The organism is Bacillus sp. FSL K6-1366 (genome assembly GCF_037976695.1).
GTDB classification, from domain to species: Bacteria; Bacillota; Bacilli; order Bacillales; family Bacillaceae; genus Bacillus; species Bacillus subtilis.
In genome coordinates this window covers 917945-1033287 of sequence record NZ_CP150268.1, presented here as the reverse complement: position 1 = coordinate 1033287, position 115343 = coordinate 917945, and the positions used below count along the sequence as shown (strand labels likewise).

The window sequence follows — 115343 nt, the reverse complement described above, 5'->3', positions numbered from 1 at the left end:
AGCCGGGGGAAGTGAAACGGGTCTACTTGAACTTTTCTGATCCTTGGCCGAAGAAACGGCATGAAAAACGCCGCCTGACATATTCCCACTTCCTCAAAAAATATGAAGAAGTAATGGGCAAAGGCGGATCGATTCATTTTAAAACGGACAACCGAGGTTTATTTGAGTACTCTTTGAAGAGCTTCTCTGAGTACGGCCTCCTGCTGACATACGTCAGTCTCGATTTGCATAACAGCAATCTGGAAGGCAATATTATGACAGAATATGAAGAAAAATTCTCTGCACTCGGCCAGCCGATCTATCGGGCTGAGGTTGAATGGAGAACGTAAAGACAGACTCTGACAGGAGTCTGTTTTTTTTATGGGCCGTTTGCTACCATGATGACAGGGGGGATGAAAATGGAAACAATGAAAATTGGAAACATCACGTTGACCTGGCTTGACGGAGGCGTGACGCATATGGACGGAGGCGCCATGTTCGGCGTTGTGCCAAAGCCGCTTTGGTCTAAAAAATATCCAGTCAATGAAAAAAACCAGATTGAACTAAGGACAGACCCTATTTTGATTCAAAAGGATGGGCTCAATATCATCGTTGACGCCGGAATTGGGTCCGGCAAGCTGACTGATAAACAAAAACGAAACTATGGCGTGACACAAGAGTCGAATGTGAAGCCATCATTAGCTGCACTCGGATTAACGGTTGCCGATATAGATGTGATCGCAATGACACACCTTCATTTTGATCATGCATGCGGTTTAACGGAATATGAAGGTGAACGGCTCGTCTCTGTCTTTCCGAATGCAGTGATTTATACATCAGCTGTTGAATGGGATGAAATGCGCCATCCGAATATCAGGTCGAAAAATACGTATTGGAAAGAAAATTGGGAGGCTGTAGCTGGCCAAGTCAAAACCTTTGAAGACACCTTAACGATCACGGAGGGTATTACAATGCATCACACCGGAGGCCATAGCGACGGACACAGTGTCCTGCTATGCGAGGATGCGGGTGAAACTGCCGTACATATGGCAGATCTGATGCCGACACATGCCCACCGCAATCCGCTATGGGTGCTGGCTTACGATGATTATCCGATGACCTCTATCCCGCAAAAGCAGAAATGGCAGGCGTTCGCAGCAGAAAAAGACGCTTGGTTTATTTTTTACCATGATGCCGAGTATCGCGCTCTTCAATGGGAGGAGGACGGAAGCATCAAAAAGTCAGTTAACCGAATGAAGCGATAGCATATTTTTATGTTTACCCTGCATGTTTTCCGGCTAATAATGCAAACCTAGTACTAATTATGCTCAGAAAGGAAGAGGCAGGGTGAAACAATTCAGAGTAACAAACGAAGGAGACATTCAAACAACATTAAGAGGCCTTGAAGTGCTCTCTGTTCCTTTTTTGAACAAAGGTGTTGCTTTTACTGAGGAAGAAAGAAAAGAACTTGGTTTAAAAGGCTTTCTGCCGCCTAAGGTATTAACAATTGATGATCAGGCGAAAAGAGCGTATGAACAATATTCCGCACAGCCTGACGATTTGAGCAAAAATGTCTATTTAACGGCGCTGCACGATCGGAATGAAACGCTGTTTTACCGCCTGTTAAATGACCATTTAGGGGAAATGCTCCCGATTGTCTACACACCGACAGTCGGAACGGCAATCCAGAGATACAGCCATGAATACAGAAAACCACGAGGGCTCTATCTGTCAATCGATGACCCGGACGGTATGAAAGAAGCTTTTAAACAGTATAAAGATCAAAGCGATACGATCGATTTAATTGTTGCAACTGATGCGGAAGGAATTTTAGGAATCGGTGACTGGGGCGTCGGAGGAATCGCAATTTCTATTGGCAAGCTGGCGGTTTATACAGCGGCTGCGGGCATTGATCCGAGCAGAGTGCTGGCTGTTGTTTTAGATGCGGGGACAAATCAGGAGAGCCTCTTGAACGATCCGCTTTATGTCGGCAACCAGCATTCTAGAGTGCGCGGAGAACGCTATGACCAATTTATTGACGACTACGTTGCGCTTGCGAGAGAAACATTTCCGAATGCATTGCTGCATTGGGAGGATTTCGGGGCGAAAAACGCGCGAAGCATTTTGAAACGCTATAAAGATAAAGTGTGTACCTTCAATGATGATATCCAAGGAACTGGCGCTGTTTCTTTGGCCGCAGTCTTATCCTGTGCAAAAGCGTCTAAAGTTCCGCTGAGAGATCACAGAGTTGTTATATTCGGAGCGGGAACGGCAGGAATCGGAATTGCCGAACAGCTGCGGGAAGCTTTGGTGCGCGAGGGACTGAGTGAAGAAGAATCATACAAGCGCTTCTGGTGCATAGACAGAAACGGGCTGTTAACAGATGATATGGATCAGCTTCTTGATTTCCAAAAGCCGTATACTCGTTCGGCTGATGAAGTGAAGGATTATCAGCGGAACGGAGACGGCGGAGGCATTGATCTTCTTGAAGTGGTCCGGCAGGCGAAACCGACGATCCTGATCGGCACATCTACAGTTTCCGGCGCTTTCACTGAAGAAATTGTAAAAGAAATGGCGTCACATGTGAAACGGCCGGCGATTTTGCCAATGTCAAATCCGACAACTCTTTCTGAAGCAAAGCCGGAGGATTTAATCGAATGGACAGAAGGCCGTGCGCTGATCACGACAGGAAGCCCGTTCCCGCCAGTTGAATATAACGGAGTTACGTATCATATCGGGCAGGCAAACAACGCGCTTGTCTTCCCTGGTCTCGGTCTTGGAACGATTGTTACCAAATCAAAATTAATTACCGACGGCATGTTTGAAGCATGTGCCCGGGCAATCGCAGGTATGGTCAATGTCGGGGTGCCTGGCGCGCCGATGCTTCCAAAAGTTGAAGATTTGCGCACTGTTTCGGCAACCGTTGCTGTTGAAGTTGCAAAAACCGCAATGGAGGAAGGCGTCGCTACGGAAGAGCCTGAAGACATTATACAGGCAGTGCAGGATGCGATGTGGTATCCGGTATACAAACCGATTCGCGCGATATAATAAAAAAGAGCCGCTGCATAGGCAGCGGCTTCTATTTTTTGCTTGTCCGGTGTTAAGAGGCGATTGTATCAATGACATCAACAATTTCTCCTGTTTTCGCATCCACCATGACTTCATACTGTTCTAATTCTCCGAAAGCTGATCGTGTAATGCCGGTTTTGTATACCTGTACCGTTTCTCCGTTAATATTGTAGGGCTCCGGCTGGGTGTAAATCCATGATCCGTCAATCGGGCCCCGCTGCTTAAAAGCAGACTTTACAATTCGAAGCGCTTTTTCTGAAGAAATATAAGGCTTCATCACATATTGTTTCACAACGACAGCCGTACAAATTCCAAGTCCTGCTCCTAAAAGAAGATGACGCAATTTCAAAATAAAGCACCTCCTGGTTGATCGTACTTTTCATTATACAGAAACAGCCAAATCCTGTTAAGCAATACGCGGCTGATCGAGCAGATTCGGTCAGGGTGCTTGGAAAACTTCATTGTTTCTAATAAAATAAAAGGACTACATAGAAATGAGGGGAAAACATGAATCAAGAAACGAAAGCGCTTTTCCAAACACTGACGCAGCTTCCCGGCGCGCCGGGCAATGAGCATCAGGTTCGTGCTTTTATGAAGCAGGAGCTAGCCAAATATGCCGATGACATCGTTCAGGACAGACTGGGAAGTGTTTTCGGAGTCAGACAAGGCGCAGAGGACGCACCGAGAATTATGGTAGCCGGGCACATGGACGAAGTCGGCTTCATGGTGACATCCATTACAGACAACGGGCTGCTCAGATTCCAGACGCTCGGAGGCTGGTGGAGCCAAGTTTTGCTTGCGCAGCGGGTTGAAATTCAAACAGATAACGGGCCGGTTCCGGGTGTGATTTCAAGCATACCGCCGCATTTATTGACAGATGCGCAGCGAAACCGTCCGATGGATATCAAGAACATGATGATCGACATTGGAGCGGATGATAAGGAAGACGCCATCAAAATTGGCATTAAACCGGGACAGCAGATCGTGCCTGTTTGTCCATTTACGACGATGGCGAATGAAAAGAAAATTTTATCAAAAGCATGGGATAACAGATATGGATGCGGCTTAAGCATTGAACTTCTGAAGGAATTACACGGTAAAGAGCTTCCGAATACACTCTATGCGGGTGCAACGGTTCAGGAAGAAGTAGGGCTAAGGGGCGCGCAGACGGCTTCTCATATGATTAAACCGGACTTGTTTTTCGCCCTTGACGCCAGCCCGGCAAACGATATGAGCGGAGACAAAAATGAATTCGGCCAGCTTGGAAAAGGCTTTTTGCTGCGCATTCTTGACAGAACGACAGTCATGCATCGCGGAATGAGGGAATTCGTTCTTGATATGGCTGAAACGCATGATATTCCATATCAATATTTTGTATCCGGCGGGGGAACAGACGCAGGCAAGGTTCATATTTCGAACAGCGGTGTGCCGTCAGCGGTTATCGGAATATGTTCCCGCTATATTCATACAAACGCTTCTATCATTCATATTGATGATTATGCTGCTGCTAAAGAAATGCTCATCAAACTTGTAACAGCCTGCGATAAGCAGACAGTGGATGCGATTAAAGAAAATATGTAGGTTTCATAAAAGCTTGTTGAACGAGCAGTAAGCCCGGATCGACAAGCTTTTTTCTTATTCTGTTTCAAATAGATAGGAAAGGGCCTTAATGGCTTGGTTAACGGTTTCAACCGTAATATTCGCTTTATTGGAAAGCTCTTTTAAAGGATGGTGGAGCGATTCCGGCCGGATGATAATCAGGGGTTTTCCTTTTGCGATCGCATATGATGCATCCATTGCCGTGTTCCACTGTTTGTACTTTTCGCCAAACAGGGCGATCACAAAGTCTGCTTTATTCATCAGGACGGCGGTTCTGAAGTTGTTGATGTCAGAGGCTTTGTCATCCTTTAAAACGGCATTTGGCTGTACGCCCATAATTTCTTCACCAATATTGTCTGAGCGGTCATGATTCTCCATCGGGCCAACAAACGTAATCGGGAGCTTCAGTGATTTTGTTTTTTCTTTAATTTCCTCGCGCCAATTGCTGTGGATTTCTCCTGCTAGATAGACGATAAACTCCATATAAAAATCCCTCCTTATGTATGTCCATCTGTAAATTTTACCCTCATGTACACGATGTTAAACGAAACGAGCTTGATAATGCAAATAAAATATGATAATGATAATGGGAAAGCCAATCTTACATATTCATTCGTTGCATATAAGTGGTTTTGCCTCAAGCAGTTTGGTATGATCCAAATGGACGAGTATCGATAAAAAACATGTAAGAACTTAAACAACTGGAGGGATATGAAATGAAAAAAATTGAATCAACTCAAGAGTTGGAAAAAGCGGTACAGGATGATTGGGCTGTATTTATGTTTTCTGCCGATTGGTGCCCGGATTGCCGTTTTGTAGAGCCTTTCCTGCCTGAACTGGAAGCGAATTTTCCTGAATTCACCTACTACTACGTAGACCGTGACAAATTCATTGATACATGTGCAGAGTGGGAAATTTACGGAATCCCAAGCTTTGTGGTGTTTAATGAAGGAAAAGAAGTAAATCGTTTTGTGAGCAAAGACCGCAAAACAAAAGAAGAAATTGAACAGTTTTTAACAGACTCTCTCGCTAAAGCGTAAAGGAGGACATCGGTTTGAAAATGACCTCAAGGAAGCTGTCAGATATACTGAAGCAGCGCCTTCAGCACGAGAATCGCTCCTTTCTGTTTGACAGAGAAAAAGACACCCTCCGTGTTGAGGATCAAACGACTAAAAAAGGGATTACACTCGATTTGCCGCCGATTATTGCAAAATGGGAACTGAAAAAAGACGAAGCCATTGATGAGATCGTGTACTATGTCTCCGAAGCGATGACGGCAATGGAAGGGAAGGCTCAGGAAATGACCGGGAAAGAAACTCGCATTTATCCGGTCATCCGCTCGACTTCCTTCCCGGACAAGTCCAGCGAAGATATCCCGCTCATTTATGACGATCATACCGCAGAGACAAGAATTTATTACGCGCTAGATCTCGGGAAAACCTACCGTTTAATTGACCAGCGCATGCTTGAGAAAGAAAACTGGACAAAAGAGCGGATCAGAGAGACGGCCGCATTTAATCTCCGTTCCCTGCCGACGGTTGTCAAAGAGGATACGGTTGCCGGCAATTACTTTTATTTCTTCAGGGCAAACGACGGATACGATGCAAGCCGGATTTTGAACGAAGCGATCTTAAATGAGTATAAGCAGCATGCAGAAGGGGAGCTGGCGATCTCTGTTCCTCATCAGGACGTTTTGATTCTTGCTGACATCCGGAATGAATCGGGGTATGATATTCTAGGACAAATGTCGATGAGCTTCTTTGCAGGCGGCACCGTCCCGATTACCGCCCTTTCATTTTTGTACAATGAAGGAAAGCTGGAACCGGTGTTTATCCTGGCGAAAAGCCGTCCGAAAAAGGATTAGAAAGGATTTTTACTTATGAACGCTTTTTATAATAAAGAAGGTGTGGGAGACACGCTCCTGATCTCTCTTCAAGATGTGACACGCGAACAATTAGGCTATGAAAAACACGGCGATGTCGTCAAAATTTTCAATAACGAAACAAAAGAAACAACGGGCTTCAACATTTTCAACGCGTCTTCTTACTTGACCATTGATGAAAACGGCCCTGTTGCGCTCTCAGAAACATTCGTGCAAGATGTGAATGAGATTTTAAACAGAAACGGCGTTGAAGAAACATTAGTCGTTGATTTATCTCCGAAGTTTGTTGTGGGGTATGTAGAATCAAAAGAAAAACATCCGAATGCGGATAAATTAAGCGTATGTAAAGTCAACGTAGGAGAAGAAACGCTTCAGATCGTCTGTGGCGCGCCTAACGTTGACCAAGGCCAAAAAGTTGTCGTTGCCAAAGTCGGTGCTGTGATGCCTAGCGGACTTGTCATTAAGGATGCAGAGCTTCGCGGCGTTCCGTCAAGCGGGATGATCTGCTCAGCGAAAGAGCTTGATTTGCCGGATGCCCCTGCTGAAAAAGGAATCCTTGTGTTAGAAGGAGACTATGAGGCGGGAGACGCATTTCAGTTTTAGACTCCCATAAATCCGCCAAAAAAAACGAATCATGTGAAAAGCCGCTAAGCCCTTGTTTAGCGGCTTTGTTTCTGCTGATAGCTTAATCTTTTCTGGGCCGACCAGCAGTGGTATACTAAAAACCGTCCCAGAAAACTATAAGGGAGTTAGAGATAAATTATGAGTTGGCTTCATAAATTTTTTGATTTGTTTTTAGGCGAAAGCGAAGAGGATGCTGAACGGGAGACAAAACCCGCTCAAATTCCGCAGCAACAAGAGGTACATCATCCTGAAGGACAATTAAAAAGATTGGAAGATCCTAAAATATATTATGAATATCCAAAAGGCAAATTCCGTTTTCCAGTCGTGCCTGACGGATACAAAAATCATGACCTGAGAAGGCGCCGCACACCATCGGACGAACCGAAATCCGCGCCTCGTCCAAGTGCTGCACCTTACAGAGAGCGTCCCAGAAATGAAGAAGAGCAGCATACATATCAAGCAGCAGAGCCGGCGAAGAAACCGTTTAAACCGACAAATATCCCTTCGCCTGTCTATGGATTCAATCAAAAACCATCTGTTAAAAAGGATGTGCCGAAAAAGCCTTCTGAAACATTGAACGAACCGGATAAATCGGTAAAAGAGAAGGTAACACTGCTGTCAGAAGAGATCGAACGTGAACGCGGCTATCCTGCTTCAGACACACAGGCGCATTCCAAAAAAGAAAGTCCTTTCTTCCCGGATACCCAATTTGAAAAACAGCCTTCTGGCGTTTTAAACAGAAAGGATACGGAGCATGATGAGGCGCTGGCGAAACGGCCAGCCGAGCCGTCAGGTAACAAAGTGCCATTTGAGTCAGGCGTTCAACAGCCGGAAAAAGAGGAGCCTTCCTTCCCAGCTGAACATGCCGAAGAGCAAACACCGCCTGAGATGCTCACAGATACGGCGGCTGAAGGGCTTTCAGACAGTGAAGTAGGCCGCGAAGAGCCTGCAACGGCTAAGGAAGAACAAAGGGAGCAGCAGTCAGAGAAATTTGAAGAGCCTGTTTTCTCCGCTGAACTTGATGAAGAGCAAACAGCTCCTGAATCTCAGACAGCGGCAGTATCTGAGGATGAAAAAGCAAAAGAGCCGTCAGACAGCCCAGTATACAATCATCATGAAAACGCGGCAGAAGGTGCTGAGTCCCCGTTCGTTCAAGAAGAACAAATGGAAATTCGTCAGGAAGAGCCTTTATTGACTGATCATGAGTATTCATCAGAGGCTCTGGCTCAAGCAGAAACTGTGGCAAAAGAATCAGAAGAGCCATCAGAAAGCATAATAAATAATCATTATGACACCCTGGGAGAGGCTCAGGAAACGAAGATAGATGTTCAGCCAGACAGCCATACAGAGCTTGAGAAAACTGAACACATGGAGCAGGGTTCCAAATCGTTTTCTGCAACTCTTGAAAATCGGCAGGGAATTCGCGCAGACAAACCTCGCGAAGCTTCAGAAGAGCCGAAAAAAAGGCCTGATGTACAGGAGAAAAGGACTGAACAAAGCGCATCTTCTCAAAAAGGGCCATCCGTTCCTTTTAATGTGATGATGCTGAAAAGAGATACGCATAAACAGCAAAAAGCAGAGGAGCGCCGCGGCAGCTATGTATTTCCGAATGTTGCACTGCTTGATGTCCCGCCAGCGCAGGTTCAAGATGATACTGCGTGGATCGAAGAACAGCGTCAGCTTCTTGATTTGACCTTGAAAAACTTCAATGTCCGCGCCAATGTGGTCCATGTAACCCAGGGTCCGTCTGTCACGAGATTTGAAGTGCATCCTGAACCAGGTGTAAAGGTGAATAAAATCACCAACTTGTCCGATGATATTAAACTCAGTCTCTCAGCGAGAGATATTCGGATTGAAGCGCCGATTCCGGGGAAAAACACGATCGGAATTGAAGTGCCGAACCGCACGAGCAAGGTGGTTGATTTGCGCCAAATGATTCGCAGCTCAGCTTTCAGGACAAGCAAGTCACCGCTCACAGCTGCGCTGGGATTAGATATTTCAGGAAATCCTGTTGTTATCGACTTGAAGAAAATGCCGCATGGCTTGATTGCCGGCGCTACAGGCTCCGGAAAAAGCGTATGCATCAATACAATATTAGTCAGCCTGCTTTATAAAGCTGACCCGAGTGAGGTAAAGGTGCTGCTGATTGATCCGAAAATGGTAGAGCTGGCCCCTTACAATAAAATTCCTCACCTCGTCAGCCCGGTCATTACTGACGCTAAAGCGGCTACAGCTGCTTTGAAATGGGTCGTTGAGGAAATGGAGCGACGCTATGAGCTTTTTGCCCATTCAGGTGTCCGCGATATTGACCGCTTTAATCAATTAACCGCTGAACACCAAATGGGTGAAAAGCTGCCATATTTAGTTGTCATTATTGATGAGCTTGCAGATTTGATGATGGTGGCTCCAAACGATGTGGAAGAAAGCATTGCGCGGATCGCCCAAAAAGCCAGAGCGTGCGGTATCCATCTTCTCGTCGCAACTCAGCGTCCGTCAGTCGATGTCATAACAGGTCTGATTAAGGCGAATATCCCGACGAGAATCGCCTTTTCTGTCTCAAGCCAGGTTGATTCCCGAACAATTATTGACATAGCCGGTGCAGAAAAGCTTCTCGGAAAAGGGGATATGCTCTTTTTGGAAAACGGATCGGGAAAACCGGTACGTCTGCAAGGTAACTTTGTGTCAGACCGGGAAATCGACCGCGTCGTTTCCCACGTCAGAAGCCAAATGCCGCCGACCTATTTATTTGAACAAGAAGAGCTCGTAAGACAAGGATCAGCCCTGAAAGAAGAGGATGAACTGTTTTACGAAGCGTGTGAGTTTGTTGTAGAGCAAAACAGTGCGAGCACTTCAAGCCTGCAAAGAAGATTCAGAATCGGTTACAATCGTGCGGCAAGGCTGATCGACATGATGGAAGCGGAAGGCATGATCTCTGAGGCAAAAGGAAGCAAGCCTCGAGAGGTGCTGATCACAGCAAGTGATTTAATAAACGAATAATATGGGTTCATTTTCACACCAAACATGATATGATAGTGTTTAGAGCATTTAACAGCTATGCCGCTTTACAGCAGCTGTGCATAGACAAATCTTGATATCTGGGTTTAATCGGAAAGAAATAACCTGATACTAAACATAACAAAACATATAAAATACGCCGCTAAGGGAGGCTTTTCAGCCGCCGCGGTCGCAAATTGAAATGAGCGTCATATACTGGGGAACAGATAGACGTTTGTTGGAGGTACAATTATGACTGTTTATCATTTTGTTGGAATAAAAGGGACCGGTATGAGTCCGCTTGCCCAAATACTTCATGATAATGGATATACTGTCCAAGGATCGGATATCGAAAAATTTATTTTTACGCAAACAGCGCTTGAAAAAAGAAATATTACGATTCTTCCTTTTAGCGCGGAAAATATTAAACCCGGCATGACAGTCATCGCCGGAAACGCATTCCCAGACACGCATCCTGAGATAGAAAAAGCGATGTCTGAGGGAATTCCGGTGATACGTTATCATAAGTTTTTAGGCGACTACATGAAAAAATTCACGAGTGTTGCCGTTACGGGCGCACACGGCAAAACGTCGACTACGGGTCTGCTGGCTCACGTGATCCAAAACGCAAAACCGACGTCTTTCTTAATCGGAGACGGAACAGGCCAGGGAAATGAAAACAGCGAATACTTTGTGTTTGAAGCGTGCGAATACCGCCGCCATTTCTTAAGCTATCAGCCAGATTATGCGATTATGACGAATATTGATTTTGATCACCCTGATTACTTTTCAAGCATTGACGATGTATTTGACGCTTTCCAAGAGATGGCTCTTCAAGTCAACAAAGGCATTATTGCCTGCGGAGACGATGAGCATCTGCCGAAAATCCATGCAAACGTCCCGGTTGTGTATTACGGCACGGGGGAAGAAAATGATTTTCAAGCCAGAAACATCGTAAAAAGCACGGAAGGGACAACTTTTGATGTCTTTGTCCGCAATACGTTCTATGATACGTTTTATATTCCTGCGTACGGCCACCACAATGTATTAAACTCATTGGCGGTCATTGCGTTATGCCATTATGAAGAAATTGATTCCAGCATCATTAAGCATGCTCTCAAATCCTTTGGGGGCGTCAAACGCAGATTCAATGAGAAGCAGCTTGGGGATCAAGTGCTGATTGATGACTATGCCCATCATCCGACAGAAATAAAAGTGACAATCGAGGCGGCAAGACAGAAGTATCCAGATCGGGAAATTGTCGCGGTATTTCAGCCTCATACATTTACACGGACGCAACAGTTTCTTGACGAATTTGCAGAAAGCCTGAGCGGCGCTGACTGTGTGTATTTATGCGATATTTTCGGCTCAGCCCGTGAGAATGCCGGAAAGCTGACGATCGGCGATCTCCAGGGAAAAATTCATAATGCCAAGCTGATTGAAGAAGATGACACATCTGTTTTAAAAGCTCATGATAAAGCCGTTCTCATCTTCATGGGAGCAGGAGATATCCAAAAATATATGAGAGCCTACGAAAACGTCATGGCATAATAAAAAGCAGTGATCTCACTGCTTTTTATTTATCTGATGGAAAAGCTTATTAAAGGATTTTCTTACATAACGGAGAATAGTATGTATACAGCCCAGTACACATGTTTATGATTGAAGAAAACGGGTAAACAGCAGTATATCCTGCAGCAAGGAGGTTTGAGATGATTATTATTCTTTATTTGAGCGTTGCACTCATCGCAGTTGCATTTCTCGTATTAGTGATCTACTTGTCTAAAACATTGAAGTCACTGCAGCTGACACTAAAAAACGTCGCATCCACTCTTGAAGGGCTGGAGGGACAAATGAAGGGCATCACAACTGAAACAGCCGAGCTTTTACATAAGACCAACCGCCTGGCTGAAGATATTCAGGAAAAATCAGAAAAGCTGAACACGGTCGTTCATGCTGTTCAAGGAGTGGGAGCTTCTGTACAGCAGTTCAATACATCCATGAAACAAGCGGCAGGGTCTGTATCGGCATCAGTTAGAGAGAATCAAGATAAGATCAATCAAGTTGTCACTTGGAGTCAAGCAGCAATGGAAATTTGGGAGAAATGGAAGCAAAAGAAAAAATCAGCCCTGTAAGAGAAAAAAATACTAAGAGGAGGAATAATGATGAGCAAAGATGGAATTAATAGTAAAGATTTTTTAATCGGAACTTTAATCGGGGGAATCATCGGTGCCACTACAGCTCTTTTTCTAGCGCCTAAATCAGGCAAAGAACTTCGCGACGATCTCGGCAGCCAGGCTGTTGCCTTACGGGACAAAACTGATAAAATGACGGCAGATGCGAAGGAAAAAGGCACGCAATATGTCAGCATCGCAAAAGACAAAACTTCCAACATCACACAGCTTGTAGCGGATCAGTCTGGACAGATCATGAACAAGGTAAAGGATTTGAGAGACCGTTCCAAATCTGACAAAACGGATTCATCGACTGCAATGCAAGATATGAGGGAAGAAGCGATGCAGGCAGCTGATGAAACAAAAGATCAAGTCCTCCAGACGAAAGAAGATGTAAAAGACGAACTGAAAGATGCACAAAAACAGGCTGAGCAGTTGAATCGCTGAGCAGGGAAGGAAGAGCTTGAGTCATGGCTAAACAGCTTATTCAATCTGAGGAAGAATTTAAACGGATTGCAGAACAGGAAGGCGTTTTCGTCTTCTTTAAACACAGCACCACATGCCCGATCAGCCAGGCAGCATTTCATGAGTTTGATGCCTTTGCAAATCAGCATGAGGATGTGCCGGCTTACTATCTTCAAGTACAAGAAGCCCGGCCGCTGTCCAATTTCATTGCAGAAACATATGGGGTCAAGCATGAAAGCCCTCAGATATTCATCATCCAGAACGGTGAAGTGAAATGGCATACCTCACATTCACAAATTACAGAAGCCGCTATTGAGCAGCATTTGTCATAGAAAAAAGCGTCCAGATATCATCTGGCGCTTTTTTTTGTAAAAAACCCTTGAACATTGCCCTCACATCATGTAGGATAGCTTCATAGATTACTTTATCACTTAAAAGCGTTTGGGTAATAAAGTAGAGTTTTTATAAAATTTTTTGTATTTCAGTATTTCCATTTGGAATTACTTATAGTAAGATGCATGATAACTACAAAATAAAAAATGAATGTGCAGGGAAAGGATGAAAAAAATGAGCAACACAGAGTTAGAGCTTTTAAGGCAGAAAGCAGACGAATTAAACCTACAAATTTTAAAATTAATCAACGAACGCGGCAATGTTGTAAAAGAGATCGGTAAAGCGAAGGAAGCACAGGGTGTCAACCGATTTGACCCTGTCAGAGAACGCACAATGTTAAACAATATCATTGAAAACAATGACGGGCCGTTCGAAAATTCAACCATCCAGCACATTTTTAAAGAGATATTCAAAGCCGGTTTAGAGCTTCAGGAAGAAGATCACAGCAAAGCGCTGCTTGTCTCCCGCAAGAAAAAACCTGAAGATACAATTGTTGATATCAAAGGCGAAAAAATCGGAGACGGCCAGCAAAGATTCATTGTCGGCCCATGTGCGGTAGAGAGCTATGAGCAGGTAGCTGAAGTCGCTGCAGCTGCGAAAAAACAAGGGATTAAAATTTTGCGCGGTGGAGCCTTTAAGCCTCGTACGAGCCCATACGATTTCCAAGGGCTTGGTGTTGAAGGCCTTCAAATTTTAAAACGTGTAGCGGATGAATTTGATCTGGCGGTTATCAGTGAAATCGTAACTCCGGCTCATATCGAAGAAGCGCTGGACTACATTGATGTCATTCAAATCGGAGCGCGCAACATGCAAAACTTCGAATTGCTGAAAGCGGCCGGCGCCGTGAAAAAGCCAGTGCTTCTGAAGCGCGGTCTTGCTGCAACGATCTCTGAATTCATCAATGCTGCTGAATACATCATGTCACAAGGAAATGACCAAATTATCCTTTGTGAGCGCGGAATCAGAACATATGAAACAGCAACGAGAAACACGCTGGATATTTCAGCTGTGCCGATTTTGAAACAAGAAACGCATTTGCCAGTCTTTGTTGATGTTACGCATTCAACAGGCCGCCGTGACCTCTTGCTTCCGACAGCTAAAGCCGCTTTAGCGATCGGTGCTGATGGCGTAATGGCTGAGGTTCACCCTGATCCGTCAGTCGCACTTTCTGACTCTGCTCAGCAAATGGCGATTCCTGAATTCGAAAAATGGCTGAATGAACTGAAGCCAATGGTGAAAGTCAACGCTTAATTGAACAATCCAAAAGGCCGCGCCTGCGGCCTTTTTTTATGCTTTCTCGTTTATTTAGTTATAAAAACCAAGTATACGTTTTCATCATCTATAAAAACGTGTATAATTTCATGAGAAGTAATTAAATTTGATGAATAATGAAAAATAATGTACACTACTGACTTACGCTTACAAATCATAAACGACATAAATTCGGACATTATGACATTTCTCTACATAAAGTGTTTATGCTATAGATAAGGATAAGTGTATCCAGTAAAAGGAGTGGTTTTAGGATGAGCAATATTACGATCTACGATGTAGCGAGAGAAGCTAATGTAAGCATGGCAACCGTTTCCCGTGTCGTGAACGGCAACCCGAATGTAAAACCGACAACGAGAAAAAAAGTCTTGGAAGCCATTGAACGTCTCGGTTACCGTCCAAACGCGGTGGCAAGAGGGCTGGCAAGTAAAAAAACAACAACTGTAGGTGTCATCATTCCCGATATCTCAAGCATTTTCTATTCAGAGCTTGCGCGCGGAATTGAAGATATCGCGACAATGTATAAATACAATATTATTTTGAGCAACTCTGACCAAAACATGGAGAAAGAGCTGCACTTGTTAAACACAATGCTCGGCAAACAAGTGGACGGCATCGTGTTTATGGGCGGAAACATTACGGACGAGCATGTGGCGGAATTTAAGCGTTCTCCAGTGCCGATTGTACTTGCCGCTTCTGTAGAAGAGCAGGAGGAAACACCGTCAGTCGCTATCGATTACGAACAGGCGATTTATGATGCCGTGAAGCTTTTGGTTGATAAAGGACATACAGACATCGCGTTCGTTTCCGGACCAATGGCAGAACCGATCAACCGTTCGAAAAAACTCCAAGGCTACAAACGTGCGCTTGAAGAAGCGAACCTTCCGTTTAATGAACAATTTGTAGCTGAAGGGGATTACACATATGATTCCGGACTCGAAGCACTGCAGCATCTGATGAGCCTGGATAAAAAACCGACAGCCATTCTTTCTGCAACTGATGAAATGGCACTCGGCATTATCCATGCCGCTCAGGATCAGGGCTTATCCATTCCGGAGGATCTCGACATTATCGGTTTTGATAATACAAGATTAAGCCTCATGGTTCGTCCTCAGCTTTCAACAGTTGTTCAGCCGACATATGATATCGGCGCCGTTGCGATGAGACTGCTGACGAAGCTCATGAATAAAGAGCCGGTTGAAGAGCATATCGTCGAACTGCCGCACCGTATAGAGCTTAGAAAGTCAACCAAGTCATAAGAAAAACAAAGAGCAAGCTTCACCTTTATGGTGAATTCTTGCTTTTTTCATGGGGAGAAATGATGAAACGTTTTGATTATCTTACACCTGTTGGATTTGTGTTAGGAACGATTATTATTGTTATCGGGATTATTTCAGGATCGGGAGTAAGCGGTTTCCGCTCTTTTCTTGATCTGACCTCTTTCTTCATCGTAACAGGGGGACTTTGCGCCGCTGTTTTTATCAGTTTTCCGCCAAGAGAGCTGAAAAAAGCGCCCTCTGTATTAAAGCAGGCATTCATCCGCCAGGAAGACAATGTGAAAGATCTTGTGAAAACCTTTGTTTCCCTTTCCGATCACGCGCGAAAACACGGGCTTTTATCATTGGATGATCAGGCTCGGGAAATCAAAGATCCATTCTTGAAAAAAGGGCTGCTTTTAGCGATTGACGGCTGGGATGAAGAAACGATTCGGCTCGTCATGGATTCAGAAATCGCAGCAATGGAGGAACGGCACCGCAAAGGGCGGCGAGTTTTTGAAAAAGCGGGAGAATTCGCTCCGGCGTGGGGAATGATCGGAACACTCGTCGGGCTTGTGCTGATGCTTAAAAACTTAAATGACCCGCATATGCTCGGACCAAACATGGCCATTGCGCTTCTGACGACTTTATATGGTTCATTACTGGCAAATATGGTCTTCAACCCGATTGCGGCTAAGCTTGAAGAGAAAACAGAAAGTGAAATTTTTATCAAGCATGTAATGGTGGAAGGGATTATCGGTGTTCAATCCGGAAAAAACCCGCGCAACCTTGAAAGCCAGCTGGTCGTTTTCAGCTCACGGGAAGAATGGCAGAAGCAGCCAAAACAAGTAAAAACAAAAAAGGGATCTGTACATGAAGCTTAGAAGAGAACGTTTTGAAAGAAGGAATGGAAGCGGAAAAAACAGTCAATCTTCATCCAGCTGGATGGTAACCTTTACAGATTTGATCACCTTGATCCTTGTGTTCTTTATTTTACTCTTTTCGATGTCCCAAATTGATCTGCAAAAATTTAAAGCGGCAGTGGACTCGATCCAGAAGGAAGGCAACGGGCTTCAGCCGGACCAAACATCCATAGAAAAAAAGAATACATCCCCATCTGATACGAAGAAGCAAGAGGATCAGCAGGATCAGCTTCTCAAGAAAGTAAATACATATATAAAAGACAATCATTTGAAGGCCCAAATGACAGCCAAACGGGATGAACGCGGTGTCGTGCTCGTTCTTCAGGAGGCTGTGCTGTTTGATACAGGTGAGGCAAAGGTGCTGAAAAATGCCGAAACACTTCTTCACCAAATTGCCGTTCTTCTTCAAACAATTCCAAATGACATTCAGGTGGAGGGGCATACAGACAGCCGAAACATTTCGACATACCGATACCCGTCGAATTGGGAGCTATCAGCAGCACGGGCAAGTGGGGTTATTCAATACTTCACGTCTAAAGAGAAGCTTCCCTCCAAGCGCTTTATTGCTGTCGGTTATGCGGATACAAAGCCAGTAAAGGATAACAAGACAAATGAACACATGAAGGAAAATCGGCGTGTGGAAATAGTGATTAAAAAATAAAAAACGACCTCTTCGTAAAGGTCGTTTTTTACTTTGTTCTTTGCTGTTCAGAACGTATCGCATATAATGCTTTGCTGACAGTTTGGGCATTTTTTTCTGTGATTTCAGGCTTGCGGGGAATCGGAGGATATAAATCAGCCGGATCGCTCCAGCTCGACGGAAGGGCCACGGGGCATTGTTTTTGCCATTTAGCAATCCATTCCGGCGGGATCTCGTGTCCCGGATCAATTCCCTTCATTTCAAGCCATATTCTGGCCCAGGCGCGGGGCACGACACGCCAAATATCATATCCGCCGCCTCCGACTGCAATCCATTTCCCTCCGCAATATTGATGAGCCAAAGTGTGTGCAAGACGGGGGATTTCTTCGTATATATTGATTGTTGCTGATAAATGCGTCAGCGGGTCGTAGTAATGGGCATCGGCGCCGTTTTGGCTGATAATGACATCGGGCTCGAAATACGCGGCGACTTCTGAAGCTGCTGTCCGGTAAGCCTCAAGAAAAGAATCATCCTCTGTAAAAGCGTCAAGCGGAATATTAAAGGAATAGCCATATCCTTTTCCGCTGCCTTTTTCTTGGATCTGACCGGTTCCAGGGAATAAATACCTTCCTGTTTCATGAATGGACAGCGTGCATACGTCAGGATTATCGTAAAATGTAAATTGCACACCGTCCCCGTGGTGGGCGTCCGTATCAATATAAAGCACTCTGGCGCTATATTTTTTCTGGATATATTGAATCGCCACAGCGCTGTCGTTGTATATGCAGAACCCTGATGCTCTCCCGCGAAAGCCATGATGAAGCCCTCCCCCAAGGTTTGCCGCATGCAGGGCTTGTCCTGACATGACCCAGTCTGCGGCCGTTAAAGTGCCGCCGACCAAGAGTGATGCCGCTTCGTGCATGCCGGCAAAGACGGGTGTGTCTTCAGTGCCGAGCCCGTAGCTTTCTCCTTCTTCAGCGGGAAGCTTTCCGGCGCCCGCAAGCTTTACGGCCTGAATGTAATCGTCCGTGTGGACAAGGGAAAGCTCCTCTTCTGAAGCGAGTCTGGGGGTGACAATGTCTCCATCATCAAAGGCATTGATCGTCTTAAGCAAATCATATGTTAACAGAACCCGCTGCTGATTAAAGGGATGCTCCTGATGAAACATATAGGTTTGGTAGGATGGAGAATAGATAAATACACTGTCTCTCATAGCAGATCCCTTTGCTCTGACGGCCATACGACGTGGTGTCCATTTCTTTGTAATGCCTGCAAAAACGGCAGCGGATTCATCGTTTTTACACGGAAGACAAGCACTTTTACACCGGGATCGTCATGCGGATAAACAAGCACGCTTAATATTTTCACTTGAAGGTCTTGGCAAAGACTGCTGATCTCAGCGAGGCTTTTGGTGATGTCGTTTACTTTTATCTCAATTTGCGAGCCCGGCTGGTCAGCGCCTGTCAATTTGACAAACGTCCGCAGCAAATCGGTTTTTGTTAAAATGCCTATTAATTTTTGATGGTGTACCACTGGTAGGCAGCCGATGCCATGCTCGTAGAACACGGCTGATATTTCTTCGACAAAATCTAACGGGTGGGCGCAGACAACATCCTTTTTCATAATTGAATCTACGCTTCGTGTGAGAAATAGGCTTCGTTTGTTTTCTTCAAAAATACTCGGGCTGGCCTGTTTCATGTCTCTGTCTGTAATCATGCCGATCACGTGTCGTTCTTCATCTACAACAGGCAGATGCCTGATATGGAATTCCTTCAGTTTGCATATTGCTGTTTCAAGCGTATCCGTCTTCGTTAATGTAATGACATCTCTTTTCATGATTTGCTCAACAATCATTATTTTTTCCCCTTTGTCAGTGTCAGTTAATACATATAACGATGATAAAAACGGAGCCTGTCAAATTGCTCAATTGATTCTTGGCTGACGTTTTTTCCAATGCGGGCCATCAGACAGTTTGCAGGGTGGGAGCTGATCTCCGGCTCATCCGTTGCAAACCAGACCAATCCGCCTGCATTCATCATCTTTTCCATGATCTTTCTGTATTCCCACACATCTTTTTTCATCCCTTTTAAATCCCAATGCCAGTAATATTCTGTCGTCATCACAATGTAGTTTTCCATTTGTTCATCCATCATGCTGACGGTCAGGAGCGTCTTTCCGACAGCGCATCCCCGATAGTCCGGCGCTACTTCGATGGCTCCGAGCTCAATCAAATCCTCCATATTTCCTTCAGACCATCTTTCGAGCGGGTCAGGATATAAATACGTGACATAGCCGACAATGGTTCGGCCGTCTCTGGCAATAATAATGCGCCCTTCGGGAAGGCCTGCAATGTCGACTAGCGCTTCATGCTGCTCGCGAGGCGGGCGAAATGCGGTTAAATCTTTATGAAACTCATAACCTGCCAAATCCTCTGGAGAGACAGGCCCTTCTATCAGTAAAGAGCCGGTTGCTGTTTTGATGTTTGCTGAATGGTATGTTTTATGATGTTCCACTAATTCACCGTCCCATCAATTCTTATCAAAAATACATGCCTTCTTTAAGAATACCAAATTATAAAGCGTTTTCAACATGGTTTATATTTTAAAAATTGAGAAGAATATGAATATATACTATAATAATTGTGACAACTTCAGCAAAGGGGGATGTTTGGGCATGAATTTGAAAGCGTTACCAGCAATAGAGGGGGATCATAACTTAAAAAACTATGAAGAAACGTACCGGCATTTTGATTGGGCCGAGGCGGAGAAACATTTCTCTTGGCATGAGACAGGGAAACTGAATGCGGCGTATGAAGCGATTGACCGCCATGCCGAATCGTTTCGAAAAAACAAAGTAGCGCTTTATTATAAAGACGCAAAACGGGATGAAAAATACACATTTAAAGAAATGAAGGAAGAATCAAACAGAGCCGGGAATGTGCTGAGACGGTATGGAAATGTGGAAAAAGGGGACCGCGTTTTTATTTTTATGCCGAGATCACCCGAGCTTTATTTTATTATGCTTGGCGCAATCAAAATTGGCGCCATCGCCGGGCCGCTGTTCGAAGCATTTATGGAGGGAGCGGTGAAAGACCGGCTTGAAAACAGTGAGGCAAAGGTTGTTGTCACAACGCCTGAGCTGCTGGAGAGAATACCGGTAGACAAACTGCCTCACTTGCAGCATGTCTTCGTAGTCGGGGGAGAGGCTGAGAGCGGCACGAATATCATCAATTATGATGAAGCAGCGAAACAGGAAAGCACAAGATTGGATATCGAATGGATGGATAAAAAAGACGGCTTTCTGCTTCACTATACATCAGGTTCCACTGGTACGCCAAAGGGCGTGTTGCATGTCCATGAAGCGATGATTCAGCAATATCAAACAGGAAAGTGGGTCCTTGATTTAAAGGAAGAAGACATTTATTGGTGCACGGCTGATCCAGGCTGGGTGACAGGTACGGTATACGGCATTTTTGCACCGTGGCTGAACGGAGCGACAAATGTCATCGTCGGCGGACGTTTCAGCCCGGAAAGCTGGTATGGAACGATTGAACAGCTTGGCGTCAATGTCTGGTACAGCGCGCCGACAGCTTTTCGGATGCTGATGGGAGCGGGAGATGAAATGGCTGCGAAATATGATCTAACTTCACTCCGGCATGTGCTCAGTGTCGGTGAGCCGCTAAATCCGGAAGTCATCAGATGGGGACATAAAGTTTTTAACAAACGAATCCATGATACCTGGTGGATGACCGAAACGGGCAGTCAGCTCATCTGCAACTATCCTTGCATGGATATTAAACCGGGTTCAATGGGTAAGCCGATTCCAGGAGTGGAGGCAGCGATCGTTGACAATCAAGGCAACGAGCTACCGCCGTACCGAATGGGCAATCTCGCCATCAAAAAGGGCTGGCCTTCCATGATGCATACCATTTGGAATAACCCTGAAAAGTATGAATCGTATTTCATGCCGGGCGGCTGGTATGTGTCTGGGGATTCTGCTTACATGGATGAAGAGGGATACTTTTGGTTCCAAGGCAGAGTTGATGACGTCATCATGACCTCCGGTGAGCGCGTCGGCCCATTTGAAGTGGAAAGCAAGCTTGTCGAACATCCGGCTATTGCAGAAGCAGGCGTTATCGGAAAGCCTGACCCGGTGCGTGGAGAAATCATTAAAGCCTTTATTGCACTCAGGGAAGGATTTGAGCCGTCTGATAAACTGAAAGAAGAGATCCGCCTATTTGTAAAGCAGGGTCTTGCAGCCCATGCGGCTCCGCGTGAGATCGAATTTAAAGATAAGCTTCCGAAAACCAGAAGCGGAAAGATCATGAGGCGCGTGCTGAAGGCATGGGAGCTTAATCTGCCGGCTGGAGATCTGTCAACAATGGAGGATTAAAAGGCGGCGTTGACACAGGATTTTATTTATGTTAAAAATGATATAGCTTCATATGAAAAGGTAAAGATTGAGACAAGTAGAATATCCTTACGTTCCAGAGAGCTGATGGCCGGTGAAAATCAGCACAGACGGATATATCGAATACACTCATGAACCGCTTTTGCAAACAAAGCCGGCCAGGCTTTCAGTAGTGAAAGAACGGACCTGATCCGTTATCAGGCAAAGTGATAAGACGAATGTTTGCATTCTCTTATTAGTAGGGTGGTACCGCGATAATCAATCGTCCCTTCGTGTAAACGAAGGGGCGTTTTTTATTTTAATTAAAAAAGGAGCTTTATCTTATGACTAACTTACTTGAAGACTTATCCTTCCGCGGATTGATTCAGCAAATGACAGATGAAGAAGGGTTAAATAAACAGCTGAATGAAGAAAAAATCCGCTTGTACTCAGGCTTTGACCCTACAGCAGACAGCTTGCATATCGGACACCTGCTGCCTATTTTAACACTTCGCCGTTTTCAGCTTGCAGGGCATCATCCGATTGCGCTTGTGGGCGGCGCGACGGGCCTCATCGGTGATCCAAGCGGAAAAAAAGCAGAGCGTACATTAAACACTGCTGACATCGTATCCGAATGGTCCCAAAAAATCAAAAACCAGCTGTCCAGATTTCTAGATTTTGAAGCAGCAGAAAACCCAGCTGTCATCGCGAACAACTTTGACTGGATCGGCAAAATGAATGTGATCGATTTCCTTCGTGACGTTGGTAAAAATTTCGGCATCAATTACATGCTGGCAAAAGATACGGTCAGCTCAAGAATTGAATCCGGCATCTCGTACACGGAATTCAGCTACATGATTCTTCAATCTTATGATTTCTTAAATCTTTACAGAGACAAAAACTGTAAACTGCAAATCGGCGGAAGCGATCAGTGGGGCAACATCACAGCGGGTCTTGAACTGATCAGAAAATCAGAAGAAGAAGGAGCAAAAGCGTTCGGCCTAACGATTCCGCTTGTCACAAAAGCAGACGGCACGAAGTTCGGAAAAACGGAAGGCGGCGCGATCTGGCTTGATAAAGAAAAAACATCGCCATATGAATTCTATCAATTCTGGATCAACACAGACGACCGTGACGTTGTCAAATACTTGAAATACTTCACGTTCCTTTCAAAAGAGGAAATTGAAGCATACGCTGAAAAAACAGAAACGGCGCCAGAAAAACGTGAAGCGCAAAAACGCCTGGCAGAAGAAGTGACATCACTTGTTCACGGACGCGAGGCGCTGGAGCAAGCCATCAACATCTCCCAAGCGCTGTTCAGCGGCAATATTAAAGAGCTTTCTGCTCAAGACGTAAAAGTAGGCTTTAAAGATGTTCCTTCTATGGAAGTTGACAGCACCCAAGAGCTTTCACTTGTAGATGTGTTGGTGCAATCTAAATTATCTCCTTCTAAACGCCAAGCGCGTGAAGACATCCAAAACGGAGCTGTTTACATTAACGGTGAACGCCAGACGGAAATAAATTATACCCTGTCAGCTGAAGACCGTATCGAAAATCAATTTACTGTTCTGCGCCGCGGGAAGAAAAAATACTTCCTTGTGACGTATAAATAAGAAAAAGATCCTTTGCCACTGACGGCAAAGGATCTTTTTGTTTACCGCATAGGAATGAAAGGAAAAGAGTATATTAGATAGGGCAAACACGACCAATCACCACCTTTTAAATGAAAGGAGCGCTAAAGCGTGAATCTCATGTGTACGATTGCAAAAGAACGGCTGCAGCGGGATCATTGGGAGCAGCAGGCGCAAGATAGTGTTGGCCAGCAAGAGGCGAATGACGAAACAGACGATAAAAAAACCCCGACCGCATAGCGGCAGGGGTTTTTAAAACGATTAACGAGAGTAGAACTCAACGATAAGCGCTTCGTTAATTTCCGGAGCAAGTTCAGAACGCTCAGGAAGACGAGTGAAAGTACCTTCAAGCTTTTCAGCGTCGAAAGTAAGGTATTCAGGAACGAAGTTGTTCACTTCAACAGATTCTTTGATGATAGAAAGGTTTCTTGATTTTTCGCGAACACCGATTGTTTGACCAGGTTTCACTAGGTAAGACGGGATGTCAACGCGGCTTCCGTCTACAAGAATGTGACCGTGGTTAACCAATTGGCGAGCTTGACGGCGAGTACGTGCTAAACCTAGCTTGTACACAACGTTATCAAGACGAGAATCTAAAAGAATCATGAAGTTTTCACCGTGTTTACCAGCTAGTTTGCCAGCTTTGTCAAACAAAGTGCGGAATTGACGTTCGTTTACACCGTACATGTGACGAAGCTTTTGCTTTTCTTGCAATTGCAAACCGTATTCTGATAATTTTTTACGTTGTCCTGGGCCGTGTGGACCTGGAGCGTAAGGGCGTTTTTCTAATTCTTTTCCTGTACCGCTAAGAGAGATTCCTAGACGGCGGGACAGTTTCCAAGATGGACCTGTATAGCGAGCCATAATGTGACTCCTCCTTTGGTTTTATTTTTGTGGAAAATAAAAACCGTCTGCTCTATTCGACCATGCACATTTTGTTTTCATGTATCCTCGCTCCAGCAGCAGAGAGTTACACGATACACCTTATTGATAAGGAACAAAATGAAAACATAGAAGCTGAACAAAAAGGCTGCAATATTTCACACAAAGGTCATTATATAATTTATTTGTTTTGAAGTCAACCATTCCTCCATTATTGCTTCACCGTTTATGATATAATAAACAAAAATTAGTGGTAAACTTTTAGGTGATAAAAACATGGTAGAACAAACTAAAGATCAATTATCCGCCTTTCATTATCATATGCTCGATTTTTTATTAACCAAATCTGAAAAAGTCACATTCACCGACTCTTTCATATGGCTGACTTCGGCTATTCAAACCTATTTTTCAACCCTTTGTGTTTCGCTTACACCGTCACCATCAGACTTTGTGACAAAACTGGCAGATGGTGAAGCGCGTTTTTCCGCTTCAAAAATAAACGCTTCATGTTATCTGATTGAGGACGGCTCCGGCAGGCGTTTCCATCTTGCGTGCAGGCAGGATGAAGAGATTCCTGAAGGGCTTCCGGAGGTGGTTGCTTCATTTTTAAACCAGTCGATGAAACAGGAAAGACTCTATAACAAAACGATCTACCAAAAAAAGATATACAAAATGACAGAGCTGTTCCATTCACTGCTTGATCAGACAGATGTGCTGAAGCAGCTTTTAGAAAGCTTGACAAGCACATTTTCTCTTTTTGAGTTTTCTTTATTTATATCGCACGATCAAGACCAATGTTTAGGGATTCCTGCAAAAGAGCTGTATATGGAAGGGGAAAAATCCGATTCCTTTGCGCTCAAAGTGTATTTGTCCGGAGACATTTTGCGGAAAAATGAATCTGTCGCCTATATTCCGATCAAAGGACAGCAGGGCACATACGGGGTGTTGAAGGCTGAAGGAACGGGTGACAGCTTTCTTACTGATGCCTGCCTTGATGAAATGTCGCTGTTAGCAAACGCCGCGGGAAAAGCGTTTGAAAATGCCCAGCTCTACGAACAATCCAAAGCAAGCATCGCAAATTTGGAATTGATTAATGAAACATCACGACGCCTGAATCAGCGGCTGACATTGACTGATACAATGAATGATCTGGCTGTGAGAATGGCAGAATCGTTTCAGGCAGAAGAAGTGGGATTTTTTCATATAGACCATTTTGAAAACCTAACATTGCTCCCAGGCAGCACAGCATTTTTTAAAGAAGCGAAGCCGTCAGATTTTTATAATGAGCTGAAAGAAAAGCTGTATGAAGGTGAAAAAGGGGTTTTCATCGGGAATGGCCAGTCTGTTTTTGGGAAGGCGGGGTACGGCTCGCTGATGGCTGCTCCGATGATTCAAAACGACCGGCTTTTAGGCTTTGCGGTTTTATTGAAACAGGAGCTGTACGCTTTTACATTTGAAATGTACAAGCTGTTTCAGGCGCTGATTCATCACGCGACACTGGCTGTAACCAATTCAATGCTTCGCGACCGCCTTGAGCATCTCGTGAAAACAGATCAGCTGACTGAACTGTATTCACGAGCGTATTTAGATGAAAAAATTCAATACAGCATGAAAATCCATCAAAAGGGTGTTTTTATTCTTGTTGATATTGATAATTTTAAAAATGTAAATGATACGTACGGCCATCAGACTGGGGACGAGATTTTAATTCAAGTCGCTTCAGTGATTAAAAGCAACATCCGAAAGCATGATGTCGGTGCCCGCTGGGGAGGAGAGGAGCTGGCGATTTATTTGCCAAATGTGCCGGTTGCAGTGGGGAAACGGATTACCGAGCGACTGGTTTACGCGGTCAGAAAAAATACGAAACCCGAGGTAACCATTTCCTGCGGTATCTCCTGCTGGACGACAGAAACAAAAAAGTCGCTGAAAGAGCTTGTGCATGAGGCAGACGAAGCGCTCTACAGCGCGAAACGGAGCGGGAAAAACCGCTTGATGATTCATGACTCAATAAAATAAAAAAAGCCCAAAACGATATCAGTTTTGGGCTTTTATATTACTGCGCTAACGCTTTTTCTAGCGTTTCGGCAAATTGAGTTAAGTATTTTTCATCAATTTCGTCGAAACGGTTTTTCACTGGGCTGTCGATGTCCAAGACGCCGACAATTTTTCCGTCTACACGAATCGGAAGCACAATTTCTGATTGAGACGCTGCATCGCAGGCGATATGTCCCGGAAACGCGTTTACATCCTCAACACGTTCCACTTTTCCGTTTGCGTACGCTGTGCCGCAAACCCCTCTGCCGAAAGGAATCCGAACACATGCCGGCAGGCCTTGGAACGGACCTAACACAAGCTGTCCATCCTCTTCTTTGGCAAAATAGAAACCCGCCCAGTTGACTTCAGGCAGCGAATGATACAGCAGTGCTGAGGCATTTGCATAGTTAGCTATTTGGTCTGTTTCGTCTTCGGTCATGGCTTCGAGCTGTTTTAGCAGAAGCTGATAGTCTTTTTCTTTATCTCCAGATTGTTTTTCGACATGGAACATGGAAAACCCTCACTTTTTCTATAATATAAAACAAAGTTCCGGCTTTTCTGCCGGCATTTGTCGATAAGTTCTTACAGGAACAGCGGCTTTCTGCTTGAATAGTATCAAGAGGAAGGAGTGAGCCGTATGAAAGTAAGCACCAAAGACAAAATTATTGAATCTGCTGTCATGCTTTTTAACCAAAAAGGATTTTCTGGCACGTCTGTCCGTGAAATCGCAAAGTCAGCTGATGTAAATGTTGCGCACATCTCCTACTATTTTAAAGGCAAAGGAGGCTTGATGGAACACTTAGTTTCAGAGTTTTACGAGGGCTACAGCAAAACGCTTGAAACAGCGGCAAGCAATATCTCTTCTCAAAGCACTCAGGAACAGCTTCTTCAATTGGTTTTCGATATTTTATCCTATCAGCATAATCATCGTCAATTAACTCGTTTTGTCTACCGGGAAGTCACAATTGACTCCATATTAATCAGGGAAATTATGTCGACATATCTAATGAAGGAAAAGTATATCTTCCAGCTGATCATTGAGGAAGGAGAAAAACAGCGTGAATATTTAACGCTGCCGCTGCCTCATTTTATTCTCCAATTAAAATCTCTCTTGATGATGCCCTATCTCCAGCCTCAATATATTTCAGAAGTACTCTACATGCAGCCGCACGAGCCGTATTTTTATAAAATGTATTTTGAAGAAATCAAGATTTGGATCAGAAGCGTCTTCCGGACAGGAGACGTGGCGCTCACCAACTAGCACCGTTCCAAAAACGCCTCATACGCATATCCGACATCTCCCGCTTGATGGGCATCTGACCCAAACACAAGCGGGATCTTCTTTTGCTTCGCTTCATTCAGCATCCAATCCTCGATATAAATACCGCCAGCGTAAGTTTTTCTTAAGCCGGAAGTATTGAAGTCGAGCTCCATTCCGTTTTCTTCAATGGCATTCAGGCACAGGGAAACGAGGCCGCGAATATGTTCTGACATGCTGTATGGAAACAGCTTGATGAATTTTTGGACGAGTGTGATGTGACCGACTCTTTTTGGCTTATAAACGCCGAGAGATGCTACAATGGAAGAATAGATACTCCGGTAATATTGTTCATATACCGCTTCAATGCTTCCGCAGGCTGAAATCAGCTCTTTGAAGGTATGCTCGTCATAATCAAGGCATAGATAGGAAGAGTCTGTGCGCAAAAAATGAACGGATAAGATGCTGTCATCTAAATATGGCCCGTATGTGTCTAGGAATAATGTAATTTCGTCTTCAAATTCAGCGATATAATCGACTTCAAGTCCTGTCAGTATGCTAAGCTGTCCGCGATATTCTTTTTTTAATCCGGAAATTTCATGAATATAGCGTTCCAAAGAAGCTTGCGCCATCGCGCTGTCTTTCAGCGGCGTGGGATCGGTAAAAGAGGGCGGCAATGGGGCGTGTTCGGTAAAAGTAATCGATTCGAACCCTTTTTTTAAGGCTTCTTCTGCATATTGTCTGAGTGTGTCATTGGAGCCGTGAGGGCAAAATGGTGTGTGAATATGTCCGTCTCGCTTTTGCATTGATGTCACCCCATGAAAAAATAGTCAAATCCTGCCGATTTTGCACAAAAAGTTTTTGATTTCTGGTCAAAAAATGTTTGTTACATGGTATCATAATAACAATGAAAACGACAGTTTTTCTCAATACATATCCTGAAATCTTTCTGAATAAATAAAACACCCTGACAGATTAAGGTAAACAGCAAGGGGGCTCATTATGGAGTTTGTCATTGGATTATTAATTGTACTGCTTGCGCTGTTTGCGGCAGGCTACTTTTTCAGGAAAAAAATCTACGCCGAAATCGACCGGCTGGAATCGTGGAAGATTGAAATTCTGAATCGGTCGATCGTGGAAGAAATGTCTAAAATAAAACATTTAAAAATGACGGGTCAGACAGAAGAGTTCTTTGAGAAGTGGCGTGAAGAATGGGATGAGATTGTCACAGCCCACATGCCGAAAGTTGAAGAGCTCCTTTATGATGCCGAGGAAAATGCAGACAAATACAGGTTTAAAAAGGCCAATCAAGTGCTCGTTCATATCGACGACCTGCTGACAGCGGCTGAATCAAGCATTGAAAAGATTCTTCGGGAAATCAGCGATCTTGTCACAAGTGAGGAAAAGAGCCGTGAAGAGATTGAACAGGTGAGGGAGCGCTATTCGAAATCTCGAAAAAACCTGCTGGCTTACAGCCACCTTTACGGGGAGCTTTATGACAGCCTTGAAAAGGATCTGGACGAAATTTGGAGCGGCATCAAACAATTTGAAGAAGAAACAGAAGGCGGAAACTATATTACTGCACGAAAAGTACTGCTTGAGCAGGACCGCAATCTTGAGCGGCTTCAGTCATACATAGATGACGTGCCGAAGCTGTTAGCTGACTGTAAACAGACGGTGCCCGGACAGATTGCAAAGCTCAAGGATGGCTATGGCGAAATGAAAGAAAAAGGGTACAAGCTTGAGCATATCCAGCTTGATAAGGAATTAGAAAATCTGTCAAACCAGCTGAAACGAGCGGAACATGTCCTGATGACTGAACTGGATATTGATGAAGCGTCCGCAATCCTGCAGCTCATTGACGAAAATATTCAATCTGTTTATCAGCAGCTGGAGGGCGAAGTTGAAGCCGGTCAATCCGTGCTAAGCAAAATGCCTGAATTGATTATTGCTTACGACAAGCTTAAAGAAGAGAAAGAGCATACGAAAGCAGAAACTGAGCTGGTGAAGGAAAGCTACAGGCTGACAGCCGGTGAGCTCGGCAAACAGCAGGCTTTTGAAAAGCGCCTTGATGAAATTGGGAAGCTGCTATCATCCGTTAAAGATAAGCTCGATGCAGAGCATGTCGCTTACTCACTTTTAGTGGAAGAAGTTGCTTCAATAGAGAAGCAAATTGAAGAAGTGAAAAAAGAGCATGACGAGTATCGTGAAAATCTGCAAGCGCTGAGAAAAGAAGAGCTTCAGGCGAGGGAGACGCTCAGCAATTTGAAAAAAACAATTTCTGAGACAGCAAGACTGCTGAAGACTAGCAACATTCCAGGCATTCCGAGCCATATTCAAGAGATGCTGGAGAACGCGCATCATCATATTCAAGAAACAGTCAATCAACTAAACGAACTTCCATTAAATATGGAAGAAGCCGGAGCCCATTTGAAACAAGCAGAAGATATCGTCAACAGGGCAAGCCGGGAATCAGAGGAACTTGTCGAGCAGGTCATCCTCATTGAAAAAATCATTCAGTTCGGAAACCGGTTCAGAAGCCAGAATCATATTTTATCTGAACAGCTGAAAGAAGCGGAAAGACGTTTTTATGCTTTTGATTATGACGACTCTTATGAAATTGCCGCTGCCGCTGTAGAAAAGGCTGCGCCAGGTGCAGTTGAAAAAATCAAAGCTGACATATCCGCTTAGATAATCACGACCATGAAAAAGAGCCCGCAGTGTAATGAGCAGGCTCTTTTTTTCATTACAAAACGCCTGCGCAATAACGCAGGCGTTCTGTGACATTAACTTATTTCATTAAGCTGTTTGGATGGTCCGATGAATAAGGTCAGCACATAGCCGATAACCGCTCCGACGATTCCTGGAAGCACCCAGCCGATGCCGAGGCTATAAAGAGGAAGATTCGCATTTAGAAACACATCTAAAGATCCAAGTGAAAAACCGGCTGCTTTGATACCGTCTAAAATACTGAAAAGTCCTGTACCGATCAAGCATGCGATGTACACTTCGCGTCTTTCTTTAAAGATCTTATCGATGAAGGAAAGAACGATAATGACAATGGCAAGCGGATAGATAGCTGATAAAATAGGAACAGAAAACGCGATAATTTGCGCGAGTCCGAAATTCGCAATGATCAAGCTGAATAACGTGACAATCGTAACGACAATTTTATATGATAATGCCGGAATAAGTTTTGAAAAATATTGGCCGCAAGATGTGACAAGGCCGATGCTTGTTGTTAAACATGCGACTGTAATCGCTGCTCCGAGTACGATGTTGCCTAATGAACCGAATAAATAATGGGAAGACGCAGATAAAATTTTAGCTCCTTCACCAACAGGACCGATTGCATTTGTGCTTGTTGCACCTAAATAAGCAAGGGATACATAAATGAAAGTCAGGCCTAAAGCGGCAATCACACCTGCTTTAATGCAGGCTGCAGCAAGAGCTTTAGACTGTGTAACGCCTTTGCTTTTTACAGCATTTACAACGACAACGCCAAATACAATTGAAGCAAGTGCGTCCATTGTTTTATAGCCTTCTAAAAATCCTTTAAAAACCGGTGTTCCTTTATATGCTTCTGTCACGGCGCCCAATCCGCCCATCGGCGTGAAGATGGCTTTGAGAACAATGATTAAAATAATCGTGAATTTGATGGGAGTCAGAATTTTTCCGACTCGATCGACAACCTTGGATGGGTTTAACGCTAAATAGTACGTAACGCCGAAAAAGATAAGTGTAAATATTAATAAAGAAAGTCTTTCTGGTACGCCAGTCAAAAACGGAACAGCGCCAATTTCATATGAAACAGTTCCTGTTCTCGGGATGGCGAATAATGGTCCGATTGATAAATAAAGCACGACAGTAAAGATTGTACCGAAAACTGGGTGCGCTTTGTCAGCAAGGCCTTTAGCGTCCTTACCGGTTAATGCGATGGCGATAATGCCGAGAAGCGGCAGGCCTACCCCTGTCAGTAAAAATCCGCCGATGGCCTTCCAGACGTTGTGTCCGGCTGCTTGTCCAAGTTCCGGCGGATAAATCATATTTCCTGCTCCAAAGAATAACGCAAATAGCATGAAACCAATAATAATGGTATCTTTGACAGGCAGTGAGTGTTTCATGAAAAAATCCTCCTAATAATTATGTTAAAATATTCTGTCAATTAATTGTCAGATAATATGACGAAACGAACAAATCTTATTATATGGTAAAAAAATTAGAAGTCAATACTAGTTTTTCGTAATTTTCTATTAAATTTTGTTATGGTAACATAAATATCATACCTTGTACCGCTTTCATAAAGGAGTAAAAAAGATGATATATTTAGATAATAGTTCAACGACGAAGCCTTACGATGAAGTCTTGAACGTATATGAACAGACAAGCAGCCGATACTTTGGCAATCCTTCATCTTTGCACCGATATGGAGCCGAAACGGAACAGCTGCTTCAAGCAGCCAAAAATCAAATCAAAAGGTCCTTAGGCCTAAAAAAATATGATATTGTATTTACGTCAGGCGCCACAGAAGCCAATAATGCGGCTTTAAAAGGAGCGGCTTTGTCAAAGATAAAAACAGGCAAACATATCATTGCCACTTCTATTGAACATCCATCCGTTACGGAATCGTTAGAACAGCTGAAAGAGTTGTTCGGGTTTGATATCACTTATCTTTCTGTGAATGAAGACGGATTTGTTTCTATTGAAGATCTAAAAGCAGCCATCCGTCCCGATACCGTGCTTGTCAGCATGATGCATGTGAACAATGAAGTCGGTTCCGTGCAGCCGATTGAAGCGGCAGGGGAAGTGCTGAAGAAGCACCCGAACATTTTGTTCCACGTCGATTATGTGCAGGGCATCTATAAAGTGCCCTTGGCAATTGAAAAGGCCGGCATTGATCTATGTTCAATTTCGGGGCATAAATTTCACGGCCTAAAGGGGACAGGCGCACTTATTGTAAAAGAGGGAACACGCCTTATTCCGCTCATAACGGGAGGCTCTCAGCAAAAAGGCATACGGGCCGGAACAGAACATACTGCTGGAGCGGTTTCGCTTGCCAAGGCCATTAATCTTGCCTCTGCTGATTTTGACACACGGCTTGACACGATGACTGCCGCAAAGGAATTGTTTATGAAAAGGCTGAGTGAAATTGAGGGCGTCGTTATCAACACGCCTCAAATGAATAGCGCGCCGCACATTATTAATTTCTCTGTACCGGGGATTAAAGCGGAAGTGCTTTTACACATGCTTGAGGAACAGGATATTTTCGTCTCCACAACATCGGCTTGCTCGGCAAAAGAACATAAGCCCAGCAAGGTTCTCTTAGAGATGGGCAAAGGAGAGCAGATTGCCGGAAGCAGCATCAGAATCAGTTTAAATTACAGCCAGACAAGCGATGTGGCAGAACCGTTTATGAACGCGCTTCGTCCTGGTATCAAAAAATTAAGGAAAATGATGAGGTAGAACATGAATTACGATCATATATTAATTCGTTTTGGGGAAATTTCGACCAAAGGCAAAAACAGAAAAAGCTTTATTGAGCGCTTAAAACAAAACATCAGACTCGTTTTGAAAGACTATCCGAATTTAAAATACTTTTCCAACAGGGATCGTATGACGATTACATTAAATGGAGAGGATCCTGAGGCTCTTTTTCCTCATTTAAAGCAAGTGTTTGGGATTCAAAGCTTCAGCCTGGCAATTAAATGTGACAGCCGCCTTGATGATATTAAGGCAACCGCACTAAAGGCTATCAAAGATCAGTATAAACCAGGTGATACGTTTAAAGTCGCGACAAAGAGAGCGTATAAGCAATTTGAATTAGATACAAACCAGATGAACGCTGAAATCGGCGGCCATATTTTGCGAAATACAGAAGGATTGACGGTCGATGTTCGCAACCCAGACATCCCGCTCAGAATCGAAATCAGGGAAGAAGCAACATTTTTGACAATTCGTGATGAAAAAGGTGCAGGCGGGCTGCCAGTTGGTTCAGCAGGAAAAGCGATGCTGATGCTTTCTGGCGGTTTTGACAGCCCTGTGGCTGGTTTTTATGCGATGAAACGGGGACTGTCGGTAGAAGCTGTTCATTTCTTCAGCCCGCCATACACGAGTGAGCGCGCAAAGCAAAAGGTAATGGATCTGGCGAAATGTCTGTCCCGTTTTGGGGGAAGCATGACACTTCATATTGTTCCATTTACAAAAACGCAAGAGCTCATCCAAAAACAAATTCCTGAAAATTACACAATGACGGCAACCCGCCGCCTCATGCTTCAGATCGCCGACAGAATCAGAGAAAAGAGAAACGGGCTTGCCATTATTACGGGAGAAAGCCTCGGTCAGGTAGCGAGCCAAACGCTTGAAAGCATGTATGCAATTAATGCGGTGACGTCAACACCGATTTTGCGTCCATTAATCGCCATGGACAAAACAGAAATCATCGAAAAATCACGGGAAATTGGCACATATGAGACAAGCATTCAGCCATTTGAAGACTGCTGCACGATCTTTACACCGCCAAGCCCGAAAACACGCCCTAAAAAAGAGAAAATTGAACACTTTGAAAGCTTTGTTGATTTCGAGCCGTATATTCAAGAAGCGGTAGATAACATTGAGACAATGACCCTGTATAGCGAACAAGAAGCTAACGATAAATTCGCTGAACTCTTTTAAATTAATTTTCAGCTCCTGTATACAATTACCAAAGTTTTTCTGAATGAAGCCATGTGTTTTGACACATTCTATACTCACAAGGAGGTGAGACACATGGCTAACAATAACTCAGGTAACAGCAACAACCTTTTAGTACCAGGAGCTGCTCAAGCGATCGACCAAATGAAATTAGAAATCGCTTCTGAATTCGGTGTAAACCTTGGAGCAGACACAACTTCTCGCGCTAACGGTTCTGTTGGAGGAGAGATCACAAAACGTCTTGTATCTTTTGCTCAACAAAACATGGGCGGAGGACAATTCTAATTTACAATTTCACATAATGGCTTAGGAGTGGGGGTATCCCCACTCTTTTTCATTTTTTACATATAAAAAAGGACCAGCGGCCTATAAAATCTATGTTTACAGAGGTTGCTTTTAGGCATATCCTTACGGAAAGAGCCTGTATTTATGTATAATGGGTGGAGAAAGTGAGGAGTTGTTCGTGTTAAAACGTGAAGATTTAATTGCCCCTGTGCAATATAATTTAGTGAATGAAATGGAAAAGTTCAGTGCTGCTGGACAAAAAACCGCTCTTCTTTGGGAGGACGAGTCGGGCAAGCAAGAATCTTGGTCGTATGAAAAGCTGATGGAAGAAACAAATAAAATCGGAGCGGCCTTAGCTGATCTTGGATTTAAAAAGGGAGACAAGCTGATTGTAATGGTTCCGCGGGTGCTTGAAGCCTATGCTGTTTATTTGGCTATCCTGAAATCAGGAATGGTTGTCATTCCGTGCTCCGAAATGCTTCGCGCGAAAGATCTTGAATACCGGATTGAACATGCAGAGGTAAAAGGCGCTATCGTCTACTCCGAATTTATTGGCGCTTTCCGGGATGTCAGTACGGCTGACAAACTGATTACACTGTCTATTGGTGAAAATGATGCCGGCTGGAAAAACCTCTTATCAATTGAAGCGGACGGAAGCCAATTTAAAACAGCTGACACAACAAGAGATGATATGGCTTTCTTATCTTATACATCCGGGACAACAGGTCAGCCGAAAGGTGTTGTACATACACATGGATGGGCATTTGCTCATTTAAAAACTTCTGCCGGCGCTTGGCTTGACATTTCTGAAAAGGATATCGTCTGGGCAACTGCTGCCCCTGGCTGGCAAAAGTGGGTATGGAGTCCGTTTTTAGCGGTGCTTGGCAGCGGAGCAACCGGTTTTGTGTACCACGGCAGATTCAAAGCAGAAAAATATCTAGAGCTTTTAAATCGCTACAAAATCAATGTTTTCTGCTGCACGCCGACAGAATACCGCTTAATGGCGAAGGTTGAAGGCTTGGACCGTTTTGATCTTTCTGCCCTGCACAGCGCTGTTTCCGCAGGTGAGCCGCTCAACCGTGAAGTCATTGATGTTTTCCAAAAGCACTTTGGCATTAAGGTACGGGACGGATATGGCCAAACAGAAAGCACGCTTTTGGTTGGTGTTTTGAAAGATACGCCTATTAAACCGGGAAGCATGGGAAAACCGACACCGGGAAATCAGGTGGAGATCATAAATGAAGACGGTGAAATCTGCAAACCTGGTGAGGTTGGCGATATCGCTGTTCACCTCAGTACGCCTGCGCTCTTTAAAGAGTATTTTAAAGATCCGGAAAGAATGAAAACACAAATTCGCGGCGATTATTTCCTAACGGGAGACAGAGCAAGAAAAGATGAGGAAGGTTACTTCTGGTTTGAAAGCCGAAATGACGATATTATTATCAGCTCCGGCTATACGATCGGGCCTTTCGAGGTGGAAGACGCGCTTGTTAAGCACCCAGAAGTAAAAGAATGTGCTGTTGTCGCAAGTCCTGATGAAATCAGAGGCTCCATCGTAAAGGCATATGTTGTCCTGCAAAATCATGAAAAACGCAGTGATGAGCTTGTCAAAATGCTGCAAAACCATGTGAAGACGATTACCGCTCCATACAAATATCCTAGAGAAATTGAATTTGTGGAAAACCTGCCGAAAACGGCTTCTGCAAAAATCAGACGAGTGGAATTAAGAAAACGTGAAGAACAGCTCAAAGCTAATAAAAAGGCGTAAAGAAAGAGAGTGAACGTGAATGAAGGCGATATGGCACGGCGGTTTCATTTATACGATGCTCGAAGAAGGCGATCGGACTGAGGCAGTTTATGTTGAGGATGGTGTTATAAAAGGCACCGGCAGCTATGAACGTTTGAAGGAAAAGTACGGGTCGCCGGAAACAGAAGAAATCAGCCTGAACGGAGCAGTGATGTTCCCCGGTTTTGTTGACAGCCATCTACATTTGATCGGCCACGGTGAGAAACAGCTTCAGCTCGATCTGTCCGCACTGACGTCGAAAGATTCAATTTTACAGGCTGCGAAGGAAAGAGAGCGGCAGCTTCCTAAAAACGATTGGCTCATTGGAGAAGGCTGGAATGAAAATCAGTTTGAGACACCTGACTACTTGACTAAGCATGATCTTGATCGCCTGTTTCCTGACAGGCCCGTCTTGCTCAAGCGTATATGCCGGCATGCAATAGCTGTCAATTCTGCGGCTCTTCAAGCAGCGGGAATTTCAAGAAATACTCCTGATCCTGACGGCGGAGTCATCGTAAAAGATGCAAATGGCGAGCCGACCGGACTCCTGTTTGATAAGGCGCAGGATTTGATTCTGAAGGCTGTCCCGCCAGTCTCCCAGCACTATGTTGATGAGGCATTAACGGCTGCAATAAAGGATTGCTGGACAAAAGGCCTGACGGGCGGTCATTCGGAAGACTTGTCCTATTATGGTGATGTTTCGGTGCCGTTGAAAGCTTATGAGAAAGCTGCCGCTGGCGGAAAGTATCCGTTCCGCTGCCATTTGCTCGTTCATCATGAAGCGGTCGATCGATGGGAGCAGCTGGAGAAACCGTCCGGCCCGTATGTGGAGTTCGGTGCGATGAAAATCTTTGCGGACGGGGCGCTTGGCGGGAGAACGGCTTTATTGAAAGAACCATATCAGGATGATCCATCAACAAATGGTGTTCAGGTTCACGATGACGAAACCCTTGGCCGGCTCATTCGCAAAGCGAGAGAAAAAGGGATGGAGGTTGCTGTTCATGCAATCGGCGATCTTGCTTTTGAAAAAGTGCTGAACGCAATAGAAAAGCATCCGCCCAAAAACGGCCGGCATGATCGGCTTATTCATGCTCAAGTGCTTGATAACGAATTAATCGAGAGAGCAGCACGCATGCCGATCGCACTTGATCTTCAGCCGCATTTCGTTGCAAGCGACTTTCCGTGGGTCATTGACCGTCTCGGAAAAGACCGGATGAAGACTGCATTTGCCTGGAAAACCCTCATATCTAAAGGCATTTTATGCGCGGGCGGTTCAGACGCCCCGATTGAGCCTGTTGACCCGCTTCTAGGGATCCAGTCCGCGGTCCTCCGGAAAAGCAGTCATGAGCAAAACGGGCCAAGCTATAATGAAAGTGAATGTTTACCTGTATATGAAGCGATAAAGCTTTATACAGAAGGTAGCGCCGGTATCATTTATAAAGAGAAGTCACGCGGAAAAATTGCGGAAGGCTATGACGCGGATTTTACAGTTCTCAGTGGTGATCCGTTTGCCATTGACCCCGCACAGCTTCATCTTTTAGAGATTAAAAAAACCGTGATTAACGGCCAGATTGTATATGAGAAATCGTAAAAGGACAGGCAGCAGCCTGTCCTTTTATTTTCTATAAAAAAGTACGCTTCACTTTTTCCCAAAATGAATTGTCCTTTAGTTTGACTGTTTTGATTTTCTTATTAGACAGTTTGATTTCGATCGTTTTCACATTTCTCGTGCTGAGTGCTTCATTGTCCAAGCCGATGATTGGGTGTTCGTTGCCGTCCTGCACCACACGAAGGGTCAGCTTTCGGTCAGAGCTGAGGACAAATGGCGAGCCGAGTGTCCGGTAGGTATTATTGTTAAGGGATGCAAGCTCTGATACCTGCATGCATGGAAGCAGCGGATCAACAACCGCTCCTGCAACAGACTTGTTATAGGCGGTGCTCCCTGTAGGCGTTGAGATAATCATTCCGTCACCTCTAAACGTTTCAAAGTGCAGATCGTCAATCAGCACGTCCATCACAAAGGTTTTAATGATGCTTGAGCGGATGGATACCTCGTTTAAGCAGTGAAAAGGACTGGCTTGATCCACTGTCACTTCAATCAGCGGGTATTTTCTCACTTCAATTTGTTCAAACGTCATTGCATCGACCATTTTTTCTCGCTCATCACTATGAAAGTCGCAATATAAATGAGCTTTCCCCTTTTTGGTAATGCCGACGTACAAGCAGTCGTCACGAAAATTCGTCTTTCTGACTGCCTGCAAAAATGTGCCGTCCCCGCCAATGCTGGCGATAATATTAGCGTCTGAGTGCTGGTTCACAACGGTAAATCCATGCTCTTCCGCCAATTGTGTTAACGAGCGGGCTTGTTCGTTCGTTTCCTGATCCTGTTTGTGAAAAAAATAAACATTACGGCGTTGATCGGTCATATCCCATTTCCCCTTTGCTGTCATATTTAAGTTTTTCTGCCATCCAGTATTTGTGATAAAATACCTTTGGCCATAAGTGTACCACGTTTGCCGGCAGCCCGTTAAGCCGGAGCTTTCTCATGAAGTGAAACATTTTTCATATTGAATCGTATAATGAGAGAGTTTAGGAAAAAGGAGGAGAAAAAATGAATGCAAAAAGATGGATTGCATTAGTGATTGCTCTGGGGATTTTCGGCGTGTCTATTATCGTCAGCATCTCTATGAGTTTCTTTGAAAGCGTCAAAGGCGCTCAAACGGATCTCACATCACTGACGGATGAATCGCAGGAAAAGACGCTGGAAAACGGCAGTCTCTCAAGTAAAATTGCCGTATTAGAGGTCAGCGGCACCATTCAGGATAATGGGGACTCAAGCAGTCTGCTTGGTGCAGACGGATATAACCACAGAACGTTCTTAAAAAACCTTGAGCGCGCAAAAGATGACAAGGCGGTCAAAGGTATCGTTCTGAAGGTGAATTCTCCGGGTGGCGGAGTGTATGAAAGTGCTGAAATACATAAGAAACTGGAAGAAATCAAGAAAGAAACGAAAAAACCGATTTACGTGTCAATGGGTTCGATGGCAGCATCAGGAGGCTATTACATCTCAACAGCGGCTGATAAGATTTTTGCGACACCGGAAACCCTGACCGGGTCACTCGGCGTCATTATGGAAAGCGTCAATTATTCAAAGCTTGCCGATAAGCTTGGCATTTCTTTTGAAACGATTAAGAGCGGGGCCCATAAGGACATTATGTCTCCTTCCCGTGAGATGACGAGAGAAGAAAAAAACATCATGCAATCGATGGTTGATAATTCGTATGAAGGCTTTGTTGATGTCATTTCAAAAGGGCGCGGCATGCCGAAAGCAGAGGTAAAGAAAATTGCGGACGGCCGCGTGTATGACGGACGGCAGGCGAAAAAACTGAACCTCGTTGATGAGCTTGGTTTTTATGACGATACCATTACGGCCATGAAAAAGGATCACAAGGATTTGAAAAACGCCTCTGTCATTTCTTATGAGGAAAGCTTCGGATTAGGTTCACTGTTTTCCATGGGCGCGAACAAAATGTTTAAAAGTGAAATTGATTTTTTGAATATGAGAGAAATTCTATCGCAATCCGGTTCGCCGAGAATGATGTATCTCTATGCGAAGTAGGAGGGAACAATAATGGACGCGACATATGAAGAGTTAGAGCGCAATGACATCAAAGGCCCGCAAGAAGCGGAGCAGCTGACACATGCCTATGCTGGCTTTTGGGTTCGTTTCTGGGCTTTCCTGCTTGATTGGCTCGTGATATGGGGATTAAACCATTTGCTCGTTTCTCCCCTCTTTACCGTATTGGATCTGCCGAAAACATCCGGCATGTTTACCTTCTCGGCTTACAGTGTGACAACGCTTATTGTGTATCTTGCCTATTTCGCACTCATGACTAAATACTTCAGGCAGACGCTTGGTAAAATGGTGTTCGGCCTCAAAGTGGTTTCTGTGAAGCAAGATAGCAAGCTGACATGGAGTACAGTGATTTTTCGTGAAGTGGTTGGACGGTATATTGATAAGATTTGGATTTTATATATCGTTGTTGCTTTTTCACCTACAAAACAAGGGATTCATGATTACATCGCGGATACCACCGTGGTGCATGAAAAATTATACCGCAAATAACCGATAACCCGGACCTCCGTCCGGGTTTATTTTTTTAGGAATTGGCGATAATGCTCCTAGAGGAAGTGAAGAATATGGTGTATGTACTGACAGCCATTCTTATTCTCATAGGGATCGTACTGCTTCTCAGAATGAAAATCCATGTCGCGCTGGAGTATCTTCATGCCGCTGATAATGACAAATTGACCTTGAAGATTACGGCGCTGTTTGGCCTTATAAGGATCAAAAAAACAATCCCGGCGATTAAGGTGAACAAAGAAGACGGAACAGTGGATATCAAACAAAAAACTGAATCTAAAATGAAAAAAAGCAGCGGAAAGAAAAAAATTACACAAAACGATGTGCAGCAAAGCATTAATAAAATCGAAATGCTTTTGCATCAGGTCACCAGACTACGGAAAATCAGCGCGTCTTTTCTCGCGCATTTACATATCACAAAACTAGAATGGGTTACAGTAATCGGAATTCAGGACGCGGCAGTGACAGGTGTGTTAACAGGTGCTGTATGGGGCGTGAAGGGCGGTATCGCAGCAATGCTCTACGACCACCTGGACTTTGTGAATAAACCTGTCTATGAGGTGATCCCGTCGTTTCAAGCCCCTGCTTCCAAGACCCATTTTCAGTGTATATTCTTTTTTCGCTTTGGACATGCTATGCTTGCAGCTTTCAAATTCGTCAAATACGGACGGGAGCTATCCGTATTAAAGAAGAATCCGTCGGCTAGAATGACTTCAAAGAATGATTCATCAGTTTAAGGAGGAAGCGTATATGGCAGACCATCCCATCCAAGGATTAATGAAAACCGCAATGGAAAACTTGAAGGAAATGATTGATGTTAACACCATCATCGGAGATCCAGTAGAAACGCCTGATGGAAGTGTGATTTTAACTGTTTCTAAAGTTGGATTTGGATTCGCCGCAGGCGGAAGCGAGTTTGGCGGAAAGCCGGCCGAAAAGAAATCGGAAGACGATGAGACAAGAGAACAGAAACTTCCTTTCGGAGGCGGAAGCGGGGGCGGTGTGTCCATTACGCCGATCGCGTTTTTAATTGTCGGATCGACAGGCATCAGAATGCTTCATTTAGATGAAAATACCCATTTAATAGAGAAAATTTTAGACGCAGCCCCTCAAACACTCGAACGCATCCAGCAAATGTTCAAGAAAAATAACAAGAACCAAAGTCAGGGCCAAAATCAAAACCAAATGAACAATATGAATTATTAAAAAAGGTTAACTGCGCTGGCCGCAGTTAACTTTTTTTTGGCATAAACTTTGCAGTTTGCAGGAAACTTTACTATGATAGAGACATACATACAAAAGGGAGGAATTATAATGGCTGAAATTACATTCAAAGGCGGTCCGGTTACACTTGTCGGACAAGAAGTGAAGGTAGGAGATCAAGCTCCTGATTTCACAGTGCTGACTAACAGCCTTGAAGAAAAATCGTTAGCTGACATGAAAGGAAAGGTAACGATTATTTCTGTTATCCCTTCAATTGATACAGGTGTTTGTGATGCACAAACACGCCGTTTTAACGAAGAAGCTGCAAAGCTTGGAGATGTCAACGTCTACACAATCAGTGCAGACCTTCCATTCGCGCAAGCGCGCTGGTGCGGCGCTAATGGAATTGACAAAGTGGAAACACTGTCTGACCACAGAGATATGTCATTTGGCGAAGCGTTCGGTGTGTATATTAAAGAACTTCGTCTGCTTGCGCGTTCCGTATTTGTCCTTGATGAGAATGGAAAAGTCGTTTACGCTGAATATGTAAGCGAAGCAACAAACCACCCGAACTATGAAAAGCCAATTGAGGCTGCTAAGGCATTAGTGAAGTAAGCAGGGAAAAAAGCTCCAGGCTGCCGCCGGAGCTTTTTTCATGGCAAGGAGGAACACAATATGCAAAAAGACCATGTAGGTGCGGTGTATGAGCTGTTAAACGAAGCCGCGATTATGATAAAGAATGAATTGCAGATTTCATATATAGAGGCGCTGGCCGAAGCAGGAGAAATGTATTTTCTTGAAAAAACGGATCAGCTGAAACTGCCTGCTGATCAGAAAACCAAACAACTTCAGGCTCTGCTTGAAAAAGCGGAATTCGGCACGTATGAGCATGAGTGGGTACGCAAGGCTTTTCAGCTTGCCGTCCTTAAAGGAATGAAAGATATCTCCCATCCAAACAGACAAATGACGCCGGATACGATCGGGCTTTTCATCAGCTATTTGGTGAATAAATTTATGGCGGACAAAAAGGAACTGACCATTCTTGATCCAGCCCTGGGAACCGGGAACCTTCTGTTTACCGTGCTGAACCAGCTGTCTGAAAAAACGGCAAACAGCTTTGGCATTGAAATTGATGATGTGCTCTTGAAGATCGCCTATGCCCAAGCGAACCTTCTGAAAAAAGAGCTTGAGCTTTTCCACCAGGACAGCCTTGAGCCGTTGTTTATCGATCCAGTTGACACGGTCATTTGTGATCTGCCAGTCGGCTATTATCCGAATGACGAAGGAGCAGAAGCGTTTGAGCTCAAAGCTGACGAAGGCCATTCCTTCGCTCATCATCTGTTTATTGAACAGAGCGTCAAGCATACCAAACCGGGCGGCTACTTATTTTTTATGATTCCGAATCATTTGTTTGAGAGCTCCCAAAGCGGCAAGCTGAAACAGTTTTTCAAAGATAAGGTTCATATCAACGCACTGTTGCAGCTGCCAAAATCTATTTTTAAAGACGAAGCTCATGCCAAAAGCATCCTTGTGCTTCAGAAACAAGGAGAGAATACGAAAGCGCCGGGGCAAATTCTGCTTGCGAATCTTCCGTCTTTCTCCAATCAAAAGGCGATGCTTGATATGATGGCTCAATTTGATGAATGGTTTAAAAAAGAAAAGTAAGTGTTTTAAAAGCAGCGTAGACAGCCGTATGAGGTCGATGCCTAAGCTGCTTTTATTTATGCTTTTGAAGACCGGACTTGACGAATTGAATCCAGCTTTGAAACACAAAATACAGAGGGAAAAACCGCAAATTGTAAGCGTTCATCAATACAAAACCTATAGGGAATGTGTCTGAAAATAACGACTTCTTATTGTAAGCGTTATCAATACGCAAGTTGACTTGAAAAGCCGACATGACAATGTTTAAATGGAAAAGTCAGATATTTTTCGGAGAAGATGTTGATATTCACCGGGAAAAAAGTACGAAAAACGAAGTTGTTGATACAGAGTATAAAGGAGCGTCAATCATGTCCAAAATTATTGCAATTAACGCAGGAAGCTCGTCTTTGAAATTTCAGCTTTTCGAAATGCCTTCAGAAACCGTTTTAACGAAGGGTTTAGTTGAACGAATTGGTATCGCCGACAGCGTATTCACAATTTCTGTGAACGGCGAAAAAAATACAGAAGTAACTGATATTCCGGATCATGCGGTAGCTGTTAAAATGCTGCTGAATAAGTTAACGGAATTCGGCATTATTAAAGACTTGAATGAAATTGACGGAATTGGCCATCGTGTCGTTCACGGCGGAGAAAAATTCAGCGATTCTGTTTTATTAACGGATGAAACCATTAAGGAAATCGAAGATATTTCTGAATTGGCACCGCTTCACAATCCGGCAAATATCGTTGGAATTAAAGCGTTCAAAGAAGTGCTTCCAAATGTTCCTGCTGTAGCTGTATTTGATACGGCATTCCACCAAACAATGCCTGAGCAGTCTTACCTGTACAGCTTGCCGTATGAATACTATGAAAAATTCGGCATCCGTAAATACGGCTTCCACGGCACTTCACATAAATATGTAACTGAGCGTGCGGCAGAGCTTCTCGGCCGTCCGTTAAAAGACTTGCGCCTGATTTCCTGCCACCTTGGAAACGGAGCAAGTATTGCGGCTGTTGAAGGCGGAAAATCAATTGACACATCCATGGGCTTTACGCCGCTTGCCGGTGTAGCAATGGGTACACGCTCTGGAAACATCGACCCTGCCCTGATTCCATACATCATGGAGAAAACAGGCCAAACGGCTGACGAAGTATTGAATACATTAAACAAAAAAAGCGGACTGCTCGGCATTTCCGGTTTCTCAAGCGATCTTCGTGACATCGTCGAAGCAACGAAAGAAGGAAATGAGCGCGCGGAAACGGCTCTTGAAGTATTCGCAAGCAGAATCCACAAATACATCGGTTCTTACGCTGCAAGAATGAGCGGTGTAGATGCGATCATCTTTACTGCCGGTATCGGTGAAAACAGTGTGGAAGTCAGAGAACGCGTTCTTCGCGGTTTAGAATTCATGGGCGTATACTGGGATCCTGCGCTTAATAACGTGCGCGGCGAGGAAGCTTTCATCAGCTATCCGCATTCTCCAGTAAAAGTCATGATCATTCCGACTGATGAAGAAGTCATGATTGCGCGCGACGTTGTTCGTTTAGCAAAATAAATCGCATGAAAGCACATTCTCTTGAATGTGCTTTTTTGTTGATGCATGATAGTGACAGACAGAAAACATAAAAGAGGTGGGCCAATGAGCGTTCAAGAGCATAAACAAGAAGCTCCCGATATCGTTCGGTGCAAAGTGATTACTGTCAGTGACACGAGGACAGAGGAAACCGATAAAAGCGGCAAGCTGATGATCTCATTTTTAGAAGAAGCTGGTCATCATATTGCTGCATATGAAATTGTAAAAGACGAAAAGGATGCTTTGCAGCGGTCAGTGCTTGCGGGCTGCATGGATGAACAGACAGACGCGGTACTCTTAAACGGAGGGACAGGCATAGCAGATCGGGATGTCACAATTGAAGCCATAACGCCGCTGTTTTCGAAAGAACTGCCGGGCTTTGGAGAAATATTTAGGATGCTGAGTTATACAGAGGATATCGGCTCTGCCGCAATCATGTCGAGAGCAACTGCCGGCGTCATTCAGCATACCGCTGTTTTCTCAACGCCAGGCTCAAGCGGCGCAGTAAAGCTGGCAATGAATAAGCTGATTATTCCCGAACTTGCACATGTGGTCAGAGAAATCAGAAAAGACAAGTAAATGAATAAATACTATGAAACTTCACCTGAAATTTAGGTGAAGTTTTTTTTATAAAAGGCTTGAAAAAACGAAACGTACTTGTTAAAGTGTATACATACAAAATGTATTTTTATTAAATATAATTTATTTTTATACAAAATAGAAACACGGTTGAGAGGGGATTTTTATCATGTCAGAACAGAAAAAAGTCGTATTAGCATACTCAGGAGGTCTTGATACTTCCGTCGCAATAAAATGGCTTCAGGAGCAAGGATATAATGTTATCGCCTGCTGCCTGGATGTCGGTGAGGGCAAAGATTTGGCATTTGTTCAGCAGAAAGCGCTTGAAGTCGGCGCGACAAACTCCTACGTGATCGATGCAAAAGAAGAATTTGCACAGGATTACGCGCTTATCTCTTTGCAGGCCCACACAATGTATGAAGGAAAATACCCGCTTGTTTCGGCATTATCTCGACCGCTGATCGCGAAAAAACTGGTTGAAATTGCGGAAAAAGAAGATGCACAGGCGATTGCCCACGGATGCACAGGGAAAGGAAATGACCAGGTTCGTTTCGAAGTCTCCATTAAATCATTAAACCCTGACCTTGAAGTCATCGCGCCGGTTCGCGAATGGCAGTGGTCACGTGAAGAAGAAATTGAATATGCGGCTAGCCGCGGCATTCCGATTCCGATCAATCTTGACAGCCCGTATTCTATCGACCAAAACCTCTGGGGACGCGCCAATGAGTGCGGCATTTTAGAAGATCCATGGGCGGCGCCGCCAGAAGGTGCATACGATTTAACAGCTCCGCTGGAAAAAACGCCGGACACGCCGGAAGTGATTGAAATTGCATTTGAACAGGGCGTGCCTGTCTCCATTGACGGTGTTTCCTACTCGCTTTCTGAGCTGATCTTGAAGCTGAATGAAATGGCGGGCGCGCACGGTGTCGGACGTATCGACCACGTGGAAAACCGCCTCGTCGGCATTAAATCCCGGGAAGTATACGAATGCCCTGGTGCGATGACACTGATCAAAGCGCATAAAGAATTAGAAGATTTGACACTGGTGAAAGAGGTAGCCCACTTTAAACCGATCATCGAGCAAAAAATGTCAGAGATCATTTACAACGGCTTATGGTTCTCGCCGTTAAAAGATGCGCTGCACGCTTTCTTAAAAGAAACGCAAAAGCATGTCACAGGCATTGTCCGCGTGAAGCTGTTTAAAGGCCATGCAATTGTAGAAGGACGTAAATCAGAATACTCTCTATATGATGAAAAACTTGCAACATATACAAAAGACGATGCATTTGATCACCATGCAGCAATTGGATTTATCGAGCTTTGGGGACTTCCGACAAAAGTGAACAGCATCGTAAAAAAGAAGGAGCAGATTAAAGCATGAAGAAGCTCTGGGGAGGCCGATTTCAAAAAACACCGGAAAAATGGGTCGACGAGTTCGGCGCGTCCATATCATTTGACCAAAATTTAGTTGCTGAAGACATTACAGGGTCTCTCGCACATGCTGCCATGCTGAAAAAATGCGGTATTCTGACAGCAGAAGAAGAGCTGAAAATCCGAGAGGGCCTGAATACCCTTTTGCAAAAAGCAGACGAGGGAGCATTGGAATTCACAGTCGATTATGAGGATATTCATTTGAATATTGAGAAAATGCTCATTGACGAAATCGGTCCTCTTGGCGGCAAGCTGCATACCGGCAGAAGCCGGAATGACCAGGTGGCGACTGACATGCATTTATATTTGAAGAATCATGTCGGCCACATCATCGATCTGATTGAGGCATTCCAAAGTGCGCTGATTGAAAAGGCGGATGCGAACGTTGAAACGATTCTGCCGGGCTACACACATCTGCAGCGCGCCCAGCCGATTTCATTCGCTCACCATCTGCTTGCGTATTTCTGGATGCTTGAGCGCGACAAGGAGCGTTTTCAGGATTCGATGAAGCGGATTAACAAATCTCCGCTCGGCTGCGGGGCGCTCGCGGGAACAACCTTCCCAATTGACCGTGATTATTCAGCGGAACTGCTCGGCTTTGATGCCATTTATGAAAACAGCTTGGACGGCGTCAGCGACAGAGACTTCATTTTGGAGTTTTTAAGCAACAGCAGTATGCTGATGATGCACCTATCCCGTTTCTCTGAAGAAATCATTTTATGGTGCTCGCAGGAGTTTAAATTCATCGAGCTTGACGATACGTACGCAACAGGAAGCAGCATGATGCCGCAAAAGAAAAATCCTGATATGGCGGAGCTGATCCGCGGCAAAACAGGACGCGTATACGGCGATATGATGGGGCTGTTTACGATCATGAAAGGACTTCCGCTCGCTTACAACAAAGATCTGCAGGAAGACAAAGAGGGCATGTTTGACACGGTGAAAACGGTGGAGGGCAGCCTGCAAATCTTCACAGGCATGATCCAAACAATGACTGTAAACAAAGACGTCATGAAGCAAGCAACAAAACAAGACTTTTCAAATGCGACGGAACTGGCCGATTATTTAGCTAAAAAAGGAATGCCGTTCAGAGAAGCGCATGAAGTGGTCGGGAAACTTGTGTACACATGCATCGAAAGAGGGATCTATTTAAGCGATATGCCGTTTGGCGAGTTTCAGCAGGCGAGCACACTATTTGAAGAAGATATTTACACTGTGTTAGACCCTTACTACGCAGTTGAAAAAAGAATGAGCGCCGGCGGCACCGGATTCAAACAGGTAAAGCAGGCGCTTGAAAAAGCGAAAGCTTGCGTGGCAGCAGGAGTTTGTTAAAATTTCCTTCATAAAATCCCGTCATTATAGCCAACCTACCTCTATAATGATGGGAGGCAGAATGATGAAAAAAGAACCGGAACGCTATATTTATGATGAACAAGAAAGCCAGGAGACAACAAGGCTCATTTCAGAAGCGTATCAAAGCGGTTATGTCGATATGCCTGATCAGGAGTCTTCATCTCCTGCAGAATAAGCTGTCTGTACAGGCAGCTTTTTTTGTATGCCAAAGTGTAAAAAGTGATATTGCAAGCCTTTTATAGTAAAGTAGAAGAAGAAACACTTTATTGAAAGCGGCGACGTTGCTTTGGGAGGTATTCATGTGCGACATGCTTTAATTACTGCCGGTTCGAAGGGTTTAGGCCGCAAAGTGACTGAAACGTTGCTTGCAAAGGGGTATTCAGTAACAGTCAATTACAGACAGGATGAGGAGGCAGTCAGCCGCCTGAAGGAAGCCTGTCCCGATTGTCTTGACCGGCTGCAATTTGTAAAAGGTGATGTCACCAAAAAAGAAGATCTGCTGCGTATTGCCGAGGCTGCCTTAAACCGCTTCGGAAGGATCGACTTTTTGATTAACAACGCGGGACCATACATATTTGAACGTAAAAAGTTAGCCGATTATACTGATGATGAATGGTATGGCATGCTGGAAGGAAATTTAAGCGCCGTCTTTCATTTATTCAAAGCGGTTATTCCTATTATGAGAAAACAGCAATTTGGACGCATCATTACGTACGGATTCCAAGGTGCGGCTCACGCGCCCGGCTGGCTTCACCGATCGGCATTTGGCGCTGCGAAAGTGGGCTTGGCTTCTTTGACGAAGACAATTGCCATTGAAGAAGCCGAATTCGGCATAACCGCCAACATGGTTTGCCCGGGAGACATTGTCGGCGACATGAAAGAAGCATCGATAGAGGAAGCCAGAATGCGAATCGGCAAAGAAAAAACGCCGATAGGAAGATCCGGTACAGGCGAGGATATCGCCCGGATTATCGCTTTCTTGTGTGAGGAGAACTCAGACCTTGTGACAGGGACTGTCATTGAAGCCACCGGAGGCCTCAATGTCATTAACAAGAATCAAACAACATAAGTTTTTCAGCTTTTTAAAAAGGGAAAATAAAAAAATCAAAATCATGTGACGAGGTGAAAGAAATGAAAGTGACATATCACGGACATTCTGTAATCACAGTGGAAACGAAGGACCATCATATTATTTTTGATCCGTTTTTAACAGGGAATTCATTAACGGATATAAAGCCGGAGGATGTAAAAGCGGATGTCATCTTACTAACGCACGGCCACAATGACCATGTCGGTGATACTGAACAAATCGCCAAGCAAAATAACGCGCTGGTTATAGCCCCGAACGAGCTCGCTGTGTACTTAGGCTGGAAAGGCTTGAATGTTCATCCAATGCACATCGGCGGCTCCCGCCAGTTCGATTTTGGAAAAGTGAAGCTCACACAGGCCTTTCATGGATCAGCCATCACAGATGAAGAAAACAAAACGATCACTTACACAGGCATGCCTGCCGGTATTTTGCTGACTGTAGAAGATAAAACGATTTTCCACGCGGGCGATACGGCACTTTTCTCTGATATGAAACTCATTGGCGAATTGAATCATATCGACCTTGCTTTCCTTCCGATTGGCGATAACTTTACAATGGGGCCTGAAGACGCCAAGCTTGCTGCTGAATGGCTGCGCGCAAAACAGGTCGTGCCGGTGCATTACAATACATTCCCGGTCATCGAACAAGACCCAGAAGCATTCGCTGACAGCCTGCCGGGCGGAGTCGGCAAAGTCATGTCGGTCGGTGAGACGATCGAGCTTTAAACCGTGAAACCATCTCCTGATGAATCAGGAGGTGGTTTTTATTTTTTCAGTTATCCTGTAATGGTCTTATCAGAGGTTCCTTCCAATTCTTTGCTGCGCTGCTGAAAACGTTTGGTTATCCGGGCGATCAAGTCCTTCGTGGCGCGGTCAAAATGAACTTCTTTTTGATTTGTCAACAGCCCTATGGGCGGGGTGATATCCAGGTTCAGAATTGGAATGACTTTAGTGCCGTTGAACGGTTTAGAATGTGCGGTGCTGGTAAAGATTGAAATTCCGATGTTTTCACGTACGTAATATTCATGTGACATGCTGCTTGTGAGCTCCATTTTTTTGTAGCGATTCCCGAGTTCTCTATGTAAATGCTGTTCAATTTGTAAGCGAATGGGGCAATTGGCGGGCGTAAATATGAAGCGCTCTTCTGCTAAATCAGACAAATGGACAGCCTTCTTCTCAGCGAGCGGATGTTGATCAGATACAATCACATTTAATGTGTCATAAAAAAATGGATGGTAGTAATTTTCAAGAATCAGCTCCGGCTCGCCGCAGACTGCAAAATCAATCGTCCCGTCTAAGAGCTTTTGACTGCAGGTATTGGCGTCATCAACCTTGATATTAACCGTTATCTTTGGGTAATCCATTAAGAAATCCTTTAAAATCTCGGGGAATATCAGACTGGCGGTTGGCTCTGAAACCCCTATGTTGATAATGCCTGCCTCTTCTTCCTTTAAGTCGGAGAGGTTGTGTTTAAGCGCCTCGTATTGCATCAAAAGATCTCCTGTTCGTTCATAAAAAAGCTTCCCTGCTTTTGTCAACTGCAGGCTTTTTCCTCTTTCAAACAGCAGTACGCCTAAATCCTGCTCCAATTGCTTCATACGCATCGATATCGTCGGCTGCGAGTAGTTGAGTATTTCTGCAGCTTTATAGAAGCTTCCAAATTTTACAATCGTATGAAACGTTTTGATTGAGCGTAACTCCAATGTGCTCCCTCCTGTTTTTCATCATTAAAAATACTGAAGTGAAGGTTTACTTTTTTTGATTAGTCAAAGATCAGAGTATGCTTTATAGTATAAACAATAAAAGCTTAGTAAACAAATAGGAATTATATATTTTGAGAAGAGGAGTGACAAAAATGAGTAAGGATATTTTTCGACTGGCAACTGTTGAAGATGCACCGGAGCTGTTGAAACTGGTTAACAGCGCATTTCAGCCCATTCGGCAGCTGGATATTGATTGGCCATCCACGAGAGCTGATATCCAAATGGTATCAGAAAATATTGAACATCATTCAGCGATTGTGCTGGAGCGGGATGGGAAGCTGATTTCAACGATTACAATCAGGTTCCCATGGGAGAGTGAGACGCCTCCTTCAAAATATCCGTTTGTGTGGTGGTTTGCGACACTGCCGGAATATAAAGGGCAAGGCGCCGGAAGTAAGCTGCTTACGTATGTTGAAGAAAAAGTGCTTCGAGATATGCTGAAGGCTCCTGCGCTGACACTCGGCACATCCGCGCGCAAGCATCCTTGGCTTGCTGACATGTACAGAAGGAGAGGGTATGAAGTGTATTTTGAGCAGGAAAAAGACGGGGACATAGGTGTGATGATGCACAAGGTTCTGATTCCGGAACGATTTAACCCAACGCTTTTAGGTGCGCCCAGCTGGGCATGATGTGAGGCAGCCTATGAATAAGCGTAAAGGATTGGTTTTGCTGCTGTCAGTGTTTGCATTACTTGGCGGGGGATGTTCGCAAACAAATAACAAAACAGATCGTCAGGCTCAAACGGTCATAGTCGGCACTGGAACAGATTTTCCGAATATTGCGTTTTTAGATGAAAAAGGCGATTTGACCGGGTATGACATTGAAGTGATGAAAGCCATCGATAAGGAGTTGCCTCAATATACATTTGAATTTAAAACGATGGATTTCTCAAATCTGCTGACGAGTCTCGGAAATAAAAAAATTGATGTGATTGCGCACAATATGGCCAAAAATAAAGAACGAGAAAAGCGTTTTTTGTATCATAAAGTCCCATATAACTACTCGCCGATGTACATCACGGTGAAAGAGGATAATCACAAGATTCATACATTAAAAGACTTGCACGGAAAAACAGTCATAGTTGGCGCCACGTCAAATGCGGCAGATTATATTACAAAGTACAACAAAACGCACGGCAGCCCGATTCATTTGAGATATGCGGGACAGGGAAGCAATGACACCGCCAATCAAATTGAAACCGGGCGCGCAGATGCAACGATAGCTACACCGTTTGCCGTCGATTTTCAGAATAAAACGCACGCCTTCCGCCAAAAGACAGTCGGTGACGTGTTATTAGATACCGAGGTGTACTTTATGTTTAATAAAGGCAGCCAAACCTTGGCGGATGACACGGATCAAGCGATTAAAAAGCTGGAGAAAAACGGAACGCTAAAAAAACTAAGCCGAAAATGGCTCGGGGCAGATTATTCAAAATCAAGTTTTGAAAAATAAATGGGGCGATGAGATGAAAACGAAAACAGCATTCATGGCAATATTATTTTCGCTTATAACAGTTCTGTCAGCTTGCGGTGCAGGCAGTCAAACGATGGGAGCCGGGCAAAAGAAGGTACAGACAATCACGGTCGGAACTGGAACCCAATTCCCGAATATTTGCTTTATCGATGAAAAAGGCGATTTAACCGGTTATGATGTCGAACTGATCAAAGAGCTTGATAAGCGCCTGCCACATTATAAATTCACATTTAAAACGATGGAATTTTCCAACCTGCTTGTCAGCCTCGGACAGCATAAAGTCGATATCGTGGCACATCAAATGGAGAAAAGCAAAGAGCGTGAGAAAAAATTTCTGTTTAACAAGGTTGCTTACAACCATTTTCCTTTAAAAATTACTGTGCTTCAAAATAACGATACGATCCGTGGAATTGAAGACTTAAAAGGAAAACGGGTGATTACGAGTGCAACCTCCAACGGAGCGCTTGTACTGAAAAAATGGAATGAGGATAATGGACGGCCGTTTGAGATTGCCTATGAGGGCCAAGGCGCAAATGAGACTGCGAATCAGCTGAAATCGGGGCGTGCGGACGCAACGATCTCAACGCCTTTTGCAGTAGACTTTCAAAACAAGACGAGCACTATTAAAGAAAAAACCGTCGGTAATGTGCTTTCAAATGCCAAAGTGTATTTTATGTTTAACAAAAATGAACAAACGTTAAGTGACGATATTGATAAAGCCTTACAGGAAATCATTGATGACGGAACGTTGAAAAGGCTCAGTTTGAAATGGCTTGGTGACGACTATTCCAAAGAGCAGTATTAGGTAAAAAGAGAGGGAGCAGTGATGGAAAAAGCGTTTGATATGAACATGATTGGAGATTTTGTGCCGACGTTAACCGCTTATTTACCGGTTACATTATACATTTTAACACTGTCCTTGCTTTTCGGTTTTGTATTAGGACTCTTTCTGGCACTGCCCCGCATCTACAATATTCCAATTGTAAATCAATTGGCAAAAGTGTATATCTCGTTTTTCAGGGGAACGCCTATCATGGTGCAGCTTTTCATCGTGTTTTACGGAATCCCGGCGCTTACGGGGCTTATCGGGATTGATACATCAAAAATGGACCCGTTTTATGCTGCTGTCGCAACCTACGCGTTAAGCAATGCAGCCGCGGCCGCAGAAATCATTCGAGCGGGGGTGGGCAGTGTAGATAAAGGCCAAACGGAAGCGGCGTACAGTATTGGCTTAAGCGGTAGTCAGGCCTTCAGGCGAATCGTTCTGCCCCAGGCACTTGTCCAGGCGTTTCCGAATATGGGAAACATGGTGATCAGTTCTTTAAAAGATACGTCTCTAGCCTTTTCAATAGGTGTTATGGATATGTCCGGAAGGGGCCAAACACTGATTACCTCAAGCAACCATTCTCTTGAAGTTTACATTGCGCTATCGATTGTTTATTATGCTGTAGCGGTTTTATTCGAATGGTTCTTTCGAGTGGCAGAAAAACGAATCAAGAAGAATCAAACAAGGATTGTTACTGTTTTTGACATGAACATACATTGATATATTTCTTCGGATGAGGGGGGAGAAGATTGCAATTTGACTTTCCATTTATCGTTTCCGCCATGAAAGAAATGGTAAAGACCATTCCTCTGACATTGATGATGGCTGTTTTGCCGATTGTGTTTGGATTTCTCGTGGCTCTTGGAAATATAATTGTTAGAATTTTTAGAATTAAGGGCTTGGTGGCTTGCTCAAGGTTTTATGTGTCTTTCTTTCGAAGTACACCTGCAATCCTTCACATTATGTTGATTTATTTAGGGATACCGCCTGTTGCAGATCAAGTCAGCAGTTTTTTTCATCTCGGCTGGTCCGCCAATGAGATGCCGGTCTCCATGTTTGTCATCATGGCCTTGTCTTTAACTGCCGGAGCTTATCTCACAGAAATCATCCGGTCGGGCATTCTGGCGATGGATACCGGACAGGTCGAAGCGGCTTATTCAATCGGCTTGACACACAGCCAAACCTTTCGGCGTGTAATATTGCCGCAGGCGCTGATGGTTTCCATCCCAAACTTCACAAATTTGGGTATCGGCTTTTTGCATACCACCTCTATCGCGGCTATAGTGGCTGTCCCAGAGATTACAGGGACGGCGACTATCGTTGCTTCTGATAATTATGCATTTTTAGAAGCGTTTATCGGAGCAGCGATTATCTATTGGGTGCTGACTCTAATCCTAGAATCCGTAAATGGAGTATTAGAGAGAAAGGCAGCCAGATTTCAAGGAGGCACTTTATGATTGAGATTAAAAATATCCATAAACAGTTTGGCATCCACCATGTATTAAAAGGGATAAATCTCACGGTACGCAAGGGAGAAGTTGTGACGATTATCGGGCCGAGCGGATCAGGGAAAACCACCTTTTTACGGTGCCTGAATTTATTAGAACATCCAGACGAAGGGATCATTTCTATACATGACAAAGTGATTAATTGCCGCTTTCCGTCCAAAAAAGAGGTTCACTGGCTCAGAAAACAGACGGCAATGGTATTTCAGCAATACCACCTGTTTGCTCACAAAACGGTGATTGAAAATGTCATGGAGGGCTTGACGATTGCCCGGAAAATGAGAAAACAAGACGCGTATGCCGTAGCGGAAAATGAACTGAGAAAGGTCGGGCTTCAAGATAAATTGAACGCTTATCCGAGTCAGTTATCGGGAGGACAAAAGCAGAGGGTAGGGATAGCAAGGGCGCTTGCCATTCATCCTGATGTGCTGCTGTTCGATGAGCCGACGGCAGCGCTTGATCCGGAGCTGGTCGGTGAAGTGCTTGAGGTAATGCTGGAAATCGTGAAAACCGGAGCCACCATGATTGTTGTTACACATGAAATGGAGTTTGCAAGAAGGGTCTCTGATCAAGTTGTTTTTATGGATGAAGGAGTCATTGTTGAACAAGGAACCCCGGAGGAAGTCTTCCGCCATACCAAAAAAGACAGAACGAGGCAGTTTCTCCGCCGTGTTTCGCCGGAATATTTATTTGAACCAAAAGAACACATAAAGGAGCCGGTGATATGATCCGCTTAAGTATTTTAGACCAAAGCTTGATTGGTGAAGGGGAGACAGCAGCTGATACATTACAGCATACAGTGAAATTGGCACAAATGGCTGAAGAATGTGGATATCACCGATTTTGGGTGGCCGAACATCACAACAATGATGAGATTGCTGGGTCTGCACCCGAGGTTCTTTTAGGCTATCTTGCTGCAAGCACAAGAAAAATTCGTTTAGCATCAGGCGGAGTGATGCTGCAGCATTACAGCTCTTATAAAGTAGCGGAGCAATTCCATCTTCTATCAGCGTTAGCTCCCGGCCGTATAGATCTTGGAGTGGGCAAAGCGCCCGGCGGGTTTCAGCTGTCCACAGACGCGCTGCAGGCCGAATATAAAAAAACGGTGCGTCAGTTTGATGAAAAACTGGAGGAGCTTACTCATTTCGTTCGGGATGATTTTCCTGATACCCATCGCTATGCCGCATTGCGTCCTAGGCCGCAGGTTGATCGGAAGCCGGGTATTTTTCTATTGGGAGGAAGCACAGAGAGTGCCATTTCGGCTGCAAAACTGGGAATCTCTTTTGTCTTTGCTTACTTTATTAACGGTGAAGAGGAAGTGCTGAAGGAAGCCCGCCGAGCATTTGACGCGCATCTCCCGCCAGGATCTAAGGCTGAATTTCATCTTGCCCCCGCTGTTTTTGCGGCACATACAAAAGAAGAAGCGGAAAAACATATTGTGTCGCGTGAATCGATAAAAGTGGTTTTGAAAGACGGGCGTAAGGTCAACGTCGGTTCCCGCGAACAGGCTGAGGCCTATCTGGAAAACGTCACAGAGCCCTATGACATCATCGTGCAAAAAACCGGGATTATTGCCGGAACAAAGGAAGAAGTGGCAGAAGAATTAACACGTTTATCAGGCACATACAAAATCAATGATTTTGTTATTTTTACGCCGATCAAAAATGCTGAAGAAAAACAGCTGTCTTATCAGCTGCTGAGCGATGCAGTTTTAGCTGCAAAACGTTAAGGAGGGACAGAAGAATGAGTGATGTTTTGAACATTGTGGTTTGGAGTAAAAAAGGCTGTTCGTATTGTGAGGAAGTCAAGAATTATTTGAATGAAAAAGGGTTCCCGTTCCAAAATATCGATGTTTCAGAGAAAGAGGAACTTCGAGATATTTTACAGGCGAAATATGGGGTACGCCATGTGCCTGTGGTCGAAATCGGGCGCGGCAATCACTATCAAGGGATAACTGAAATCGGCATTGAACACCTTGATCTTGCACTTGCGAATCATGCACAGATAAAGGAGGCAAAAAGATGACACGTTCAGATTTTATTCAGTTTGGAGCCATGATTCACGGTGTCGGGGGAACAACTGACGGCTGGCGTCATCCCGATGTTGATCCCTCGGCCAGCACGAATATTGAATTTTACATGAAAAAGGCGCAAACAGCCGAAAAAGGCTTGTTTAGTTTTATTTTCATTGCAGACGGCTTATTTATTTCTGAAAAATCGATTCCTCATTTTTTAAACCGTTTTGAACCGATCACCATTTTATCTGCGCTGGCATCGGTTACCAAAAATATTGGTTTAGTAGGGACGTTCTCTACATCTTTTACTGAGCCATTCACTATCTCCAGACAATTGATGTCGCTGGACCATATCAGCGGGGGCAGGGCTGGCTGGAATCTTGTTACTTCTCCACAGGAAGGAGCGGCGCGCAACCATAGTAAGTCTAATTTGCCAGAACACACTGAACGTTACGAGATCGCACAAGAGCATTTGGATGTTGTGCGCGGGCTGTGGAATTCCTGGGAGCATGACGCATTTATACACAATAAGAAAACAGGGCAGTTTTTCGATCCGGCGAAGCTTCATCGCCTGAATCATAAAGGAAAGTATTTTCAAGTAGAGGGGCCCTTGAATATCGGGCGCTCTAAGCAGGGAGAGCCTGTAGTGTTTCAAGCGGGTTCATCAGAAACAGGCCGGCAGTTTGCTGCTAAAAATGCGGATGCGATTTTTACCCATTCCAATTCATTAGAAGAGACAAAAGCGTTTTATGCGGATGTGAAAAGGCGAGCTGCTGATGAAGGGCGTGATCCTTCAAGTGTGCGGATTTTTCCAGGGATCAGCCCGATTGTGGCAGATACGGAAGAAGAGGCGGAAAAGAAGTATCGTGAATTTGCAGAATTGATACCGATTGAAAATGCTGTTACTTATTTGGCCCGTTTTTTTGATGATTATGATCTGAGTGTTTACCCGTTGGATGAGCCATTTCCCGATATTGGCGATGTGGGAAAGAATGCGTTTCAAAGCACAACAGACCGGATTAAGAGAGAAGCAAAAGCCAGAAATCTGACATTGCGGGAGGTAGCACAGGAAATGGCTTTTCCACGGACTCTATTCATCGGAACACCAGAGCGTGTCGCATCCTTAATTGAAACTTGGTTCAACGCTGAGGCGGCGGATGGGTTTATCGTTGGGTCGGATATACCGGGAACACTTGATGCTTTTGTAGAAAAGGTGATTCCGTTTCTTCAAGAAAGAGGGCTTTATCGTCAAGATTATCGCGGCGGGACATTGCGGGAAAATCTCGGTCTTGGCATTCCGCAGCATCAATCCGTTTTACATTCATCACATCATTAGGTTTCGTCTGATCGAATGCGGAAGCTGAGAGAGGAGGCTGACTTTTTTGACGATCATTGCCGGTACGGTTGTGAAAGGAAAACAATTAGGCAGAAAGCTTGGATTCCCCACGGCAAATGTAGATGCAAAAATACATGGGCTGCGTAATGGAGTTTATGGGGTTCTGGCGACAGTCAATCATCAATTTCATTTAGGGGTTATGAATATCGGTGTGAAACCGACGGTGGGCTCTAACCTTGAAAAGACATTGGAGATTTTTTTGTTTGACTTTCATAGAGACATTTATGGAGAAAAAATCGAATGCAGCATTCTCTTTAAAATTAGAGAAGAAAGAAGGTTTGATTCTTTGGAGTCTTTAACAAAGCAAATTAAAAAGGATATTTCGTGCGTTGCAAAACGCTTTGAGCTGATTGGGATTATGGCACCAAACAAAAAAGAAAGCCTTCTTTCCCATCAGGAGTTAAATCTTCCGGATCTCTGCTTTTACAAGAAATGTAACAACCTATATGGCGTCAACCGAGGCGTATACAATGTCATTGATAACTGGTTTTTTGAGTACGGAATTACACAAGTAGCTTACAGGCGCATTTATATTTTATCTTTTTTAAGCTTTTTGAAAGAGGATAATCCGAAAGTTTCCAGCAAGTATATAAGATTTGGGGCGGGTGGTCTTGCTGATAAATTGAACCGATTTATTTCATCTTATGTTGAAGAGTCTGAAGAAAATATATTGGGATAGGGAAAGGAGCGGAACATATGTCTTTGGATTATTGGAGAAATATAGAAGGCTCCTATCCATATCAGACTACAGGAAATGACATCCTGAAGTTGAAAGGGGAGTATAATCCCGTAAATCTCTCAACGCTAGAAAAGCAGCTCATCGGCATTCGCCGGCACCTGCACCAATATCCTGAACTGTCAAAAGAAGAATTTGAAACAACTGCTTTTATAAAAAAATGCCTTAAAGAAAAGGGGATACAGATTCGCCCTACTGCTCTAAAAACGGGTGTGTTCGCAGACATAGCAGGGGAGTCAGAAGGTCCGGCGATTGCTTTGAGGGCTGATATTGACGCCTTGCCAATTGAAGAAAAAACAGGATTGCCTTATGCGTCTAAACATAAAGGGATCATGCATGCGTGCGGTCATGATTTTCATACGGCAGCGCTTCTTGGTGCGGCCTTTTTATTGAAGGAAAATCAAGACAGTCTGAAAGGAAAGGTTCGTTTATTATTTCAGCCGGCAGAGGAAGCGGGTGCAGGCGCTGCAAAAGTGATAGAGGACGGCCAACTGGATGGCATTGATGCGGTTATTGGACTTCACAATAAACCGGATATCGCGGTTGGGACTGTAGGGTTAAAAACAGGCCCGCTTATGGCTGCTGTTGACCGATTTAAAGTAGAGATAGAAGGGAAAGGAGCTCATGCAGCATTGCCGCATAATGGTTTTGATCCAATTGTCGGCGCCTCTCAGCTTATCGTCGCCCTGCAAACGATTGTAAGCAGAAATGTAAACCCGCTGCAAAGCGCGATTTTAACCGTAGGGAAAATCAACGGCGGCAGCACTTGGAATGTCATTCCGGATACAGTTGTCATTGAGGGCACTGTTCGTACATTTGATTCAGAGGTTCGTAATCAAGTGAAACAGCGTTTTTTGGCAGTCACAGAACAGATTTCTGCCGCTTTCTCGTTAAAGGCAAATGTGAAGTGGCATTCCGGACCGCCGCCGCTTTGTAATGATGAGGCAATAACGGGGCTGGTGCGAGACGCTGCGCATAAAGCGAAACTTCAAGTCATTGATCCCGACCCATCAACCGCGGGGGAAGATTTTGCTTATTATCTTGAGCATATTCCGGGATCCTTTGCGTTTTTTGGAACAGACGGTGATCATGATTGGCACCACCCTGCATTTACAATTGATGAAACTGCCATTATCAAAGCCTCTTATTTTTTATATGAAAGCGCCAAGAGATTGTTAGATTTGAATGAAGAGTCAAAAATATCTGATTGATATAGATGGGGTGTTCTGATGAAGAAATTAATCGTTTTTGCATTTATTGGTTTATTGTCGCAGTTAATAGACGGTTCGTTAGGTATGGCTTATGGGGTTACCTCAACTTCTTTGTTATTGGCGTTTGGCATCACACCTGCTGTGGCTTCGGCTTCTGTCCATTTAGCGGAAGTCGTAACGACTGCCGCATCGGGAGTGTCGCATATTAAATTTGGCAATGTTGACAAACAAACCGTTTATCAGCTTGTCATTCCCGGCTCTATAGGCGCTTTTTTAGGCGCGGCATTCCTTAGCCAATTACCTGGAGATGTGGCGAAACCCTATATTTCTTTGTTTTTGCTCCTTCTGGGCGGATATGTATTGATCAGGTTTTTATTTCAATATAAGCCGGCTCTTGAGAAGAAGCATGTGCCGTTAAACCGAAAACAATCCATCCCATTGGGCGTGATCGCTGGTTTTGCAGATGCCACAGGCGGAGGCGGCTGGGGACCGGTGACCACTCCGATTTTATTATCCCGCAAAGGCTTGAGCCCGAGGAAAGTTGTCGGGACTGTAGACACAAGTGAATTTGCCATCGCGGTATCTGCAACTGCCGGTTTTCTTATTTCATTAGGATGGGAGGACGTCAATTGGTTATGGGTGTTTTCACTAATGGCCGGCGGAATTATCGCTGCCCCTATCGCAGCATGGCTGGTGCAGAAGTTTCATCCGCAATTGATGGGTGTGCTTGTAGGAGGATTTATTATTCTGGTAAATGCCAGAACATTAATAAATGAATGGATCGCAAACAAAGCTGTTTATCCATTGATCTATACGGCCATAGGGGCGATATGGCTATTTGCAGTTTTATTTGTTTTATCTAAAATAGGGAATCGAAATATTGTTAAGACAGCAATTGATGTCCATTTAAAAGAAAAATAAAGGTTTTTCCGCTTTACGATGTAAAAGGAGCCACGGGGTCCTTGCGCTTGACTGGAACGAAATCAACGCTGTAAGAAGCCGGTCGGGCTTCTTTTTTATTTTCCAGCCTCATTGCGTATAAATCCTTTGAAACCTTATAATAAAAACAAGAAGACTGTCCTTAGAGGTGAAAGGCTTGGCAACGAAGCATGAACAAATTTTAACGTATATCGATTCACTGCCTGTCGGTGAAAAAATTTCTGTCCGAAGAATTGCAAAGGAAATGAAAGTAAGCGAAGGAACCGCGTACAGAGCGATCAAGGAAGCAGAGAATAAAGGGTTTGTCAGCACAATTGAACGTGTGGGCACAATCAGAATTGAACAAAAGAAAAAAGAGAACATTGAAAAGCTTACCTATGCAGAGGTTGTAAATGTTATAGACGGACAAGTGCTCGGAGGCAGGGCAGGGCTCCATAAGACATTGAATAAATTCGTCATCGGCGCGATGGAGCTTGACGCGATGATGCGTTACACCGCAGCGGGGAATCTTTTGATTGTCGGAAACAGAATCAATGCACACAGGCAGGCGCTTGAAGCGGGGGCGGCCGTATTGGTGACCGGGGGCTTTAACACGGATGACAGCATTGTGCAGCTGGCAGATGAGCTTGAACTGCCGATTTTATCCACGAGCTATGACACCTTTACAGTTGCCGCGATGATTAACCGGGCAATATATGACCAGCTGATCAAAAAAGAAATTGTTTTGGTGGAGGACATCCTAACACCTGCTGACCGCACGGTATATCTTTCGCCTAAGGATAAACTTGAAAAATGGTATGAGAAAAATTTTGAAACGGGGCACGGCCGCTTCCCGGTTGTCGACGATCAAATGAAAATCCATGGCATTCTGACATCAAAAGATATTGCTGGCCATGACCGAAATGCATCTATAGAAAAAGTCATGACCAAAAATCCCGTCACGGTTATTGGGAAAACATCTGTCGCTTCAGCTGCGCAAATGATGGTATGGGAAGGGATCGAAGTGCTTCCCGTCACTGACGGCCACCAAAAACTCATCGGCATGATCAGCCGCCAAGACGTATTGAAAGCTCTTCAAATGATTCAAAAGCAGCCGCAGGTCGGGGAGAAGCTTGATGATATCGTTTCAAGGGGGTTTAAAGATGAGGGTGATGATAAAGAAGATCAAACGGTTTACGAGTATGAAGTCACGCCGCAAATGACAAATCAGCTTGGAACCATTTCTTATGGCGTATTTACGACCATTTTGACGCAAGCGGCAAACCGATTTTTGCGCTCGAAAAAGCGCGGCGAACTCGTCATAGAGAGCATCACCATCTTCTTTTTGAAGCCTGTGCAGATGGAATCAGTCATCGAAGTCAAACCTCGCATCTTGGAGGCCGGCAGAAAGTTCGGGAAAATGGAAGTGGAAGTGCACAGCCAAGGTCATATCGTGTCTAAAGCGATGCTGATGGTTCAGCTGATGGAAAGAAGCTAAGGGACGTTCAGGCGCCCCTTACGCGTGATCTCTTTCAGCTTCTTTGGCGTGAAGGGGATTGTAATGCCTGAAGGCTTTATAACCTGCCCAAGCGCTTCCTGCTCCTATGACGATAAAGATACCGCCGATTACTAACGTTAATACTGAATGGAATAATATCATTTGGTTGAGCCCGTAGAACAGGACTAGTGACCCTAAGGCCATGCTTGATTTTGCTGAACATATTTCTTTTGCCAAAGATGGCTTTGCCCGTACGCCTTTTACTTTATAGTACACATAAAAGCAGGCTGAAAGCCCAATCAAAAAAACAAGAACCAGCATAAATGAAATCCTCCATCGTAAAAGTTTACAAACCCATTTTATACAAAAACGGGCTTGGTTTTGACGTTATTTTTCTTTTCCGTCGGCAGAGAATGTGATTTAATGAATAAAAACAATAAAGGAGTATCAAATGAAAACAGAATTGATCAGAACCATATCATTATATGACACGATTATCTTACATAGACATGTGCGTCCTGATCCGGATGCCTACGGATCACAGTGCGGGCTTACGGAAATCCTGCGTGAAACATATCCTGAAAAAAATATTTTTGCGGTCGGCACGCCTGAACCGTCCCTCTCTTTCTTATATTCCCTTGATGAGGTGGACAATGAAACATATGAAGGCGCACTTGTCATTGTCTGCGATACGGCAAATCAGGAAAGAATCGATGATCAGCGTTATCCTTCAGGCGCCAAACTAATGAAAATCGACCACCATCCGAACGAAGATCCATACGGTGACCTTCTCTGGGTCGATACAAGCGCCAGCTCAGTAAGTGAAATGATTTACGAGCTGTATTTAGAAGGAAAAGAGCACGGCTGGAAGCTGAATACGAAAGCGGCAGAGCTGATCTACGCCGGCATTGTTGGAGATACCGGACGCTTTTTATTTCCGAATACCACTGAAAAAACATTAAAATATGCAGGCGAGCTCATTCAGTATCCATTCTCTTCCTCAGAGTTATTTAATCAATTGTATGAAACAAAACTGAATGTGGTGAAGCTTAACGGCTTTATCTTTCAAAATGTGTCTTTGTCCGAAAACGGGGCGGCTTCTGTTTTCATCAAAAAGGATACGCTTGAAAAATTCGGCACAACGGCTTCTGAAGCGTCGCAGCTTGTCGGGACGCTCGGCAATATCTCAGGTATTCGCGCCTGGGTGTTTTTCGTAGAAGAAGACGATCAAATCAGAGTCAGATTCCGTTCGAAGGGGCCTGTCATTAACGGACTTGCCCGGAAATATAACGGCGGAGGGCATCCGTTAGCTTCAGGCGCCTCTATTTACAGCTGGGATGAAGCTGATCGTATTTTAGCTGATCTGGAAACATTATGTAAAGAACACGAGTAGAGGGGAGACCCTCTCTCTTAGTGTTCATCTGTGACGGGGATGAACCAGCAGCCGAAATCAGTAAGGTCCTCGTAGACTTGGAGATTGTGTGATTGAAGTTCTTTTTTGATGAGGGAAGCGAGTGAGTTTGTTTCGGCATACGCAGAAAAACCTTGTCTGAGACGGGCTGCTTGATCTTTTGCTAACTGACGGTCACTGTAAACCTCCATTTCCCTTCCTCCTTCCTTTCGCCATTAAGCCTCACATATAGTTTATAAAAAAGAATGGGAAAAAGCGACAGAAGTTTGGAGAATTTAAAAAAAATCCATAATTATGTGGCGAAAGATATTTCAAGTTCCACTGTCAGCCTCGTATAAATAATCAATTCTCTGACGGTTGCCTCGTATTTTTTTTCATTGATCATATAGACTTTATTTTCAATTGTCCGCTTCAAGAGATCCTTTGTTTGATAGACGCTCTCTATGTCTTTTGTAATCACCTCTGAAATATCATCCTTTACATGCTCCTCGAATTTCGTTTTATCCGGCTGTGATATTTTATATTTATCCCCATTCAGCAATTTGACGCTGACGCTTTGAATCAGCAGTTTTCTTTTATTATCTTCATTCAGTTTATGGAGGTCTTCCTGATAGATCGAAATTTGATTGTTCAAGTCTTTTACATGCTCTTTTTGCTTTTCGATGAGGCTGACCTGCTCCTCTTGGAATGTTCCGTAAGTAAACAGGAAAAAGAACCAGCTGATTACGGCCCCGCACATCATTCCCGCGAAAAAACGCTGCCATCCCGGTTTTTTGTAATGCTGGGGGACCCTCATGAAGAAAGATGCTCCTGGGTCAGCCATGATATAATAAGCCAGCCGCTTTGCGCGCCTCCCATGGCCGAAATAATTAAAAGAAGCTGTTTAAAGATATCTCTCGTATTGCCTTCGAGTATGCCGCGTTCAAAGCTGTATACCGCATCAAAGGTGCCTCCGATAGCTGCGACAAGCGCCCATATTTTTAACCGGTTGGCAAGCTTTGTAATGGCTGTAAGCGGGGGTTCGCCTGCCAAGTATGCTCCGAGCCCCCCAATGAGTGCGCCCCCGATCAGCACCCCTAACGCAATGAAGTAGCTATTGATAAAATTCACCATAAATCCTGCTTCCTGATCCATCTTTATCACCTCACCTTTTATATCATATTGAGCTTTCAGGACAAGTATGATGATGAGTCAAAAAAGAACATTTGTTTCTTTTGGAAACCGGCCTTATAATGAGGGAAGAAATGAATCGTAATGAGAAAGAGGTGATAGCATGTCTTTTGTTCACCTGCAAGTGCATAGCGGGTATAGCCTGCTAAACAGCGCCGCGGCTGTGGAAGAGCTCGTCAGTGAAGCTGACAGGCTCGGATATGCGTCTTTGGCGCTGACAGATGATCATGTCATGTACGGAGCTATTCAATTTTATAAAGCTTGCAAGGCGAGAGGGATCAACCCAATAATCGGTTTGACGGCTTCTGTTTTTACAGATGACAGCGAGCTTGAAGCATACCCGCTCGTCCTGCTGGCAAAATCAAATACAGGCTATCAAAACCTGCTGAAAATCAGCAGCGTTCTGCAATCTAAATCAAAAGGCGGACTGAAGCCGAAATGGCTTCACAGTTATCGAGAAGGGATTATCGCAATAACGCCCGGCGAAAAAGGATATATTGAAACGCTTCTTGAAGGAGGGCTGTTCGAACAGGCTGCTCAAGCCTCGCTGGAATTTCAGTCTATATTCGGAAAGGGAGCTTTTTATTTCTCCTATCAGCCTTTTAAAGGGAATCAAGTCTTGTCTGCGCAGATTCTAAAGCTATCAGAAGAAACGGGTATCCCTGTTACGGCCACAGGCGATGTGCATTACATAAGGAAGGAAGATAAGGCTGCCTACCGTTGTTTGAAAGCGATTAAAGCGGCGGAAAAACTGACGGATGCACCCGCTGAAGATTTGCCTGATCTAGATTTGAAACCACTCGAAGAAATGCAAAACATTTATCGAGAGCATCCCGAGGCACTGCAAGCTTCTGTAGAGATCGCGGAACAATGCCGGGTTGACGTCAGTCTCGGGCAGACCCGTCTACCGTCTTTTCCGACCCCAGACGGAACGTCCGCTGATGATTATTTAACGGATATCTGTATGGAGGGACTCCGCAGCCGTTTCGGCAAGCCTGATGAACGATACCTTCGCCGTCTTCAATATGAGCTTGATGTCATCAAGCGGATGAAGTTCAGCGATTACTTTCTGATCGTGTGGGATTTTATGAAGCACGCCCATGAAAAAGGGATTGTTACAGGACCGGGAAGGGGTTCTGCGGCAGGTTCTCTTGTGGCATATGTGCTGTATATCACAGATGTTGACCCGATTAAGCATCACCTTCTGTTTGAAAGATTTTTAAATCCCGAACGCGTCAGCATGCCGGATATTGATATTGACTTTCCCGATACTAGAAGGGATGAAGTCATTCAATATGTTCAGCAGAAATACGGTGCAATGCACGTCGCACAGATTATCACCTTTGGAACACTTGCGGCAAAGGCGGCGCTCCGGGACGTCGGCAGAGTATTCGGCGTCAGCCCGAAGGAGGCAGATCAGCTTGCAAAACTCATTCCTTCAAGACCGGGAATGACGCTGGATGAAGCGAGACAGCAGTCACCGCAGCTGGATAAGCGGCTTCGGGAGTCAAGCCTGCTTCAGCAAGTCTATTCAATTGCCCGGAAAATAGAAGGGCTGCCAAGGCATGCATCAACCCACGCAGCGGGCGTTGTCCTGAGTGAAGAACCGTTAACAGATGTTGTTCCGCTTCAAGAAGGGCATGAAGGGATCTATTTAACGCAATACGCGATGGACCATCTTGAAGACTTGGGCCTTTTAAAAATGGATTTCTTAGGTTTGAGGAATCTGACACTTATTGAATCCATCACTTCAATGATTGAAAAAGAAGAAAATATTAAAATAGATCTTTCAAGTATTTCCTACAGCGATGACAAAACGTTCTCCTTGCTGTCAAAAGGGGATACGACAGGCATTTTCCAGCTTGAATCTGCAGGGATGAGAAGCGTCTTGAAACGGCTGAAACCTTCGGGCCTAGAAGATATTGTGGCGGTCAATGCACTGTACCGGCCGGGTCCGATGGAAAATATTCCGTTATTTATCGACCGTAAACACGGCCGGGCGCCTGTTCACTATCCTCATGAAGATTTAAGGAGCATTTTGGAAGATACATATGGCGTCATTGTGTATCAGGAACAAATTATGATGATTGCTTCCCGTATGGCGGGGTTTTCTTTAGGCGAAGCGGACCTATTGAGAAGGGCGGTCAGCAAAAAGAAAAAAGAAATCCTGGACAGAGAGCGAAGCCATTTTGTTGAAGGGTGCTTAAAAAAGGAGTATTCTGTAGACACTGCAAATGAGGTCTACGATTTAATCGTCAAATTCGCAAACTATGGCTTTAACAGAAGCCATGCGGTGGCATACAGCATGATCGGGTGCCAGCTTGCGTATTTGAAAGCTCATTATCCGTTATATTTTATGTGCGGATTGCTGACAAGCGTCATTGGCAATGAGGATAAAATCTCTCAATATCTTTACGAAGCAAAGGGGAGCGGGATTCGTATCCTTCCTCCGTCAGTGAATAAAAGCAGTTTTCCGTTTACAGTTGAAAACGGATCTGTCAGATACAGCCTCCGCGCGATAAAAAGTGTAGGCGTCTCAGCAGTCAAAGATATATATAAAGCAAGAAAAGAGAAACCATTTGAAGATCTTTTCGATTTCTGCTTTCGCGTGCCGTCAAAAAGCGTTAATCGCAAAATGCTTGAAGCACTTATCTTTTCTGGTGCGATGGACGAATTCGGCCAAAACCGGGCCACGCTGCTCGCATCCATTGATGTTGCTTTGGAACATGCTGAGCTATTCGCCGCGGACGATGACCAAATGGGATTGTTTTTAGATGAATCGTTTTCAATTAAGCCGAAGTATGTGGAGACGGAGGAGCTTCCTCTGGTGGATTTACTTGCGTTTGAAAAGGAAACGCTTGGCATTTATTTTTCAAATCATCCCCTCTCCGCCTTCCGAAAACAGCTCACTGCGCAAGGAGCAGTCTCTATTCTGCAGGCTCAGCGGGCAGTCAAAAGGCAGCTTTCACTAGGCGTTCTGCTGTCGAAGATCAAAACGATTCGGACGAAAACAGGTCAAAACATGGCGTTTTTAACGCTCAGTGATGAAACCGGCGAGATAGAAGCCGTAGTCTTCCCTGAACAATTCAGACAGCTTTCTCCCGTTTTAAGAGAAGGCGCTCTTTTGTTCACTGCGGGGAAATGTGAAGTTAGACAAGATAAGATCCAATTCATCATGTCCCGGGCAGAATTATTAGAAGATATGGATGCAGAAAAAGCGCCATCGGTTTATATAAAAATAGAAAGCAGTCAGCACAGCCAGGAGATCCTGGCAAAGATTAAGCGCATTTTGCTGGAGCATAAAGGGGAAACAGGCGTTTATCTCTATTATGAAAGGCAAAAACAGACGATTAAGCTACCTGAGTCGTTCCATATCAATGCAGATCACCAGGTGTTATATCGCTTAAAAGAGCTGTTGGGTCAAAAAAACGTCGTTTTAAAACAGTGGTAACGATTCGCTTTTTGTTATACAATTGGAGCAATTATGTGATCCTGTTTAAATATTCAGATAGATTTACTCCGCAGAATGCAGCAATCAACGCAGCAGTATACGAATCAAAAAATATCCATAAGGAGTGTTTAGGAGAATGTCATTAAGAGAAGAAGCATTACACCTGCATAAAGTCAACCAGGGGAAACTGGAGTCTAAATCAAAAGTAGAGGTCAGAAATGCGAAAGATTTAAGCCTCGCGTATTCTCCGGGTGTTGCAGAACCGTGTAAGGATATTCATGAAGACATTAACAAAGTATATGATTATACAATGAAGGGGAACATGGTAGCAGTTGTAACTGACGGTACAGCTGTGCTTGGCCTTGGAAACATCGGCCCTGAAGCGGCGCTTCCTGTTATGGAAGGGAAAGCAGTTCTTTTCAAAAGCTTTGCGGGCGTAGATGCGTTCCCGATTGCTTTAAACACAAACGATGTTGATAAAATCGTTGAAACTGTAAAATTGCTGGAACCGACATTTGGCGGCGTCAACCTTGAAGATATTGCAGCGCCAAATTGCTTTATCATTGAAGAGCGCCTCAAAAAAGAAACAAACATCCCGGTTTTCCATGATGATCAGCACGGTACTGCCATTGTAACCGTAGCAGGTCTTGTGAACGCGCTGAAACTGTCTGGAAAATCCATGTCATCCATTAAAGTTGTCGCAAACGGCGCGGGTGCGGCTGGCATTGCGATTATCAAGCTTCTTCATCATTATGGCGTTCGCGACATTGTGATGTGCGATTCCAAAGGGGCCATTTATGAAGGGCGCCCGAACGGCATGAACGATGTCAAAAATGAAGTGGCGAAGTTCACGAACCAAGATCGCAAAGACGGTTCTCTGAAAGATGTCATCGTTGATGCTGACGTATTTATCGGTGTCTCTGTAGCAGGCGCGTTAACAAAAGAAATGGTTCAAAGCATGGCAAAAGATCCAATTATCTTTGCAATGGCAAATCCAAATCCGGAAATCATGCCGGAAGATGCGCGTGAAGCCGGAGCAAGCGTTATCGGAACTGGCCGTTCTGACTTCCCGAACCAAGTAAACAATGTTCTTGCATTCCCAGGTATTTTCCGCGGAGCGCTTGATGTGCGTGCCACTCATATTAACGAGGAAATGAAAATCGCAGCGGTTGAAGCCATTGCTTCACTGGTTTCAGAAGATGAGCTTAGCGCAGACTATGTCATCCCTGCACCGTTTGATAAACGTGTTGCGCCTGCTGTTGCGAAGGCTGTGGCAAAAGCTGCGATGGAAACAGGTGTTGCAAGAATCACTGTTGACCCTGAGGAAGTCGCAGAAAAAACAAGAAAACTTACGATTATTGGTGAATAATTTTAATTCATTCCAAAAATGGCAGCGCGTTGGCGGAGACCGACGCGCTGTTCTCAAGTTAAACTGACGGCTGAAATTTTTTTAGGGGGTTAGCCTTAAAAAAATTTCAGCCGGGTTTAACATTATTTTTGAATACGCTGTCAACCTTGTCGTTTCAACACCTTATCTGATTTCATACAAGCCTTTCCGAGCACGTCATCGAATAAAAAGTTGTCGAATTGAGGATGACAGCGTTTGACAAAAAAAGTACAATAGTTTCGGTAAAGTTATTAGCAAGTCTATCTGTTTGATGACATGCGGTGAAGAGAACCCTTCACAAAAGGGAGGTAATCATTTGTTAAAGGATATATTCACGAAAAAGAAAAAGTATGCTTCCGTACCGTCTGATCAAGCGAAGCACGATGTTCCGGAAGGCATTATGACAAAATGTCCTAAGTGTAAAAAAATCATGCTCACTAAAGAGTTGGATAAAAATATGCGGGTATGCATGAACTGCGATTATCATTTCCCAATGAACGCAAAACAGCGTATCGAAAGCTTGATGGATGAACAATCCTTTGAGGAATTTAATCAGGGAATGCTCTCGGAAAATCCGCTTGGTTTCCCGGGATATCTGGAAAAGCTTGAAAAAGATCGCGAGAAAACATCCTTAAACGAGGCTGTTGTGACAGGCAAGGGCACCATCGGCGGACACCCGGCTGTTGTCGCCGTCATGGACTCTTCATTCAGAATGGGCAGCATGGGTTCAGTCGTCGGTGAAAAAATCACGCTTGCGATTGAAAAAGCAAAAGCTGATAAAGTTCCGTTTATTATTTTTACGGCTTCAGGCGGTGCTAGAATGCAGGAAGGCGTATTAAGTTTGATGCAGATGGCAAAGACAAGCTCTGCGTTAAAACTGTTCAGTGAAGAACAGGGTCTTATTATTTCAGTAATGACGCATCCGACTACCGGGGGCGTATCAGCAAGCTTTGCATCCCTTGGCGATTACAATTTCGCTGAGCCTGGCGCGCTGATCGGTTTTGCTGGAAGACGGATTATTGAACAGACAATAGGAGAAAAACTGCCTGAGGACTTCCAAACGGCTGAGTTTTTATTAAAACATGGACAGCTTGATGCGGTTATTCATCGCGACGATATGAAAAAAACGTTAGAAAATCTGCTGGATATGCATCAAACAGGAGGTGACATTGAGTGGCTCCAAGATTAGAATTTGAAAAACCGGTGATTGAACTGCAAACCAAAATCGCCGAACTAAAAAAATTCACCCAAGATTCCGATATGGATCTAAGTGCGGAAATCGAACGGCTCGAAGACCGTCTCGCTAAGCTTCAGGATGATATTTACAAAAATTTGAAGCCGTGGGACCGGGTTCAAATCGCGCGTCTGGCGGACCGTCCGACAACTCTTGATTATATCGAACACCTGTTTACCGACTTTTTTGAATGTCACGGAGACAGAGCGTACGGGGACGATGAAGCCATTGTCGGCGGGATTGCGAAGTTCCACGGCCTCCCTGTAACGGTAATCGGGCATCAGCGCGGCAAAGACACGAAGGAAAACCTAGTCCGCAATTTTGGGATGCCGCATCCAGAAGGCTACAGAAAAGCGCTTCGTCTGATGAAACAGGCTGACAAATTTAACAGACCAATTATCTGTTTTATTGATACGAAGGGGGCATACCCTGGACGAGCAGCTGAAGAAAGAGGACAAAGTGAAGCTATTGCCAAAAACCTGTTTGAGATGGCCGGCCTTCGAGTGCCTGTTATCTGCATCGTCATTGGTGAAGGCGGAAGCGGCGGAGCCCTTGGTCTGGGTGTGGGCAATCACTTGCATATGCTGGAAAACTCTACTTATTCTGTTATTTCTCCGGAAGGTGCCGCGGCACTTTTATGGAAGGACTCCAGTCTTGCTAAAAAAGCAGCAGAAACAATGAAAATCACTGCGCCGGATTTAAAAGAATTAGGTATTATAGATCATATGATTAAAGAAGTAAAAGGCGGAGCGCACCATGATGTGAAGCTGCAGGCAAGCTATATGGACGAAACCCTTAAACAATCGTTAAAAACTTTACTGAAGCTGAGCGAAGAAGAATTAGTTCAGCAGCGCTATGAAAAATATAAAGCAATTGGCAAAGTCTCGGTTGAAGATCAATATATCGGGGTAAACTAAATAAACGTGAAGCCTTTGGCTCACGTTTATTTTTTGTGACATTCCTTAAATTTTATTTAAAAACAATTTATTTAATTGTATAATAGGTAAGGTTTCATAGGGAGGATGGAGATCCCTTTTCATTGTTTTTAGGGCAATGATCATGTTATGTTTAATCATATATGTTGCTGAGGTGAATGGAGAATGAAACGTATAGGGGTATTAACGAGCGGCGGGGATTCCCCGGGAATGAACGCAGCAGTTCGCGCAGTAGTCAGAAAAGCGATCTATCATGACGTTGAAGTTTACGGTATTTACAACGGATACGCGGGATTGATCAGCGGAAAGATTGAAAAGCTTGAACTTGGATCAGTAGGCGATATTATACATCGTGGAGGAACTAAGCTTTATACGGCAAGATGTCCTGAATTCAAAACAGTTGAAGGCCGTGAAAAAGGGATAGAAAACTTGAAGAAGCTTGGTATTGAAGGCCTTGTTGTTATCGGCGGAGACGGTTCCTATATGGGTGCGAAAAAATTAACGGAACACGGGTTTCCATGTGTAGGTGTACCGGGTACAATTGATAATGACATTCCGGGCACTGATTTTACAATCGGTTTCGATACAGCTTTAAATACAGTAATTGACGCAATTGATAAGATTCGCGATACAGCGACTTCTCATGAACGTACATATGTAATCGAAGTAATGGGCCGTCATGCCGGCGATATCGCATTGTGGGCCGGTCTTGCAGGGGGCGCGGAATCGATCTTAATCCCTGAGGCAGACTATGACATGCACGAAATCATTGCCCGCTTAAAACGCGGCCACGAACGCGGCAAGAAGCACAGTATTATTATTGTTGCCGAAGGTGTAGGCAGCGGTGTTGAATTCGGGAAACGCATTGAAGAAGAAACAAATCTTGAAACTAGGGTATCTGTATTGGGCCATATCCAGCGCGGAGGTTCTCCGAGTGCTGCTGACCGTGTGTTAGCAAGCCGTCTCGGCGCATATGCAGTTGAACTGCTGCTTGAAGGAAAAGGCGGACGCTGTGTAGGTATACAAAACAATAAGCTTGTAGACCATGATATTATAGAAATACTTGAGACAAAACACACAGTTGAGCAAAACATGTATCAGCTTTCAAAAGAACTGTCTATCTAATGTACAGCTGAAGGCTGAAGATTTCAGAAGGAAGTGAACCAAATGAGAAAAACTAAAATTGTTTGTACCATCGGTCCGGCAAGTGAAAGTATTGAAATGCTTACGAAATTAATGGAGTCAGGAATGAACGTGGCTCGATTAAACTTTTCTCACGGAGATTTTGAGGAGCACGGTGCAAGAATTAAAAATATCCGCGAAGCAAGCAAAAAACTTGGCAAGAACGTTGGAATTCTGCTTGATACAAAAGGTCCTGAAATCCGCACACATACAATGGAAAATGGCGGTATTGAGCTTGAAACAGGCAAAGAGCTCATTATTTCAATGGACGAGGTTGTAGGAACAACAGATAAAATTTCAGTGACATATGAAGGTTTAGTCCATGACGTTGAACAAGGTTCAACGATTCTGTTAGATGACGGCCTTATCGGTCTTGAGGTACTTGATGTAGATGCCGCTAAACGCGAAATCAAAACAAAAGTATTAAACAACGGAACACTCAAAAATAAAAAAGGTGTTAACGTACCGGGCGTAAGTGTCAATCTTCCGGGTATTACTGAAAAGGATGCGCGAGATATCGTTTTCGGTATTGAGCAAGGAGTAGACTTCATCGCACCATCTTTCATTCGACGTTCTACGGATGTGCTCGAAATCCGTGAGCTTCTTGAAGAGCATAACGCTCAGGATATTCAAATCATCCCTAAAATCGAAAACCAAGAGGGCGTTGACAACATCGATGCGATTCTCGAAGTGTCTGACGGCTTAATGGTTGCACGCGGAGACTTAGGTGTGGAAATTCCAGCTGAAGAAGTGCCGCTTGTGCAAAAAGAACTGATCAAAAAATGCAACGCGCTGGGCAAACCTGTTATTACAGCGACACAAATGCTTGACAGCATGCAGCGCAACCCGCGTCCGACTCGTGCGGAAGCAAGTGACGTTGCAAACGCGATCTTCGACGGAACAGATGCGATCATGCTATCTGGTGAAACTGCTGCCGGAAGCTATCCGGTTGAAGCAGTTCAAACAATGCATAACATCGCGTCCCGTTCTGAAGAAGCTTTAAATTATAAAGAAATTCTCTCAAAACGCAGAGATCAAGTGGGCATGACAATTACAGACGCAATTGGACAATCTGTCGCGCATACGGCGATTAACCTGAATGCTGCTGCGATCGTAACGCCGACAGAAAGCGGCCATACAGCACGTATGATTGCAAAATACCGTCCGCAGGCTCCGATTGTTGCGGTTACTGTAAATGACTCTATTTCCAGAAAGCTTGCCCTCGTATCTGGCGTATTCGCGGAAAGCGGCCAAAATGCGAGCTCAACAGATGAGATGCTTGAGGATGCTGTCCAAAAATCATTGAACAGCGGAATTGTAAAACACGGCGATCTTATCGTTATTACAGCAGGCACTGTCGGTGAGTCCGGCACTACGAATTTAATGAAGGTTCATACTGTCGGCGATATCATCGCTAAAGGCCAAGGCATTGGACGCAAATCAGCTTACGGTCCGGTTGTCGTTGCACAAAATGCAAAAGAAGCTGAGCAAAAAATGACTGACGGTGCGGTACTTGTTACCAAAAGCACTGACCGTGATATGATTACATCCCTTGAAAAAGCGTCTGCTCTTATTACAGAAGAAGGCGGTTTGACTAGCCATGCGGCGGTAGTCGGATTAAGCCTTGGCATCCCGGTTATCGTGGGTCTGGAAAATGCGACATCTATTTTGACAGATGGCCAGGATATTACAGTTGACGCTTCCAGAGGTGCAGTCTATCAAGGCCGTGCGAGCGTTCTTTAATTACAGGTGAAAACGGAAGGGGAATCCCTTCCTTTTCTCTTTATCATGCCTTTTGTTGAACAGAACGTGTTACACGTGTGGGGGGCTTGGATATGAGATTTTTGTTTTTGCTTTTTATTGTGTTTCCGGCAATAGAAATCGGCATATTCCTATTTTTAGGCAAGCTGATTGGCATTTTACCGACAGTTCTATTCATGATTCTGACGGGCATTATCGGCGCAGCAGCTGCAAAAAAACAAGGAACCGAAGTGTATTATAAGGTTCAGCGTGATCTTCAATATGGCAAAATGCCGGGGGAAGCGATTGCTGACGGTCTGTGCATTTTCATTGGCGGTCTATTGCTGATGCTTCCGGGCTTTTTATCAGATTTGGCCGGCGCCTGTCTTCTTATCCCGTTTACCCGCGGCTGGTGTAAGCCGATTCTGTTCAAATGGCTGAGAGGAATGTCGAAGAATAAGCGGATCATCATCAAATAAAAAACGGCAGCCATGAAAAAAACGGCTGCCGTTTTATTTTTGCTGAACGGTGATATAGGACCATATTTCTTTTAATGCGCCTGTTGTGATGAAAGCTTGGATGATGACGAGTACAGCCGGTCCCGCAATCAGTCCTAAAAACCCGAATAATTTAAAGCCGGCAAACAGGGCGATGAGCGTTGCCAGCGGATCGATCCCGATAGATTTACTTAGTATCTTGGGCTCTGTCAGCTGCCGCTGAATAAGAACGACGAGGTACAGGATACCAATTCCGATCGCTTGGGGCAGCTGGCCCGTAATCGATAAATACAAAATCCAGGGCACAAATACTGAGCCGGCACCTAAGTAAGGGAGAAGATCTACAAGCCCGATTAAAAAAGCAATTGTTGCGGCGTGTTCAACCTTTAAGAGAGAAAGGCCGATAAATACAATCACCATCGTGATGAAAACGAGGACGGCTTGTGCTTTGATAAAACCAGTCATTGCTTTTTTTAATTCGCTGCTGATTGCTTTGCTGTTAGCTGTCACACGATCCGGCAGAATTAAAACAAGCATGGCTTTCAGCTTATGCCAATCCTTTGTCATAAAAAAGGTTGCCAGAAGAGAAAAAATCAGAACCGCCGCCGTATTGGGAAGAAGAGCGAAAAATCTCGGGATCATCTCTAGAATGTGGGACAGCAGGAGCCCGGCATTTTTAGCGGCCGAATCACCGAGTGTCTGGATATGAGTGACGATGGAAGCCTGCTGGTTCGTTTCCAATTCTTGAAACAAAAGAGTTAACTCGTTATAGAGCGGCTGAATATGAGTGGTAAACAATTTTTCGCAATATGAAATAAACGTGCTGATATGCGGAGGCAGCGTTTTTGCTAGATAGGCTGTTCCCGTTACGATTTCGGCTACCAGAATGGTGAGCACGCCGAAGGCTGCGAGCAGAAAAAAAGCAAGAACGCCCAGAACATTTATCGTTCGGGGGAATCCTGTCACTTTGTCCAAATAATCGACAACAGGATGAATCACCGATGAAAGAATAAGGGCGATCAGGAACGGATAAGTTAACGGAAACGAATAATAGGCCGCAGCTATCGACCCTGCGGTCATTGATATGACAAAGAGGGTTCTGAAAAAAATAGTGATATAAGATTGATTCACGAAAACGGTCCTCCTCTCGTCAGCATGTCCTATTTTTTATATGTATTCACGCTGTTGCTGAATATGAATACATTCATCTTAAAGGAGGGATGGCATGTGTTTACACAAGCGAATTTATTTTTAATTTTACTCTTGGCTATCGCACTTATCGCAAAAAACCAATCATTGCTCTTTGCTGTATCCGTCCTTTTGATCATCAAAATCCTAGGGCTTGATCAGAAATTATTTCCGACCATCCAGTCAAAAGGCATTAACTGGGGTGTGACCATTATTACCATCGCCGTTCTTGTCCCGATTGCCACGGGAGAAATCGGATTTAAGCAGCTTGGAGAAGCAATGCGGTCTTCCTACGCATGGATCGCTCTTGGAGCGGGAATCGCAGTGGCCCTGATTGCAAAAAACGGCCTGACCCTGCTTGAAAATGATCCGCATATTACAACTGCTCTCGTGATCGGGACCATTCTTGCAGTCACGCTTTTTGGAGGAGTTGCGGTGGGACCGCTGATCGGAGCGGGGATTGCTTATTTAGCCATGCAGATCGTAAAACTGTTCACTTCATAACAAAAAGCGGCCTTAAAGCCGCTTTTTTTTGTATGCAAAAACCCGCAAATAAAGGCGTTTTTTCGGGGAAATCACAGAATGAAAAAAAAAATTATAGGTAAACATTTAACAAATGTCTGATTATTGTTTATAATGAGAATAGGCTTAAACTTAAATAAGCTTATAAGAATTTGTTATGTTCTTTCATAAGCAAAGGGTTTTAGTTCCAGCAGCCAGTAAAATGTAAGCATTTTCTTTTTGGGGGAGAGAAATACTTGCATCGTGCTTTTTAAGTAAGCCTCATGTTTTTACAACACTCTTAAAGGGGAAATTTATTGAAAAGGAGATGTTATATATGACAGCGACACGCGGTCTTGAAGGGGTTGTAGCAACAACATCATCTGTTAGTTCTATTATTGATGATACCCTTACATATGTGGGGTATGATATCGATGATTTGACAGAGAATGCAAGTTTTGAAGAAATCATCTACTTGCTTTGGCATCTAAGGCTGCCAAACAAAAAAGAGCTTGAAGAGTTAAAGCAGCAGCTTGCAAAGGAAGCTGCCGTTCCGCAAGAAATTATTGAGCACTTCAAATCTTATTCCCTCGAAAATGTTCATCCCATGGCTGCTCTTCGGACAGCAATTTCATTACTAGGCCTGCTTGACAGCGAGGCTGATACCATGAACCCGGAAGCCAACTACAGAAAGGCGATCCGCCTTCAGGCAAAGGTGCCTGGCCTGGTTGCAGCGTTTTCCAGAATTCGCAAGGGTCTTGAGCCTGTTGAACCGAGAGAAGATTACGGTATTGCGGAGAATTTTCTTTACACATTAAACGGTGAAGAGCCTTCACCAATTGAGGTTGAAGCCTTCAACAAAGCATTGATTTTACATGCTGACCATGAGCTGAACGCGTCAACGTTCACAGCGAGGGTCTGCGTCGCAACACTTTCTGACATCTATTCAGGCATTACTGCAGCAATCGGCGCGCTGAAAGGGCCTCTTCACGGCGGAGCGAATGAAGGCGTTATGAAAATGCTGACAGAAATCGGTGAAGTGGAAAACGCTGAGCCGTACATCCGCGCTAAACTTGAAAAGAAAGAAAAAATCATGGGATTCGGCCACCGTGTGTATAAGCATGGTGATCCGCGCGCGAAGCATCTGAAAGAAATGAGCAAGCGCCTGACCAACCTGACAGGCGAAAGCAAATGGTATGAGATGTCCATTCGTATAGAAGACATCGTCACATCAGAGAAAAAGCTTCCGCCTAACGTTGATTTCTATTCGGCTTCTGTATATCACAGCCTCGGTATTGACCATGATTTGTTTACACCGATTTTTGCTGTAAGCAGAATGTCCGGCTGGCTCGCTCATATTCTTGAGCAGTATGACAACAACCGTCTGATCCGCCCGCGGGCAGATTACACAGGCCCTGACAAACAAAAATTCGTTCCGATTGAAGAAAGAGCCTAAAGAACCATTGGAGGCTGGCTTGCGTCAATGAGGTTAGCCTCTTGTTCAGAACATCAAAATTGGGTTACACTTTAAATTGAATGTTAGGAAAAATCATTTTATTTTCTATATAAGAAAAATAAAATGTTTTCTAAATATGAATTACATACTGGGAGGTTTTTATTGTGGCACAAGGTGAAAAAATTACAGTCTCTAACGGAGTATTAAACGTACCAAACAACCCGATTATCCCATTTATCGAAGGAGACGGAACCGGTCCTGATATTTGGAACGCGGCTTCGAAGGTTTTGGAAGCAGCAGTAGAAAAAGCATACAAAGGCGAAAAGAAAATTACATGGAAAGAAGTTTACGCTGGAGAAAAGGCTTATAATAAAACAGGTGAGTGGCTCCCTGCTGAAACATTAGATGTGATCCGCGAATATTTCATCGCGATTAAAGGCCCGTTAACGACACCTGTCGGCGGCGGTATCCGTTCTTTGAACGTAGCGCTCAGACAAGAGCTTGACCTATTCGTCTGCTTAAGACCTGTAAGATACTTTACTGGAGTGCCGTCACCGGTAAAACGCCCTGAAGATACTGATATGGTCATCTTCCGTGAAAATACAGAAGATATTTACGCAGGCATCGAGTATGCAAAAGGCTCTGAAGAAGTGCAAAAGCTTATCAGCTTCCTTCAAAATGAGTTAAACGTCAACAAAATCCGTTTCCCTGAGACATCAGGTATCGGCATTAAGCCTGTTTCAGAAGAAGGAACAAGCCGCTTGGTCAGAGCTGCCATTGATTATGCGATCGAGCATGGCCGCAAATCTGTAACGCTTGTTCACAAAGGAAACATCATGAAGTTCACAGAAGGCGCCTTCAAAAACTGGGGCTATGAACTTGCTGAAAAAGAATACGGAGATAAAGTCTTCACATGGGCTCAATATGACCGCATTGCTGAAGAAGAAGGAAAAGACGCTGCCAACAAAGCGCAAAGCGAAGCGGAAGCAGCAGGAAAAATCATTATCAAAGACAGCATTGCTGACATTTTCCTTCAGCAGATCTTAACGCGTCCAAACGAGTTTGATGTCGTTGCGACAATGAACTTGAACGGAGATTACATTTCTGATGCTCTTGCTGCGCAAGTCGGCGGAATCGGCATTGCTCCTGGAGCGAACATCAACTACGAAACAGGACATGCGATTTTCGAGGCGACGCACGGAACGGCTCCTAAATATGCAGGCCTTGATAAAGTAAACCCATCTTCAGTTATTCTTTCAGGCGTTCTGCTTCTTGAGCATTTAGGATGGAACGAAGCGGCTGATTTGGTTATCAAATCTATGGAAAAAACAATCGCTTCCAAAGTCGTAACTTACGATTTTGCTAGATTAATGGACGGGGCGACTGAAGTGAAATGTTCAGAGTTCGGAGAAGAACTGATCAAAAACATGGACTAAGCAAGGAAAAAGCCTAAAACTAGCCATAAAGGAGAAGAGAGACATGGGAAATACTCGTAAAAAAGTTTCTGTTATCGGAGCAGGTTTTACCGGAGCTACAACTGCATTTTTAATCGCTCAAAAAGAGCTGGCAGACGTTGTTCTTGTTGACATTCCGCAATTGGAGAACCCGACAAAGGGAAAAGCGCTTGATATGCTTGAAGCAAGCCCGGTTCAAGGCTTTGACGCAAAAATTACGGGAACATCCAATTACGAAGATACAGCTGGCTCTGACATTGTTGTCATTACAGCCGGTATCGCAAGAAAACCTGGTATGAGCAGAGATGATCTGGTCTCTACAAACGAAAAGATTATGAGAAGCGTTACGCGGGAAATCGTGAAATATTCTCCTGACTCTATTATTGTGGTGCTGACAAATCCTGTTGATGCAATGACATACGCGGTGTACAAAGAATCAGGCTTCCCTAAAGAGCGTGTAATCGGCCAGTCCGGTGTGCTTGATACGGCAAGATTCAGAACATTTGTGGCAGAGGAATTAAACCTGTCAGTGAAAGATGTGACTGGTTTCGTACTCGGCGGACACGGTGACGATATGGTGCCGCTTGTGCGTTATTCTTATGCTGGCGGTATCCCGCTTGAAACTCTTATTCCGAAAGAACGGATTGACGCAATTGTGGAGCGCACTAGAAAAGGAGGAGGCGAAATCGTGAATCTTCTTGGAAACGGAAGCGCGTATTATGCGCCTGCGGCTTCTCTGACAGAAATGGTCGAAGCGATCTTGAAGGATCAGCGCCGCGTCCTTCCTACAATTGCTTATCTTGAAGGGGAATACGGCTATGAAGGCATCTATCTTGGTGTTCCTACAATTGTAGGCGGCAACGGTCTTGAGCAAATCATTGAACTTGAACTGACAGACTATGAAAGAGCGCAGCTGAATAAATCAGTTGAATCTGTCAAAAATGTCATGAAAGTATTATCCTAATAAAAAGAGAGAAAGGCTTGCTTAATACAGCCTTTCTCTTTTTACTATAAATGAAAGCGTTATCATAAGCGTCTTTATTTCTTTTAAAAATGATGTAAAAGGCGAATTGTCGGAATGTCCTGCTTTCGCTAAAATAAAATCATGAAACATGTTAAGATGACATAAAATAGAGAAATAGGATGTCGGGGAATTATAATACTGGAGGCACAGCATGAACAAGAAAATTTTAGTTGTGGATGATGAAGAATCTATTGTTACTCTTTTACAGTACAATTTGGAACGGTCAGGCTATGATGTCATTACCGCCTCGGATGGGGAAGAAGCACTCAAAAAAGCGGAAACAGAGAAGCCTGATTTGATTGTGCTTGATGTGATGCTTCCAAAATTGGACGGAATCGAAGTATGCAAGCAGCTGAGACAGCAAAAACTGATGTTTCCCATTTTAATGCTGACAGCGAAGGATGAGGAATTCGACAAAGTATTAGGGCTGGAGCTCGGTGCTGATGATTATATGACCAAGCCGTTCAGTCCAAGGGAAGTAAATGCGAGAGTCAAAGCGATTTTAAGGCGTTCGGAAATAGCTGCGCCCTCTAGTGAGATGAAGAACGATGAAATGGAAGGCCAGATCGTAATCGGCGATCTGAAAATCCTGCCTGATCATTATGAAGCGTACTTTAAAGAAAGTCAGCTTGAACTGACACCGAAAGAATTCGAACTGCTGCTCTATTTAGGCAGACATAAAGGCAGAGTTCTGACAAGAGACCTGCTGCTGAGCGCAGTCTGGAATTATGATTTTGCCGGAGATACGAGAATTGTTGATGTGCACATCAGCCATCTTCGCGACAAAATTGAAAACAATACCAAAAAACCGATCTACATTAAAACGATTAGGGGATTGGGGTATAAACTGGAGGAGCCAAAAATGAATGAATAAATACCGTGTGCGCCTTTTTTCTGTATTCGTTGTCTGTATGATTCTGGTGTTTTGTGTCCTCGGGCTGTTTTTACAGCAGCTTTTTGAAACATCTGATCAAAGGAAAGCAGAGGAACACATTGAAAAAGAAGCAAAATACTTGGCTTCGCTTCTTGATGCCGGCAATCTGAATAATCAAGCAAATGAGAAAATCATTAAAGATGCAGGCGGCGCGCTTGATGTGAGCGCATCCGTTATTGATACAGACGGCAAGGTGCTGTATGGGTCAAACGGGAGATCGGCTGATTCCCAAAAGGTGCAGGCGCTTGTTTCTGGCCATGAGGGTATTCTGTCAACAACAGATAACAAGCTTTATTACGGACTTTCACTTAGAAGCGAAGGTGAAAAAACAGGATATGTGCTGCTTTCCGCCTCTGAAAAAAGCGACGGCTTAAAAGGCGAATTGTGGGGGATGCTGACGGCCAGTCTTTGTACCGCATTTATCGTCATTGTTTATTTTTATTCCAGCATGACCTCACGTTATAAAAGGTCAATTGAGTCAGCGACAAATGTAGCCACAGAACTCTCTAAGGGCAACTACGATGCACGGACGTACGGCGGCTATATTAGGCGTTCTGATAAGCTAGGACATGCGATGAACAGCCTTGCCATTGATCTGATGGAAATGACGCGAACGCAGGAAATGCAGCGGGATCGGCTGCTGACAGTCATTGAAAACATTGGCTCCGGGCTGATTATGATCGACGGAAGAGGCTTTATTAATCTCGTAAACAGATCTTACGCCAAGCAGTTTCATATCAATCCGAATCATATGCTGCGCCGTCTTTATCACGATGCATTTGAACATGAAGAAGTGATCCAGCTTGTCGAAGACATTTTTATGACGGAGACAAAGAAATGCAAGCTGTTAAGACTGCCGATCAAAATAGAACGGCGTTATTTTGAAGTGGACGGCGTTCCGATTATGGGGCCGGACGATGAATGGAAAGGAATTGTGCTTGTTTTCCATGACATGACGGAAACGAAGAAATTAGAGCAGATGAGGAAGGATTTTGTGGCCAATGTTTCTCATGAGCTGAAAACACCGATTACGTCCATAAAAGGGTTTACGGAGACGTTATTGGATGGGGCGATGGAAGACAAAGAGGCGCTTTCTGAATTTCTCTCTATTATTCTTAAGGAAAGCGAAAGGCTTCAGTCTTTGGTTCAGGATTTGCTCGATCTCTCAAAAATCGAGCAGCAAAATTTCACGCTCAGTATCGAAACGTTTGAGCCGGCCAAAATGCTTGTTGAGATTGAAACGCTTCTGAAGCATAAGGCGGATGAGAAAGGCATCTCCTTGCACCTGAATGTCCCGAAAGACCCTCAATATGTATCTGGTGACCCGTACAGGCTGAAACAGGTATTTCTTAATCTCGTAAACAATGCGTTAACCTACACGCCTGAGGGGGGCTCCGTGGCTATCAATGTAAAGCCCAGAGAAAAAGACATTCAGATTGAGGTTGCCGATTCTGGAATCGGAATTCAGAAAGAAGAAATTCCGCGCATCTTTGAACGCTTTTACCGCGTAGATAAAGACAGAAGCAGGAATTCGGGCGGAACCGGGCTGGGCCTTGCGATTGTCAAGCATTTAATAGAGGCTCATGAAGGGAAAATTGATGTCACAAGCGAGCCTGGACGGGGAACTGTCTTTACCGTGACGCTGAAACGGGCCGCTGAAAAGTCCGCCTAATGTTTACAAAGGTTTAACAATATCTTCATGCACTGTTAAACCTATGCTGGTAGGATGTAGTAGAACCCCTTCATCCAAGGAGCCAATTTTGACGGCGGGAACCTATTTGTGTTCCCGTCCTTTTTTGTGTCTTCTCTTATAGTTCACGTATTTTCCTTTCAAATTGAACTTTGTTAAAATAAGAGGAGCTAATGACTATGTAAGAGATGAATGGAAGCCTGAGGCTTCTTAGGAGGAAATTGAATGACGGAACGAAAAAAATTAGTGCTTGTAGACGGAAACAGTCTGGCTTACCGGGCGTTTTTTGCATTGCCGCTGTTAAGCAATGATAAAGGTGTTCATACGAATGCTGTATACGGCTTTGCGATGATTTTGATGAAAATGCTTGAGGATGAAAAACCGACGCACATGCTGGTTGCGTTTGATGCCGGGAAAACAACATTTCGTCACGGCACATTTAAAGAATATAAAGGCGGCAGACAGAAAACCCCGCCTGAGCTTTCCGAACAAATGCCGTTTATCCGCGAGCTGCTGGATGCCTACCAGATCAGCCGCTATGAACTGGAACAATATGAAGCGGATGATATTATCGGCACACTGGCCAAATCGGCTGAAAAAGACGGATTTGAAGTAAAGGTTTTCTCAGGGGATAAGGATTTAACCCAGCTGGCAACGGACAAAACGACAGTTGCCATTACGAGAAAGGGAATTACCGATGTTGAATTTTACACACCGGAGCATGTCAAAGAGAAATATGGGCTTACGCCTGAACAAATCATTGACATGAAGGGTCTGATGGGCGATTCCTCAGATAATATTCCGGGTGTGCCCGGCGTCGGAGAAAAGACTGCGATTAAGCTTTTAAAACAATTTGATTCCGTTGAAAAGCTGCTGGAGTCCATTGACGAGGTGAGCGGAAAGAAATTGAAGGAAAAGCTTGAGGAGTTTAAGGATCAGGCATTGATGAGCAAGGAGCTTGCGACAATTATGACGGATGCTCCGATTGAGGTATCTGTTTCCGGCCTGGAATATCAAGGCTTTAATCGTGAACAGGTCATTGCCATCTTTAAAGATCTTGGCTTCAACACGCTTCTTGAACGGCTTGGAGAAGACAGTGCAGAAGCAGAACAGGATCAATCGTTGGAAGACATTAATGTCAAAACAGTCACAGACGTGACAAGCGATATATTGGTTTCTCCATCCGCATTTGTCGTTGAACAGATTGGCGATAATTATCATGAAGAGCCGATCCTCGGATTTTCGATCGTAAATGAAACGGGAGCTTATTTCATTCCGAAAGACATTGCCGTTGAGTCTGAGGTGTTTAAAGAATGGGTGGAAAATGACGAGCAGAAGAAATGGGTCTTCGACAGCAAGCGGGCTGTTGTCGCTTTGCGCTGGCAGGGCATTGAGCTGAAAGGAGCCGAGTTTGATACGCTCCTTGCGGCTTATATCATCAACCCGGGCAATTCATATGACGACGTTGCGAGTGTGGCTAAGGATTACGGCCTGCATATCGTTTCAAGTGATGAATCAGTTTATGGAAAAGGAGCAAAACGGGCAGTGCCGTCAGAAGACGTACTGTCTGAGCACCTTGGCCGAAAAGCGTTAGCAATTCAAAGCCTTCGGGAAAAGCTCGTTCAGGAGCTGGAAAACAACGACCAGCTTGAACTGTTTGAAGAGCTGGAAATGCCTCTTGCGCTTATTCTTGGCGAAATGGAATCAACTGGCGTCAAGGTCGATGTTGACCGTTTAAAACGGATGGGTGAAGAACTGGGTGCGAAGCTGAAGGAATATGAAGAAAAAATCCATGAGATTGCGGGAGAGCCGTTTAACATCAATTCTCCGAAACAGCTAGGCGTCATCTTATTTGAAAAGATCGGCCTTCCTGTCGTAAAGAAAACGAAAACAGGCTATTCTACGTCTGCCGATGTGCTTGAAAAGCTGGCTGACAAGCATGATATTGTCGACTATATTTTACAGTACAGACAAATTGGCAAGCTTCAATCAACATATATCGAAGGGCTTTTAAAGGTGACGAGACCGGATTCGCATAAAGTGCACACGCGATTTAACCAGGCCTTAACGCAAACTGGCCGTCTCAGCTCGACTGATCCGAACCTGCAAAACATTCCGATCAGGCTTGAGGAAGGCCGGAAAATTCGCCAAGCTTTTGTGCCGTCTGAAAAAGACTGGCTCATTTTTGCAGCCGATTATTCACAAATCGAGCTGCGGGTGCTTGCCCATATTTCAAAGGATGAAAATCTGATCGAAGCTTTTACAAATGATATGGATATTCACACGAAAACGGCAATGGATGTGTTCCATGTCGCTAAGGATGAAGTGACATCTGCGATGAGACGCCAGGCGAAAGCGGTCAACTTTGGCATTGTTTACGGGATCAGCGATTACGGTCTGTCACAGAACCTCGGCATTACTCGGAAGGAAGCGGGAGCATTTATCGACCGCTATCTGGAAAGCTTCCAAGGCGTAAAAGCGTACATGGAAGATTCAGTACAGGAAGCGAAACAAAAAGGATACGTAACAACCCTTATGCATCGCCGCCGCTACATCCCTGAGCTGACAAGCCGGAACTTTAATATCCGAAGTTTTGCGGAGCGGACGGCCATGAATACGCCGATTCAAGGAAGCGCCGCTGATATTATCAAAAAAGCCATGATTGACATGGCTGCCAAGCTGAAAGAAAAACAGTTGAAAGCAAGGCTTCTGCTTCAAGTACACGATGAATTGATTTTTGAGGCGCCAAAGGAAGAAATTGAAATTCTTGAAAAGCTTGTTCCTGAAGTGATGGAGCATGCGCTTGCATTAGATGTGCCGTTAAAGGTGGACTTTGCATCAGGCCCATCTTGGTACGATGCGAAATAAACAGAGATAGGAAGTGATGGATGTGCCGGAATTACCAGAGGTTGAGACGGTCCGGCGCACTCTGACCGGGCTTGTAAAGGGAAAAACAATCAAATCGGTAGAGATCAGATGGCCGAATATCATCAAACGGCCTGCCGAACCGGAGGAATTTGCGCGAAAACTAGCAGGAGAAACGATACAGTCCATCGGAAGACGGGGAAAGTTTTTGCTGTTTCATTTAGATCATTATGTTATGGTTTCTCACCTTCGAATGGAAGGAAAATACGGTCTTCATCAAGCCGAAGAGCCTGACGATAAACACGTGCATGTCATATTCACGATGACGGATGGAACCCAGCTCCGGTACAGGGATGTGCGGAAATTTGGAACCATGCACTTATTTAAACCGGGAGAAGAAGCGGGCGAGCTCCCGCTTTCTCAGTTAGGGCCGGAGCCGGATGCAGAAGAATTTACGAGTGCGTATTTAAAAGAACGGCTTGCGAAAACAAACCGCGCTGTCAAAACTGCCCTACTGGATCAAAAAACGGTAGTTGGACTAGGAAACATTTATGTGGATGAGGCTCTTTTCAGAGCGGGTGTTCATCCCGAGATAAAAGCAAATCAATTATCAGATAAAACAATCAAAACCCTTCACGCTGAAATCAAAAACACTCTGCAGGAGGCGATTGATGCGGGCGGAAGCACAGTCCGTTCATATATCAACTCCCAAGGGGAAATCGGAATGTTCCAGCTGCAGCATTTTGTGTACGGAAAAAAAGACGAGCCATGCAAAAATTGCGGAACGATGATTTCGAAAATTGTCGTTGGAGGAAGAGGCACGCATTTTTGCGCAAAGTGCCAGAAAAAAAAGTAGCATAATGCTTCATCGTCCAAGCTGTCGGTGCATATATCAGTAACTCTGTAATGGAGGATGCCATTTTCGAAACACGGATTTTTCACTTTCCCATATATATGATTGTGATGAATCCCGGGCATTTCACATCTGATACAAGAGCACCAACAGAAAGGAAGAAACGGATATGCAAATGGTTTCTATACTGCTGCTGGCGTTGGCTGTCAGCTTGGACAGTTTTTCAGTCGGATTTACGTACGGATTGAGAAAAATGAAAATACCGTTTAAAGCGATTTTGGTTATCGCCTGCTGTTCCGGTGCTGTCATGTTTATATCCATGCTGATCGGAAGCTTTCTCACGAAGTTTGTTCCTGTATATGTGACGGAGAAGCTTGGCGGTTTGATATTGGTTGGAATCGGTGCGTGGGTTCTGTACCAATTCTTCAAACCGGCAAAAGATAAAGAATACCTCTTGCATGAAAAAACACTGCTTAATTTAGAGGTTCGGTCATTAGGAATTGTGATTCATATTTTGAGAAAACCCATGAGTGCGGATATCGACAAATCGGGTGTGATCAATGGAATTGAGGCGGTCTTATTGGGATTTGCCTTATCGATTGATGCCTTTGGAGCAGGTATAGGCGCAGCCATTCTCGGTTTTTCACCGATTGTGATGAGCATCGCCGTGGCAATCATGAGCTCGCTGTTTGTATCAATTGGAATCAATGCCGGCCATTTTCTGTCTAAGTGGAAATGGATCGATAAAATGGCGTTTTTGCCGGGGCTTCTATTAATCACGATTGGGCTCTGGAAATTGTAAAAAGGAGTGGATCTCTTGACCTTAGTCATTGGTTTAACGGGAGGAATAGCTAGCGGCAAAAGCACGGTAGCCAATATGCTGATTGAAAAAGGAATAACAGTTATAGATGCAGATATCATTGCAAAACAAGCGGTAGAAAAAGGGATGCCGGCCTACCGGCAAATCATTGACGAATTCGGTGAAGACATACTGCTCTCAAATGGCGATATAGATCGAAAAAAGCTTGGAGCGCTGGTATTTACAAATGAACAAAAGCGTCTCGCTTTAAATGCAATTGTTCATCCCGCAGTCAGGCAGGAAATGCTCAATCGCCGTGATGAAGCCGTTGCAAATCGGGAGGCATTTGTTGTATTGGATATCCCGCTATTGTTCGAAAGCAAATTGGAATCATTGGTTGATAAAATTATCGTGGTCAGTGTGACAAAAGAGCTTCAACTGGAACGTCTGATGAAGCGCAATCAGCTGACGGAAGAAGAAGCAGTCAGCCGTATCCGCTCTCAAATGCCCTTAGAGGAAAAAACAGCAAGAGCAGATCAAGTCATCGATAACAGCGGCACGCTTGAAGAGACCAAAAGGCAGCTTGATGAAATCATGAACAACTGGGCATAATACAAAAAACACCGTTCATATTGAACGGTGTTTTTTTGCCATTAAAAATCAAAGTTGTCCGGATCAGGACCGACGCGCAAGTTTTCATTCAGTGCATCGATTCGGTTCATGTCATCCTGCGTTAATTCAAAGTCAAATACGCTTGCATTTTCTTTAATGCGGTGTTCCTTCGTTGATTTAGGAATCGTTATAATGCCATGCTGCAGATCCCAGCGCAAGATAATTTGTGCGACAGATTTGTTATATGTTTGAGCGATGTCAGCCAATACAGGATGATCCAGCAGCTGCCCCTGCATTAAAGGTGACCAAGCCTCCATCTGGATGCCCTGATTTTGGCAGTATCTTATCAACTCTTTTTGTGTGAGGCGCGGGTGAAATTCCACTTGGTTAATCATAGGCTTAATTTCAGCTGCCGTCATCAGATCTTCAAGATGGTGAATTTGGAAGTTGCTTACGCCAATCGCTTTGATACGGCCTTCTTTATACAGCGTTTCAAGCGCTCTCCAAGCTTCTTTATACTTTCCTTCTACAGGCCAGTGGATGAGGTATAGATCCAAATAATCCAGACCGAGTTTGGATAGGCTTGTTTCAAACGCGGCGAGTGTTTCTTCGTAGCCTAAATCCGCATTCCATACTTTCGATGTGATAAACAGATCCTCTCTTGAAATGCCTGCTTCTTCAATGCCTTCCCGAATCCCTTCTCCAACGCCAGCTTCATTTCCATAGATAGCTGCAGTATCAATACTGCGGTACCCGTGAACAATGGCAGTTTTAACTGCGTTTACCAGTTCAGATCCTTCTTCCACTTGGAACACGCCGAGGCCGAACCAAGGCATTTCTACCCCATTATGAAGTGTTGCTTTTGCTTGTAAATGTGTTGTCATGTTCATTTCCTCCTTTAAAATTGTCAGGCTTCCTGCCGATCTCGTTTTTCCATTAAGCGGCTCCAGCCTGTTAAAATGACTGCACCGACCACCATTAATCCGCCTATCCAAGCGGTATGAATCAATCCGATTGAATCGGTGATCACACCGCCAAGGTATGACCCAAGCGCGATTCCTGCATTAAAGGCAGCGATATTCATCGCGGATGCGACGTCAACTGCACTCGGGACAAAACGCTCAGCCAGCATGACGACATACACCTGAAGGCCGGGCACGTTCATAAAAGCCAGCAATCCCATACAGAGAATGGTAATGAGCCCTGCTGTTTGATACGGGGCTGTAAATGTCAGTACGAATAGAACAATTGCTTGTACGATAAACATATAGAATAAAGCGGCAATCGGATTTCGGTTTGACAGCTTTCCGCCAATCATATTGCCGATAGCAATAGCTATTCCGTATCCGAGCAGAATCACTGCAACAGTCCCGGCTTTGAAGCCTGTTACTTCCTGAAGCAGGGGAGACAGATACGTGAACACAACGAATGTTCCTCCGTATCCAAGCGCTGTAATGACAAATAAAAGCAATAACCGGCTGTTTGTCACAAGCTTCAATTGATCCCGCATCGTTGTTTTCGTCCCTTTTCGTAACTTGGACGGTACAAGAATGCCATTTGTAATGAAAGCAATGATTCCGACGGCGATAATGACCATAAAGGCGAAACGCCAGCCGAACTGCTGGCCGATAAATGTCCCAAAAGGAACTCCGGTTACAGTTGCCACAGTGAGGCCGGTAAACATAATTGAAATCGCGCTAGCCCTTTTATCTTCCGGGACAATATCCGCTGCGATTGTCGAACCGATCGACATAAACACACCGTGCGAAAATGCCGATATCACACGTGCTGCTAGTAAAATCCCGATGCTTGAAGCGGTTGCTGCCATCGTATTACCGGCAATAAAAATAAACATGATCCAAAGCAATAGTGTCTTACGCGACATGCTTGAGGTCAATGAAGTTAATATAGGTGCCCCAAATGTAACGCCGAGCGCATAAAGGGAAACGGTTAATCCTGCTGTCGTGACTGGAATATGCAGGTCATCAGCAATGAGCGGCAAAAGGCCGACACTGATAAATTCAGTTGTCCCTATTGCGAATGCACTTACGGCCAAAGCCAGTAGTGCAGGAATACTGCTTTTGGCTGAAGTCATGATGTTCCTCCTTTGTAAGATGTGTTGTATGATTGAAATTCTGCCGAGTAAGCTATATAAATAAAAAAGAGCAGATTCAAATCAGCCGGCAAATGTGATTATGAAACATATCGTTAAGAAATAAAAGTACGTACTTTGAAGTGCTATAGTCACTTTTTGGTGCCTGTGAGGAGAATGGATTGTATGGAGAAGAAAAAATATAACATTTCTGTTGAAGCGACTCTTGAAGTGATTGGAGGGAAATGGAAATGCGTCATTTTATGCCATTTGACGCACGGAAAAAAACGCACAAGCGAATTAAAACGCCTAATGCCCAATATCACGCAAAAAATGCTGACTCAGCAGCTGCGCGAGCTGGAAGCGGACGGTGTCATTAACCGAATCGTATATAATCAAGTTCCTCCCAAAGTGGAATATGAGCTCAGCGAATACGGCCGCAGCTTAGAAGGGATTTTAGATATGCTGTGTGCTTGGGGAGCGAATCATATTAACAGAGTGTACGGGGATACATTTTCTGTGCTAGAAGAAAGTGTGCTCAATGATAAGTTAAAACAGGAATCATAAAGCATGAGGGCAGTCAGTGCGGAGCGCTGGCTGCTTTTTGGTTCTTACGCCTGATATTCTGTGCAAGAAAACATAAGATGCATCATAAATTAGCGTTATAATCGTTGATTTTTATCAATATGTACTGGCGAATTTGTTTTAATGTGTTATACTAATTTTAGATAGTAACAAATTAGGATGGCATAATTGATAAGGGGTGTCCAACATGAAGGTAAAAGTAGCGATCAACGGGTTTGGAAGAATCGGAAGAATGGTTTTTAGAAAAGCGATGTTAGACGATCAAATTCAAGTAGTGGCCATTAACGCCAGCTATTCCGCAGAAACGCTGGCTCATTTAATAAAGTATGACACAATTCACGGCAGATACGACAAAGAGGTTGTGGCTGGTGAAGACAGCCTGATCGTAAATGGAAAGAAAGTGCTTTTGTTAAACAGCCGTGATCCAAAACAGCTGCCTTGGCGGGAATATGATATTGACATAGTCGTCGAAGCAACAGGGAAGTTTAATGCTAAAGATAAAGCGATGGGCCATATAGAAGCAGGTGCAAAAAAAGTGATTTTGACCGCTCCGGGAAAAAATGAAGACGTTACCATTGTGATGGGCGTAAATGAGGACCAATTCGACGCTGAGCGCCATGTCATTATTTCAAATGCGTCATGCACGACAAATTGCCTTGCGCCTGTTGTAAAAGTGCTGGATGAAGAGTTTGGCATTGAGAGCGGTCTGATGACTACAGTTCATGCGTATACGAATGACCAAAAAAATATTGATAACCCGCACAAAGATTTGCGCCGGGCGCGGGCTTGCGGTGAATCCATCATTCCGACGACAACAGGAGCGGCAAAGGCGCTTTCACTTGTGCTGCCGCATTTGAAAGGAAAACTTCACGGCCTCGCCTTGCGTGTCCCTGTTCCGAACGTCTCATTGGTTGATCTCGTTGTTGATCTGAAAACGGATGTTACGGCTGAAGAAGTAAACGAGGCATATAAACGCGCTGCCAAAACGTCGATGTACGGTGTACTTGATTACTCAGATGAACCGCTTGTTTCGACTGATTATAATACGAATCCTCATTCAGCGGTCATTGACGGGCTTACAACAATGGTAATGGAAGACAGGAAAGTAAAGGTGCTGGCGTGGTATGACAACGAATGGGGCTACTCCTGCAGAGTTGTTGATCTGATCCGCCATGTAGCGGCACGAATGAAACATCCGTCTGCTGTATAAAATAAGGTCATGGACACATTTTAAAGAAAAAACCCTTAACAGCATATTTCTGAAAAAACGCACCTTGCAAATTAGACTTAAACACAGTATACTATTTTTCGTGAACTTCTTGCTTGAGACTGTTTCGGAATTACTTAAAGGGTTAGGACCTCTCCGGACTAACTTTCCCCCGTGGTAAATGGCCGACCCAGTTGTTGGAATTTCACTTTTTAATTCTTGTTAAGGGGGGTCCATGACTATGGAAACAATGGGGCGTCACGTTATCTCCGAGCTATGGGGATGCGATTTTGATAAGCTGAATGACATGGATTTTATTGAAAAAACGTTTGTAAATGCTGCTCTAAAATCAGGTGCTGAGGTGCGCGAGGTTGCATTTCACAAATTTGCACCGCAAGGCGTAAGCGGAGTTGTGATTATTTCTGAATCACACTTAACGATTCACAGTTTTCCTGAGCACGGATATGCGAGCATTGATGTTTATACTTGTGGAGACTTAGATCCTAATGTCGCTGCTGATTACATTGCAGAGGCATTACATGCTGATACAAGAGAAAACATTGAAATACCAAGAGGAATGGGGCCTGTGCAAATTAAACAGGCGCAAGCGAAAGTACTATAAAGTAAATTGCGAACACAAAGGGAGCTGAAGCTAGAAAGCCATTATGCGCTTTTTAGCTTATGCTCCTTTTATTTTTATAAAGAAACGAGAGTGTCAGCTTTTTCTTTTTTCATTTTTTTTGTAAAATAAGAAGGAGATTTTCACAAACCACCTAATGCTATAGAAACAAATTTAACAACGGCTCTCCCGACAGATGCTGTCACATCTATTTTTAAAAGGCGGAGGCTGCCGAAAATACATTGCAGGGAACGATATAGTTGGGAGCTGATTTTATTGAAATGTCCTTCATGCCAGCATAACGGAACACGAGTCCTTGATTCACGGCCTGTGGATGACGGAAAGTCGATTCGCCGAAGACGCGAGTGCGAATCCTGCCACTACCGGTTTACGACCTTTGAGAAAGTGGAGGAAACCCCGCTCATCGTCGTGAAAAAAGAAGGTGTGCGTGAGGAATTCAGCAGAGAAAAAATGCTGCGCGGCCTCATAAAAGCATGTGAAAAAAGGCCTGTTTCACTCAAAACGCTTGAAGACATGTGCTTTGATATTGAAAAAGAGCTTCGCAATCAAGGCTGCTCCGAGGTGAAGAGTGAGCTCGTCGGAGAAATGGTCATGGACCGGCTGGCTAAGATTGACGAAGTCGCATATGTGCGGTTCGCGTCCGTCTATCGGCAGTTTAAAGATATAAACGTCTTTATCGATGAATTAAAAGACTTAATAAAGAAAGAGCGTTAAAAGAGCTAAGAGGATTCTTCTAGCTCTTTTCTCATGTGCAAAATTGGCATTTGATAGATATAAGAAACGGTGTAAAATGAAAGGTAGAAACAAATTCGGAAGGTTTGAGAATGTATGGCTGACTATTGGAAAGATGTACTGCCTGTAGACCCGTATGTGGTTAAAAGCAGATCGATGCTGCAGGATATTGACAGACAAATTATTACACAACTGTACCAGCCCTTAATCGGCCCTGTTGCATTCTCTCTTTATATGACATTGTGGGGAGAGCTTGAACAAAACCGTCTGTGGGGCGGAGAGTCCACACATAGACAGCTGATGGGGATGACACAGTCCAACTTAAAAACGATCCATCAGGAACAGGGGAAGCTCGAGGGCATCGGATTGCTGAAAGTATATATGAAAGAATCCGAGCGGCAGGAGCGCCTCTTTATATATGAACTCCTTCCGCCGCTCAGACCAAATGAATTTTTTGAAGACGGAATGCTGAATGTTTTTCTGTATAATAGGGTCGGAAAAACGAAATATCAGCAATTAAAACAATTTTTTACGCACCCGGCCATTTCAGAAGATGCGAAGGACATTACGCGTCCGTTTAATCATGCGTTTGAATCGCTGCAGCCGAGTGAATGGAAGCTCACATCCGATATGGAGGAAACGGTAAGGCTTGCCGAGGGGTCCGAGTATACTTCTGTCGGACAGTCTCCGTCCTACACCATAACGGAGGATGTGTTTGATTTTGATTTGTTTTTAGCGGGACTTTCTGAGACGATGATACCGAGAAAAGCGATGACCCAGCAGGTGCGGGACACAATCAAAAAGCTTTCTTATCTGTACGGAATTGACCCTTTGCAAATGCAAAACGTTGTGATGAGCGCAATTGATGAGCGTGACGTCATTACGACGGAGGCATTAAGAAAAGCGGCGAGCGACTGGTATCAAATTGAAAGAAACGGACAGCTGCCCGATTTGGTGGAAAAAACACAGCCGGTGCATCTGCGTGAAGGCGAAAAACCGGCAGAAGAGGATTCTCTGGATGGGAAGCTGATTGCATTGCTGGAGGCGATTTCCCCGAAGAAGCTTCTGCAGGACATTGCTGACGGAACAGAGCCGTCAAAAGCTGATCTGAAGATCATAGAAGAAATTATGTTCGAACAGAAGCTCGAGCCAGGCGTCACAAATGTGTTAATTTATTATGTCATGCTGAAAACCGACATGAAGCTGTCGAAAAACTATATCCAAAAAATCGCTTCGCATTGGGCACGCAAAAAGGTAAAAACGGTCAGGGAAGCGATGAAGCTCGCAATAGAAGAAAACCGCCAGTATCTTGAATGGGCTGAAGGAAAAACAAAGTCTTCGAAACGAAACCAAAAAGTGATTCGTGAAGAAAAGCTTCCTGATTGGATGACAGAAAAGGAAACAGCGTCTGACTCAGAATCCGGACAGCAGAAGCTGCATCCGCAGGATTTGGAAGAACAGAAGAAAAAGATGATGGAAGAAATGCAAAAACTGAAAAAATACTCTGCCTATTAAAGACAGAGATGCGGGGTGAAGGAATAGATGGAACCAATCGGCCGTTCCCTGCAGGGCGTAACCGGCAGGCCGGATTTCCAAAAACGTCTTGAACAAATGAAGGAAAAAGTCATGAAAGATCAAGATGTTCAAGCATTTTTGAAGGAAAACGAAGAAGTGATTGACCAAAAAATGATCGAAAAGAGCTTAAATAAGCTTTATGAATATATCGAACAAAGCAAGAATTGCTCCTATTGTTCGGAAGATGAAAACTGCAACAATTTGTTGGAGGGCTACCATCCAAAGCTTGTTGTCAATGGACGGTCTATTGATATCGAGTATTATGAATGTCCAGTCAAACGGAAGCTCGACCAGCAGAAGAAACAAAAGTCTCTTATGAAAAGCATGTATATCCAGCAGGATCTTCTCGGAGCGACGTTCCAGCAAGTTGATATCAGTGACCCGAGCAGGCTCGCGATGTTTCAGCATGTTACAGACTTCCTGAAAAGCTATAATGAGACGGGAAAAGGGAAAGGATTATATTTATACGGGAAATTTGGGGTAGGAAAAACGTTTATGCTCGCTGCAATTGCCAATGAGCTGGCGGAAAAAGAGTACTCCTCCATGATTGTCTATGTGCCTGAATTTGTGAGAGAGCTTAAAAATTCGCTGCAAGACCAGACATTGGAAGAGAAGCTCAATATGGTAAAGACCACACCCGTATTGATGCTTGATGACATCGGAGCAGAATCAATGACAAGCTGGGTAAGGGATGAAGTCATCGGAACGGTGCTTCAGCACAGAATGTCCCAGCAGCTGCCTACTTTCTTTTCTTCTAATTTCTCACCTGACGAGCTGAAGCATCATTTTACGTATTCGCAAAGGGGGGAAAAGGAAGAAGTAAAAGCGGCAAGATTAATGGAGCGGATATTATATTTGGCTGCTCCGATCCGCCTTGACGGAGAAAACCGCCGACATCCATAATTGCTGCGGTTCAAAGGGGAAGGAACTGAGGGTATGAAACGAAAAACGGCTGTCAAATGGCTGGCAGTGCTTGCAGGTGCTGGTTTACTCTATTGGGGAAATAAAACGTATTTGAATGTATCGCCGAAAGAAATCAGGGTATGGGTATTGTCGTTCGGAGTCTTTGCACCTCTGATGTTTATCGGGATATCCATCGTCAGGCCACTTGTTTTATTTCCGGTGTCTGTTATTTCAATAGCTGGCGGACTTGCGTTTGGCCCGCTTCTCGGCACGCTTTATACGTTATTCGGTTCGATGTGCGCTTCAGCTGTTTCGTTTTTTGCGGCCGGTTTGTTTGCGGCGAAAAAGCACGGGCATTACGAAAGGCTTGAAGCAATACAGAAGCAAATGGAGGATAACGGATTTTTCTATATCTTTCTTTTGAGAATCCTGCCGATCAATTTTGATTTCGTCAGCTATGCGGCAGGCCTTTCCAATGTCAAAGCGCTGCCGTATTTTGCCGCAACGGCTGTGGGAATCATCCCTGGGACGATTGCGCTTAATGTGCTGGGTGCGAGCTTTTTGGCTGGCAATCTGCCCGCTTTCTTTATGGTGCTCGCTTTGTATATCGTGTTTATCTCACTGCCGTTCATCTTCAGAAAGAAAATGCAAAACTTGTTCCAAGAATCAAATTAAGATTTGCCAGTGACCTTTACGTCTATTTTAAAAACATCCCCCATATACTTGTAACAGATGCCGTAAGGGGGGACAAACATGCTTGAAATAATCTTTGAAGATGACCATGATACAGCCGCTTTTTTACATCTCATTCAGCATTCGGACGATCGGAACAATATCATTGTCCGTGAAGGCATACGAAAAATCGGGATTGAAAAAGCGAATCCGGCTTTTCCTATTCAGCGTTTTATGGAGCCGATTCTGGTCAAATTTTTTTTGGAATGCAAAGAAGACGAGCATATGCTGTCATTGATTGAGGAAACTTATTGTTTCACGGACCAGGATGAACAGCAGCAAATCCTTCAGCTCGCACACAGTATTATTGAAGGTGAAGCAGCCGATCTTCCGTTTGAGCCGCTGAAGCTTTCACGGAAACAATCTATTTTGGATGAACTCCAAACGATCTGTTTAGAGGAAGGAGTATTTTACATTCGCTCCTTTCAGACCTTCCGACTTGGATCATACTATAAGCAGCTGAGAGATATTACAGAAGCAGCGATTGATGAATATAAGATGGAACAGGAATATCAAAACTTTATTCAAACACTCAGAGACTATGTAAACGCCAAACAGCCGCGAATCAAAAAAGTGCATATTGTCCATGATGGTTCCTTTACATTATGGGAGCTGCGCTATGTGCCGGAACGGGAAAAAATGAAATACATAGACAGGAGATTTGTCCGGGATCATCCTATGTATATTGATTCTCATTTGCTCGCGCCGCTGATTTCCATTGCGCCTGATGAAGTCGTGCTTTATACCGACCAGCCCGAGCACATGATGGCAAGGACCATTCAAAACGTATTTCAAGAGAGAGTGGAAATGCTCCCGCTGCATGCTTTTACAGATGCAGAAATACCGGTGAAGCACTCGGAAGGATGAGGGCCGGCAGCCTGTCTATTTAAGGCTGTCGGTTTAAAAAAAAGGAAACGCGATCGTGTTGATTTTTTGGATTGAACAATTTATAATACATAGGAGATTAAGAAAGACACACGTATTGATAAGGACACGAAGGAATGATACCGGCTCAAAGAGAGGGAAGCCCTGGCTGCAAGCTTCCCAGCTAAGGACCATTCGCTTTACCGCCTTTGAACTTCAGCTGTGAACCTCTTGAAAAGGAACAGTAATGGCTGACGGGAACTCCCGTTACAGAGCTTAGAGCCGCAGGTGCCGTGTATTGGCTTTGCGGAAAAAAGGGTGGAACCACGATTCCGTTTATTCAACCTCGTCCCTTTCATAGGGGGCGGGGTTTTTATATGCAAAAAAAGGAGTGACAAAGATGTCAGATATGGTAAAAATCACATTTCCTGATGAAGCAGTCAAGGAGTTTGCGAAGGGAACAACAACAGAAGATATCGCGGCATCCATCAGTCCGGGATTAAAGAAAAAGTCATTAGCCGGAAAACTGAACGGAAAAGAAATCGATTTGAGAACGCCGATCAATGAAGACGGTACAGTGGAAATCATTACAGAAGGCTCAGAAGAAGGTCTTCAAATTATGCGCCACAGTGCGGCTCACTTGCTGGCTCAAGCGATTAAACGCATCTACAAGGATGTTAAATTCGGCGTCGGTCCGGTTATCGAAAACGGTTTTTACTACGATGTAGAAATGGACGAAGCGATTACACCGGAGGATCTGCCGAAAATCGAGAAAGAAATGAAAAAAATCGTTAATGCGAACCTTCCGATCGTTCGAAAAGAAGTCAGCCGTGAAGAAGCGAAAGCCCGTTTTGCGGAAATCGGCGACGACCTGAAGCTTGAACTATTGGATGCGATTCCTGAAGGAGAAACCGTTTCGATCTATGAGCAAGGCGAATTCTTTGACCTGTGCCGCGGCGTCCATGTTCCTTCAACCGGAAAAATCAAAGAATTTAAGCTGTTAAGCCTTGCAGGCGCATACTGGCGCGGTGACAGCAAAAACCAAATGCTTCAGCGCGTATATGGTACAGCTTTCTTCAAAAAAGCTGATCTTGAAGAGCATCTTCGTATGCTAGAAGAAGCGAAAGAACGCGACCACAGAAAGCTCGGCAAAGAATTAAAGCTGTTCGCGAACTCTCAAAAAGTCGGACAAGGCCTGCCGCTTTGGCTGCCAAAAGGCGCGACAATCCGCCGCGTCATCGAGCGCTACATTGTCGATAAAGAAATCAGCCTCGGCTATGAGCACGTATACACACCTGTGCTAGGCAGCAAAGAGCTGTATGAAACATCAGGGCATTGGGACCATTATCAGGAAGGCATGTTCCCTCCGATGGAAATGGACAATGAAACACTTGTATTGCGTCCGATGAACTGTCCGCACCATATGATGATTTACAAACAAGACATTCACAGTTACCGCGAGCTTCCGATTCGTATTGCGGAGCTTGGAACGATGCACCGCTATGAAATGTCAGGTGCGCTGTCAGGGCTTCAACGGGTACGCGGAATGACGTTAAATGATGCACACATCTTTGTGCGCCCGGATCAAATTAAGGATGAGTTTATCCGTACAGTCCGTTTAATCCAGGATGTTTATGAAGACTTCGGTTTAAGTGATTACACATTCCGTCTGTCTTACCGCGATCCGGAAGATACAGAGAAATATTTTGATGACGATGAAATGTGGAACAAAGCGCAATCCATGCTGAAAGAGGCAATGGACGAAATCGGCCACGACTATTACGAAGCAGAAGGTGAAGCGGCATTCTACGGCCCTAAACTTGATGTTCAGGTGAAAACTGCGATTGGAAAAGAAGAAACACTGTCTACGGTTCAGCTTGATTTCTTATTGCCGGAACGTTTCGACCTGACATACATCGGTGAGGACGGCAAGCAGCACCGTCCGGTTGTGATTCACAGAGGTGTCGTTTCAACAATGGAACGCTTTGTTGCCTTCTTAATCGAAGAACACAAAGGCGCGCTGCCGACATGGCTTGCACCGGTTCAGTTCCAAGTCATCCCGGTTTCTCCGGCTGTGCATTTAGACTACGCGAAAAAAGTGCAGGAACGCCTGCAGCGTGAAGGCCTGCGTGTTGAAGTCGACAGCCGCGATGAAAAAATCGGCTACAAAATCCGTGAAGCGCAAATGCAAAAAATCCCGTACATGCTGGTGGTCGGTGACCAAGAAGCAGAAAACGGAGCGGTAAACGTGCGTAAATACGGAGAACAGAACTCTGAAACCATTTCTCTTGATGAGTTTGTGAAAAAGGCAGTAGCTGAAGCGAAAAAATAAAATAAAAAGCATGATCTCATTGAAGAGATCATGCTTTTTTTATTTCTCTAATATAGGAAACAAATCATGAAGGCTGCTGATGATGTAATCAGGCGTTACGTCAGTTTCGTTTTTCTTATCCGTCCGGTTGATCCAAACGGTTTTGATTCCGGCTCTTGAAGCGCCTAAAATATCAGTATTCAAATTATCGCCGACCATGATGGCATCGTCTTTTTCAATATTCATCAGCTTAAGGCAGTGTTCAAAAATTGAAACATCCGGCTTGCCCTTGCCGAATGCGCCCGAGATGACGATTTCATTGAAGTAAGGAGCGAGCTCAGGTACGCCGGCAAGCTTCTCCTTTTGCAGACTAGGATCGCCATTTGTCAAAAGCAATAATTCATACTTGCCTTTTAATTGATCGAGTACAGCAAAAGTTTCATCATATACAAACGGGCGCTTTCTGCGCTCTGCCGCAAAAAACTCTCCCAAGTATTCGCCATATGCAGGATCATCGATCCCAAGCGCTTTCAGTCCGTTTGTCCATGCATTTCTTCTGTACTCCGGCACAATCTTGTTCAGCTTTTGAAAGCCTTCACTGATTGGCTCTGAGAAATTGGACCACAGTCCTTCAAACGGGTTAATGCCGATCATCACTGTATATGGATACGTCTCATATGACATGTACAATTCTCTCGCTGCTTCGCGAACAGCTGCTTCGAATTCCTCAGGGTCAAGGCCATATTTTTTCTCCGCCTGTAAGCAAGTTTCTGCAAATGTTGTTCTGACGCTTTTTTCGTCCCAAAGTAGTGTATCATCTAAATCAAAAAATACGGCTTTCATGATCTTCTCCTCTGCTTCAGATTCAAATCTTTCTGCCAAAAGGCTCATGTTTTATTTTACAATAGATAAAAGCCTTGTGAAATATGTTTTCAGACGATTTTAAAAAAACAGTCAGCCGTAAAACGAAAACATGCTAGAATGAAAACGGAAAGAACAGGTGACATGAATGATTCATTTAATGATTATGATGCTGGAGAGAGTGGGGATTATTGTTATATTAGGGTTCATTCTCGCCCATACGAAACTTTTCAGACAAGCTCTTCAGAATCAGGACGGCTATAAAGGAAAAGCGATTTTAATTTCTATTTTTTCTCTTTTCAGCATCATCAGCAATTATACAGGCATCGAAATTCAAAGAAATATGATTGTAAACAATGACTGGGTGTTTACGATAGATCCATCGGGCTCTATCGCGAATACCCGTATTTTGGGCGTGGAAATCGGGGGCCTTCTCGGAGGTCCTTTTGTAGGGGCTGGGATCGGCATACTGGCGGGCCTGCATCGTTTTTCACTCGGTGGCAGCACAGCCTTAAGCTGTGCCGTATCATCTATTTTAGCGGGTGTTCTTGCAGGCTTGATCGGCAGGTATTTTACGAAGCGATATCGAATGCCGACACCGCGCATCGCCGCTCTTGTGGGAATCGGCATGGAGTCACTGCAAATGATCATTATTTTGCTGATGGCAAAGCCGTTCAGTGACGCTTGGGAGCTTGTCAGCATGATCGGAATTCCGATGATACTCATCAATGGAACAGGCAGTTTTATTTTTCTGTCTATTATTCAAGCGATCATTCGCAAGGAAGAACAGGCAAGAGCTCTCGAAACACATCGAGTGCTGACGATTGCTGATCAGACACTTCCATTTTTTCGCCAAGGATTAAATGAAAACTCCTGTAAAAGTGTAGCGGCTATTATCCATAAGCTGACAGGAACAGATGCGGTGTCTCTCACTGACAAAGAAAAGATCCTTGCTCATGTCGGTGCGGGAATGGATCACCACATCCCATCGAAAAGCTTGATCACCGGCCTGTCCAAAAAGGTGATTAAAACAGGGCATATTATGAAGGCGATTTCGCAGGAAGAGATTGAGTGCACGCATGCTGAATGCCCTTTGCACGCTGCAATTGTCCTGCCGCTGACATCGAACGGCAATACAATCGGCACCTTAAAAATGTACTTTAAAAGCCCGGCAGGCCTGAGTCAGGTAGAGGAGGAACTTGCCGAGGGGCTGGCCATGCTGTTTTCGACACAGCTTGAGCTTGGGGAAGCAGAGCTGCAAAGCAAACTTCTCAAGGATGCTGAAATTAAAGCGCTTCAAGCACAGGTGAATCCGCATTTTTTATTTAATGCGATCAACACGATTTCTGCGCTATGCCGTACAGATGTTGAAAAAACCCGTAAGCTCCTATTGCAGCTCAGTGTTTATTTTCGTTCAAACCTTCAAGGAGCGAGACAGCTGCTGATTCCGCTCTCAAAGGAGCTGAACCATCTTAACGCCTATTTGTCATTAGAACAGGCGCGTTTTCCCGGGAAATATAAAATTGAGCTTAATATCGACAGCAGACTGGAGCAGATTGAAATCCCTCCGTTTGTTTTGCAGGTGCTTGTCGAGAACGCGCTTCGGCACGCGTTTCCGAAAAAACAAGACATGTGCAAGGTTACAGTCTGTGTCTTATCTGATGATGCATCCGTCTATATGAAGGTAACGGATAACGGACGCGGAATTCCGCCGGACGTCTTGCCGGAACTGGGAAAGAAACCGTTTCCGTCTAAGGAGGGAACCGGTACAGCGCTTTATAACCTAAATCAGCGGCTGATCGGTTTATTCGGACAGCAGGCTGCACTGCATATCAGCAGTGAGGTTCATAAAGGGACAGAGGTTTCATTTCAAGTGCCAATGCAACAGATGAAAGAGGGGGAAGAACATGCTCAGGGTGTTAATAGTTGATGATGAGATGCTGGCAAGAGATGAACTGGCTTACTTGCTTAAGCGGACCAATGAGGATATGGAAATCAATGAAGCGGAAAATATCGAATCCGCTTTTGACCAAATGATGGATCAAAAACCTGATTTGCTGTTTTTAGACGTTGATTTATCCGGAGAAAACGGTTTTGATATCGCAAAGCGATTGAAGAAAATGAAGCATCCTCCTGCTGTTGTGTTTGCGACAGCGTATGACCAGTATGCGCTCAAAGCGTTTGAGGTGGACGCTCTTGATTATTTAACCAAGCCTTTCGATGAAGAAAGAATTCAGCAAACGCTGAAAAAATATAAAAAAGTCAATCGGGATATTGTAGAAACAGAGCAAAACAGCCATGCCGGCCAGCACAAGCTCGCGCTATCTGTGGGGGAATCGATTGTGATTGTGGATACGAAGGACATTATCTATGCCGGAACAGAAGATGGTCATGTCAATGTAAAAACCTTCGATCATTCTTATACGGTCAGCGATACACTCGTTGTGATTGAGAAAAAGCTGCCGGATTCTGATTTTATCCGCGTCCATCGGAGCTTTGTCGTGAATACCGAATATATTAAAGAAATTCAGCCATGGTTTAATTCAACGTATAATCTGATCATGAAAGACGGATCGAAAATACCGGTCAGCCGGACATATGCGAAGGAATTGAAAAAGCTGCTCCATATTTGATGGGCGGCTTTTTGCATTTCAGCCATTTGATTCTGCAACTCAGACCCGCTATTCGGCATGTTATCTTGTAAGCGCTTTATAACAGGGAATTCTTATTTATAATGAGGGTACCAAAGAGAAAGAGGTGAAGAAAATGAGTGCTAAAAAAGTGTACGGGTTTTTAACACAAGCATTTATTTTTGCCGTCATTATGCTGGTTTCAAATATGATTGCCGCTATTGTCCCAATACCTATCCCGGCATCGGTTGTAGGGTTGGTCTTATTATTTCTCCTATTATGTTTGAAAGTCATTAAACTGGAACAAGTGGAGACGCTCGGAACGTCTTTGACCTCTCTGATCGGATTTTTATTTGTTCCGTCAGGTATATCTGTTATGAATTCGCTTGGTGTGATGCAGCAATACGGCCTGCAAATTGTTCTTGTCATTCTGCTCGCAACGATTATTCTGCTGGGGGCTACGGGATTGTTTTCCCAGCTGATTCTGTCGCTGAGCGGAAAACGCAAAACCGCAGCGGACATGAAAACAAAAACAGTGCAAAGCCCGCAGAACAATAACGAACTCGTTCACCATTAAGGGAAACAGGAGGTTCTTCACATGGAAAGCACAATGAGTCCTTATTTTGGGATTGTCGTATCACTTGCTGCATTCGGCATCGGCACCTTTTTATTTAAGAAAACGAAAGGCTTCTTCCTTTTCACTCCTTTGTTTGTTGCCATGGTGCTGGGGATCGCATTTTTAAAAATCGGCGGTTTTTCCTACGCGGATTATAATAACGGGGGAGAGATCATTAAGTTTTTCCTTGAACCGGCAACGATCGCATTTGCAATTCCTTTGTACAAACAAAGAGATAAGCTTAAAAAGTACTGGTGGCAAATCATGGCCTCCATTATTGCCGGCTCTATCTGCTCTGTCACGATTGTTTATTTGCTCGCTAAAGGCATTCATCTCGATTCGGCCGTAATGAAAAGCATGCTTCCGCAGGCGGCTACAACGGCAATTGCGCTTCCTTTATCAAAAGGCATCGGGGGCATCAGCGACATCACAGCCTTTGCGGTCATCTTTAACGCTGTCATCGTATATGCGCTCGGAGCATTGTTCTTGAAGGTGTTTAAAGTGAAAAATCCGATTTCTAAAGGATTGGCTCTTGGAACATCCGGACATGCACTTGGTGTAGCGGTCGGGATTGAGATGGGAGAAGTTGAAGCTGCGATGGCAAGTATTGCTGTTGTCGTAGTAGGAGTGGTAACGGTTCTGGTCATCCCTGTGTTCGTGCAGCTGATCGGAGGATAAGCCAAGGCTGAATGCCTTGGCTTTTTTTATTTTATGGTGCGTCTTCGGGATCGATATACCCTTGTTTAATGCCCCATTCTACTTGATCGTCATGCCACTTTTTTCGTTCTTCATAACCATAACCATCGTCATCAGGAAGCTCTGAAGCTGGCTGTTGAATGGTTTTATCTGTCTGACTCGAGGAAGATGGTGGATCTTGACTATTAGATGAGGGTGCCTCAGTCTGCTGCCTTTGTGCCTGCGATTGCCGCTTTTTCTCAGCGTTCGCTTTCTGCTCTTTTTGGATTGCTGCCTGCCGCTGTCTTTCAAGTTCAGCTTGTCTTTCCGCTTCGGCTAATCGCTGTCTCTCTGCAGCCTGCTGCTCTGCTAATCGCTGTCTCTCCGCTTTTTCCTCCTGCTGTTTCTTTCGTTTCGCCTCCCGCTCTTTTTCAAGCTTTTTCTCAGCGGCGATTTGTCTTTGCTTTTCAGCTTCCTCTTTTGCCTTCCGCTTTCCTAACTCAGTAGCGAGTGGACTCTCGAACTTCATGTCCAATGAAACGGGCTTTAGTTTTTTTAGCTCTTTCTCCAGCTCCTTGTGAGGAAATGCTGCAGTTGTCTTAACAGTGGTTTCGACTTTTGATTCGGAAGATGTGCTGCTATTCGAGCAACCGGTTAATATCAATGTGAAAAATAAAGCAAGCTGTATCAGTTTGTTCATGTGTCAGGCTCCCTTCTGCTTCTTATATCGGTCAGAGATTAACTTTGTTTTACATTTCTTCCTGTCGGTGGTTTTGTTGTAAATTGCGTAATAAGGGGGAATTGTTGGTTCTTTGCATTTTGGTGGGGCTGAAAGATTTTCTTTTTCTCTCTTGCGCTCATAGAAAACCCATGTTACAATGTAAAAGTTGTTCCGGATAAGTCGTCCTTGACTAAAGATCCGGTATTGTGTAGAATAGTTATTGAATTGAATATAAATCACAAGCAGAAGCACCCGCTTCTCACCTGATTGACACATGCATGTAGTTGGCAGGTTGACCGTACATTTTTATTGATACAGATGTTCGTAGTGTGGGTGTTTTATAATGCCCACACTTTTTGTTTGCCTGCAAAATGCATTCAAAATGAGTTGTGAATCAATTCGAAGAAACTATGGAGGTGGCTCATTATTAGCAAAGATCAATTAGTTAATGAGGGTATCCGTGCACGTGAGGTCCGTTTAATCGGACAAAATGGCGACCAGCTTGGAATCAAGTCCCGTCAGGAAGCACTTGAAATCGCCGGCCGCGCAAATCTTGACCTTGTGTTAGTTGCAGCGAATGCAAAACCGCCTGTCTGCCGAATCATGGACTACGGTAAGTTCCGATTTGAGCAGCAGAAAAAGGAAAAAGAAGCACGCAAGAATCAAAAAATCATTAACTTAAAAGAAGTTCGGTTAAGTCCGACAATCGATGAGCATGACTTTAACACGAAATTGCGCAATGCGATTAAATTCCTTGAAAAAGGCGATAAAGTGAAAGCTTCTATCCGCTTTAAAGGACGCGCAATCACTCATAAAGAAATCGGTCAGCGTGTATTAGACCGTTTCTCCGAAGCATGTGCTGAGGTTGCGACAGTCGAAACAAAACCAAAAATGGACGGCCGCAGCATGTTCTTAATGCTCGCACCGAAAAACGAAAAGCAATAAGGAGGAAATCCCATGCCAAAAATGAAAACTCACCGCGGATCTGCTAAACGTTTTAAAAAGACAGGTTCTGGGAAGTTAAAACGTTCTCACGCGTACACAAGTCACTTATTCGCCAACAAATCTCAAAAGCAAAAGCGTAAGCTTCGCAAGAGTGCTGTTGTAAGCGCAGGAGACTTCAAACGTATCAAACAAATGCTTGCTAACATCAAGTAATCGGATAAGGAACAATTAGGAGGGAAATTCAATGCCAAGAGTAAAAGGCGGAACTGTTACACGTAAGCGTCGTAAAAAGGTTCTTAAATTAGCAAAAGGTTATTTCGGTTCAAAACATACATTATACAAAGTAGCTAACCAGCAGGTCATGAAATCTGGAAACTATGCTTTCCGTGACCGTCGTCAGAAAAAACGTGATTTCCGTAAACTTTGGATCACTCGTATCAACGCAGCTGCTCGCATGAACGGCCTTTCTTACAGCCGTTTAATGCACGGTCTTAAGCTTTCTGGTATCGAAGTAAACCGTAAAATGCTTGCTGATCTTGCTGTAAACGATCTTACTGCATTCAATCAGCTTGCTGATGCTGCTAAAGCTCAATTAAACAAGTAATCATATAGAGCCGCTCTCCAGCAGAGCGGCTTTTTCTATATAAAGGATGAGGCAACATGATTATTGCTGCTTATTTGGTGTTGATTAATCTGTGCGGTTTTTGGGTGATGGGCATTGACAAACGCAAAGCGCAGCAGCACAAGTGGAGAATTTCTGAAGACCGGCTGTGGCTGATAGCCATCGTGTTTGGAGCGCTCGGTGTCTGGCTTGGCATGCAAACCTTCAGACATAAAACGAAACACGCTTCTTTTAAGTACGGAGTACCGCTTCTTCTGGTAATTGAAGCGATTCTCATCGCTATTTACTACAGCCCGTTTGATTTATAAAAAGCAGAAAAGCGTTTAACGCTCTTCTGCTTTTTTTGCGAGTTTAATGGGCTGGTCCCAGTCAATCTTACAATTTGGATATCGTTCCAGCACTTTTTCTTCAATGCTCTCAAAATCTTTTGCAGAGAAATGCTTCAGCTTCTCAGGAGATTCTGTCCAGACAAAGATCGTGTGAATAAACAGCGGATGATCCTTGGAAGGAATATGCTTTTCTCCCTCAAAAAGCACGCCTTTATACGTCAGCTGAAAATTCTTCCGGGTATTGTTTTGTTCATCAATAATATAAAAATGTTCTTTTGATTGGGCCAGCTTAAGCCTTCTCTTAGGATTCGCGACATATTTGACCACGGCATAAATACAATAAGCAAAAAGTGCAAGCAAAATAATCCTTAGAACCATGACAAACATTGTGTGAAGGCACCTCCCTTATGGTGATGATCTGATGTAATACGAAAAGCATAGAAAAAGGTTTCACTTTTTCTAAAAGAAAGCTGTAAAAACATATACCCGATTTTCAAGTGAAATAGTCGTATGGTTAGCGCTATGTTCTGTATAATAAGAATGCAGGACTGATGAAGGAGGGTTTGGAACATGGCAAAATTAGATGAAACATTGACCATGCTGAAAGATTTAACAGATGCAAAAGGCATACCGGGCAATGAAAGAGAAGTAAGGCAAGTGATGAAATCATACATAGAACCATTTGCTGATGAGGTGACAACAGATCGCCTGGGCAGTTTAATTGCCAAAAAAACTGGTGCAGAAAACGGCCCGAAAATTATGATCGCCGGACATTTGGATGAAGTCGGCTTTATGGTGACACAAATCACAGATAAAGGCTTTATCCGTTTTCAAACCGTTGGCGGCTGGTGGGCTCAGGTTATGCTTGCCCAGCGGGTCACCATTGTCACAAAAAAAGGAGAAATCACTGGGGTTATCGGATCTAAGCCGCCTCATATTTTGTCTCCTGAAGCAAGAAAAAAATCAGTGGAAATAAAAGACATGTTTATTGATATTGGAGCTTCAAGCCGGGAAGAAGCCTTGGAGTGGGGGGTACTTCCGGGAGATATGATCGTTCCGCATTTTGAATTTACGGTCATGAACAATGAAAAATTCCTACTCGCAAAGGCGTGGGACAACCGCATCGGCTGTGCGATTGCAATTGATGTGTTAAGAAACTTACAAAACACAGACCATCCAAATATAGTGTATGGCGTCGGAACCGTGCAGGAGGAAGTTGGGCTGAGGGGAGCGAAAACGGCTGCACACACCATTCAGCCTGATATTGCGTTTGGTGTTGATGTAGGGATAGCAGGAGACACGCCTGGCATTTCCGAGAAGGAAGCGCAGAGCAAAATGGGCAAAGGCCCGCAGATTATCGTTTACGATGCATCCATGGTCTCTCACAAAGGTTTGCGTGATGCAGTTGTGGCAACTGCAGAGGAAGCCGGCATTCCCTACCAATTTGATGCCATTGCCGGCGGCGGAACTGATTCGGGTGCCATCCATTTGACGGCAAATGGCGTTCCTGCGCTGTCCATTACCATTGCAACCCGCTACATTCATACGCACGCGGCCATGCTGCATCGTGATGATTATGAAAACGCGGTAAAGTTAATTACAGAAGTCATTAAGAAGTTAGACCGAAAAACGGTTGACGAAATTACGTACCAATAAAGATACGGAAGAATCCGCCTATTGAGGCGGATTCTATTTTTTTGTCTGTACAAATTACAGCATAGTGACTACAATAAAGGGGATACCGAAAATTTCCTGAACATGACGATATACGATACGCAGCTCGATTTGACAGGAAGGGAGGATAAATAATCTAATTTGTAAGCGCTTTCTAATATAAAGGAGGTTGAACAAAATTGAAAAAGAAAAAAACATGGAAACGCTTCTTACACTTTTCGAGTGCCGCTCTGGCTGCAGGTTTGATATTCACTTCTGCTGCTCCCGCAGAGGCAGCATTTTGGGGTGCATCCAATGAGCTGCTTCATGACCCGACTATGATTAAAGAGGGGAGCTCATGGTATGCGCTCGGAACAGGGCTTACTGAAGAACGGGGACTGCGGGTTTTGAAGTCTTCAGACGCTAAAAATTGGACCGTACAAAAATCCATTTTCACTACACCGCTATCGTGGTGGTCCAATTATGTGCCGAATTATGGTCTAAACCAGTGGGCGCCGGACATCCAATACTATAACGGCAAGTACTGGCTGTATTATTCCGTTTCTTCTTTTGGAAGCAATACATCTGCCATTGGCCTGGCATCTTCAACAAGCATCAGTTCGGGGAGCTGGAAGGACGAGGGCTTGGTGATTCGTTCGACAAGCTCAAATAATTATAACGCCATTGATCCGGAGCTGACATTCGACAAGGATGGCAACCCGTGGCTTGCATTCGGCTCGTTTTGGAGCGGCATTAAGCTGACTAAGCTCGATAAGAGTACGATGAAGCCTACAGGCTCGCTCTATTCGATTGCAGCTAGACCGAATAATGGAGGTGCCTTAGAAGCTCCTACTCTTACGTATCAAAATGGGTATTACTATTTAATGGTTTCATTTGATAAATGCTGTGACGGGGTAAACAGTACGTACAAAATTGCTTACGGAAGATCCAAAAACATTACAGGCCCTTATCTTGATAAAAGCGGAAAAAGCATGCTTGAAGGCGGAGGCACTATTTTGGATTCGGGCAATGACCAATGGAAAGGACCTGGAGGCCAGGATATTGTGAACGGAAACATTCTTGTTCGCCATGCCTATGATGCCAATGACAATGGCATTCCGAAGCTTCTCATCAATGATTTGAATTGGAGCTCGGGCTGGCCGTCCTATTGAATCAAAAAGCCGGGCTCTGCCCCCGGCTTTTTTTAAAAGAAAAGATTGACAGTATAATAGTCAATTACTATAATAAAATTGTTCGTACAAATATTTATTTATAGGTTTATTTTCTAACATTAGTACGTATCTTTTGTATTTGAAAGCGTTTTATTTTATGAGAAAGGGGCAGTTTACATGCTTCAGACAAAGGATTATGAATTCTGGTTTGTGACAGGAAGCCAGCACCTATACGGGGAAGAGACGCTGGAACTCGTAGATCAGCATGCTAAAAGCATTTGTGAGGGGCTCAGCGGGATTTCTTCCAGATATAAAATCACTCATAAGCCCGTCGTCACTTCACCGGAAACCATTAGAGAGCTGTTAAGAGAAGCGGAGTACAGTGAGACATGTGCTGGCATCATTACATGGATGCACACATTTTCCCCTGCAAAAATGTGGATAGAAGGCCTTTCCTCTTATCAAAAACCGCTTATGCATTTGCATACCCAATATAATCGCGATATCCCGTGGGGTACGATTGACATGGATTTTATGAACAGCAACCAATCCGCGCATGGCGATCGAGAGTACGGTTACATCAACTCGAGAATGGGGCTTAGCCGAAAAGTCATTGCCGGCTATTGGGATGATGAAGAAGTGAAAAAAGAAATGTCCCAGTGGATGGATACGGCGGCTGCATTAAATGAAAGCAGACATATTAAGGTTGCCAGATTTGGAGATAACATGCGTCATGTCGCGGTAACGGACGGAGACAAGGTGGGAGCGCATATTCAATTTGGCTGGCAGGTTGACGGATATGGCATCGGGGATCTCGTTGAAGTGATGGATCGCATTACGGACGACGAGGTTGACACGCTTTATGCCGAGTATGACAGACTATATGTGATCAGTGAGGAAACAAAACGTGACGAAGCAAAGGTAGCGTCCATTAAAGAACAGGCGAAAATTGAACTTGGCTTAACCGCTTTTCTTGAGCAAGGCGGATACACAGCGTTTACGACATCGTTTGAAGTGCTGCACGGAATGAAACAGCTGCCGGGACTTGCCGTTCAGCGCCTGATGGAGAAAGGCTACGGGTTTGCCGGTGAAGGAGATTGGAAGACAGCGGCCCTTGTACGGATGATGAAAATCATGGCTAAAGGAAAAAGAACTTCCTTCATGGAAGATTACACGTACCATTTTGAACCGGGAAATGAAATGATTCTGGGCTCTCACATGCTTGAAGTGTGTCCGACTGTCGCTTTGGATCAGCCGAAAATCGAGGTTCATTCGCTTTCGATTGGCGGCAAAGAGGACCCTGCGCGTTTTGTATTTAACGGCATCAGCGGTTCTGCCATTCAAGCTAGCATTGTTGATATTGGCGGGCGTTTTCGCCTTGTGCTGAATGAAGTCAACGGCCAGGAAATTGAAAAAGACATGCCGAATTTACCGGTTGCCCGTGTTCTCTGGAAGCCGGAGCCGTCATTGAAAACAGCAGCGGAGGCATGGATTTTAGCCGGCGGTGCACACCATACCTGCCTGTCTTATGAACTGACAGCGGAGCAAATGCTTGATTGGGCGGAAATGGCGGGAATCGAAAGTGTTCTCATTTCCCGTGATACGACAATTCATAAACTGAAACACGAGTTAAAATGGAACGAGGCGCTTTACCGGCTTCAAAAGTAGAGGGGGATGTCACATGGCTTACACAATAGGGGTTGATTTTGGAACTTTATCAGGAAGAGCAGTGCTCGTTCATGTCCAAACAGGGGAGGAACTTGCGGCTGCTGTAAAAGAATACAGGCATGCTGTCATTGATACCGTCCTTCCAAAAACGGGTCAAAAGCTGCCGCGTGACTGGGCGCTGCAGCACCCTGCTGATTACCTCGAAGTCTTGGAAACAACCATTCCGTCTTTACTCGAACAGACGGGCGTTGACCCGAAAGACATTATCGGGATTGGAATTGATTTCACGGCATGTACGATCCTTCCTATTGACAGCAGCGGGCAGCCGTTATGCATGCTGCCTGAATATGAAGAGGAGCCGCACAGCTATGTGAAGCTCTGGAAGCATCATGCGGCCCAAAAACATGCTGATCGGCTCAATCAAATCGCGGAAGAAGAAGGAGAGGCTTTTTTACAGCGGTACGGAGGAAAAATTTCATCAGAATGGATGATTCCAAAGGTCATGCAAATTGCCGAGGAAGCGCCTCACATTTATGAAGCGGCTGACCGGATCATCGAGGCTGCGGACTGGATCGTGTACCAGCTGTGCAGCTCGCTCAAGCGAAGCAATTGTACCGCAGGGTATAAAGCGATGTGGAGTGAAAAAGCGGGGTATCCGTCAGATGATTTCTTTGAGAAATTAAATCCTTCAATGAAAACGATTACAAAGGACAAATTGTCAGGTTCTATTCATTCAGTAGGAGAAAAAGCCGGCAGTCTGACTGAAAAAATGGCAAAGCTGACAGGGCTTCTCCCGGGAACGGCTGTTGCGGTTGCCAATGTGGACGCTCATGTTTCGGTACCGGCGGTCGGCATTACAGAGCCAGGGAAAATGCTGATGATTATGGGAACCTCGACGTGCCATGTTCTACTTGGTGAAGAGGTGCATATCGTTCCAGGAATGTGCGGCGTTGTGGACAACGGAATTCTCCCGGGCTATGCGGGATATGAAGCCGGGCAGTCCTGTGTCGGCGATCATTTTGACTGGTTTGTGAAAACATGTGTCCCGCCAGCTTATCAAGAGGAAGCAAAGGAAAAAAACATTGGCGTTCATGAGCTGCTGAGTGAGAAAGCAAACCATCAAGCGCCTGGTGAAAGCGGCTTGCTTGCTTTAGATTGGTGGAATGGAAACCGTTCAACTCTTGTTGATGCAGATTTAACAGGGATGCTGCTTGGCATGACACTGCTGACGAAGCCTGAAGAGATTTATAGAGCGTTAGTTGAAGCGACAGCTTACGGAACCCGGATGATTATCGAAACATTCAAAGAAAGCGGTGTTCCGATTGAGGAACTGTTCGCAGCCGGCGGAATAGCTGAGAAAAACCCGTTTGTCATGCAGATTTATGCGGATGTGACAAACATGGACATTAAAATCTCTGGTTCACCGCAAGCACCAGCCTTAGGATCTGCCATTTTCGGCGCGCTTGCAGCAGGCAAAGAAAAAGGCGGCTACGATGACATCAAAGAGGCAGCGGCGAACATGGGAAAACTGAAAGATATAACTTATACGCCAAATGCCGAAAACGCCGCGGTTTATGAAAAATTGTACGCTGAATATAAAGAGCTGGTTCATTATTTCGGAAAAGAAAACCATGTCATGAAGCGTCTGAAAACGATCAAAAATCTTCAATTTTCATCTGCCGCCAAAAAGAATTGAAAAAGGGTGATGGAGCATGCTTGAAACATTAAAAAAAGAAGTGCTGGCTGCCAACCTGAAGCTTCAAGAGCATCAGCTGGTAACCTTTACGTGGGGAAATGTCAGCGGCATTGACCGTGAAAAAGAAAGAATTGTCATCAAACCTAGCGGAGTCGAATACAGCGATCTGACAGCAGATGACTTGGTTGTTTTGAACCTTGATGGAGAGGTCGTCGAAGGCTCGCTTAAGCCTTCTTCAGATACACCTACCCATGTTTATTTATATAAAGCCTTTCCGAATATCGGGGGAATTGTCCATACCCATTCTCAATGGGCGACAAGCTGGGCACAATCGGGCAGAGACATCCCTCCGTTAGGCACGACCCATGCTGATTATTTTGACAGTGCAATTCCATGTACTCGAGAAATGTATGATGAAGAAATCATTCATGACTACGAACTGAATACAGGAAAAGTCATAGCGGAAACCTTTCAGCATCATAATTACGAACAGGTGCCGGGTGTGCTCGTGAATAATCACGGACCGTTCTGCTGGGGCACTGACGCCTTAAATGCCATTCATAACGCAGTTGTATTAGAAACGGTTGCCGAAATGGCCTATCACTCCATTGTGCTGAACAAGGATGTAACCCCAATCAATACAGTCCTGCATGAAAAGCATTTTTATCGAAAACACGGAGCAAATGCGTATTATGGCCAGTCATGATACGCCTGTGTCACCGGCCGGCATTCTGATTGACTTGGACGGTACTGTATTCAGAGGAAATGAGTTGATCAAAGGAGCAAGAGAAGCGATCAAAACGCTTAGGAGAATGGGAAAGAAAATCGTCTTTTTAAGCAATCGGGGGAATATCTCCCGTGCCATGTGCAGAAAAAAACTTCTTGGCGCGGGGATTGAAACGGACGTAAACGACATTGTTCTGTCATCAAGCGTGACAGCGGCTTTTCTGAAAAAACATTATCGTTTTTCAAAGGTATGGGTGCTTGGGGAGCAAGGCTTGGTTGACGAGCTGAGGCTGGCCGGTGTGCAGAACGCGAGCGAACCGAAGGAAGCGGATTGGCTCGTGATCTCCCTTCATGAAACGCTCACGTACGACGATTTAAATCAAGCCTTTCAAGCGGCTGCCGGCGGCGCTCGTATTATCGCTA

117 protein-coding genes and 2 other annotated features (2 of these 119 running past the window's edge) are annotated in these 115343 nt (G+C 44.4%); of the genes, 96 read left to right on the top strand and 21 right to left on the bottom strand.

Annotated features, from left to right (window positions below; genetic code table 11):
* The 3 genes from trmB to MHI44_RS05545 all read left to right on the top strand — a co-directional run.
* Positions 1 to 329 carry the 3' portion of a tRNA (guanosine(46)-N7)-methyltransferase TrmB gene (trmB, locus tag MHI44_RS05555; protein ID WP_004398646.1) on the top strand. Its footprint begins 313 nt before the window's first position, so the window shows 329 of its 642 coding nt (coding positions 314-642); the start codon falls outside the window, past its left edge; it ends in the stop codon at positions 327 to 329.
* A 69-nt stretch (positions 330 to 398) separates the two neighbouring features.
* Positions 399 to 1244: an MBL fold metallo-hydrolase gene (locus MHI44_RS05550; RefSeq protein WP_339203075.1), complete on the top strand. Its 846-nt coding sequence runs from the start codon at positions 399 to 401 to the stop codon at positions 1242 to 1244.
* 82 nt (positions 1245 to 1326) lie between these two features.
* Positions 1327 to 3027, top strand: coding sequence for an NAD-dependent malic enzyme (locus MHI44_RS05545; protein ID WP_110109460.1), 1701 nt, complete (start codon positions 1327 to 1329; stop codon positions 3025 to 3027).
* Positions 3028 to 3079: 52 nt separating this feature from the next.
* On the opposite strand, the gene MHI44_RS05540 is transcribed toward MHI44_RS05545, so the two are convergent.
* Positions 3080 to 3397, bottom strand: coding sequence for a PepSY domain-containing protein (locus MHI44_RS05540; RefSeq protein ID WP_014477682.1), 318 nt, complete (start codon positions 3395 to 3397; stop codon positions 3080 to 3082).
* 158 nt (positions 3398 to 3555) lie between these two features.
* On the opposite strand from MHI44_RS05540, the gene MHI44_RS05535 reads away from it, so the two are divergent.
* Complete coding sequence (locus MHI44_RS05535) at positions 3556 to 4629, top strand: M42 family metallopeptidase (RefSeq protein WP_339203073.1); 1074 nt, start codon at positions 3556 to 3558, stop codon at positions 4627 to 4629.
* A 54-nt stretch (positions 4630 to 4683) separates the two neighbouring features.
* Here MHI44_RS05535 and MHI44_RS05530 read toward each other — a convergent pair whose 3' ends face one another.
* Positions 4684 to 5130, bottom strand: coding sequence for a YtoQ family protein (locus tag MHI44_RS05530; protein ID WP_003229263.1), 447 nt, complete (start codon positions 5128 to 5130; stop codon positions 4684 to 4686).
* 78 nt (positions 5131 to 5208) lie between these two features.
* Between MHI44_RS05530 and MHI44_RS05525 the strand changes: the two genes are divergently transcribed.
* The 13 genes from MHI44_RS05525 (at position 5209) to motS (ending at position 17291) form a co-directional block, all read left to right on the top strand.
* Positions 5209 to 5325 (top strand): hypothetical protein, encoded by a 117-nt coding sequence (locus MHI44_RS05525; protein ID WP_004399150.1) that lies wholly within the window; start codon positions 5209 to 5211, stop codon positions 5323 to 5325.
* Between the two features lie 38 nt (positions 5326 to 5363).
* Complete coding sequence (locus MHI44_RS05520; RefSeq protein ID WP_024572891.1) at positions 5364 to 5687, top strand: thioredoxin family protein; 324 nt, start codon at positions 5364 to 5366, stop codon at positions 5685 to 5687.
* A gap of 14 nt (positions 5688 to 5701) precedes the next feature.
* Complete coding sequence (locus MHI44_RS05515; protein WP_009967991.1) at positions 5702 to 6511, top strand: DUF1444 domain-containing protein; 810 nt, start codon at positions 5702 to 5704, stop codon at positions 6509 to 6511.
* A 15-nt stretch (positions 6512 to 6526) separates the two neighbouring features.
* A complete protein-coding gene (gene ytpR, locus MHI44_RS05510; protein ID WP_003229269.1) occupies positions 6527 to 7132 on the top strand; it encodes a YtpR family tRNA-binding protein in 606 nt (201 codons plus the stop codon).
* Positions 7133 to 7291: 159 nt separating this feature from the next.
* A complete protein-coding gene (sftA, locus tag MHI44_RS05505) occupies positions 7292 to 10150 on the top strand; it encodes a DNA translocase SftA (RefSeq protein ID WP_227057875.1) in 2859 nt (952 codons plus the stop codon).
* Between the two features lie 249 nt (positions 10151 to 10399).
* Complete coding sequence (murC, locus tag MHI44_RS05500; protein ID WP_003229274.1) at positions 10400 to 11698, top strand: UDP-N-acetylmuramate--L-alanine ligase; 1299 nt, start codon at positions 10400 to 10402, stop codon at positions 11696 to 11698.
* A 161-nt stretch (positions 11699 to 11859) separates the two neighbouring features.
* Positions 11860 to 12282 carry a DUF948 domain-containing protein gene (locus MHI44_RS05495; RefSeq protein WP_003229276.1) on the top strand — a complete coding sequence of 141 codons (423 nt, stop codon included), beginning with the start codon at positions 11860 to 11862 and terminating at the stop codon, positions 12280 to 12282.
* 30 nt (positions 12283 to 12312) lie between these two features.
* Positions 12313 to 12768, top strand: coding sequence for a YtxH domain-containing protein (locus tag MHI44_RS05490; protein ID WP_004398549.1), 456 nt, complete (start codon positions 12313 to 12315; stop codon positions 12766 to 12768).
* A 23-nt stretch (positions 12769 to 12791) separates the two neighbouring features.
* A complete protein-coding gene (gene ytxJ / locus MHI44_RS05485; protein WP_015251445.1) occupies positions 12792 to 13118 on the top strand; it encodes a bacillithiol system redox-active protein YtxJ in 327 nt (108 codons plus the stop codon).
* Between the two features lie 235 nt (positions 13119 to 13353).
* Positions 13354 to 14430: a bifunctional 3-deoxy-7-phosphoheptulonate synthase/chorismate mutase gene (locus tag MHI44_RS05480; protein WP_003223454.1), complete on the top strand. Its 1077-nt coding sequence runs from the start codon at positions 13354 to 13356 to the stop codon at positions 14428 to 14430.
* Between the two features lie 275 nt (positions 14431 to 14705).
* The gene (gene ccpA, locus MHI44_RS05475; protein ID WP_003229285.1) at positions 14706 to 15710 is read left to right on the top strand and encodes a catabolite control protein A; all 1005 of its coding nucleotides are present in this window, start codon (positions 14706 to 14708) and stop codon (positions 15708 to 15710) included.
* A gap of 62 nt (positions 15711 to 15772) precedes the next feature.
* Positions 15773 to 16591 (top strand): flagellar motor protein MotP, encoded by an 819-nt coding sequence (motP, locus tag MHI44_RS05470; protein WP_305090977.1) that lies wholly within the window; start codon positions 15773 to 15775, stop codon positions 16589 to 16591.
* The gene (motS, locus tag MHI44_RS05465; protein ID WP_131227844.1) at positions 16581 to 17291 is read left to right on the top strand and encodes a flagellar motor protein MotS; all 711 of its coding nucleotides are present in this window, start codon (positions 16581 to 16583) and stop codon (positions 17289 to 17291) included. The genes motP and motS overlap by 11 nt, the downstream gene beginning before the upstream one ends.
* Positions 17292 to 17319: 28 nt before the next feature.
* Here motS and MHI44_RS05460 read toward each other — a convergent pair whose 3' ends face one another.
* From MHI44_RS05460 to acuA, 3 genes are read right to left on the bottom strand one after another with little or no spacing between them, the layout of a single operon-like run.
* Entirely contained in the window at positions 17320 to 18483 is a 1164-nt protein-coding gene (locus MHI44_RS05460; protein WP_015251447.1) for an acetoin utilization protein AcuC, read from the bottom strand.
* Positions 18480 to 19124 carry an acetoin utilization AcuB family protein gene (locus tag MHI44_RS05455; protein WP_003229294.1) on the bottom strand — a complete coding sequence of 215 codons (645 nt, stop codon included), beginning with the start codon at positions 19122 to 19124 and terminating at the stop codon, positions 18480 to 18482. Before MHI44_RS05455 ends, MHI44_RS05460 begins: the two co-directional genes overlap by 4 nt.
* Before the next feature lie 26 nt (positions 19125 to 19150).
* Positions 19151 to 19783 carry an acetoin utilization protein acetyltransferase AcuA gene (acuA, locus tag MHI44_RS05450; RefSeq protein ID WP_003229296.1) on the bottom strand — a complete coding sequence of 211 codons (633 nt, stop codon included), beginning with the start codon at positions 19781 to 19783 and terminating at the stop codon, positions 19151 to 19153.
* Positions 19784 to 19943: 160 nt separating this feature from the next.
* Between acuA and acsA the strand changes: the two genes are divergently transcribed.
* From acsA to MHI44_RS05435, 3 genes are all read left to right on the top strand, one after another.
* Positions 19944 to 21662 (top strand): acetate--CoA ligase, encoded by a 1719-nt coding sequence (gene acsA / locus MHI44_RS05445; RefSeq protein WP_004399030.1) that lies wholly within the window; start codon positions 19944 to 19946, stop codon positions 21660 to 21662.
* Positions 21663 to 21716: 54 nt separating this feature from the next.
* Positions 21717 to 21953, top strand: a binding site (T-box leader).
* Between the two features lie 50 nt (positions 21954 to 22003).
* On the top strand, positions 22004 to 23272 hold the full coding sequence (gene tyrS, locus MHI44_RS05440) for a tyrosine--tRNA ligase (RefSeq protein ID WP_014480566.1): 1269 nt from the start codon (positions 22004 to 22006) through the stop codon (positions 23270 to 23272).
* Positions 23273 to 23401: 129 nt separating this feature from the next.
* Positions 23402 to 23530, top strand: coding sequence for a hypothetical protein (locus MHI44_RS05435; protein ID WP_032722349.1), 129 nt, complete (start codon positions 23402 to 23404; stop codon positions 23528 to 23530).
* Positions 23531 to 23551: 21 nt separating this feature from the next.
* Here the strand turns inward: MHI44_RS05435 and rpsD are convergent, their stop codons facing one another.
* On the bottom strand, positions 23552 to 24154 hold the full coding sequence (gene rpsD, locus MHI44_RS05430) for a 30S ribosomal protein S4 (RefSeq protein WP_003229304.1): 603 nt from the start codon (positions 24152 to 24154) through the stop codon (positions 23552 to 23554).
* Positions 24155 to 24448: 294 nt separating this feature from the next.
* Between rpsD and MHI44_RS05425 the strand changes: the two genes are divergently transcribed.
* Complete coding sequence (locus MHI44_RS05425; RefSeq protein WP_339203068.1) at positions 24449 to 26188, top strand: diguanylate cyclase; 1740 nt, start codon at positions 24449 to 24451, stop codon at positions 26186 to 26188.
* A gap of 37 nt (positions 26189 to 26225) precedes the next feature.
* Here the strand turns inward: MHI44_RS05425 and MHI44_RS05420 are convergent, their stop codons facing one another.
* Positions 26226 to 26717, bottom strand: coding sequence for a GAF domain-containing protein (locus MHI44_RS05420; protein WP_014477664.1), 492 nt, complete (start codon positions 26715 to 26717; stop codon positions 26226 to 26228).
* Between the two features lie 126 nt (positions 26718 to 26843).
* Here MHI44_RS05420 and refZ point away from each other — a divergent pair, with 126 nt between their 5' ends.
* A complete protein-coding gene (gene refZ / locus MHI44_RS05415; protein WP_128993289.1) occupies positions 26844 to 27467 on the top strand; it encodes a transcriptional regulator RefZ in 624 nt (207 codons plus the stop codon).
* Here refZ and hisJ read toward each other — a convergent pair.
* On the bottom strand, positions 27464 to 28270 hold the full coding sequence (gene hisJ, locus MHI44_RS05410) for a histidinol-phosphatase HisJ (protein ID WP_339203064.1): 807 nt from the start codon (positions 28268 to 28270) through the stop codon (positions 27464 to 27466). The two genes, refZ and hisJ, sit on opposite strands and share 4 nt — an antisense overlap.
* A gap of 196 nt (positions 28271 to 28466) precedes the next feature.
* On the opposite strand from hisJ, the gene ezrA reads away from it, so the two are divergent.
* Positions 28467 to 30155, top strand: coding sequence for a septation ring formation regulator EzrA (gene ezrA / locus MHI44_RS05405; protein WP_072173619.1), 1689 nt, complete (start codon positions 28467 to 28469; stop codon positions 30153 to 30155).
* 95 nt (positions 30156 to 30250) lie between these two features.
* On the opposite strand, the gene brnQ is transcribed toward ezrA, so the two are convergent.
* On the bottom strand, positions 30251 to 31588 hold the full coding sequence (gene brnQ, locus MHI44_RS05400) for a branched-chain amino acid transport system II carrier protein (RefSeq protein ID WP_003229322.1): 1338 nt from the start codon (positions 31586 to 31588) through the stop codon (positions 30251 to 30253).
* A gap of 193 nt (positions 31589 to 31781) precedes the next feature.
* Here brnQ and MHI44_RS05395 point away from each other — a divergent pair, with 193 nt between their 5' ends.
* From MHI44_RS05395 to MHI44_RS05375, 5 genes are all read left to right on the top strand, one after another.
* Entirely contained in the window at positions 31782 to 32927 is a 1146-nt protein-coding gene (locus MHI44_RS05395; protein WP_021480314.1) for a cysteine desulfurase family protein, read from the top strand.
* Positions 32928 to 32930: 3 nt separating this feature from the next.
* Positions 32931 to 34136 carry a tRNA uracil 4-sulfurtransferase ThiI gene (gene thiI / locus MHI44_RS05390; RefSeq protein WP_003229326.1) on the top strand — a complete coding sequence of 402 codons (1206 nt, stop codon included), beginning with the start codon at positions 32931 to 32933 and terminating at the stop codon, positions 34134 to 34136.
* Positions 34137 to 34229: 93 nt separating this feature from the next.
* Entirely contained in the window at positions 34230 to 34439 is a 210-nt protein-coding gene (gene sspA / locus MHI44_RS05385) for an alpha type acid-soluble spore protein SspA (RefSeq protein WP_003223491.1), read from the top strand.
* Between the two features lie 178 nt (positions 34440 to 34617).
* On the top strand, positions 34618 to 36207 hold the full coding sequence (locus MHI44_RS05380; RefSeq protein WP_327847048.1) for an acyl--CoA ligase: 1590 nt from the start codon (positions 34618 to 34620) through the stop codon (positions 36205 to 36207).
* A gap of 19 nt (positions 36208 to 36226) precedes the next feature.
* On the top strand, positions 36227 to 37816 hold the full coding sequence (locus MHI44_RS05375) for an amidohydrolase (protein WP_087962084.1): 1590 nt from the start codon (positions 36227 to 36229) through the stop codon (positions 37814 to 37816).
* A 31-nt stretch (positions 37817 to 37847) separates the two neighbouring features.
* Here the strand turns inward: MHI44_RS05375 and MHI44_RS05370 are convergent, their stop codons facing one another.
* On the bottom strand, positions 37848 to 38651 hold the full coding sequence (locus MHI44_RS05370) for an NAD kinase (protein ID WP_004399091.1): 804 nt from the start codon (positions 38649 to 38651) through the stop codon (positions 37848 to 37850).
* Positions 38652 to 38836: 185 nt separating this feature from the next.
* On the opposite strand from MHI44_RS05370, the gene sppA reads away from it, so the two are divergent.
* From sppA to MHI44_RS05300, 14 genes are all read left to right on the top strand, one after another.
* Positions 38837 to 39844, top strand: a complete 1008-nt coding sequence (sppA, locus tag MHI44_RS05365) for a signal peptide peptidase SppA (RefSeq protein ID WP_339203060.1) — start codon at positions 38837 to 38839, stop codon at positions 39842 to 39844.
* A gap of 12 nt (positions 39845 to 39856) precedes the next feature.
* Entirely contained in the window at positions 39857 to 40351 is a 495-nt protein-coding gene (locus tag MHI44_RS05360; protein ID WP_014477652.1) for an RDD family protein, read from the top strand.
* Between the two features lie 74 nt (positions 40352 to 40425).
* Positions 40426 to 41106: a DUF2953 domain-containing protein gene (locus MHI44_RS05355; RefSeq protein ID WP_131227838.1), complete on the top strand. Its 681-nt coding sequence runs from the start codon at positions 40426 to 40428 to the stop codon at positions 41104 to 41106.
* A 13-nt stretch (positions 41107 to 41119) separates the two neighbouring features.
* Positions 41120 to 41575, top strand: coding sequence for a GerW family sporulation protein (gene ytfJ / locus MHI44_RS05350; protein ID WP_004398631.1), 456 nt, complete (start codon positions 41120 to 41122; stop codon positions 41573 to 41575).
* A 108-nt stretch (positions 41576 to 41683) separates the two neighbouring features.
* Entirely contained in the window at positions 41684 to 42187 is a 504-nt protein-coding gene (gene tpx / locus MHI44_RS05345) for a thiol peroxidase (protein WP_003223506.1), read from the top strand.
* Positions 42188 to 42247: 60 nt separating this feature from the next.
* Complete coding sequence (locus MHI44_RS05340) at positions 42248 to 43237, top strand: N-6 DNA methylase (protein ID WP_003229346.1); 990 nt, start codon at positions 42248 to 42250, stop codon at positions 43235 to 43237.
* Entirely contained in the window at positions 43209 to 43412 is a 204-nt protein-coding gene (locus MHI44_RS05335) for a hypothetical protein (protein ID WP_339203057.1), read from the top strand. The genes MHI44_RS05340 and MHI44_RS05335 overlap by 29 nt, the downstream gene beginning before the upstream one ends.
* A 172-nt stretch (positions 43413 to 43584) precedes the next feature.
* Positions 43585 to 44772 (top strand): acetate kinase, encoded by a 1188-nt coding sequence (locus MHI44_RS05330; RefSeq protein WP_003223511.1) that lies wholly within the window; start codon positions 43585 to 43587, stop codon positions 44770 to 44772.
* A gap of 84 nt (positions 44773 to 44856) precedes the next feature.
* A complete protein-coding gene (locus MHI44_RS05325) occupies positions 44857 to 45369 on the top strand; it encodes a molybdenum cofactor biosynthesis protein B (protein ID WP_003229354.1) in 513 nt (170 codons plus the stop codon).
* Between the two features lie 169 nt (positions 45370 to 45538).
* Entirely contained in the window at positions 45539 to 46750 is a 1212-nt protein-coding gene (locus MHI44_RS05320) for an argininosuccinate synthase (protein WP_003229357.1), read from the top strand.
* The gene (gene argH, locus MHI44_RS05315) at positions 46747 to 48132 is read left to right on the top strand and encodes an argininosuccinate lyase (protein WP_339203054.1); all 1386 of its coding nucleotides are present in this window, start codon (positions 46747 to 46749) and stop codon (positions 48130 to 48132) included. Before MHI44_RS05320 ends, argH begins: the two co-directional genes overlap by 4 nt.
* Positions 48133 to 48193: 61 nt before the next feature.
* A complete protein-coding gene (locus tag MHI44_RS05310) occupies positions 48194 to 48328 on the top strand; it encodes a hypothetical protein (protein ID WP_004399018.1) in 135 nt (44 codons plus the stop codon).
* Positions 48329 to 48454: 126 nt separating this feature from the next.
* Positions 48455 to 49222: an SDR family oxidoreductase gene (locus tag MHI44_RS05305; RefSeq protein ID WP_004398521.1), complete on the top strand. Its 768-nt coding sequence runs from the start codon at positions 48455 to 48457 to the stop codon at positions 49220 to 49222.
* 62 nt (positions 49223 to 49284) lie between these two features.
* Positions 49285 to 49968, top strand: a complete 684-nt coding sequence (locus tag MHI44_RS05300) for a metal-dependent hydrolase (RefSeq protein WP_003245964.1) — start codon at positions 49285 to 49287, stop codon at positions 49966 to 49968.
* A gap of 50 nt (positions 49969 to 50018) precedes the next feature.
* On the opposite strand, the gene ytlI is transcribed toward MHI44_RS05300, so the two are convergent.
* A complete protein-coding gene (gene ytlI / locus MHI44_RS05295) occupies positions 50019 to 50945 on the bottom strand; it encodes a LysR family transcriptional regulator YtlI (protein ID WP_004398915.1) in 927 nt (308 codons plus the stop codon).
* Positions 50946 to 51097: 152 nt separating this feature from the next.
* Here ytlI and snaA point away from each other — a divergent pair, with 152 nt between their 5' ends.
* The 13 genes from snaA (at position 51098) to MHI44_RS05230 (ending at position 62582) form a co-directional block, all read left to right on the top strand.
* Complete coding sequence (snaA, locus tag MHI44_RS05290; RefSeq protein WP_339203052.1) at positions 51098 to 51634, top strand: N-acetyltransferase SnaA; 537 nt, start codon at positions 51098 to 51100, stop codon at positions 51632 to 51634.
* 13 nt (positions 51635 to 51647) lie between these two features.
* Entirely contained in the window at positions 51648 to 52457 is an 810-nt protein-coding gene (gene tcyJ, locus MHI44_RS05285; protein ID WP_163131711.1) for a sulfur-containing amino acid ABC transporter substrate-binding protein TcyJ, read from the top strand.
* Positions 52458 to 52470: 13 nt separating this feature from the next.
* Entirely contained in the window at positions 52471 to 53283 is an 813-nt protein-coding gene (gene tcyK / locus MHI44_RS05280; protein ID WP_339203050.1) for a sulfur-containing amino acid ABC transporter substrate-binding protein TcyK, read from the top strand.
* A gap of 21 nt (positions 53284 to 53304) precedes the next feature.
* The gene (gene tcyL / locus MHI44_RS05275; protein ID WP_004399112.1) at positions 53305 to 54024 is read left to right on the top strand and encodes a sulfur-containing amino acid ABC transporter permease TcyL; all 720 of its coding nucleotides are present in this window, start codon (positions 53305 to 53307) and stop codon (positions 54022 to 54024) included.
* Positions 54025 to 54053: 29 nt separating this feature from the next.
* Positions 54054 to 54761, top strand: a complete 708-nt coding sequence (gene tcyM, locus MHI44_RS05270) for a sulfur-containing amino acid ABC transporter permease TcyM (RefSeq protein WP_326353513.1) — start codon at positions 54054 to 54056, stop codon at positions 54759 to 54761.
* Positions 54758 to 55537 (top strand): sulfur-containing amino-acid ABC transporter ATP-binding protein TcyN, encoded by a 780-nt coding sequence (gene tcyN / locus MHI44_RS05265; RefSeq protein ID WP_181217337.1) that lies wholly within the window; start codon positions 54758 to 54760, stop codon positions 55535 to 55537. Before tcyM ends, tcyN begins: the two co-directional genes overlap by 4 nt.
* Positions 55534 to 56538 (top strand): LLM class flavin-dependent oxidoreductase, encoded by a 1005-nt coding sequence (locus MHI44_RS05260; RefSeq protein WP_339203044.1) that lies wholly within the window; start codon positions 55534 to 55536, stop codon positions 56536 to 56538. The genes tcyN and MHI44_RS05260 overlap by 4 nt, the downstream gene beginning before the upstream one ends.
* A gap of 14 nt (positions 56539 to 56552) precedes the next feature.
* Positions 56553 to 56834 (top strand): glutaredoxin family protein, encoded by a 282-nt coding sequence (locus tag MHI44_RS05255; RefSeq protein ID WP_019712897.1) that lies wholly within the window; start codon positions 56553 to 56555, stop codon positions 56832 to 56834.
* Complete coding sequence (locus MHI44_RS05250; protein ID WP_339203042.1) at positions 56831 to 58159, top strand: LLM class flavin-dependent oxidoreductase; 1329 nt, start codon at positions 56831 to 56833, stop codon at positions 58157 to 58159. Before MHI44_RS05255 ends, MHI44_RS05250 begins: the two co-directional genes overlap by 4 nt.
* A 46-nt stretch (positions 58160 to 58205) precedes the next feature.
* Complete coding sequence (ribR, locus tag MHI44_RS05245; protein WP_003229393.1) at positions 58206 to 58898, top strand: RNA-binding riboflavin kinase RibR; 693 nt, start codon at positions 58206 to 58208, stop codon at positions 58896 to 58898.
* 17 nt (positions 58899 to 58915) lie between these two features.
* Positions 58916 to 60166 carry an S-alkyl-N-acetyl-metabolite deacetylase SndA gene (gene sndA / locus MHI44_RS05240; RefSeq protein WP_033884132.1) on the top strand — a complete coding sequence of 417 codons (1251 nt, stop codon included), beginning with the start codon at positions 58916 to 58918 and terminating at the stop codon, positions 60164 to 60166.
* 18 nt (positions 60167 to 60184) lie between these two features.
* Positions 60185 to 61087: a sulfite exporter TauE/SafE family protein gene (locus MHI44_RS05235; protein ID WP_339203040.1), complete on the top strand. Its 903-nt coding sequence runs from the start codon at positions 60185 to 60187 to the stop codon at positions 61085 to 61087.
* A gap of 175 nt (positions 61088 to 61262) precedes the next feature.
* Entirely contained in the window at positions 61263 to 62582 is a 1320-nt protein-coding gene (locus tag MHI44_RS05230) for a CBS domain-containing protein (protein WP_004398641.1), read from the top strand.
* Between the two features lie 18 nt (positions 62583 to 62600).
* On the opposite strand, the gene MHI44_RS05225 is transcribed toward MHI44_RS05230, so the two are convergent.
* Positions 62601 to 62903 carry a YtpI family protein gene (locus tag MHI44_RS05225; protein WP_003229401.1) on the bottom strand — a complete coding sequence of 101 codons (303 nt, stop codon included), beginning with the start codon at positions 62901 to 62903 and terminating at the stop codon, positions 62601 to 62603.
* A 130-nt stretch (positions 62904 to 63033) separates the two neighbouring features.
* Between MHI44_RS05225 and nrnA the strand changes: the two genes are divergently transcribed.
* Complete coding sequence (nrnA, locus tag MHI44_RS05220; RefSeq protein WP_004398971.1) at positions 63034 to 63975, top strand: bifunctional oligoribonuclease/PAP phosphatase NrnA; 942 nt, start codon at positions 63034 to 63036, stop codon at positions 63973 to 63975.
* Between the two features lie 17 nt (positions 63976 to 63992).
* Here the strand turns inward: nrnA and MHI44_RS05215 are convergent, their stop codons facing one another.
* The 3 genes from MHI44_RS05215 to ytrH form a co-directional block, all read right to left on the bottom strand.
* Complete coding sequence (locus MHI44_RS05215) at positions 63993 to 64184, bottom strand: hypothetical protein (RefSeq protein WP_003229407.1); 192 nt, start codon at positions 64182 to 64184, stop codon at positions 63993 to 63995.
* Between the two features lie 101 nt (positions 64185 to 64285).
* The gene (gene ytrI / locus MHI44_RS05210) at positions 64286 to 64789 is read right to left on the bottom strand and encodes a sporulation membrane protein YtrI (RefSeq protein WP_003229408.1); all 504 of its coding nucleotides are present in this window, start codon (positions 64787 to 64789) and stop codon (positions 64286 to 64288) included.
* Entirely contained in the window at positions 64786 to 65127 is a 342-nt protein-coding gene (gene ytrH / locus MHI44_RS05205; protein ID WP_003229410.1) for a sporulation membrane protein YtrH, read from the bottom strand. Before ytrH ends, ytrI begins: the two co-directional genes overlap by 4 nt.
* A 139-nt stretch (positions 65128 to 65266) precedes the next feature.
* Between ytrH and dnaE the strand changes: the two genes are divergently transcribed.
* The 7 genes from dnaE (at position 65267) to MHI44_RS05170 (ending at position 75571) form a co-directional block, all read left to right on the top strand.
* Complete coding sequence (gene dnaE, locus MHI44_RS05200) at positions 65267 to 68614, top strand: DNA polymerase III subunit alpha (RefSeq protein ID WP_339203036.1); 3348 nt, start codon at positions 65267 to 65269, stop codon at positions 68612 to 68614.
* Positions 68615 to 68750: 136 nt separating this feature from the next.
* Positions 68751 to 69983 (top strand): NADP-dependent malic enzyme, encoded by a 1233-nt coding sequence (gene maeB, locus MHI44_RS05195; RefSeq protein ID WP_014664951.1) that lies wholly within the window; start codon positions 68751 to 68753, stop codon positions 69981 to 69983.
* A gap of 334 nt (positions 69984 to 70317) precedes the next feature.
* Positions 70318 to 71190: an acetyl-CoA carboxylase, carboxyltransferase subunit beta gene (gene accD / locus MHI44_RS05190; protein WP_003223544.1), complete on the top strand. Its 873-nt coding sequence runs from the start codon at positions 70318 to 70320 to the stop codon at positions 71188 to 71190.
* Complete coding sequence (accA, locus tag MHI44_RS05185) at positions 71175 to 72152, top strand: acetyl-CoA carboxylase carboxyl transferase subunit alpha (protein WP_003229417.1); 978 nt, start codon at positions 71175 to 71177, stop codon at positions 72150 to 72152. Before accD ends, accA begins: the two co-directional genes overlap by 16 nt.
* 183 nt (positions 72153 to 72335) lie before the next feature.
* Positions 72336 to 73295 (top strand): 6-phosphofructokinase, encoded by a 960-nt coding sequence (pfkA, locus tag MHI44_RS05180; RefSeq protein ID WP_003237788.1) that lies wholly within the window; start codon positions 72336 to 72338, stop codon positions 73293 to 73295.
* Between the two features lie 42 nt (positions 73296 to 73337).
* Positions 73338 to 75095 carry a pyruvate kinase gene (gene pyk / locus MHI44_RS05175; RefSeq protein WP_024573339.1) on the top strand — a complete coding sequence of 586 codons (1758 nt, stop codon included), beginning with the start codon at positions 73338 to 73340 and terminating at the stop codon, positions 75093 to 75095.
* Between the two features lie 92 nt (positions 75096 to 75187).
* Positions 75188 to 75571, top strand: coding sequence for an FxsA family protein (locus MHI44_RS05170; RefSeq protein ID WP_015251477.1), 384 nt, complete (start codon positions 75188 to 75190; stop codon positions 75569 to 75571).
* Positions 75572 to 75604: 33 nt separating this feature from the next.
* Here the strand turns inward: MHI44_RS05170 and ytvI are convergent, their stop codons facing one another.
* Entirely contained in the window at positions 75605 to 76720 is a 1116-nt protein-coding gene (gene ytvI / locus MHI44_RS05165) for a sporulation integral membrane protein YtvI (protein WP_004399115.1), read from the bottom strand.
* Between the two features lie 96 nt (positions 76721 to 76816).
* On the opposite strand from ytvI, the gene MHI44_RS05160 reads away from it, so the two are divergent.
* From MHI44_RS05160 to coaE, 10 genes are all read left to right on the top strand, one after another.
* On the top strand, positions 76817 to 77281 hold the full coding sequence (locus MHI44_RS05160) for a DUF441 domain-containing protein (protein WP_339203034.1): 465 nt from the start codon (positions 76817 to 76819) through the stop codon (positions 77279 to 77281).
* A gap of 334 nt (positions 77282 to 77615) precedes the next feature.
* Positions 77616 to 78734: a citrate synthase gene (citZ, locus tag MHI44_RS05155; RefSeq protein ID WP_004398810.1), complete on the top strand. Its 1119-nt coding sequence runs from the start codon at positions 77616 to 77618 to the stop codon at positions 78732 to 78734.
* Positions 78735 to 78898: 164 nt separating this feature from the next.
* Positions 78899 to 80170, top strand: a complete 1272-nt coding sequence (gene icd, locus MHI44_RS05150; protein ID WP_014477637.1) for an NADP-dependent isocitrate dehydrogenase — start codon at positions 78899 to 78901, stop codon at positions 80168 to 80170.
* Positions 80171 to 80213: 43 nt separating this feature from the next.
* Positions 80214 to 81152 carry a malate dehydrogenase gene (gene mdh / locus MHI44_RS05145; protein WP_003237775.1) on the top strand — a complete coding sequence of 313 codons (939 nt, stop codon included), beginning with the start codon at positions 80214 to 80216 and terminating at the stop codon, positions 81150 to 81152.
* Positions 81153 to 81363: 211 nt separating this feature from the next.
* Complete coding sequence (gene phoP, locus MHI44_RS05140; RefSeq protein ID WP_003229442.1) at positions 81364 to 82086, top strand: two-component system response regulator PhoP; 723 nt, start codon at positions 81364 to 81366, stop codon at positions 82084 to 82086.
* The gene (gene phoR, locus MHI44_RS05135) at positions 82079 to 83818 is read left to right on the top strand and encodes a sensory box histidine kinase PhoR (protein ID WP_014480538.1); all 1740 of its coding nucleotides are present in this window, start codon (positions 82079 to 82081) and stop codon (positions 83816 to 83818) included. Before phoP ends, phoR begins: the two co-directional genes overlap by 8 nt.
* 243 nt (positions 83819 to 84061) lie before the next feature.
* Positions 84062 to 86704 carry a DNA polymerase I gene (gene polA / locus MHI44_RS05130; RefSeq protein WP_004398870.1) on the top strand — a complete coding sequence of 881 codons (2643 nt, stop codon included), beginning with the start codon at positions 84062 to 84064 and terminating at the stop codon, positions 86702 to 86704.
* 22 nt (positions 86705 to 86726) lie between these two features.
* Positions 86727 to 87557 (top strand): DNA-formamidopyrimidine glycosylase, encoded by an 831-nt coding sequence (gene mutM / locus MHI44_RS05125; RefSeq protein ID WP_019712903.1) that lies wholly within the window; start codon positions 86727 to 86729, stop codon positions 87555 to 87557.
* Positions 87558 to 87723: 166 nt separating this feature from the next.
* Complete coding sequence (gene ytaF / locus MHI44_RS05120; protein WP_019712904.1) at positions 87724 to 88356, top strand: sporulation membrane protein YtaF; 633 nt, start codon at positions 87724 to 87726, stop codon at positions 88354 to 88356.
* 15 nt (positions 88357 to 88371) lie between these two features.
* Complete coding sequence (gene coaE, locus MHI44_RS05115; protein ID WP_339203032.1) at positions 88372 to 88965, top strand: dephospho-CoA kinase; 594 nt, start codon at positions 88372 to 88374, stop codon at positions 88963 to 88965.
* Positions 88966 to 89006: 41 nt separating this feature from the next.
* Here coaE and ytbE read toward each other — a convergent pair whose 3' ends face one another.
* The gene (ytbE, locus tag MHI44_RS05110; RefSeq protein WP_003229455.1) at positions 89007 to 89849 is read right to left on the bottom strand and encodes an aldo/keto reductase YtbE; all 843 of its coding nucleotides are present in this window, start codon (positions 89847 to 89849) and stop codon (positions 89007 to 89009) included.
* A gap of 23 nt (positions 89850 to 89872) precedes the next feature.
* Complete coding sequence (locus tag MHI44_RS05105; RefSeq protein ID WP_015251485.1) at positions 89873 to 91060, bottom strand: MFS transporter; 1188 nt, start codon at positions 91058 to 91060, stop codon at positions 89873 to 89875.
* 183 nt (positions 91061 to 91243) lie between these two features.
* Between MHI44_RS05105 and MHI44_RS05100 the strand changes: the two genes are divergently transcribed.
* From MHI44_RS05100 to thrS, 9 genes are all read left to right on the top strand, one after another.
* A complete protein-coding gene (locus tag MHI44_RS05100) occupies positions 91244 to 91624 on the top strand; it encodes a winged helix-turn-helix transcriptional regulator (RefSeq protein ID WP_003229458.1) in 381 nt (126 codons plus the stop codon).
* Between the two features lie 205 nt (positions 91625 to 91829).
* Positions 91830 to 92852 (top strand): glyceraldehyde-3-phosphate dehydrogenase, encoded by a 1023-nt coding sequence (locus MHI44_RS05095; RefSeq protein ID WP_317680541.1) that lies wholly within the window; start codon positions 91830 to 91832, stop codon positions 92850 to 92852.
* Between the two features lie 238 nt (positions 92853 to 93090).
* Positions 93091 to 93471, top strand: coding sequence for an adenosylmethionine decarboxylase (speD, locus tag MHI44_RS05090; RefSeq protein ID WP_003223584.1), 381 nt, complete (start codon positions 93091 to 93093; stop codon positions 93469 to 93471).
* Positions 93472 to 93744: 273 nt separating this feature from the next.
* Positions 93745 to 94203, top strand: coding sequence for a transcriptional regulator NrdR (gene nrdR, locus MHI44_RS05085; protein WP_003223586.1), 459 nt, complete (start codon positions 93745 to 93747; stop codon positions 94201 to 94203).
* A 114-nt stretch (positions 94204 to 94317) separates the two neighbouring features.
* Positions 94318 to 95736 (top strand): replication initiation membrane attachment protein DnaB, encoded by a 1419-nt coding sequence (dnaB, locus tag MHI44_RS05080; protein WP_015251489.1) that lies wholly within the window; start codon positions 94318 to 94320, stop codon positions 95734 to 95736.
* Positions 95737 to 95763: 27 nt separating this feature from the next.
* The gene (gene dnaI / locus MHI44_RS05075) at positions 95764 to 96699 is read left to right on the top strand and encodes a primosomal protein DnaI (RefSeq protein ID WP_014480531.1); all 936 of its coding nucleotides are present in this window, start codon (positions 95764 to 95766) and stop codon (positions 96697 to 96699) included.
* Between the two features lie 33 nt (positions 96700 to 96732).
* Entirely contained in the window at positions 96733 to 97374 is a 642-nt protein-coding gene (locus tag MHI44_RS05070; RefSeq protein WP_335388746.1) for a TVP38/TMEM64 family protein, read from the top strand.
* A gap of 78 nt (positions 97375 to 97452) precedes the next feature.
* Entirely contained in the window at positions 97453 to 98298 is an 846-nt protein-coding gene (gene ytxC / locus MHI44_RS05065) for a putative sporulation protein YtxC (protein WP_213420126.1), read from the top strand.
* Between the two features lie 397 nt (positions 98299 to 98695).
* Positions 98696 to 100627 carry a threonine--tRNA ligase gene (thrS, locus tag MHI44_RS05060; RefSeq protein ID WP_339203022.1) on the top strand — a complete coding sequence of 644 codons (1932 nt, stop codon included), beginning with the start codon at positions 98696 to 98698 and terminating at the stop codon, positions 100625 to 100627.
* A 39-nt stretch (positions 100628 to 100666) separates the two neighbouring features.
* Here thrS and MHI44_RS05055 read toward each other — a convergent pair whose 3' ends face one another.
* On the bottom strand, positions 100667 to 101449 hold the full coding sequence (locus MHI44_RS05055) for an HAD family hydrolase (protein ID WP_032726370.1): 783 nt from the start codon (positions 101447 to 101449) through the stop codon (positions 100667 to 100669).
* A gap of 166 nt (positions 101450 to 101615) precedes the next feature.
* Here MHI44_RS05055 and lytS point away from each other — a divergent pair, with 166 nt between their 5' ends.
* The 4 genes from lytS (at position 101616) to lrgB (ending at position 105391) form a co-directional block, all read left to right on the top strand.
* Positions 101616 to 103397 (top strand): two-component system sensor histidine kinase LytS, encoded by a 1782-nt coding sequence (gene lytS / locus MHI44_RS05050; protein ID WP_038827991.1) that lies wholly within the window; start codon positions 101616 to 101618, stop codon positions 103395 to 103397.
* On the top strand, positions 103375 to 104100 hold the full coding sequence (gene lytT, locus MHI44_RS05045) for a two-component system response regulator LytT (protein ID WP_029318220.1): 726 nt from the start codon (positions 103375 to 103377) through the stop codon (positions 104098 to 104100). The genes lytS and lytT overlap by 23 nt, the downstream gene beginning before the upstream one ends.
* A gap of 133 nt (positions 104101 to 104233) precedes the next feature.
* Positions 104234 to 104674, top strand: a complete 441-nt coding sequence (gene lrgA / locus MHI44_RS05040) for an antiholin-like murein hydrolase modulator LrgA (RefSeq protein WP_014477620.1) — start codon at positions 104234 to 104236, stop codon at positions 104672 to 104674.
* Positions 104675 to 104695: 21 nt separating this feature from the next.
* On the top strand, positions 104696 to 105391 hold the full coding sequence (gene lrgB, locus MHI44_RS05035) for an antiholin-like protein LrgB (protein ID WP_003229482.1): 696 nt from the start codon (positions 104696 to 104698) through the stop codon (positions 105389 to 105391).
* 31 nt (positions 105392 to 105422) lie between these two features.
* Here lrgB and MHI44_RS05030 read toward each other — a convergent pair whose 3' ends face one another.
* Positions 105423 to 106088, bottom strand: coding sequence for a hypothetical protein (locus MHI44_RS05030; RefSeq protein WP_339203018.1), 666 nt, complete (start codon positions 106086 to 106088; stop codon positions 105423 to 105425).
* 255 nt (positions 106089 to 106343) lie between these two features.
* Positions 106344 to 106474, top strand: a sequence feature (ribosomal protein L20 leader region).
* Between the two features lie 58 nt (positions 106475 to 106532).
* Between MHI44_RS05030 and infC the strand changes: the two genes are divergently transcribed.
* From infC to MHI44_RS05010, 4 genes are read left to right on the top strand one after another with little or no spacing between them, the layout of a single operon-like run.
* A complete protein-coding gene (gene infC / locus MHI44_RS05025; protein WP_010886591.1) occupies positions 106533 to 107054 on the top strand; it encodes a translation initiation factor IF-3 in 522 nt (173 codons plus the stop codon).
* Between the two features lie 12 nt (positions 107055 to 107066).
* A complete protein-coding gene (gene rpmI, locus MHI44_RS05020; RefSeq protein WP_003222418.1) occupies positions 107067 to 107267 on the top strand; it encodes a 50S ribosomal protein L35 in 201 nt (66 codons plus the stop codon).
* Between the two features lie 31 nt (positions 107268 to 107298).
* The gene (gene rplT / locus MHI44_RS05015; protein WP_003222420.1) at positions 107299 to 107658 is read left to right on the top strand and encodes a 50S ribosomal protein L20; all 360 of its coding nucleotides are present in this window, start codon (positions 107299 to 107301) and stop codon (positions 107656 to 107658) included.
* A gap of 56 nt (positions 107659 to 107714) precedes the next feature.
* On the top strand, positions 107715 to 107984 hold the full coding sequence (locus tag MHI44_RS05010; RefSeq protein ID WP_003229490.1) for a DUF1294 domain-containing protein: 270 nt from the start codon (positions 107715 to 107717) through the stop codon (positions 107982 to 107984).
* A 15-nt stretch (positions 107985 to 107999) separates the two neighbouring features.
* Here the strand turns inward: MHI44_RS05010 and ysdB are convergent, their stop codons facing one another.
* Positions 108000 to 108392, bottom strand: coding sequence for a sigma W pathway protein YsdB (ysdB, locus tag MHI44_RS05005; RefSeq protein ID WP_029318219.1), 393 nt, complete (start codon positions 108390 to 108392; stop codon positions 108000 to 108002).
* Positions 108393 to 108575: 183 nt separating this feature from the next.
* Between ysdB and MHI44_RS05000 the strand changes: the two genes are divergently transcribed.
* From MHI44_RS05000 to araL, 6 genes are all read left to right on the top strand, one after another.
* Positions 108576 to 109661 carry a M42 family metallopeptidase gene (locus MHI44_RS05000; protein WP_003229495.1) on the top strand — a complete coding sequence of 362 codons (1086 nt, stop codon included), beginning with the start codon at positions 108576 to 108578 and terminating at the stop codon, positions 109659 to 109661.
* A gap of 197 nt (positions 109662 to 109858) precedes the next feature.
* On the top strand, positions 109859 to 110830 hold the full coding sequence (abnA, locus tag MHI44_RS04995) for an arabinan endo-1,5-alpha-L-arabinosidase AbnA (RefSeq protein WP_144500644.1): 972 nt from the start codon (positions 109859 to 109861) through the stop codon (positions 110828 to 110830).
* 177 nt (positions 110831 to 111007) lie between these two features.
* Complete coding sequence (gene araA / locus MHI44_RS04990) at positions 111008 to 112498, top strand: L-arabinose isomerase (RefSeq protein ID WP_134156533.1); 1491 nt, start codon at positions 111008 to 111010, stop codon at positions 112496 to 112498.
* A gap of 13 nt (positions 112499 to 112511) precedes the next feature.
* Complete coding sequence (araB, locus tag MHI44_RS04985; RefSeq protein WP_181217325.1) at positions 112512 to 114194, top strand: ribulokinase; 1683 nt, start codon at positions 112512 to 112514, stop codon at positions 114192 to 114194.
* Positions 114195 to 114210: 16 nt separating this feature from the next.
* Positions 114211 to 114900, top strand: a complete 690-nt coding sequence (gene araD / locus MHI44_RS04980) for an L-ribulose-5-phosphate 4-epimerase (protein WP_015714493.1) — start codon at positions 114211 to 114213, stop codon at positions 114898 to 114900.
* Positions 114878 to 115343, top strand: partial view of a sugar-phosphatase AraL gene (araL, locus tag MHI44_RS04975; RefSeq protein ID WP_317680709.1) — the 5' portion only. The gene runs 353 nt beyond the window's last position; only the first 466 of its 819 coding nucleotides appear in the window; it begins with the start codon at positions 114878 to 114880; the stop codon falls past the right edge of the window. The genes araD and araL overlap by 23 nt, the downstream gene beginning before the upstream one ends.

Bases quoted from the DNA above. Each gene is read 5' to 3' on its own strand.
- MHI44_RS05550 (WP_339203075.1), top strand. From the start codon at position 399: ATGGAAACAATGAAAATTGGAAACATCACGTTGACCTGGCTTGACGGA.
- MHI44_RS05535 (WP_339203073.1), top strand. From the start codon at position 3,556: ATGAATCAAGAAACGAAAGCGCTTTTCCAAACACTGACGCAGCTTCCC.
- MHI44_RS05530 (WP_003229263.1), bottom strand. From the start codon at position 5,130: ATGGAGTTTATCGTCTATCTAGCAGGAGAAATCCACAGCAATTGGCGC.
- MHI44_RS05525 (WP_004399150.1), top strand. From the start codon at position 5,209: ATGCAAATAAAATATGATAATGATAATGGGAAAGCCAATCTTACATAT.
- MHI44_RS05520 (WP_024572891.1), top strand. From the start codon at position 5,364: ATGAAAAAAATTGAATCAACTCAAGAGTTGGAAAAAGCGGTACAGGAT.
- ytpR (WP_003229269.1), top strand. From the start codon at position 6,527: ATGAACGCTTTTTATAATAAAGAAGGTGTGGGAGACACGCTCCTGATC.
- sftA (WP_227057875.1), top strand. From the start codon at position 7,292: ATGAGTTGGCTTCATAAATTTTTTGATTTGTTTTTAGGCGAAAGCGAA.
- murC (WP_003229274.1), top strand. From the start codon at position 10,400: ATGACTGTTTATCATTTTGTTGGAATAAAAGGGACCGGTATGAGTCCG.
- MHI44_RS05495 (WP_003229276.1), top strand. From the start codon at position 11,860: ATGATTATTATTCTTTATTTGAGCGTTGCACTCATCGCAGTTGCATTT.
- MHI44_RS05490 (WP_004398549.1), top strand. From the start codon at position 12,313: ATGAGCAAAGATGGAATTAATAGTAAAGATTTTTTAATCGGAACTTTA.
- ytxJ (WP_015251445.1), top strand. From the start codon at position 12,792: ATGGCTAAACAGCTTATTCAATCTGAGGAAGAATTTAAACGGATTGCA.
- MHI44_RS05480 (WP_003223454.1), top strand. From the start codon at position 13,354: ATGAGCAACACAGAGTTAGAGCTTTTAAGGCAGAAAGCAGACGAATTA.
- ccpA (WP_003229285.1), top strand. From the start codon at position 14,706: ATGAGCAATATTACGATCTACGATGTAGCGAGAGAAGCTAATGTAAGC.
- motP (WP_305090977.1), top strand. From the start codon at position 15,773: ATGAAACGTTTTGATTATCTTACACCTGTTGGATTTGTGTTAGGAACG.
- motS (WP_131227844.1), top strand. From the start codon at position 16,581: ATGAAGCTTAGAAGAGAACGTTTTGAAAGAAGGAATGGAAGCGGAAAA.
- MHI44_RS05460 (WP_015251447.1), bottom strand. From the start codon at position 18,483: ATGAGAGACAGTGTATTTATCTATTCTCCATCCTACCAAACCTATATG.
- MHI44_RS05455 (WP_003229294.1), bottom strand. From the start codon at position 19,124: ATGATTGTTGAGCAAATCATGAAAAGAGATGTCATTACATTAACGAAG.
- acsA (WP_004399030.1), top strand. From the start codon at position 19,944: ATGAATTTGAAAGCGTTACCAGCAATAGAGGGGGATCATAACTTAAAA.
- tyrS (WP_014480566.1), top strand. From the start codon at position 22,004: ATGACTAACTTACTTGAAGACTTATCCTTCCGCGGATTGATTCAGCAA.
- rpsD (WP_003229304.1), bottom strand. From the start codon at position 24,154: ATGGCTCGCTATACAGGTCCATCTTGGAAACTGTCCCGCCGTCTAGGA.
- MHI44_RS05425 (WP_339203068.1), top strand. From the start codon at position 24,449: ATGGTAGAACAAACTAAAGATCAATTATCCGCCTTTCATTATCATATG.
- MHI44_RS05420 (WP_014477664.1), bottom strand. From the start codon at position 26,717: ATGTTCCATGTCGAAAAACAATCTGGAGATAAAGAAAAAGACTATCAG.
- refZ (WP_128993289.1), top strand. From the start codon at position 26,844: ATGAAAGTAAGCACCAAAGACAAAATTATTGAATCTGCTGTCATGCTT.
- hisJ (WP_339203064.1), bottom strand. From the start codon at position 28,270: ATGCAAAAGCGAGACGGACATATTCACACACCATTTTGCCCTCACGGC.
- ezrA (WP_072173619.1), top strand. From the start codon at position 28,467: ATGGAGTTTGTCATTGGATTATTAATTGTACTGCTTGCGCTGTTTGCG.
- brnQ (WP_003229322.1), bottom strand. From the start codon at position 31,588: ATGAAACACTCACTGCCTGTCAAAGATACCATTATTATTGGTTTCATG.
- MHI44_RS05395 (WP_021480314.1), top strand. From the start codon at position 31,782: ATGATATATTTAGATAATAGTTCAACGACGAAGCCTTACGATGAAGTC.
- thiI (WP_003229326.1), top strand. From the start codon at position 32,931: ATGAATTACGATCATATATTAATTCGTTTTGGGGAAATTTCGACCAAA.
- sspA (WP_003223491.1), top strand. From the start codon at position 34,230: ATGGCTAACAATAACTCAGGTAACAGCAACAACCTTTTAGTACCAGGA.
- MHI44_RS05375 (WP_087962084.1), top strand. From the start codon at position 36,227: ATGAAGGCGATATGGCACGGCGGTTTCATTTATACGATGCTCGAAGAA.
- MHI44_RS05370 (WP_004399091.1), bottom strand. From the start codon at position 38,651: ATGACCGATCAACGCCGTAATGTTTATTTTTTTCACAAACAGGATCAG.
- sppA (WP_339203060.1), top strand. From the start codon at position 38,837: ATGAATGCAAAAAGATGGATTGCATTAGTGATTGCTCTGGGGATTTTC.
- MHI44_RS05360 (WP_014477652.1), top strand. From the start codon at position 39,857: ATGGACGCGACATATGAAGAGTTAGAGCGCAATGACATCAAAGGCCCG.
- MHI44_RS05355 (WP_131227838.1), top strand. From the start codon at position 40,426: ATGGTGTATGTACTGACAGCCATTCTTATTCTCATAGGGATCGTACTG.
- ytfJ (WP_004398631.1), top strand. From the start codon at position 41,120: ATGGCAGACCATCCCATCCAAGGATTAATGAAAACCGCAATGGAAAAC.
- tpx (WP_003223506.1), top strand. From the start codon at position 41,684: ATGGCTGAAATTACATTCAAAGGCGGTCCGGTTACACTTGTCGGACAA.
- MHI44_RS05340 (WP_003229346.1), top strand. From the start codon at position 42,248: ATGCAAAAAGACCATGTAGGTGCGGTGTATGAGCTGTTAAACGAAGCC.
- MHI44_RS05330 (WP_003223511.1), top strand. From the start codon at position 43,585: ATGTCCAAAATTATTGCAATTAACGCAGGAAGCTCGTCTTTGAAATTT.
- MHI44_RS05325 (WP_003229354.1), top strand. From the start codon at position 44,857: ATGAGCGTTCAAGAGCATAAACAAGAAGCTCCCGATATCGTTCGGTGC.
- MHI44_RS05320 (WP_003229357.1), top strand. From the start codon at position 45,539: ATGTCAGAACAGAAAAAAGTCGTATTAGCATACTCAGGAGGTCTTGAT.
- argH (WP_339203054.1), top strand. From the start codon at position 46,747: ATGAAGAAGCTCTGGGGAGGCCGATTTCAAAAAACACCGGAAAAATGG.
- MHI44_RS05310 (WP_004399018.1), top strand. From the start codon at position 48,194: ATGATGAAAAAAGAACCGGAACGCTATATTTATGATGAACAAGAAAGC.
- MHI44_RS05300 (WP_003245964.1), top strand. From the start codon at position 49,285: ATGAAAGTGACATATCACGGACATTCTGTAATCACAGTGGAAACGAAG.
- snaA (WP_339203052.1), top strand. From the start codon at position 51,098: ATGAGTAAGGATATTTTTCGACTGGCAACTGTTGAAGATGCACCGGAG.
- tcyJ (WP_163131711.1), top strand. From the start codon at position 51,648: ATGAATAAGCGTAAAGGATTGGTTTTGCTGCTGTCAGTGTTTGCATTA.
- tcyK (WP_339203050.1), top strand. From the start codon at position 52,471: ATGAAAACGAAAACAGCATTCATGGCAATATTATTTTCGCTTATAACA.
- tcyL (WP_004399112.1), top strand. From the start codon at position 53,305: ATGGAAAAAGCGTTTGATATGAACATGATTGGAGATTTTGTGCCGACG.
- tcyN (WP_181217337.1), top strand. From the start codon at position 54,758: ATGATTGAGATTAAAAATATCCATAAACAGTTTGGCATCCACCATGTA.
- MHI44_RS05260 (WP_339203044.1), top strand. From the start codon at position 55,534: ATGATCCGCTTAAGTATTTTAGACCAAAGCTTGATTGGTGAAGGGGAG.
- MHI44_RS05255 (WP_019712897.1), top strand. From the start codon at position 56,553: ATGAGTGATGTTTTGAACATTGTGGTTTGGAGTAAAAAAGGCTGTTCG.
- MHI44_RS05250 (WP_339203042.1), top strand. From the start codon at position 56,831: ATGACACGTTCAGATTTTATTCAGTTTGGAGCCATGATTCACGGTGTC.
- sndA (WP_033884132.1), top strand. From the start codon at position 58,916: ATGTCTTTGGATTATTGGAGAAATATAGAAGGCTCCTATCCATATCAG.
- MHI44_RS05235 (WP_339203040.1), top strand. From the start codon at position 60,185: ATGAAGAAATTAATCGTTTTTGCATTTATTGGTTTATTGTCGCAGTTA.
- MHI44_RS05225 (WP_003229401.1), bottom strand. From the start codon at position 62,903: ATGCTGGTTCTTGTTTTTTTGATTGGGCTTTCAGCCTGCTTTTATGTG.
- nrnA (WP_004398971.1), top strand. From the start codon at position 63,034: ATGAAAACAGAATTGATCAGAACCATATCATTATATGACACGATTATC.
- MHI44_RS05215 (WP_003229407.1), bottom strand. From the start codon at position 64,184: ATGGAGGTTTACAGTGACCGTCAGTTAGCAAAAGATCAAGCAGCCCGT.
- ytrI (WP_003229408.1), bottom strand. From the start codon at position 64,789: ATGAGGGTCCCCCAGCATTACAAAAAACCGGGATGGCAGCGTTTTTTC.
- ytrH (WP_003229410.1), bottom strand. From the start codon at position 65,127: ATGGATCAGGAAGCAGGATTTATGGTGAATTTTATCAATAGCTACTTC.
- dnaE (WP_339203036.1), top strand. From the start codon at position 65,267: ATGTCTTTTGTTCACCTGCAAGTGCATAGCGGGTATAGCCTGCTAAAC.
- maeB (WP_014664951.1), top strand. From the start codon at position 68,751: ATGTCATTAAGAGAAGAAGCATTACACCTGCATAAAGTCAACCAGGGG.
- pfkA (WP_003237788.1), top strand. From the start codon at position 72,336: ATGAAACGTATAGGGGTATTAACGAGCGGCGGGGATTCCCCGGGAATG.
- pyk (WP_024573339.1), top strand. From the start codon at position 73,338: ATGAGAAAAACTAAAATTGTTTGTACCATCGGTCCGGCAAGTGAAAGT.
- MHI44_RS05170 (WP_015251477.1), top strand. From the start codon at position 75,188: ATGAGATTTTTGTTTTTGCTTTTTATTGTGTTTCCGGCAATAGAAATC.
- citZ (WP_004398810.1), top strand. From the start codon at position 77,616: ATGACAGCGACACGCGGTCTTGAAGGGGTTGTAGCAACAACATCATCT.
- mdh (WP_003237775.1), top strand. From the start codon at position 80,214: ATGGGAAATACTCGTAAAAAAGTTTCTGTTATCGGAGCAGGTTTTACC.
- phoP (WP_003229442.1), top strand. From the start codon at position 81,364: ATGAACAAGAAAATTTTAGTTGTGGATGATGAAGAATCTATTGTTACT.
- phoR (WP_014480538.1), top strand. From the start codon at position 82,079: ATGAATAAATACCGTGTGCGCCTTTTTTCTGTATTCGTTGTCTGTATG.
- polA (WP_004398870.1), top strand. From the start codon at position 84,062: ATGACGGAACGAAAAAAATTAGTGCTTGTAGACGGAAACAGTCTGGCT.
- ytaF (WP_019712904.1), top strand. From the start codon at position 87,724: ATGCAAATGGTTTCTATACTGCTGCTGGCGTTGGCTGTCAGCTTGGAC.
- ytbE (WP_003229455.1), bottom strand. From the start codon at position 89,849: ATGACAACACATTTACAAGCAAAAGCAACACTTCATAATGGGGTAGAA.
- MHI44_RS05105 (WP_015251485.1), bottom strand. From the start codon at position 91,060: ATGACTTCAGCCAAAAGCAGTATTCCTGCACTACTGGCTTTGGCCGTA.
- MHI44_RS05100 (WP_003229458.1), top strand. From the start codon at position 91,244: ATGGAGAAGAAAAAATATAACATTTCTGTTGAAGCGACTCTTGAAGTG.
- MHI44_RS05095 (WP_317680541.1), top strand. From the start codon at position 91,830: ATGAAGGTAAAAGTAGCGATCAACGGGTTTGGAAGAATCGGAAGAATG.
- speD (WP_003223584.1), top strand. From the start codon at position 93,091: ATGGAAACAATGGGGCGTCACGTTATCTCCGAGCTATGGGGATGCGAT.
- dnaB (WP_015251489.1), top strand. From the start codon at position 94,318: ATGGCTGACTATTGGAAAGATGTACTGCCTGTAGACCCGTATGTGGTT.
- dnaI (WP_014480531.1), top strand. From the start codon at position 95,764: ATGGAACCAATCGGCCGTTCCCTGCAGGGCGTAACCGGCAGGCCGGAT.
- MHI44_RS05070 (WP_335388746.1), top strand. From the start codon at position 96,733: ATGAAACGAAAAACGGCTGTCAAATGGCTGGCAGTGCTTGCAGGTGCT.
- ytxC (WP_213420126.1), top strand. From the start codon at position 97,453: ATGCTTGAAATAATCTTTGAAGATGACCATGATACAGCCGCTTTTTTA.
- thrS (WP_339203022.1), top strand. From the start codon at position 98,696: ATGTCAGATATGGTAAAAATCACATTTCCTGATGAAGCAGTCAAGGAG.
- MHI44_RS05055 (WP_032726370.1), bottom strand. From the start codon at position 101,449: ATGAAAGCCGTATTTTTTGATTTAGATGATACACTACTTTGGGACGAA.
- lytS (WP_038827991.1), top strand. From the start codon at position 101,616: ATGATTCATTTAATGATTATGATGCTGGAGAGAGTGGGGATTATTGTT.
- lytT (WP_029318220.1), top strand. From the start codon at position 103,375: ATGCTCAGGGTGTTAATAGTTGATGATGAGATGCTGGCAAGAGATGAA.
- lrgA (WP_014477620.1), top strand. From the start codon at position 104,234: ATGAGTGCTAAAAAAGTGTACGGGTTTTTAACACAAGCATTTATTTTT.
- lrgB (WP_003229482.1), top strand. From the start codon at position 104,696: ATGGAAAGCACAATGAGTCCTTATTTTGGGATTGTCGTATCACTTGCT.
- MHI44_RS05030 (WP_339203018.1), bottom strand. From the start codon at position 106,088: ATGAACAAACTGATACAGCTTGCTTTATTTTTCACATTGATATTAACC.
- rpmI (WP_003222418.1), top strand. From the start codon at position 107,067: ATGCCAAAAATGAAAACTCACCGCGGATCTGCTAAACGTTTTAAAAAG.
- rplT (WP_003222420.1), top strand. From the start codon at position 107,299: ATGCCAAGAGTAAAAGGCGGAACTGTTACACGTAAGCGTCGTAAAAAG.
- MHI44_RS05010 (WP_003229490.1), top strand. From the start codon at position 107,715: ATGATTATTGCTGCTTATTTGGTGTTGATTAATCTGTGCGGTTTTTGG.
- ysdB (WP_029318219.1), bottom strand. From the start codon at position 108,392: ATGTTTGTCATGGTTCTAAGGATTATTTTGCTTGCACTTTTTGCTTAT.
- MHI44_RS05000 (WP_003229495.1), top strand. From the start codon at position 108,576: ATGGCAAAATTAGATGAAACATTGACCATGCTGAAAGATTTAACAGAT.
- araA (WP_134156533.1), top strand. From the start codon at position 111,008: ATGCTTCAGACAAAGGATTATGAATTCTGGTTTGTGACAGGAAGCCAG.
- araB (WP_181217325.1), top strand. From the start codon at position 112,512: ATGGCTTACACAATAGGGGTTGATTTTGGAACTTTATCAGGAAGAGCA.
- araD (WP_015714493.1), top strand. From the start codon at position 114,211: ATGCTTGAAACATTAAAAAAAGAAGTGCTGGCTGCCAACCTGAAGCTT.